Raw genomic sequence first — 112,695 nt, 5'->3', positions numbered from 1 at the left:
CATGACCGCAGGCTTGAAACCCGCCTCGGCGATCAGCTCGCCGCCGCGCCGGGCCTGGGCCTCGCCCTCGGCCGTCAGGTCGACGTCGACCCAGCCGGTGAAGCGGTTTTCCAGGTTCCATTGGCTCTGGCCGTGGCGCAGCAGGATCAGGCGGGTCATCAGGGTCTCCGGGAGCATCCGTATCTGGGTTTCTCGCTAGGCCCCCGACGCGGGGGCGGTCAAGGTTTCGCCGCACGTCAGAGAATACAGCCGCCTCGACCGCAGCCATAACAAGGGTCGCGCGTTGTGGCCTCTCGAGCAGGGGGAGGCTATAGGCCGAGGTCGCACTGCGATCCCCGCTCTCCCCAGCGGCCCATCTAGGAAGACTTATGCAAAAGCCCCGTCAGGACATCCGCCCCAACACCGCGGAATATGAAACCCTGCCCCTGGTCAAGCCGACCGGCTTTCGCGAATACGACGCCCGCTGGATTCTGGAAAAAGAAATCAACCTGCTGGGCATCCAGGCCCTGGGCCTTGGCCTGGCCACCTATGTCCACGAGATCGGCCAGACGCCGAAGATCGCCGTGGGCCACGACTTCCGCGGCTATTCCCTGTCGGTGAAGCAGGCGCTGATCCTGGGCCTTCTGGAAGGCGGCATGGAGGTGCTGGATATCGGCCTGGCCCTGTCGCCGATGGCCTATTACGCCCAGTTCGCGCTGGACTGCCCCTGCGTCGCCATGGTCACGGCCAGCCACAATGAGAACGGCTGGACCGGCGTGAAGATGGGCGCCCAGGCCCCCCTGACCTTCGGCCCCGACGAAATGGGCCGCCTGAAGGAGATCGTTCTGAACGGTCAGGGCGTGGCCCGCCCCGGCGGCCGTCTGGAACGCGTCGAGGGCTTCCGCGAGACCTACATCAAGGACGTGGCCTCCAAGGTGAAGCTGTCCCGTCCGCTGAAGGTCGTGGCCGCCTGCGGCAACGGCACGGCCGGGGCCTTCGCGCCCGAGGTTCTGCGCCTGATGGGCGCCGAAGTGATCGAGATGGACACCGACCTCGACTACACCTTCCCCAAATACAATCCGAACCCGGAAGATCACGCCATGCTGGTGCAGATGGCGGCCAAGGTGAAGGAGACGGGCGCCGACCTGGCCCTGGGCTTCGACGGCGACGGCGACCGCTGCGGCGTGGTCGACGACACGGGCGAGGAGATCTTCGCCGACAAGATCGGCCTGATGCTGGCCCGCGACCTTTCGGCCCTCCATCCGAACGCGACCTTCGTCGTCGATGTGAAGTCGACCGGCCTCTACAAGACCGACGAAGTGCTCAAGGCCAACGGCGCGACCACCGTCTACTGGAAGACCGGGCACTCCTACATCAAGCGCAAGACCGCCGAACTAGACGCCCTGGCCGGCTTCGAGAAGTCGGGCCACTTCTTCCTGTCGGGCGATCTGGGCCACGGCTATGACGACGGTCTGGTGGCGGCGGGCGCCGTCCTGGCCATGCTGGACCGTAACCCCGGCAAGTCGCTGTCGGAACTGAAGTCCGCCCTGCCCGACGCCTGGACCAGCCTGACCATGTCGCCGCACTGCGACGACGAGCTGAAGTACGACGTGCTGGCGAAGATCGTGAAGGAATACGAAGAACTGGCGGCGTCCGGCGGTTCGATCCTGGGCCGCAAGATCGTCGAGGCCATCACCGTCAACGGCGTGCGCGTCCACCTGGAGGACGGCTCCTGGGTGCTGGTCCGCGCCTCCTCCAACAAGCCCGAACTGGTCGTGGTCGTCGAAAGCATGCGCTCAGCCGACGACATGCGCGACCTGTTCCGCAAGGAAGTGAAGCCGCGCCTGGCCGCCCACCCGGAAATCGGCGCCTTCAACCAGGAAATCTGATTCCGGTTTGACCGGCGGCGGCGTCGTGGACGATGCTTGATTCCATGAACGACGCCGCCGCCTCCCTCCCCGTGGTCATCGTCGGCGGCGGGTTCTCCGGCGCCATGCTGGCTGCACGCCTGGCCGAACTGGGCCAGGCCTCGGTCCTGATCGAGCGCGGCGAACAGGTCGGCCTCGGCGTCGCCTATTCCACGCCGCTGGACGACCACCGGCTGAACGTCCGCGCCGAGCGGATGAGCGCCCGCCCCGACCGGCCCGCCGACTTCACCGACTGGTTGGCGCTCCACGCCCCCGCCTTCGCCGATCCGAACGGCTTCGCCCCGCGCCGCCTCTACGGCCTCTATGTGCAGGCTCGCCTGGCCGAGGCCGCCCATCCCGGCCTGATCCGCCGCATTAGGGGCGAGGGCGTCCGCATCGAAAACGAGACCGTCCTCCTCGCCGACGGCGCCCGCATCCCCGGCCGCGCTGTGGTGCTGGCCACCGGCAACCCGCCGCCGCGCCCGGCCGTGGCGGGCGAAGGCCCCCGCCGCATCGCCGATCCGTGGCGGCCCGACGCCCTGGCCGCGATCGGCCCTGACGACGACGTGCTGATCCTCGGCTCCGGCCTGACCATGGTCGATGTCGTTCTGGCGCTTCAGGCTCAGGGCTGGCGCGGCCGGGCGACGGTCGTGTCGCGGCGCGGCCTGCTGCCCCAGGCCCACGGCGCCCATCACGACGCCCCCATCGACCTGCCGCCCGAGGCGCTGACCGGCGCCCTGTCGCGCCGCCTGGCCTCGGCGCGGCGACTGGCGCGCGATCACGGCTGGCGCCGCGTCATGGAAGGCTATCGCCCCATCACCGCCGCGCTATGGGGCGCGGCGACGATCGCCGAGCGCAGCCGCTTCCTGCGCCATCTGCGTCCCTGGTGGGACGTTCATCGCCACCGCATCGCGCCCGAGATCGCCGCCGTGCTGGAGAGGTTGAAAGCGGAGAACCGACTGACCGTCGTCGCGGGCCGCGCCCAGGCGATGGCGGCCGACCGCCAGGCCGCGAACCTGACCGTCCGTCTACGGAACGGCGAAGTTCAAGTCTTCTCCGCCGCCTGGTTGATCGACTGCACCGGTCCCGGCCACGACGCCGCCTGCACGCCCCTGACCGCCGCCCTGATCGCCGAAGGCCGCGCCCGCCTCGATGCGGTCGATCTGGGCCTCGACCTCGACGCCGAGGGCCGCGTGCTGCACGCCGACGGCGTCGCCGACCCCGGCCTGTTCGTGCTCGGCCCCCCGGCTCGCGCCGCCTTCTGGGAGACGATCGCCGTGCCGGACATCCGCCAGCGCATCGAGGCCCTGGCCCGCGCTCTCGCCGATTGACGCCAGCCATTCAGGCGCGGTCGGAATTTCTAAGGCTCCGCGCCTTCCTCTGCGAGGTTTAGCGTCTGGCGAGCCTTCCCTGGGTCGGCTATCCCCGCCTCAGGAGAGGAAACACAAAAATGAACCGTCACCGCACCCGCGTGCTTGGGGATCGCACCCTCGCGCCTGAAACCCTGATGATGGGCTACGGCTATGATCCGGCCCTGTCGGAGGGCGCGATCAAGGCGCCGCTGTTCCAGGCCTCGACCTTCGTCTTCAAATCGGCCGAGGACGGCAAACGCTTCTTCGAGGTCGCCTACGGCCTGCGCCAGCGCGACCCGGACGAGGCCCTGGGCCTGATCTATTCGCGCATCAACAATCCAAACCTCGAGATCCTCGAGGACCGTCTCGCCGTCTGGGACAAGGCCGACAAGGCCCTGGTCTTCTCCAGCGGCATGGCCGCCATCTCGACCGCCATGCTGGCCCTGGTGCGGCCCGGCGACGTCATCCTCTATACGGCCCCGGCCTATGGCGGCACCGAATATCTGTTCGACCGCATCCTGCCCCGCTACGGCGTCAAGGCGATCAGCGTCCCCGCCGCCGAGGGCGCCGCCGCCCTGGACAAAGCCATGATCGCCGCCGCCGCCGAGGCCAGGACGACGGGCGGGCGCCTGGCCGCCGTCTATCTGGAGACCCCGGCCAACCCGACGAACCAACTGGTCGACATCGCCCGCGCGGTCGCCGGCGCCAAGGCGCTGGATCAGGCCGAGCCGCCCGCCGTCGTCGTCGACAACACCTTCCTGGGCCCCCTGTGGCAGAGCCCGCTGGAGCTGGGCGCCGACCTTGTCCTCTACTCCCTGACCAAATACGTCGGCGGCCATTCGGACCTGATCGCGGGCGGCTGCATGGGCGGGGCTGACCTCATGGCCCGCGTCGGCGAGATGCGGACCATCTGCGGCACGACCGCCGACCCGCACACCGCCTGGCTGCTGCTGCGCAGTCTGGAGACCCTGCACATCCGTATGGAGCGGGCGCAGGACAACGCCCTGATCCTGGCCGATCGGCTGCGCGCCGATCCCCGCGTCAGCGCCGTCCTGACCGCCGGAGGGCCGGACGCCTCGCCCGAACAGCAGGCGATCTTCGACGCCCAGTGCAAGGGCTCCGGCTCGACCTTCTCGCTCGAACTGCCCGGCGGCGAGGCCGAGGCTTTCCGCATGCTGAACGCGCTGCGCCTGTTCAAGCTGGCCGTCAGCTTGGGCGGCGCCGAGAGCCTGGCCTCACATCCCTCCAGCATGACCCATTCGGACTACACGCCCGAAGCCAAGGCCCGCAGCGGCATCGGCGACAATCTGGTGCGCCTGTCGGTCGGCATCGAGAACGTCGACGACCTGTGGGCCGATCTGGATCAGGCCCTGTCCGCGATCTGACGGCGCGGGCGGCGGGCGATCAGCCCGCCGCCTTCACCGCCTCGGCGACCTCATTGACCACGCGCTTGACCAGGGCCTCGTCGTCGCCCTCGGCCATGACGCGGATCAGTTTCTCCGTGCCCGACGGCCGGACCAGCAGGCGGCCTGAGCCGTTCAGCGCCGCCTCGGCTTCAGCCATGGCCGCCTTGACCTTGGCGTCCTCCAGCGGCTTGCCGGCGGTGTAGCGGACGTTCTGCAGCAGTTGCGGCACCGGCTCGAACTGACGCGCCAGCTCGCTCATGGGCGCGCCCGCCTCGACCAGGACGGCCAGCACCTGCAGCGCCGCCATCAGGCCGTCGCCCGTCGTGGCGTGATCCTTCAGGATGATGTGGCCCGACTGTTCGCCGCCGATGTTGAAACCGCCCTCGCGCATCCGCTCCATGACGTAGCGATCGCCGACCTTGGTGCGCTCCAGCGTCAGGCCCTCGGCCTTCAGACGGCGCTCCAGGCCCAGGTTGGACATGACGGTGGCGACCACGCCGTTGCCGTTCAGCCGCCCGCGCTTGGCCCAGTCCAGCCCGATCAGGGCCATGATCTGGTCGCCGTCGACCACATGGCCCTTTTCGTCGCAGATGATGACCCGGTCGGCGTCGCCGTCGAGCGCGATGCCGATATCGCAGCGATAGCGCTTCACCGCCTCGGACACGGCCTCGGGATGGGTCGAACCGCATTCGGCGTTGATGTTCAGGCCGTTGGGCTCGACGCCGACAGGAAAGACCTCGGCTCCCAGCTCATAGAGGGTGGTCGGCGCCACGCGGTAGCCCGCGCCGTTGGCGCAGTCGATGGCGATGCGCAGGCCCTTGAGGCTGAGCCGCTTGGGGAAGGCCTGTTTGGCGATCTCGATATAGCGCGGCGGGGCGTCGTCGATGCGCTTGACCCGGCCCAGCTTGTTCGACGGCGCCAGATCCTCGTCCAGGGCCCCGTCCATCATGGCCTCGATCTTCAGCTCGATCTCGTCCGATAGCTTGTAACCGTCCGGCCCGAACAGCTTGATGCCGTTGTCCGCATAGTCGTTGTGCGAGGCCGAGATCATGATGCCCAGATCGGCGCGCATCGAGCGCGTCATCATGGCCACGCCCGGCGTCGGCAGCGGCCCGAACGTCCGCACGTCCATGCCGACCGAGGCCAGACCGGCCACCAGGGCGGGCTCGATCATATAGCCGGACAGACGCGTGTCCTTGCCGATCACCACCAGGTGGCGCCGGTCGTCGTCGGTGCGGAACAGCCGCCCGGCGGCCAGGCCGACACGCAAAGCCACCTCGGCCGTCATCGGATGGGTGTTGGCCCGGCCGCGAATGCCGTCGGTGCCGAAGTATTTTCTCTCGCCCAAGGGCGCGGTCCTTCGCTGGCGGCCCCGGAATTGCAAAGAAACCTTCCGAAACCCATTTTTTGATGTCGCCGCTCCCGCGATTTCCTAGAGCGGAGATCAAGGGCGGAGGCTGAACCCTCTCGCTTACCTCAATTTCGCGGCCCTGCGCAAAAAGCGTCGACCGCATCCGATCGGAGCAGACCTCATGTGCGGCATCATCGGCGTCACCGGAACCGGCCCCGTCGTCCCTCGCCTGGTCGACAGCCTGAAGCGGCTAGAGTACCGCGGCTATGACTCGGCCGGGATCGCCGTGCAGAACGAAGGCGGCGTCGAACGCCGTCGCGCCAAGGGCAAGATCCGCGAGCTGGAGGCCGTGCTGGCCGCCGACCCGATCGCCGGCACCGTCGGCGTCGGCCACACCCGCTGGGCCACCCACGGCGCCCCGACCACGACCAACGCCCACCCGCACAAGGCCGGTCGCGTCTGCCTGGTCCACAACGGCATCATCGAGAATTTCGCCGAGCTGAAGACCGAGATGGAGGCCGAGGGCCGCGTCTTCGAGAGCCAGACCGACACCGAGGTCGTCGCCCATCTGCTGGACCACAAGCTGGCGGCGGGGATGGCCCCGCTGGACGCCTTCAAGGCCACCTTGGACCGGCTGACCGGCGCCTATGCGCTCGCCGTGCTGATTGAGGGCGAGGACGAGCTGATCCTGGGCGCGCGTCGCGGCAGCCCCCTGGTCGTCGGCTGGGGCGAGGGCGAGATGTACCTGGGCTCGGACGCCCTGGCCGTCGGGCCCTTCACGCAGAAGATCTCCTATCTGGAAGAAGGCGACTATGTCGCCGTGACCCGCACCGGCGCGCACATGTTCGACGCCTCGGGCCGCCCGGCCGACCGCGCCGTGGTTCAGGTCTCCGCCTCCTCGGCCCTGGTCGAGAAGGGCGAGTACCGCCACTTCATGGAGAAGGAAATCCACGAACAGCCCGACAGCGTCCAGCACACCCTGTCGGAATACCTCGACCTGGTCTCCGGCAAGGCCAAGGTCCAGGCCGTCGACTTCGCCGCGATCGAACGCATCCAGATCGTCGCTTGCGGCACCGCCTTCTACGCCGGCCAGATCGGCAAGTACGCCTTCGAACGCTATGCGGGCCTGCCCTGCGACGTCGAGATCGCTTCGGAGTTCCGTTACCGTCATCCAGCCGTGACGAAGGGAACGCTGGCCGTCGCCGTCAGCCAGTCGGGCGAGACCGCCGACACCCTGGCCAGCCTGACCTGGTGCAAGGCGCAGGGGCTGAAGACCGCCGCCGTGGTCAACGTCCACACCTCCTCCATGGCGCGCGAGGCCGAAGTCCTGTGGCCGACCCATGCCGGGCCGGAAATCGGCGTCGCCTCGACCAAGGCCTTCACCGCCCAGGTCGCCGCCCTGCTGTCGCTGGCCGTCGCGGCGGGCGTGGCGCGCGGCCGCATCGACGCCGCCCAGGAAGCCGAACTGGTCAAGGCCCTGTTCGAGGCTCCGCGTCTGATCTCCGAGGCCCTGCAGATGGACGCGGGCATCCACGCCCTGACGCTCGACCTGGCCAAGGCGCGGGACGTCCTGTTCCTGGGCCGCGGACCGATGTTCCCGCTGGCCATGGAAGGCGCGCTGAAGCTGAAGGAGATCAGCTATATCCACGCCGAGGGCTACGCCGCGGGCGAACTGAAGCACGGCCCCATCGCCCTGATCGACGAAGCGACCCCGACGGTGGCGCTGGCCCCGCTGGATGATCTGTTCGAGAAGACCGCCTCCAACCTGCAGGAAGTGGCCGCGCGCGGCGGTCCGGTCATCATGATCGCCCCGGAAAAGGCGCCCGACCCGCACGGAGCCGGCATCAGCCGCGTCCACGCCCCGGACTGCCCGGCCCTGATCTCGCCCCTGGTCTACGCCGTGCCGATGCAGCTTCTGGCCTATTACACCGCGGTCCAGAAGGGCACCGACGTCGACCAGCCGCGCAACCTGGCCAAGTCGGTGACGGTGGAATAGGCGAACCCGATCCGCCCGGGGGCGTTTGGAAGCTTCACAAATTACGCCTATGACAGGCGCCCCAAGGCTGATCAGGACGATCCATGACGACCTCCCCCGCCCGCCTGCGTAAGGCGGTCCTGCCCGTGGCCGGTCTCGGCACGCGGGTTCTGCCCGGCACCAAGACCACGCCCAAGGAGCTGCTGAACGTCGTCGACCGACCGATCCTCTCCTACATCGTGGAAGAGGCGCGCGAGGCGGGGATCGAGCACATCGTCTTCGTCACCGGCCGCGCCAAACAGGCGATCGAGGACTATTTCGACCACCAGATCGAGCTTGAGGCCCAGCTCCTGGCCAAGGGCAAGACCGAGATTCTGGAGATCATGAACGCCGAGCTGGCCCAGGCCGGCGAGATGAGCTTCACCCGCCAGATGCAGCCCAAGGGCCTGGGCCACGCCGTCTGGTGCGCCCGCGACATCATCGGCCACGAGCCCTTCGCCGTCATCCTGCCCGACGTCATCGTGGATTCTCAGCCCGGCGCCCTGAAGCAGCTGGCCGAGGTCTACGCCGAGGTCGGCGGCAACGTCATCGGCGTCGAGGCCGTGCCCGCGGCCGACACCCATAAATACGGCATCATCGACCCCGCCTCCCACGACGGCCGCCGCTACGGCATGAAGGGCATGATCGAAAAGCCCGCCCAGGGCACGGCGCCCTCGAACATGTCGATCTCGGGCCGCTACATCCTGCAGCCGGAAATCTTCGACCTGCTGGAGACGCAGGAGCGCGGCGCCGGCGGCGAAATCCAGCTGACCGACGCCATGGACCGGCTGATGAAGACGCAAGTCTTCACCGCCTATGAGTATGAGGGCGTGACCCACGACTGCGGCGACAAGATCGGCCTGCTGCGCGCCAACGTCGCCCTGGCCCTGAAGCGCCCCGATCTGGGCGACGCCGCCCGCGAGGCGATCGAAAGCTTGCTCTAACCTCCCTTCTCCCCTTGTGGGAGAAGGTGGCAGGCGAAGCCTGACGGATGAGGGGTGGCGACATCGCGTTTTGCAAACTCGTCTCCGCTGTCCCGCCTCATTGCTAAAGAAGCCCGCTCACACCCCTCATCCGAGCGCCTACGGCGCCCACCTTCTCCCACAAGGGGAGAAGGACGACCGGCGCCAGCATAATGAGCGTCAAAAATCGCTTTGATTTCAAAGCCCCGCTTGCTGCAGACCGGCTTCAGCCCACCTTGCTCGCCCGCCGCCTCATGATCGCCGGTCAGGCTCCGCAGCTCGTCCGAGTTCAGACGATTCAGACGAATTGGACTCTGTTTTTTCCGCCCTGCGTCGCTTTCGTCGCAGCCAAGCGCCACGCTTTCGCCCCCTCGCGCGTTCGGCTAGGCAGGTTAGAGTGCTGAAAACGAGGTTCGACTGATGCGCGTGATGATTCTGGGCGGCGACGGCTTCTGCGGCTGGCCCACGGCCCTGCACCTCTCGGCGCGCGGCTGGGACGTGCTGGTCGTCGACAACCTCAGCCGCCGCAACATCGACAATGAGCTGGAGATCCGCTCCCTGACCCCGATCCGCACCATGGGCGAGCGCATCGCCGCATGGAAGGAGGTCTCGGGCCGCGCCATCGACTTCGTCAACCTGACCGTCGGCAAGGAGTTCGACCGCCTGGTCGCGCTGATCCACGACTGGGCGCCCGACAGCGTCGTCCACTTCGCCGAGCAGCGCGCCGCCCCCTATTCGATGAAGTCGGCGCGGCACAAGCTCTACACCGTCGACAACAATCTGAACGCCACCAACCACCTGCTGGCCGCCATCGTCGAGAGCGGCCGCGACGTCCACCTGGCCCACCTGGGGACCATGGGCGTCTACGGCTACACCACGGCGGGCCTGCGCATCCCCGAGGGCTATCTGAAGGTCACGGTCGATACCGACCACGGCCCGACCGAGCAGGAAATCCTGTTCCCGCCGAACCCCGGCAGCATCTATCACATGACCAAGACGCAGGACGCCCTGCTGTTCCAGTTCTACGCCAAGAACGACGGCCTGAGGATCACCGACCTGCACCAGGGCATCGTCTGGGGCGCCCAGACCGAGGAGACCCGGCAGGACGAGCGCCTGATCAACCGCTTCGACTACGACGGCGACTACGGCACGGTGCTGAACCGCTTCCTGATGCAGGGCGCGCTTGGCTATCCGCTGACGGTGCACGGCTCGGGCGGCCAGACGCGGGCCTTCATCCATATCCAGGACACGGTGCGCTGCGTCGAGCTGGCGCTGAAAAACCCGCCCAAGCGCGGCGACCGGGTCAAGATCCTCAACCAGATGACCGAGAGCCGTCGCGTCCGCGACCTGGCCCGCATGGTGGCCGACATGACGGGCGCCCAGGTCCACAACGTCGCCAATCCGCGCCAGGAGGCCGACGAGAATGAATTGGTCGTCGCCAACGACCAGTTCCGCGAACTGGGGCTGAAGCCGATCACCCTGGCCGAGGGGCTGATGGCCGATGTGACCGACATCGCCCGCCGCTACGCCGACCGCGCCGACCGGACCAAGATTCCTTGCGTCACCGCCTGGAACGTCGGCCGCGCCGAAGCCCTGCGCGACGAGGCCGAAACGACCGCCCCTTCCCCCGTCCGCGTCCTGTCCGCCTGAAAGACCCAAGCCCGATGACCGAACCCGCCGCCGCCCCGTCCCTGCTGGTGTTCGGCGGCGGCTATCTGGGACAGGCGGCGGCGCGCGAGGCCGTGCGGCGCGGCGGCCGGGCCTTCGCCACCTCGCGCGATCCCGAAACCCGTCAGGCGCTGGCGGGGCAGGGGATCACGCCGGTCGATCCGGCCGACGCCAAGGCCCTGGGCGCGGCCCTGGCGGCCGCTCAGGCTGTTCTGATCACCACGCCGCCCGACGCCCACGGCTGCCCGGCCCTGCGCGCCCTGACGCCCCTGTCCGCTGACGCCTGGCCCGACTGGATCGGCTATGTCTCCTCCACCGCCGTCTACGGCGACCGGGCGGGCGGCTGGGCCTTCGAGGGCGATCCGCTGAACGCCGCCACGCTGGAAGGCGCCCGTCGCGCCCGCGTCGAACGCGACTGGCTGGACGGAGCGCAGGTCATGGGGCTGACGCTGCAAATCTTCCGCCTGCCCGGCTTCTACGGCCCCGGCCGCAGCGTCATCGACCGTCTGCGCGCCGGAACCGCCCGCCTGGTGAGAAAGCCCGGCCAGGTGTTCAACCGCATCCATGTGGACGACGTGGTCTCGGGCCTATTCGCCTCCATAGACCGGCCGCGCCCCGGCGGCGTCTACAACCTGACCGACGACGAGCCGACCTCCGCCGACGTCGTCACCGCCTGGGCGGCTGAACGCCTGAAGCTGCCGCGCCCGCCTGAGGTCGACTGGACCGCCCCCGAGGTCAGCGAAGCCATGCGCCGCTTCTACCTGGACTCCAAGCGCATCTCCAACGCCCGCGCCAAGGCCGAACTGGGCTGGCGTCCCCGCTACCCCTCCTACCGCGAAGGGCTGGAAGCGATTCTGGCGTCAGAGGACTGAGGCGTCAGAGCGGCTTGCGCGCAATCAGGTCGATCAGGGCCGAAACGCCCGAATGGCCCGGGCCTTCGTCCAGCTCGGCGTCATAGGCGTCGATCCGTTCGATCTCCAAATCGGCGAAGGCCTCACGCAGCAGGGCCTCGGCATAGAGGTTCTCCTCCACCCCCGGTCCGCCCGTGCCATAGGCCAGCTGCTCGGGCCGATAGCCTTCCAGCAACAGAAGGCCGCCGGGCTTCAGCGCCGTCTTCATGCGAGCGAACATCCGGTCGCGCGCGGCCGGGCCGACGAACTGGATGAAGACGCCGACGACCACGTCCATCGTGCCTTCAGGCCAGGCCCAGTCGTCCAGCCCGCCGATCTGGGCGTCCAGCGCGACTCCGCGCCGGGCCGCCAGAGCCTGCGCCTTCTCCACCGCACGCGGCGAGATGTCGAAGGTCAGGACGTCCAGCCCCTGCTGCGCCAGCCAGACGCCGTTGCGCCCCTCGCCGTCCGCAACAGACAGGGCCTTCAACCCCGGCTGCAGACGCTCCGCCTGCCGCGCCAGAAAGGCGTTGGGCGCCTCGCCGAAACGATAGACGTCATCGGCATAGCGCGCGTCCCAGAAGGCGCGCGTATCGGGCGCAGCGGTCATCAGCGATCTCCCTTGAGGCTCAAGGGGGATATGGCGACGCTGGCCGCCCCCGCAAGCGGCCGCGGCGCGATCACGCACGCCACGCGCAAGCTTCAGCGCCGAGCTTCGCTCAAGCCGCGAGGGTCCGCGACCCGAGCATAGCGGCACTTAAAATGGCAGGATGTTGCGCTGGCGGCTGTAGCTCATGGTGCCGACGTTGGCGCCCAGACGCACGCCGACGCCGGTGCGGATCGGGGCTAGGACGATGCCGTCCGCGCGCTGATAGTTCACGCCCAGGCCGGCGACCAGATAGGCCGAGCCCTCGACGCCCGGATAGCGGCGATAGAGCATGTCCGGGTGGTAGAGGCCGTAAACCAGGGTGAACACCCGGCTGGCGTTGCCGCCCCAGTCCCAGCCGATGGAGGCGCCCTGCCAGAACACCTCCTGCGAGGCCGACAGATCCTTCATGTGCAGGGCTCCGCGGCCGTAACGCAGACCGGCCACCACGGCCCCGCGCCTTCCTCGCCCGCGATATAGGCGGTGGGGCGGTCGCCCTGTTCGGCGAAGATGCGTTCAATGGCGCCGCCTACAGCCTCGGCGGCGATGCCCAGTTCCCGCGAGCCGGCGGTGACCAGTTCGTCAAAGGTGTAGGCCTGGGCCCGCTGATCGGACGCGATCGGATAGTTGGGATCGGCGGGCGGGCGGCTGGCGCAAGCGCCGAGGCCGGCGGGCAGGGCGCCGGCGGCGGCGATACCGAGGCTGGTGCGGATCAGTTGGCGGCGGTGCATAATCAAGGCTCCCGGCTAAGGACGGTCCGCCCGTCGTCGCGGGCTTGGCCTACCGTCCCTGCCTTTTACGGCAGCCTTGGGGCTTTAAGGTTAACCGAAGATTGCCCGCGCCCCCTTAAAGCGTTCCGGCGGATCAAGCCTGCGTCATGCAGACCGGAAATCCGCCGGGCTGTCAGTGCTTGTCGGTCTTGGCCGCGATCCAGTCCATCAGCGCCAGAAGCACCCCCGAGGCGATGAAGGTCAGATGGATGATCACCGCCCACATCAGCGCCGCCTCATCCAGCGGATGACCCGGCTTGCCGATGTTCATGAAGCTCTTGAGCAGATAGATGGCCGAGATCGCCACGATGGAGGCGATCAGCTTCATCTTCAGGCCCGAGAAATCCACCGACCCCATCCACGGCGGGGCGGTCCACGTGGTTCTCGTCCAGATCCAGCTTGGAGACGAAATTCTCATAGCCGGAATAGAGGACGATCAGCAGCAGATTGCCCGCCAGCGACAGGTCACCAGGCTGAGGATGGCCAGGATGGCGGTGTCGGACGTCATGTGGCCGTCGCCGACGATGAAGGCCTGCGGCAGGTAGTAGAACAGCTCCCGCACGAAGACGACGAGCAGCATCACCAGGGCCAGCACCAGGCCGAGGTAGAAGGGGGCCATCAACCAGCGCGCGCGGAACAGGTTCCGTTCGAACTGGGTCTCGGCCCAGGGCTTCTTGTCCGTCATGTTCAGCTTCTCAGTGTTCCGCCGACCTTGGTCGCAGCAGACGTGATCTTGGCCGTCAGGGCCTCGATCTCCGCTTCGGTCAGGGTGGCGGCGCGGGGCTGGACCTCGACCTCGATCGCCACCGACTTCTGACCTTCCGGCACGCCTTGGCCGCGATAGACGTCGAAGACGCGCACCTCGGCGATCAGGGCCTTGTCGGCGCCCGCCACGGCGCGGGTCAGGTCGCCTACGGCCTTGGCTTCATCCATCAGGAAGGCGAAGTCGCGGGTCAGGGGCATCAGGTTCGGCAGGTCCGCCGCGCCGCGCGCCTTGCCCGCCCCACTCTTCCCTTTTTGGCCGCGCGGTTCCGGCACGGAGTCGAGCACGATCTCGAAGGCCAGCATGGGACCGTCGGCGTCCAGCGCCTTCAGCACGCGCGGGTGCAGGCGCCGAACTCAACGATGACGTTCTTGGGCCCCAGTTGCAGCCGGGCCGAACGGCCGGGGTGCCACCAGTCGCGGTTCGACCCTTGCGCCAATTGCAGGGAGGCGACCGGGGCGCCGATCTCTTCCAGCACGGCCATCAGGTCGCCCCTTCAGTGCAAACAGGGGGTCTTCCCCCGCCCCGCCCCAGTGGCGGTCGGCGTGCGGCGCCGCCAGGCCCCGCGATGACGGTGCGCTGGCCGTTCGGCTGGTCGTCCAGATAGATGGGGCCGATCTCGAACAGGGCGACGTCGGCGTGGCCGCGCGCGGCGTTGCGCGCCGCCGCCTGGATCAGGTTCGGCAGGGCCGAGGGCCGCATGCAGTCCAGATCGGCCGCGATGGGGTTCTCCAGCACCAGGCGCTCGTCCCCGCCGCCGAACAGGGCGGCGATCGACTGCTTGGTGAAGGACCAGGTGACGGCCTCGGCGTAGCCCAGGGCCGCCAAGGCGCGACGGGCCGTGCGCACGCGCGCCTGACGCGAGCTGAGCACCCCGCCCGGCGCCGGGGCGACCGGCGGCAGGGGCGCGTCGGGCAGGGCGGCGTAGCCCTCGATGCGGGCGACCTCCTCGACCAGATCAGCCGGACCTTCGACGTCGCGACGCCAGGACGGCGGCGTCACCGACCAGGGCGAGCCGCGCATGACGGTGAAGCCCAAGGCGAACAGGATCTCGAAGATCCGGTCCTCGCCCAGGTCCATGCCCGACAGGCGCTTCACATAGGCCGGGTCGAAGGCGAAGGCGGCAGGGGCGGCCGGGGCCTGCCCCGCCACCGTGACCGTCGACGGCTCGCCGCCGCACAGGTCCAGGATCAGTTGCGTCGCCAGCTCCAGACCGGGGACGACCGAGGCTGTGTCGACGCCGCGCGCGAAGCGGTACTGGGCGTCGGAGCTGGCGCCCAGCGAGCGGCCCGTCTGGGCCGTGACGATAGGGTCGAACCAGGCGCTTTCGACGAAGACGTCGACCGTCTCGTCCGAACAGCCGGTGGAGACGCCGCCCATGACGCCGCCCAGGCCGATGGCGCGCTGGCCCCCGTCGTCGGCGATGACGCAGTCGGCGGCGCCCGGCGCATAGGTCTTGCCGTCCAGGGCTTCCATCTGGTCGGCGGCGCCGCGACCGGCGCGCACCACGATCCCGTCGCCCGACAGGCTCGCCAGGTCATAGACGTGCAACGGCCGCGCGCGGTCGTAGGAAATCAGGTTGGTGATGTCGACGAGACGGTTGATCGGACGCAGGCCGATCGCCGTCAGCCGCTGTTGCAGCCACTCCGGCGACGGGCCGTTCTGCACGCCCCGGATCACGCGGCCGGCGAAGACCGGGCACAGCTCGGGCGCCTCCAGCGTCACCGAGACGGGGCTGTCGAACGCGCCGGCGACCGGCGCGATCTCCGGCGTCGTCAGCTTGCCCAGGCCGGCGGCGGCCAGATCGCGGGCGATGCCCGCCACGCCCAGCCAGTCGGGACGGTTCGGCGTCACCTCGAAGTCGATGACCGGCTCGGCGCCGAACACTCCGGCGGCGGGCTGGCCGACCTGCAGGTCGTCGGACAGCTCCAGAATGCCGTCGCTTTCGTCGGGCAGTTCAAGCTCCGCGCCCGAGCACAGCATGCCGTTGGACACCACGCCGCGCACCGGCTTCTCGACCAGGGTCACGCCCAGACCGGGCACATAGGCGCCGATGGGGGCGTAGATGGTGGTCAGGCCCGCTCGTGCGTTCGGCGCGCCGCAGACGATCTCCTTCAGGCCGTCCACGGTCTCGACCTGGCAGACCTGCAGCCGGTCGGCGTTCGGGTGACGCTCGGCCGAAACGATCTTGGCCACCGTGAAGGGCGCCAGGGCGGCGATGGGGTCGTGGACCTCCTCTACCTCCAGCCCGGCCATCGTCATGGCCTCAGCGACCTGATCGACCTCGGCCTCGGGTGTCCAGATGGGCCTTCAGCCAGGAAAGCGTGAACTTCATTGGGTCGCACCGTCCTGCGGCTGCGCCAGGGCCTTGGCCATGTTGTCGAGGAAGGCGGACGAGCCGGTGAAGCCGACGCCCAGGAAGTTGCAGTTGATGAACTGGCAGTTTCTTGAACGGGATCGGACCGGTCACGCGCTGCGGACCCTGCGGGCTCAGCATCAGGTTGCGCGGATCGCCATGGGCGTCGCCCATGTTGCAGCCGTCGAAGTTGCAGCCTTCCAGCGGCAGCAGGACGGCCGGCCCCTCGATCAGGCAATTCTCGAACCGGCGGCCTTCAATGACCATGGACCCGGCGCGCGCCGTCTCCATGAACAGCTGGGGCAGCCAGACCGTCTTGTTCGCATAGTTCGGGCCAGGGCCCAGCAGCTCCAGGACGATCGGTTCAGCGGCGGCGGTGTTGGTCGCGTCAGTCATGGGATCGCTCTTTCAATATCAGCTGAGGCCCGACGCCGGGTTCGGCGCGGCGAAGGCGGAGAAGCCGTAGTGCGCCAGCCAGCGCGTATCGGCCTCGAACATAGGGCGCAGGTCGGGCACGCCGTATTTCAACATGGCCAGGCGGTCGACGCCCATGCCGAAGGCGAAGCCCTGATACTCGTCCGGATCGATGCCGCAGTTGCGCAGCACGTTCGGATGCACCATCCCGCAGCCCAGAATCTCCAGCCAGTCCTCGCCCTCGTTCAAGGTCAGCTTGCCGCCGGAACGGTCGCAGCGGATGTCCATCTCGGCCGAGGGCTCGGTGAAGGGGAAGTGGTGCGGGCGGAAACGGGCGTGAACATCGTCCAGCTCGAAGAAGCGGGCGATGAAGGTCTCCAGCGTCGTCTTCAGATGGCCCATGTGGATGTCGCGATCGATCACCAGGCCTTCGATCTGATGGAACATCGGCGTGTGGGTGGCGTCTGAATCCTTACGGAAGGTGCGGCCCGGCGCGATGATGCGGATCGGCGGCTTCTGCGACATCATGGTGCGGACCTGCACCGGGCTGGTGTGGGTCCGCAGCACCTTGCGCTCGCCCGTTTGCGGGTCGGGCTTCAGGAAGAAGGTGTCGTGCATCTCCCGCGCCGGATGCTTGGGCGGGAAGTTCAGCGCCGTGAAGTTGTGGAAGTCGTCCTCGATGTCCGGCCCCTCGGCGACCGAGAAGCCCATGTCGGCGAAGACGGCGACCATCTCGTCCATGACCTGCATGGTCGGATGCACCCCGCCCTTGCGGCGTGGGCGGCTGGGCAGGGTCAGATCGACGCGCTCGGCCAACAGGCGGGCGTCCAGCTCGGCGGCCTCCAGCTCGGCCTTGCGGGCGGCCAGGGCCGACGACACCCGGTCGCGCAGGCCGTTGATGACGGGGCCGCGCTCGCGGCGCTCATCGGGGCTCAGCGCCCCCATGCCTTTAAGCAGGGCCGAGACGGTCCCCGTCTTGCCGAGGGCGGCGACGCGCACCTCCTCGATCGCGGCGACGGTCGAGGCCGCCCCGATGGCGTTGATCAGGTCGAGTTCTAGCTGGGCGAGATCGGTCATGGTCCGCAGCGTCTAGCCCGCCGCAGCCGTCTCGCAAAGCCTTTCAGCGTCGATCCGCCTCAATCCGCAAGGATGAAGGTGACCTTCATGTTGACTCGATATTCGGCGATCGCGCCGTCACGCACGATCACCTTCTGCTCCTGAATCCAGGCGCCTTCGACGTGACGCAGGGTCTTGTCGGCGCGGGCGACGCCCTGAGCGATGGCGTCCTCGAAGCTGACGGTCGAGGACGCGGTGATTTCGGTGACGCGGGCGACAGACATGGCGAAGCCTCCTGAAACGCCGATCGGCGACCGGCTGCCTCACCCCAACGCCCGACACGCCCGAAAGGTCAGGCGCCCCATGAAAAACGCCCGCCCCGGCGACCGGGACGGGCGTTTGTTCTTTAAGCTGAACGCTATCGCGCGGCCTGCATGGCCTCGCGACATGTCGCCTTAGGCCAGGGCCGCGCGAACCTTGTCGGCGATGCCCTTGAAGCCGGCTTCATCGGCGGCGATGGCGGCCAGAACCTTGCGGTCCAGCTCGATGCCCGCCTTGTTCAGGCCGTGCATGAACTGCGAATAGGTGAAGCCTTCGGTGCGGGCCGCGGCGTTGATGCGCTGGATCCACAGGGCGCGGAACGAGCGCTTCTTATTGCGACGGTCGCGGTAGGCGTACTGACCGGCGCGATCCACGGCGGCCTTGGCGGCGCGGATGGTGTTCTTGCGGCGGCCGTAGAAGCCCTTGGCCTGCTTCAGGACTTTCTTGTGCTTGGCGTGGGACGTAACGCCCCGGGTGACGCGAGCCATTGTAAATTTCCCTTCGGGAAGTCCCTACCGCTCGGCCCGCTGGGCCTCGCTGCTTGAGGGACTTAGTTCAAATTCTATGCGGTTGAGAGATCGTGTCTGCGTGCGCCGATCAGGCGTACGGCATGTAGGACTTGATCTTCTTGGCGTCGGCGTCGGCCATGACCGAAGTGCCGCGGTTCTGGCGGATGTACTTCGAGTTGTGGCTAATCAGGCGGTGGCGCTTGCCGGCCACGCCAGCCTTGACCTTGCCCGTCGCGGTGAATTTGAAGCGCTTCTTGGCGCCCGACTTCGTCTTCAGCTTCGGCATTTTCACTCTCTTTATTGAGGGGTCTCCCGCCCTTCGGGCTACTTGAGCCCCAAGGTCAGATGACCGATTTAAGACCGCCCAGGCATGCCTGTTCGCCCGGCGGTCCGGTACGCGAAGGCGCGGCTTCTACGCCAAACGGGGACCGGAGGCAAGAAGAGTCCGCATGAACGGGTTCAGACCTGAGCCGCCCGACGGCGCGCGGCGCGCCCGGCGTTGATCGCCATGACCGCCGCCGGAACCGTCAGCACCGCCCCGACCAGGAAGGGCCAGTCCGGCCCCACGGCGGAATAGAGAACCCCCGCCACCATGGGGCCGACGATGCGCGCCATCGACCCGGCCGCCATGTTCAGCCCCAGCATGGCCCCCTGCCGATCCGGCGGGGACGAACGGCTGATCAGGGCCGAAATGTTGGGCATGGCCAGCGACATGCCGCAGGCGCCGATCCCCATGACGATGGGAATGATCCACCCGGCCGACACCGGAATGACGAACAGCCCCAGGTCGATCTGCGTCGCCGGGAACCAGGCCGGCGGCGCGACCACCTGCAGAATGAGCGACGTCCCGAACAGCAGCATCCCCGCCGCCAGCACCCGCGCCTCGCCGAAGCGCCGCGCCAGCCGACCGGCCAGCAGCCCCTGGTTCACGGCCGAGACCAGGCCCACGATCATGAAGCTGAGCCCCACCTCGCGCGCGGTCCAGGCGTAGCGGTTCTCGGCCCACAGGCCGAAGGCGGCCTCCATGGCCGAAAAGCCCGCCAGATAGATCAGGCTGACCACCAGGACGCGCGACACCACCTCGTCCGTGCGAGCGAACTGAATCCCCGACAGGAAGGCGGGGCGCGGCGCCGCCGGATCGGCCTTGGCCCGGCTCTCGCGCAGGAAGAACATCACCCCCAGCGCCGCCAGCACCGCCGCGCCCGAGGCCGCGAAGATAGGCAGCTGATAGCCGACATGGCCCATCTGCGGCTGGGCCAGCAGGCCGCCCATGCCCGGCCCGACAATGAAGCCCAAGCCGAAGGCGGCGCCGATCAACCCCATGCGCCCGGCCCGACGCTCGGGCGGTGTGACGTCGGCGATATAGCCCTGGACCGTCGAGATATTGCCCGCGCCCAGCCCCGTGAACATCCGCACCAGGATCGCCGCCCAGATGTTGGGCGCGAACGCCAGCAACAGATAGCCTACGGCGTTGGCCGCTAGGGTGATCAGCAGAACCGGCTTGCGCCCGATCCGGTCCGACAGCCGCCCCCAGAAGGGCTCGGCGAAGAACTGACCCAAGGAATAGGCCGAGAACATCAGGGTGATCTGCCACGGCTCGGCCTGAAGGCTCTGGGCGAAGAAGGGCAGCAGCGGCACCACCAGGCCGAACCCGACCAGATTGATGAAGACCACGGCGAACAGCACCGCCAGGGTCGGCGTCCCCGCGCCGGAAGCCTTTGTCGTCTGCGCCGTCATTCGTTCTCGTCTCGCCGGATAGTAAGACGCCCCAGCCATGCGGCCGGGGCGTCTTCAAAGTCTTCAATTCAAGTCCGCGATCAGCGGGGCGCCAGGATCATGATCATCTGGCGGCCTTCCATCTTGGGCGCGAACTCGACCTTGGCCTCTTCCTCGAAATCGGCCTGGACCTTGTTCATCAGCTTCATACCCAATTCGGGGTGGGCCATTTCGCGGCCGCGGAAGCGGATGGTCACCTTGACCTTGTCACCGTCGTCGAAGAAGCGGTGCATGGCCTTGGCCTTCACGTCGTAGTCGTGCGTGTCGATGTTCGGTCGAAGCTTGATTTCCTTCAGCTCGACGACCTTCTGACGCTTGCGCGCCTCGGCCTTCTTCTTCTGTTCCTGGAAACGATGCTTGCCGTAGTCCAGAATCTTGCACACCGGCGTTTCGGCGTTGGCGACGATCTGAACCAGGTCCAGGCCCGCCTCCTCGGCAGCCTCCAGCGCGGCCGACAGCGGCATGACGCCCTGCTTTTCCCCATTCTGGTCGATGAGCAGAACGCGGGCGGCGCGGATATCCTGGTTGATGGGCGGCCCGTCCTTTACGGGCGGCGCTTGCATGGGACGGCGAATGGGCGTCGTTTCCTTATGTGATCAGAAGACAGGCGAAACTGGTTGCGAGGATTCAGCGCGCAAGGCTGCGGCTGCGTTCCAAGCGGCCGGAATATGGCGACGCAAGGCCGCTATTTCAAGGGATTTCGGGCCTTCAGGCCTTTACGGCCCCTTCAGCGACATAGGCGTCGTGCAGCTCCAGCACCGCATCGAAGACATGATCGACGCTCAGATCCTCGATCGGGGCGAACTGGCCGCGCGTCTCATTGGACGCCGCCGTGCGCGTCTTCGGCCCCCACGGCCCGTACAGCCACCACTCGGTCGGACCGAACAGGCCCAGGGTGGGCCGCCCCAACGCCGCCGAGACGTGCATCAGGCCGCTGTCGTTTCCGACGAACAGGGTCGCCCGGTCGATGGCCGCAGCCGAGCACAGGATGTCGCCCTTGCCCACGCAGTCGATGGCGCGCGGTCCCGCCGCCTCCAGCGCCGGAGTCGCGGGCGGCCGATCGCCGGGACCGCCGACGGGCATGAAACGCCAGCCGTCGAAGCGCGGCTCGGCCTTCAGCTTTTCGACCAATCGCCCCCAGCGGTCGGCAGGCCAGGACTTGCCCGGCTGGTGGGCGATGGGCGCCAAAGCGATGATCGGCCCTTCGCCCGGCCCGGCGGCCAGTTGGGGATCAATGACGGCGGCGGCCTCGGCGCGGGCCTGAGCATCGAGGAAGATTTCCGGGTCCAACGGCATAGCCGAGCCCATCAGGCGCGACACCATCTCGACCTTGCGCAACCCCGTCTCCCAGCGGCGGTTGTAGACGATGCGACGCTTGGCCGGGATCAGATAGGCCAGGGCCGAGCCGCGGATGTCCACGACCATGTCCCACTTGGTCCCGCGCACCTGATTCCAAAGATCGAGCCAGTGTCCGGCGGCCTTCTTCTTGTCGAGGATGATGACGCGCTCGACGTTCGGCGCCGAACGGAAGAAGGGCGCGGGCGGACGACCGCAGGCGACGGTGATCTGAACGCCCGGCAACTGGCGCGCGATCTCGCGGATCACGCCCGAGGAGATGACGCAGTCGCCGATCCGGTTGGAGCTGACGAACAGGGCTTTGGGAGCAGACAAGCGGGCGCCTCGCGGCCTCTGTGAACAATCGTCGTCTCTGCTAAAGCCATTCCGCGAGGAATGACAGTCCGAGGAGCTTCCCATGTCCGACGTCCAGACGCTGCAACGCCCCGACGGCGAGACCCTGGCCTATAAGGCGGTCAAGGGCGACGGCCCGACCGTCATCTGGATCGGCGGCTTCCGCTCGGACATGGAGGGGACCAAGGCGCTGGCGCTGGACGCCGCCGCCCGAGAGCACGGCTGGAGCTATGTGCGCTACGATCACTTCGCGCATGGCGTGTCGAGCGGCGACTGGAAACAGGCCACCATCGGCCGCTGGCGCGAGGACGCCATCGCCCTGATCGACAGCCTTGAGGGCCCGGTGATCCCGGTCGGCTCGTCGATGGGCGGCTGGGTCGCCCTTCTGGCGACGCTGGCGCGACCAGAGCGGATCAAGGGCGTGGTGCTGGTCAATCCGGCGCAGGACTTCACCGAAAAGCTGATGTGGCCGGGTCTGGCGGATCATGAGCGGCAGGCCATCCTGCGCGAAGGCGAAACGGTCATCACCGAGGAAGGCCTCGGCTCCTACGTCCTGACCCGGCGCATGTTCGAGGAGGCCCGCGACTGGCTGCTGCTGAACGGCCGGATCGACATCACCGCGCCGGTCCATGTGCTGCAGGGCCGCGCCGACGACGTGGTGCCGTGGCGCCATCAGGTCGAGCTGGCCGAGCGCCTGAGCGGCGGCGACCTACGCCTCGACCTGATCGAGGGCGGCGACCACCGCCTGTCCAGCCCTGCGGATCTGGAGCGGTTGGTGGAAGCGGTGGAGGCGATGCGGGGCTGACCCCGCACCGCCGCGACAGCAGCCCATCACAGGATAAATCGGCTCAAATCCACGTTCTTGGCCAGGTCGCCGACCTTCTCGCGCACCTTGTCGCCGTCGAAGATCAGGGTCTGGCCCGAAAGGTCCGAGGCCTTGAAGCTGGTTTCCTCCAGCACGCGCTCCATCACCGTCTGAAGACGGCGCGCGCCGATGTTCTCGACGGTGGAGTTGGCGGCCACGGCGGCGTCGGCCATGGCCTCGACCGCGTCGTCGGTGAAGACCAGCTCGACCCCTTCGGTCGCCAGCAGGGCCTGGTTCTGACGGATCAGATTGGCCTCCGGCTCGGTCAGGATGCGCTTGAAGTCGTCGCGGGTCAGGGCCTTCAGCTCGACCCGGATCGGCAGGCGGCCCTGCAGTTCGGGCAACAGGTCCGACGGCTTGGCCACATGGAAGGCGCCCGAGGCGATGAACAGCACATGGTCGGTCTTCACCGGGCCATATTTGGTCGAGACGGTCGTACCCTCGATCAGGGGCAGCAGGTCGCGCTGCACCCCTTCGCGCGACACGTCGGCGCCGCCGCCGCGATCCTGACGCGCGGCCACCTTGTCGATCTCGTCCAGGAAGACGATGCCCTCGTTTTCGGCCAGCAGCAGGGCTTCCTTGGTCAGGCTTTCCTGATCCAGCAGCTTGTCGCTCTCCTCGGTGACGAGCGGCGCCAGGGCGTCGCGCACGGTCAGCTTGACCGTCTTGGTGCGGCCGCCGCCCATCTTGCCCAGCATCTCCGACAGGTTCAGCAGGCCGACGTTGCCGCCGCCGCCCGGTATATCCAGTCCCTGCAAGGGCGAGGTCGTATCGGCCAGGGCGATCTCGATCTCCTTGTCGTCCAGTTCGCCCGCGCGCAGCTTCTTGCGGAAGGCCTCGCGCGTGACGGGCTGGGAACCCGGTCCGACCAGGGCGTCCAGGATGCGTTCCTCGGCCTGACCTTCGGCGCGGGCCTTGACGCCCGAGCGGCGCTTGTCGCGCACCATGACCAGGGCGCTCTCGACCAGATCGCGCATAATCTGATCGACGTCGCGGCCGACATAGCCGACCTCGGTGAACTTGGTCGCCTCGACCTTGAGGAAGGGCGAGCCGGCCAGACGCGCCAGACGCCGGGCGATCTCGGTCTTGCCCACGCCCGTCGGGCCGATCATCAGGATGTTCTTGGGCGTGACCTCGTCGCGCAGGTCGTCGGGCACGCGCTTGCGGCGCCAGCGGTTGCGCAGGGCCACAGCCACGGCGCGCTTGGCGTCGTCCTGACCGACGATGAAGCGGTCCAACTCGGAGACGATTTCGCGGGGAGACAGATCAGTCATGGTTCAGACGGTCCAGAAATACGCATATCAGGCGCTCAAGCAGCAAGCCGCCGCGCGGTGAGCGATAGCGCCCTACAGACTTTCAATGGTGAGATTGCCATTGGTGTAGACGCAGATGTCGGCGGCGATCTTCATGGCCTTGCGGGCGATCTGTTCGGCGTCCAGCTCGGTGTGCTCGTCGATCAGGGCGCGGGCGGCGGCCAAGGCGTAGTTACCGCCCGAGCCGACAGCGGCCACGCCGTATTCCGGCTCCAGCACATCGCCGACGCCGGTGACGGTCAGAATGGTGTCCTTGTCGGCGACCAGCAGCATGGCCTCCAGCCTCCGCAGATAGCGGTCGGTGCGCCAGTCCTTGGCCAGCTCGACGCAGGCGCGGGCCAGTTGGTCCGGGTACTGCTCCAGCTTGGCCTCCAGCCGCTCGATCAGGGTCAGGGCGTCGGCCGTCGCCCCGGCGAAGCCCGCCAGAACCTTGCCGTTCGCCAGGGTGCGCACCTTGCGCGCCGCGCCCTTGACGATGGTCGGCCCCATGGAGACCTGGCCGTCGCCGGCGATGACGGTGCGGCCGTTCTTGCGCACCGCCAGAATGGTGGTGCCGTGCCAGTCGGGGAAGTTCGAGACGCTCATGTTCATGGCCGTTGAGATGGCGAAGCCCGTGGCCCGCCGCAAGATCAGGCTTTGTCGCAACCGCCCGAAAAGCTTAACCATAAGAGATTCTTAATCGCCCCATGACAGGGGAACGCCCCCGGTCGCCCCATCATCTCGCCGTCCGCGAGGCGGGGGAGGCTGCGTTTGCGTTTCGAGTTCCCTTGCCCCTGCACCGCGCCATCTATGTCAGCGACGCCGTCGGCGGCGCGGCGACCAGCCTCCTGATCCTGGCGGAGATCCTCGGCGAGTCCGAGCGCAACAATCGCCGCGAAGGTCTGACCAGCGCCCTGATGCGCCATGGCGGCCAGTTCCTGCAGATCATCGAGGGCCGCCGAACCGACGTCGACCGCCTGATGGACCGGCTGCGGGTCGATCCGCGCCATGAAAACCTGCGCCTGTTGTCTGACGTCGCTGTCAGCGGCCGCCGGTTCGGCGACTGGCCCATGATCCTGGCCGAGCTGACGCCCGAGGCGGCCCGCCTGTTGAACGGCGAAGCCCTGGACCAGCTCAGTCCCGCGCGCGCCGAGACCCTGCTGGCCCTGGCCGTCGGGGTCGCGCCCGTTCCGGCCTGACGCATCCGTCCGACTGCGCTAGACAGTCGGCGTGACCCAGCCTTCCGCTCCTCTCGCCCCGGTTCGCTTCTCCGACGAGGAAGTCGACCGCTACGCCCGCCAGCTGGTGCTGTCCGAGATTGGCGGTCCCGGCCAGCAGGCGCTGAAACGCGCCCGCGTGCTGATCGTCGGCATGGGCGGGGTGGGCAATCCGGCCGCCCTCTATCTGGCCGCCGCCGGGGTGGGGACTCTGGGCCTGATCGACGACGACACGGTCGCCCTGTCGAACCTGCAACGCCAGATCGCCTTCACCACCGAAGACCCCGGCCGCGCCAAGGTCGAGGCGGGCGCCGCGCGGCTGAACGCTCTCAACCCGCACGTCACGGTCCAGACCTTCAACCAGCGCGTCACGCCGGACAGCGCGGCGGCTCTGATGCGGGACTTCGACCTGGCGCTGGACGGCACCGACGACTTCGAGACGCGGCTGGCCGTCAACGCCGCCTGCGTGGCGGCGGGCAAGCCGCTGGTGTCCGGCGCCCTGGGCCGTTGGTCGGGGCAGGTGTCGGTGTTCGAGGGGCGGCCTTGCTACCAGTGCCTGGTGCCCGAGATTCCGCCCGACGCCGAGACCTGCGCCCGCGTCGGCGTGGTCGGCGCCCTGGCCGGCGTTATCGGCGCCATGGCGGCGCTGGAGGCGATCAAGCGGATCACCGGCGCAGGCGAGCCGCTGACCGGCCGCCTGATGCTATACGACGGCCTGGCGGGAACCAGCCGCGTCGTGAAGATCGCCGCCGACCCCGCCTGCCCCGTCTGCACTTCAAACCACGACGCAGCTTAGTTGAAAATCAACCGCGCTAGAGTGTGATTATAATTCAGCTACATACTAACGGCTCAAAACTAGAATACGGCCCCGTATCGCCATAGTCCGCACGGCTATAGTCACATCCCACTACGCTAAACCCAACCTCAACGGTTAGATGCTCGTCAGAGTAGAAACGAGTGACGCCCGGCGGCGTACCATCGATAGGAATCTGCGGCCCGCTCTGTAGCGCCAACACAAGCGTAAACGCGGCTACACTCCAAAACAGCTTCATTGTTTCACCCTCTCAATAACATGCGAGAGATAAAAATATCGCCGTTCTATTAAAAATCAACCAGGCGGAAGCCGTCCATAGAATCACCGTCACAACATCGCCGGGATGACCCGGTCCGGCGGGCGGTGGCCGTTCTGATAGGTCATGATGTTGGCGATCACCCGATCGCCCATGTCCTGACGCGCCTCGAGGGTAGCCGAGCCGAGGTGAGGCAGCAGCACCACGTTCGCACGGCCGAGCAGACCCGGATGCACCTTGGGCTCGTTTTCAAACACGTCCAGGCCGACGCCGAACAGGGCGCGGCGGTCCAGCGCCTCGACCAGGGCGGCTTCGTCGATCAGCTCGCCCCGCGCGGTGTTGACCAGGATGGCGTGCGGCTGAAGCCGGGCCAGACGCTCGGCCGACAATAGGTGGTGCGTCTCCTTCGTCGCCGGACAGTTCAGCGAAACGACGTCCATCCGCGCCAGCATCTGATCCAGATCGTCCCACCAGGTCGCGCCCAGCTCCTCGGCGATCATGTCCGGAACGGGCTTGCGGTTGTGATAGTGGACCTGCATCCCGAAAGCCCTGGCGCGACGAGCCAGAGCCTGGCCGATGCGGCCCATGCCGACGACGCCCAGGCGCTTGCCCCACAGCTTGCGACCGCACATCCAGGTCGGGCTCCACCCCTCGAAGCGCCCGGCCTCGACCACGCCTGCGCCCTCGACGATGCGGCGGCTGACGGCCAGGATCAGGCTCATGCCCAGATCGGCCGTGTCCTCGGTCAGGACGCCCGGCGTATTGGTGACGATGACGCCGCGCCCGACGGCGGCGTCGATGTCGATGTGATCCACGCCCGCGCCGAAGTTGGCGATCATCTTCAGCTGATCGCCTGCGCCCGCGATCAGTTCGGCGTCCAGCTGGTCGGTGATGGTCGGCGCCAGCACCTCGGCCCGCTGCAGGGCCGCAGCCAGCTCATCGCGCGACATCGGCCGGTCGGTCAGGTTCAGCTCGGCGTCGAAAAGTTCGCGCATCCGCGTTTCAACCGCGTCAGGCAGGCGTCTGGTTAATACGACCTTAAGCTTGCGAGCGGACATAGGAGACCTGGGTTTTCCACGGGCGGCGCCCGTTCGGAACGGGTCGATATTCGGTGTCTAGCAAAGCTGCGGTCAGGATCAAAAGGGCGCCTCGCGTCGCGGCCCTCGCCGCTGTCCTCATGACCGGCGTTCTGCTGTCGGCGGGATCGACCATGCCCGACGGCCGCCCGACCCCGACGGGGCTGGAGGTGCCGCGCTGGGTGACGCTGAAATCCTCGCAGGTGCGGGCGCGTCAGGGGCCGGGCCTCGACTACCGCATCCTGTGGGAATATCGCGCGGCAGGCCTGCCGGTTCAGGTGATCGCCGAGACGCGCGAATGGCGAAAGATCTGCGATCCCGACGGCTCCGTCGCCTGGATTCACCGCACCGTCGCCTCGGGCCGCCGCAGCGTGTTCAACCGTTCGGACGAGGCCGTGCCGATCCGCTCGGGTCGGTCCGAGACCGCCTCGGTCCGCGCTCTTCTGTCGCCCCGCGCCCTGGTTCCTCTGGACGAATGCGAGGACGGCTGGTGCCGGGTGCGGGCGCGCAAGCTGCGCGGCTGGGTCGCCGAGCGGGCGGTCTTCGGAACCCAGGAGCGGTCCCTGTGCAACGCCGCCCGACCCGCCGGAACCGGCCGCGCTTCCTGATCTCATATACTGACGGCATGGTTGAGCGCGGCCTCTGGGTCGTGTAACCCGCCAGCAACACCTTTCGGAGCCGATTTCCCTTGAGCCAGTCGCAATATCCGTCGTCGTTCGATCACGAAGGCCTGCTGGCCTCGGGCCGGGGCGAGCTGTTCGGTCCGGGCAACGCCCAACTGCCGGCCCCGCCCATGCTGATGTTCGACCGGATCAAGACCATCAGCGCCGACGGCGGCGACTACGGCAAGGGCTATGTCGAGGCTGAACTCGACATCAACCCGGACCTCTGGTTCTTCCAGTGCCACTTCATCGGCGATCCGGTCATGCCGGGCTGCCTGGGCCTGGACGCCATGTGGCAGCTGGTCGGCTTCTACCTCGGTTGGATCGGCGGACCGGGCAAGGGCCGCGCCCTGGGCGTCGGCGAGGTCAAATTCACCGGCCAGGTGACGCCGGACGTCAAGAAGGTGGTCTATAAGGTCCACCTGAAGCGCGTCATCAACCGCAAGCTGGTCATGGGCATCGCCGACGGCGTGCTCGAGGCCGACGGCGAGGTCATCTACACCTGTCAGGACATGCGCGTCGGCCTGTTCGGCGGCGCGGCCCCGGTGGAACCCGACCCCGCCTGACCCCACTTGATGGATAGCCGCGGCCAACGCGGCGTCCGCAGACTTTGTAGGATTGGAAACACCATGCGGCGTGTCGTCGTCACCGGACTGGGCATCGTCTCTTCCATCGGCACCGGCCAGGATCAGGTCGCGGCCTCCCTTCGCGACGCCAAGTCGGGCGTCCAGCACGCCGCCGACCACGCCAAATACGGCTTCCGATCCCAGGTCTGGGCGCCGCCCGCCCTGGGTCATACGGCCGAGGACTGGGCGCCGCTGGTCGACCGTCGCGCCGCCCGCTTCCTGGCCAACGGCACGGCCTGGGCGCACATCGCCTTTGAAGAGGCACTGAAGGACAGCGGCCTGACCGCCGAAGAGATCAAGGATCCGCGCATCGGCCTGATCGTCGGCGAGGGCGGCCCCTCGACCCAGGTCATCCTGCAGGCGGCCCAGACGACCGTCGAAAAGGGCTCGCCCAAGCGCGTCGGCCCCTTCGCCGTGCCCAAGGCGATGGCGTCCGGCCCCTCGGCCGTGCTGGCCACCTGGTTCGAACTGAAGGGCGTCAACTATTCGATCAGCTCGGCCTGTGCGACCAGCGCCCACTGCATCGGCGCGGCCGCCGAGCAGATCGCCTGGGGCAAGCAGGACGTGGTCTTCGCCGGCGGCTGCGAGGATATCGACTGGTCCATGTCGAACATGTTCGACGCCATGGGCGCCATGTCCTCCAACTTCAACGACACCCCGGACAAGGCCAGCCGCGCCTATGACACGGCCCGCGACGGCTTCGTCATCGCCGGCGGCGCCGGCATCGTCGTGCTGGAAGAATACGAACGCGCCGTGGCGCGCGGCGCGACCATCTACGCCGAAGTCACCGGCTACGGCGCCAACTCGGACGGCTACGACATGGTGGCCCCCTCGGGCGAGGGCGCCGAGCGCTGCATGAAGATCGCGCTGGAGATGGCCGGCAATCCCAAGATCGACTACCTGAACCCGCACGGCACCTCGACGCCGGTCGGCGACAGCAAGGAGATGGGCGCGGTGCGCAACGTCTTCGGCGACGCCATGCCGATGATCTCCTCGACCAAGTCGCTGACGGGCCATTCGCTCGGCGCAGCGGGCGCGCAGGAAGCCATCTACTGCCTGCTGATGATGAAGCACGGCTTCGCCGCCGAAAGCGCCCACATCGAGACCCTGGACCCCGAGTTCGAGGGCATGCCCATCCTGCGTCAGCGCCACGACGGCGAACTGAAGCACGTCATGTCCAACAGCTTCGGATTCGGCGGCACCAACGCCACCCTGATCCTGTCGAAGGTCTAAGCTTCACCGATCGGGAAAATACGAAGCGACACGAAAACGCCCCCATTCGGTCCTTCGCCCGCCCGGAACGGCGCGCACACATGCATCATCGGCCCGTCGGAGTTCGGAAAAGTCCCGGATCCTGAACAGCCCCCCCAGCCCCCCGGATTTTTCCGCGTAAAGGGCTTCGGCGGGTCGATGCTTCCTCCAAGCGACGCCCGCGCCTGCCCCTCCTCCCCCTCCCCGGCAGCGCGGGCGTTTTGCTGTCCGCTTCCCAACAGACGCACAAGACTTCGCCCGCGCGACGCCGGGTCACGCGGGCGATGCCGTAGAGCTTCAGACGGCGCGGATCAGGCCGGAAGGTCGATCTCGACGCGTTCGTTGTCGCGCAGGACGATGATCGGCACGACCGCCTCGCCCGCCGCCTGCAGACGCTGGGCCAGATCCTTCATGTCGGCGATCTCGGCGCCGTTCGCTTGGACCACCACATCGCCAGCCTGGAACCCAGCCGCGGCGGCGGACGACCCCGCCTCGACCACGGCGATCTGGGCCCCGCGGCCCGAAGCCGGATTGCGCACCGTCAGGCCGCGCGACATGGCGGCCTGGGCGCCCAGACGCACGGCGGCCGGATCGGACGGCTCGACCGTCAGCCGGGTCGAGGCCTCGCGGCCGTCGCGCAGATAGACGACCGGCATCTGGGTTCCGGCGCGGGCGATGCCGACCGTGGCCTGGACCGAACCGGCGTTGGCCACCGGGCGGTCCTGGATGCGCGTCAGCACGTCGCCGGGCTTCAGCCCCGCCTTCTCGCCCGCCGAGCCCGGCTCGACGTCATAAACCACGGCGCCGCGCACGATGTTCAGCCCGACTTCGCGCGCGCGCTCGGCCGTCAGGGAGCCGAGGCCCAGGCCGACGCGGCCGCGCTTGACCTCGCCGGTGGCGCGCAGTTGGTCGACCACGAACATCATGATGCGCGTCGGCACGGCGAAGGCGATGCCGTCGTTGCCGCCGCCGAAACCGCCCGACAGGATGGCGGTGTTGATGCCGATCAGGCGCCCCCGGCTGTCCAGCAGCGGCCCGCCCGAGTTGCCTGAGTTCACCGCCGCGTCGGTCTGGATGTAGTCCTCGATGGCGTCGCCCATGCCCGAGCGGTTCAGGCCCGAGATGACGCCCATGGTCAGAGTCTGGTCCAGACCCAGGGGATAGCCGACGGCGAAGGCCAGGTCGCCGCTGCGCAGGGTGTCGGAATCCACCGTCGCCACCTGCGACAGGCCCGTGGCGTCGATCTTCAGCACGGCGATGTCCGTCGCCTTGTCCGCGCCGATCAGGGTGGCGTCGAACAGCCGGCCGTCGATCAGGTCGACCGTGAACTTCTGGCCGTTCTCGATGACGTGATGGTTGGTGACGATGATGCCTTCGCGCGCGTCGATGATGACGCCCGAGCCGCCCTGCGACGGCTTGGGATTGTTTTCCGAGCTGGGACCGCGCGACTGGCCCAGGGTCGTCACCTGGACCACGGCGGGCAGGCTTTCCTCCAGCCCGGCGGCGAAGGTGAAGACGCCGCGCCGGGCGTCATAGGGCATGGCCGTTACAGGCGACTGGACAGCCGTCGCCGCCGCGACCACGGGCGCAGCCTGGGCCATGCCGCTGAAGCTGAAGATCGCCAGGGCGGCGCCGGCCAGCAGGCTGTGTTTGGTCATTCCGGTTTCCTTCACGCGCCGACCGCCTTCGGCCGACAGACGGGCGATCATCGCCGCCCCGCAGGCGAGACAAACGCACGACAACGGCAAAGGATCGTCGCGTCGCGCGTTTTCTGCAACGCTTGTCTCAGAAGGCGGCTTCGCCCGTGATGGCGCGGCCCAGGATCAGGGCGTGGACGTCGTGCGCGCCCTCATAGGTGTTGACCGTCTCCAGGTTCATGGCGTGACGCATGACGTGCAGCTCGCCGGTGATGCCGGCCCCGCCGTGCATGTCGCGGGCCTCGCGCGCCACGGCCAGGGCCTTGCCGCAGTTGTTGCGCTTCATCAGGCTGATGGCCTCAGGAACCCAGGCGCCCGTGTCCAGCAGACGACCCAGAGCGTAGGCGCCCTCGAAGCCGAGGAATATCTCGGTCTGCATGTCGGCCAGCTTCTTCTGCACCAGCTGGCGCGACGACAACGGACGGCCGAACAGGGTGCGCTCGGCCACATAGTCGCGGCTGGCGTGGAAGCAGAACTCCGCCGCGCCCATCGCGCCCCAGGCGATGCCGAAGCGCGCCTTGTTCAGGCAGGAGAACGGCCCGCGCAACCCCTGCACGCCCGGCAGGATGTTGGCTTCCGGCACGAAGACGTCATTCAGGCCGATGTCGCCCGTCACCGAGGCGCGAAGCGACAGCTTGTCGCCGATCTTGCCCGTGGTGAAGCCGTCGAAATCGCGCTCGACGATAAAGCCGCGGATCACGCCGTCCAGCTTGGCCCAGACGATGGCCAGGTCGGCGATCGGCGAGTTGGTGATCCAGTATTTGCCGCCGTTCAGGCGATAGCCGCCGTCGACCGCGACCGCCGCGGTCTTCATCGAGGCCGGATCCGACCCGCCGTCCGCCTCGGTCAGGCCGAAGCAGCCGACCAGCTCGCCCGCCGCCATCTTGGGCAGGAATTTCCCCTTCTGCTCGTCCGAGCCGAAGGCGTAGATCGGATACATGGCGAGAGACGACTGCACCGACATGGCCGAGCGATAGCCGCTGTCGATCGCTTCAACCTCGCGCGCGATCAGGCCGTAGGCGACGTGCGACGCTTCGGAGCCGCCGTACTGTTCCGGCAGCATGGCGCCCAGGAAGCCCATTTCGCCCATTTCGGTCATGATGGCGCGATCGAACACTTCGTCGCGGAAGGCGGCGACCACGCGCGGCAGCAGAGCCTCGCGCGCATAGGACCGCGCCGCGTCCTGCACCATCCGCTCCTCGTCGGTCAGACGGCCCGTCAGGTCGAAGGGGTCTTCCCAGCGGAAAGTTTGGGCGGAAGTGGTCTTGCCGTCGGCCATCGGTCGTCCTTTTATATCTCGGCAGGGGCCTCACGCGGGGTTGAAGCGGCGTGACGAAGCGCCCCCTGTTGCTACGGCGGGTTTAGGCCAGAATGCGGCCGCCGGGTAGAGGGACCGGCGCGACCACGCTAGGCTGTCTTCATGTCGAACGCTTTCAACCGCCTGTTCCGCGATCACCCGCGAGAGGTCGACGAGACCTATCTCGAACATATGGCCGCGTCGTCGCGTTTCGGCTTCAAGCTGCTGCGCCTGGCGGGGTGCGCCTTCATCCATGCGGTGACGCCCGGCCTACACAAGACCACGGTGTCCGACGCCATTCGCGGCATGGCCCAGGACATGGGCGGCCGCGCCGCAGAAGCCCGCGAATGCCGTATGCGCGACGCGGGCGTCTGGGACGTCGGCCTCTAGGCCCCTGCTACGCCGTCAGTCCGGCGTCTGGGTGCGGCTGTAGAAGCCCGAGATGTCGGAGCCCATGCCGCAGAAGCGGTTGGCGGCCGTGCTGTCCTCGACGAAGGCCCCTTCCGGCCCCACGCGCACCTTCACCACCGGCGCGTCGGCGCCGATGTCGGCCGCCGTCAGTTCATTCACCTCGCCTTCAAACGGGATGACCTTGGCGTGGATGACGTCGTCGCGGTCCTGGGCGCCGCGCGCCTGAAGCTCGCAATCCGCCGCCGTGGCCCCGCCGTTCGGAAGGCCCCCGGCGCGGATCAGCACGCGCCATTCGGCGCCTTCCTCAATCAGCTTAAGGTCGGCCTGGGCCGGATCGGTGCGGCGGAAATCGGCGCTTCTCTCGGCAGCGGCCGCGGCCGTTGCGGGAGCAGCCGCCGCAGCGTCGTCCGCCTTGGGCGCGGCGGCGGGCGCTTCGGCCGGGGCCGGCCCGCAAGCCATGAGCGCAGCCGCCAGGGTCAAGGCGCCGGACGCAGGGATCAGATTGAGACGCAAGCAAACTCTCCATCACAAGGAAGCGGGCGAAGCTCCGTCATTTTCGACGCGCTCGTCAACCGCCTGCAACGCCTCAACCCAGGGCGCCGTTCACCCACGCCCACAGATAGACGCCCGCGGACAGCAGCAGGATCGCCGCAATCAGCGCCAGGCCCGCCCACTGCACCGCGTTGAAGCGACGCGGCATGGCCGTGCCGACAAAGCCGGCGCCGGTCGCAAAGGCGAACAGGGCCAATCCGCGCGAAGCCGTGCGAACCGTCGTATCCGGCGCGTCGAGATCATCGCCTTCATCGGTCGCGAACTCGCCCGCCCCCGCGCGCGCCAGCAGATCGCGCGCTCGCGCCGCCTGGTCCGCCCGGCCCATCAGGCGAATGCCCAGGGCGCGCTGCATCAGGGGGTCGATCGTGGTCTGGAACCGCTCGGTCACCGACACCTCGATGTCGTGCGACGACAGGAAGGCCGCAGCCAGATCGGCCTCATAGACGTCTTGATAGCGGGCGATCTCGACCAGGCTCATGGCGCCAGCCTAACACGCCTGCGGGGCGCGCAATTGAAAACGGCGAGATCCGAAGATCCCGCCGTCGTCAGTCGTTCGCGTGATGCGGACCTTACAGGTCCAGCAGGGCGCGCGCCGGGTCTTCCAGCAGTTCCTTGATGCGGACCAGGAAGGTCACGGCTTCCTTGCCGTCGACGATGCGGTGATCGTAGCTGAGGGCCAGGTACATCATCGGGCGGATCTTGACCTCGCCGTTGATGGCCATCGGGCGCTGCACGATGTTGTGCATGCCCAGGATGCCCGACTGCGGCGCGTTCAGGATCGGCGTCGACATCAGCGAGCCGTAGGTGCCGCCGTTGGTGATGGTGAAGGTGCCGCCCTGCATCTGGTCCATGGTCAGGGCGCCGTCGCGGGCGGCCTTGCCCAAGGCGCCGATGCCCTTCTCGATGCCGGCCAGCGACAGGGCGTCGGCGTCGCGCAGCACCGGAACCACCAGGCCCTTGTCGGTGCCGACGGCGATGCCGATGTCGTAGTGGTTCTTGTAGATGATGTCCGTGCCGTCGATCTCGGCGTTGACGGCCGGGATTTCGTGCAGGGCCTGAACCACGGCCTTGGTGAAGAAGGACATGAAGCCCAGCTTCACGCCGTGGCGCTTCTCGAAGACTTCCTTGTACTGGGCGCGCAGGGCCATGACGTTGGTCATGTCCACCTCGTTGAAGGTGGTCAGCTGGGCGGCCGTGTTCTGGGATTCCTTCAGGCGGCGGGCGATGGTCTGACGCAGGCGCGTCATCTTCACCCGCTCTTCGCGCGGCTGGTCGGCGCGCGGAGCGGCCGGGGCGGCGGCGGCGGGCGCAGCCGGAGCGGCGGCGCCGATGGCGGCGATGGCGTCGGCCTTGGTGATGTTGCCCTTCGGACCCGAAGCCGACAGCGTGGCCGGGTTCAGGTTGTTCTCAGCCACCACGCGCTGGACGGCGGGCGACAGGTGCGCCGAGGCCGGCGCCTGGGCCGAACCCGTGTTGGCCGGAGCCGCAGCCGGAGCCGGAGCAGCCGGAGCAACAGCGGCGCCCGAGGCGGCGACCGAACCGATCACCTGACCGGGGGTCACGGTGGCGCCGTTGTCTGCCACGATGGTCAGGACGCCGGCGGCCGGGGCCGAGACTTCCACGGCCACCTTGTCGGTCTCGATCTCGACCAGCAGTTCGTCCTTGGCGACGGTGTCGCCCGACTTCTTCAGCCAGGTTCCGATCGAGCCTTCGGCGACGCTCTCGCCCATGGTCGGCACGGCGATGTCGACCGCTGCGCCGCCCGAAGCGGCCGGAGCGGCGGCGGGAGCCGCAGCCGCCGGAGCCGGGGCCGAGGCGGCGGCCGCGCCGCCTTCGGTCACGGCGCCCAGCACCGTGCCGGGAACGACGGTGTCGCCCTCATTGGCGTTGATCGCCGACAGCACGCCGTCGGCGGGGGCGACGACTTCCAGCGAGACCTTGTCGGTTTCCAGCTCGACCAGGACTTCGTCCTTCTTCACGGCGTCGCCGACCTTCTTGGTCCACTTGGCGATCGAGGCTTCGGCGACGGATTCACCGAGGGCGGGGGTGAGGATATCGGCCATCTTCAGTGTCTTTTCGTGTCTGAACTTTGCTTGTTTCTTAGGTCAGGCGCGGCGGTCAGGCCATGGCCTCGGCGAGGAAGGTCTCGAGTTCCTTCAGGTGGCGGCTCATCAGGCCCGCGGCGGTCGAGGCCGAAGCCGGGCGACCGACGTAGCGCGCGCGCTTGGCCTTCACGTCCAGCTTCTCGAGCGTCAGCTCGATCCACGGGTCGACGAAGGTCCAGCCGCCCATGTTCTTGGGCTCTTCCTGGCACCACACCAGATCGGCGTTGGGGAAGCGGGCCAGCTCCGCCGAGATCGACTTGATCGGCCACGGATAGAACTGTTCCAGACGCAGGATGTAGATGTCGTCCACGCCCGCCTTCTCGCGCGCGTCCAGCAGGTCGTAGTAGACCTTGCCGGAACAGACGATGACCTTGCGGATGTCCTTGTCGGCCTTGAGCGTGACGCCCGCCACCGACGGACGCAGCTCGGCGTCGTCACGCAGCACGCGGTGGAAGGACGAGCCCTCGGCCATGTCGGCCAGGGTCGAGACCGCCTTCTTGTGACGCAGCAGCGACTTGGGCGTCATCAGGATCAGCGGCTTGCGGAACGAGCGGTGCAGCTGACGACGCAGGATGTGGAAGTAGTTGGCCGGCGTCGTGCAGTTGGCGACCTGCATGTTGTTCTCAGCGCATTGCTGCAGGAAGCGCTCAAGACGGGCCGAGGAGTGCTCGGGGCCCTGGCCTTCATAGCCGTGCGGCAGAAGCATCACGAGACCGCTCATCCGCAGCCACTTGCGCTCGCCCGACGAAATGAACTGGTCGATCACCACCTGGGCGCCGTTCACGAAGTCGCCGAACTGGCCTTCCCACATGGTCAGGGTGTTCGGATCGGCCAGCGAATAGCCGTACTCGAAGCCCAGCACGGCCTCTTCGGACAGGGCCGAGTCGATGACTTCGAAATGGGCCTGGCCGTCGCGCAGGTTGTTCAGCGGGAAGTAGCGCTGCTCGGTCGTCTGGTCGGTGATGCCCGAGTGACGCTGCGAGAAGGTGCCGCGGACCGAGTCCTGACCCGACAGGCGGATGTTGTAGCCTTCGTCCAGCAGGCTGGCGAAGGCCAGGCTCTCGGCCGTGGCCCAGTCGATGTTCTCGCCGCTCGACACCGCATCGCGACGACCGTCGATGACGCGCTTCAGCGTCTTGTGCACGTCGACGCTGTTCGGGATGGTCGTCAGGCGGTGGCCGTAGTCCTTGAGCTTGTCGACCGCGACGGCGGTGTCGCCGCGCTGCGCGGCGTCATCGGCGACCTCGGCGCCCAGGCCCTTCCACTCGCCGTCCAGCCAGTCCGCCTTCTTGGCTTCAAAGGTCTTGCCGGCCTCGAACTCGGCGTCGAGGTAGGCCTCGAAGCGGGCGATCTCGGCGTCCACCTCGGCCTGGGTGATGACGCCCTCGGCGATCAGGCGCTTGGCGTAGATCTCCAGCGTCGACGGCTGGTTCTTGATCTTGGCGTACATCAGCGGCTGGGTGAAGGTCGGGTCGTCGCCTTCGTTGTGGCCGAAGCGGCGGTAGCAGAACATGTCCACCACCACGTCCTTGTGGAACTTCTGGCGGTATTCGGTGGCCACCTTGGCGGCGAAGACGACCGCTTCGGGATCGTCGCCGTTGACGTGGAAGATCGGGGCCTGGACCATCAGCGCCACATCCGACGGATAGGGCGACGAGCGCGAGTTGCGCGGGCTGGTCGTGAAGCCGATCTGGTTGTTGATGACGAAGTGCAGGGTGCCGCCGGTGCGGTAGCCCTTCAGCCCCATCAGGGCGAAGCATTCGGCCACCACGCCCTGACCGGCGAAGGCGGCGTCGCCATGGATCAACAGCGGCACGACCTTGGAGCGGTCCAGCACCCATTCGGCGTCCGGCTTGCCCAGATTGACCTCGGCCTCGCGGATGTCGAAGGCCTGCTTGGCGCGCGACTTGCCCAGGACGACCGGGTTGACGATCTCCAGGTGCGAGGGGTTGGCCGTCAGCGACAGGTGGACCTTGTGGCCGTCGAACTCACGGTCCGACGAGGCGCCCATGTGGTATTTGACGTCGCCCGAACCCTCGATGTCCGAGGGGACGGAAGAGCCGCCCTGGAACTCGTGGAAGATGGCCTTGTACGGCTTGCCCATGACGGCGGCCAGCGTGTTCAGGCGACCGCGGTGGGCCATGCCGAAGACGATCTCGTCGACGCCCAGGGCGCCGCCGCGCTTGATGACCTGCTCCAGGGCCGGGACCATCGCCTCGCCGCCGTCCAGGCCGAAGCGCTTGGTGCCGGGGAAGCGCTTGTGCAGGAAGCGCTCGAAGCCCTCGGCCTCGGCCAGCTTCTTGAAGATGGCCAGCTTGCCTTCCTTGGTGAAGGCGTTCTGTTCGAACTTGTCCGGACCTTCGAAGCGCTGTTGCAGCCAAGCCTTTTCGTCCGGCTCGGCGATGTGCATGAACTGTACGCCGATGTTGCCGCAATAGGTGCGCTTGAGGATTTCCAGCACCTGGCGGACCGAGCCGGTCTCCAGGCCCAGCACGCCGTCCAGGAAGATCGGGCGGTCCATGTCGGCTGCGGTGAAGCCGTAGAACTCGGGCGTCAGCTCCGGGTTCTCGATCGGCTTCTCAATGCCCAACGGGTCGAGGTTGGCCTGAAGGTGGCCGCGCACGCGGTAGGCGCGGATCAGCATCAGGGCGCGGATGGAATCGTGGGCGGCGGCGCGCACGTCGGCGGCCGAAACGGCGCCCGAAGCGTCAGCAGCCGGAGCCGCCGGACGCGGGCCGGGCTTGCCGGCGGCCTTGGGGTCGATCTTGGGGGCGGGCCAGCGGCCGTCGAACACGGCGGTTTCCTCGGTCGGCTCAGACGCGCCCGAGCGGCCCCAGGAACCGGCGGCGGCCGACTGCTTCACCAGGTCGGCGTTGTCCTTCAGCTGATCGAAGAAGGCGCGCCACTCCCCCGACACCGAGCCGGGGTCCGAAGCCCATTTTTCGTGCAGGTCCTCAATGAAGGCGGCGTTCGCGCCATAGAGGAAGGAGGTCTCGGCAAAGACCTGGTTCAGCCGACCCGCATCGTCCGCCATTTTTCTCTCAATCGTCCCTTTACAACCGCCCGCGCACAGCCGCGCGGAGAGCAGCGCCGTTCATATAGGCCCTGTTTCCTTACTGGTCATGACCGAAGGGAGGCGGACCGGGTGGAATTTGGTCGAATCGGCAAGAAAAAACGCCCCCGGACGATTCCGGAGGCGTTACAAAAGGTCACACGGCGCGAAAAACACCCCCGGAACGCGGATAGATTAGACTTTGGTCCAATCCGCCGCCCTGCCTACGCCGCACCCGCCCTTAAGTGAATCCGACGCTCAAGCAGCGAGCGACCGCGTCGCGAGCGTTAGCGCCGCGCCTCCAAAGAGGCGCTGAAGCAGCAAGCCGCCGCGCGGCGAGCGTTAGCGCCCGCTCGCGCAGCGTGCGCTGCTGAAGGGCTTAGCCCTTCAGCACTTCCACCAGCGTCGCGCCCAGACGCGCCGGCGACGGCGAGACGCGGATGCCCGCAGCCTCCATGGCGGCGATCTTGGATTCCGCATCGCCCTTGCCGCCCGAGACGACGGCGCCGGCGTGGCCCATGGTGCGGCCTTCGGAGCCGTACGGCCCGCGATGAAGCCGGCCATCGGCTTCTTGCGGCCCTTCTTGGCTTCGTCGATCAGGAACTGGGCGGCGTCTTCTTCAGCCGCGCCGCCGATTTCGCCGATCATGATGATGGACTCGGTGGCGTCGTCGGCCAGGAACATCTCCAGCACGTCGATGAACTCAGTGCCCTTGACCGGGTCGCCGCCGATGCCGACGGCCGTGGTCTGGCCCAGGCCTTCGTTCGTGGTCTGGAACACGGCTTCATAGGTCAGGGTGCCCGAACGCGAGACGATGCCGACGTTGCCCTTCTTGAAGATGTTGCCCGGCATGATGCCGATCTTGCACTCTTCGGGGTCAGGACGCCGGGGCAGTTCGGGCCCAGCAGGCGCGAGTTCGAACGGTCCAGGCGAGCCTTGACGCGGACCATGTCCTGCACCGGGATGCCTTCGGTGATGCAGGTGATGAAGGGGATCTCGGCGTCGATGGCCTCAATGATGGCGTCGGCCGCGCCTGCCGGCGGGACGTAGATGACCGTGGCGTCGGCGCCGGTGCGCTCCTTGCCTTCAGCGACCGAGGCGAAGATGGGCAGGGTTTCGCCGTGCGAGCCGGTCCAGGTCTGGCCGCCCTTGGTCGGGTGCACGCCGCCGACCATCTTGGTGTTGTAATAGGCCAGCGCCTGTTCGGTGTGGAAGCCGCCGGTCTTGCCGGTCAGGCCCTGGACCAGGATCTTGGTGTCTTTGTTGACGAGGATGGACATGTGTCTGTGCTCTGAATTCTGTGTGTCTGCTGGGCGGTAGCGGCGCTTACGCGACCGCCGCGACGATCTTCTGGGCGGCGTCGTCCAGGTCGTCGGCGGCCTGGATGGTCAGGCCCGACTCGTTCAGGATCTTCTTGCCCAGCTCGGCGTTCGTGCCTTCCAGACGCACGACCAGCGGCACCTTCAGGCCCACTTCCTTCACCGCGGCCACGACGCCCTCGGCGATGACGTCGCACTTCATGATGCCGCCGAAGATGTTGACGAGAATGCCCTCGACCTTCGGGTCAGCGGTGATGATCTTGAAGGCCGCAGCGACCTTGTCCTTGCCGGCGCCGCCGCCGACGTCGCAGAAGTTGGCGGGCTCCTTGCCGTACAGCTTGATGATGTCCATCGTCGCCATGGCCAGGCCGGCGCCGTTCACCATGCAGCCGATGTTGCCGTCGAGGGCGACATAGGCGAGGTCCCACTTCGAGGCCTCGATCTCCTTGGCGTCTTCTTCGGTCTCATCGCGCAGGGCGCGGATGTCTTCGTGGCGGTACAGGGCGTTGCCGTCGAAGCTGACCTTGGCGTCCAGAACGCGCAGATGGCCGTTCTCCATGACGATCAGCGGGTTGATCTCGAGCATGTCCATGTCCTTCTCGACGAAGGCCTTGTACAGGATCGGGAACAGCGACTTGCCGTCTTCGGCGGCGTCGCCCGTCAGCTCCAGCGCCGCGTTGATGGCGGCGACGTTCTCGGCGGTGACGCCGGCTTCCGGGTTGATGGCGATGGTGTGGATCTTTTCCGGGGTGGCGTGGGCCACTTCCTCGATGTCCATGCCGCCTTCGGTCGAGACGACGAAGGCCGTCTGACCGACCGAGCGGTCGACCAGCAGCGAGCAGTACAGCTCACGGGCGATGTCGGCGCCGTCTTCGATGTACAGGCGGTTGACCTGCTTGCCGGCCTCGCCCGTCTGGGCGGTGACCAGGGTGTTGCCCAGCATTTCCTTGGCGTGGGCGACGGCTTCCTCGATCGAGAAGGCCAGACGCACGCCGCCCTTGGCGTCGGCGGGCAGCTCCTTGAACTTGCCCTTGCCGCGGCCGCCGGCGTGGATCTGCGACTTCACGACATAGAGCGGGCCAGGCAGCTGCTTGGCGGCGGCTTCGGCCTGGTCGGCCGAGGTGATGGCCACGCCGGCCGCAACCGGGGCGCCGTAGCCCTTGAGGACCTGCTTGGCCTGATACTCGTGAATGTTCATGTCTGATCCGCGCCGTTAGGGAGGTTTGTGGAAACTTTGGCCGCGCTTATAGGCGTCGCGCCTTCGCCTGCGCAACCGGCCTGTCGTCTTATGGCCTCATGAGGATTTTCTTATGCCGGGGCGGCGGGCCGGCCTCAGGCCGCCGCCCGGTCCGTCTTCGGGACGATTAGTCGACCCAGTCCTTCTTGAGCGTGCGAGAGGCGCCGAACAGCAGGGCTGAGGACAGCAGGTAGAAGCCCATGCCCGTATAGATGGCCCAACGCAGGCTCTCTTCCCGAAGGTCGGGCGCAGCAGGTCGCTCATCCAGCCGAAGTAGTAGATGCCGACGGCGATCCCCAGCAGGTTGTTGATCAGCAGGAACAGGGCCGAAGCCGGTAGTCCGCATGGCGGGCGTCGCCAGATGCTGCACCGCAGCCGTGATCGGCCCCAGCCAGGTCAGGTTCAGCCCCGTCGGGATCAGGAAGATCAGGAAGGCCATGGTCAAGGCCGCGGCCCCGTTGGGATCGGAGCCGGGCATGACGGCGCCCACCACCGCGCCCGAGTTCATCGCCAGGATGAAGCAGGGCACCGAGATCAGGAAGGCGATCGCCGGCGTCAGCGGATAGGCGGCCTTGGACTTCTTGCCCAAGCGGTCGGCCATCGAGCCGCCCAGCCAGATGCCCGCCACCCCGCCGACCAGGACGATGGCTGAATAATACCAGGCCGTCTGCGACAGGGTCAGGCCGAAACTGCGCATGAAGAAGCTGGGCAGCCAGGCGGCCACGCCATAGCCGCACACCGAAGACGCAGCCGCGCCGAACGACAGCAGCCAGAAGCTGGGCTTGGGCGCAAGGGTGCGCACCACCTCCATGAACGGCGGGGCTTTCGGCGCTTCAACCGGCGCCGCCGCAGGGGCGGCGGGCTCCACATCCAGTCCGCCGCGCTTGGGATCCTTGACCGTCAGGCGCAGCACCGGCGCGACCAGCACCCCCAGGACGCCCACCACGATGAAGGCCGTGCGCCAGCCGTAGGTCGCCGCCAACAGGCCGCCGACCAGGGTGCCCGCCGCCATTCCCAGCGGGATGCCGAAGGCATAGGCCGCCAAGGCCCGCGCGCGCTGGGACTTGGGAAAATAGTCGGCGATCAGGGAATAGGCCGGGGCCACCCCGCCCGCCTCGCCGATGCCCACGCCCATGCGGCACAGGAACAGCGAGCCGAAGCCGGCCCGCCAGGCGCACAGGGCGGTGAAGCCCGACCAGACGGTCAGGGCGCCGGTCATGATCCACACCCGGCTGAACCGATGGCCAGCCAGGCGATGGGGATGGCCAGGGTCGAATAGAGCAGGGCGAAGGCCAGCCCCCCCAGCAGGCCGAACTGGCTGTCGCTGAGGTTGAACTCGGCTTTCAGCGGCGCGGCCAGGATGCCGATGATCTGTCGATCCAGGAAGTTCAGCATGTAGATGAGGATCAGGATCCCAGCACATAGTAGCGATAGCCCGGCGGACGCGGCGCGCGCGTCGACCGTCCCTGCATCGGCCTTGGCGGCCTCGATCTGGCTCATGGGCGTTCCCGACTGGTTTCTTGAGGCGACGGTAGCGGCCCTGCCGCCGCGCGCCACGAAAAAAGAAGGGCGGCGGCTCCCACGAACCGCCGCCCGCGATCAGATGATCAGGCGTTCAGGAGAAATGACCCGGATCAGAACTTCAGCCCGACCGTGGCCGTGACGGTGCGCGGGGCCCCGTAGTAGCCGATCAGGGAGTCGCCGAAGAGGGCGCCCGGGAAGACATAGCCGCCCACGCGATACTGCTCGTCCGACAGGTTCTTGCCGTGGACGCCGACCGTCAGGCGATCGTTCGAGGAGGTCCACACCAGGCTGGCGTCGAACATCCAGAAGGCTTCCTGGTCGAGGATCGGGCTGGCCGTCTCGAACAGCTGATAGTCGCCGCGATAGGAAGCCGACGGAATGAAGGCCAGGCTCGAGCCGTTCTCCATCCAGTGGGTGTAGGTGGCCCCGATCGAGCCGGTCCATTCCGGCGTGTTCTGGAAGTCGCGCTGATCCGAGACGTCGACGACGCAGCCCGGCTGGGTCGGGCAGCTGGAGTTCAGCGGACCGGTCGGGATGTAGGCCATGAACTGCTCGAACTTGGCGTCCGTATAGCTCAGCATGCCGTTCAGCGTCAGGTTGTCGGTGACGCGCAGACGCCCCTCGAACTCCCAACCGCGGATGCTGGACGAACCGACGTTGTCGACCACCGAGGCGACCGTCGCGCCCGGCCGGGTACTGGGTGGTGATCTGCTGATCCTCATACGAGGAATCATAGATGGCCGTGGCGAAGTTCAGGCGGTTGTCGAACAGCGAACCCTTCAGGCCGATCTCCCAGGTCTCGACCGTCTCGGGCCGATAGCCCTTGACCGTGTCGGGATACAGGACGGCGTCGCCGCGCATGTCGAACCCGCCCGACTTGAAGCCCTCGCCCCACGACACATAGGTCGTCAGGTCCGGGGTCAGCTTGTAGGAGACGCTGACGCGCGGGGTGAACTTCTCGAACTCCTTCGTGGCCGTGTAGTCGGTGCGCGGCGCGGCGATCGGCACGGCGGCGCCGTTGCCGAAACCGGGGCTGCGAATGCCCAGATACTGTCGACGGAAGACGGTTCCGGTCTTCTCGTCGTGGGTCCAGCGGGCGCCGACCGACACCGACAGGGCGTCCGTCACGTCATAGGAGAAGTCGCCGAAGACGGCGTAGCTCTTGGTGTCCACCGAACCGGAGGTCAGGGTGGTCAGGTTCGCCAGACCCAGAACGGTGTCGAAGGCGCCCGACGCCGTGGCGTCCAGGTAATAGACGCCGGCCACGCCCGACCAGCGGTCGCCGCTGAAGACGGCCTGGAATTCCTGGCTGAACTGATCGTCGTCGTAACGAGCCGGAATGTCGAGGATCGGCGCCGGCAGGTTGTCGAAGTCGATGTTGCCCGCGCGTCAGGCCGTCGCGTTGAGCCGTGACCGACTTCAGCGTCAGCCACTCATTGACGTTCCACTCGCCGGTCAGCGACAGCCCCTTGGACTCGACCCGGTTCGCATCGCCTGCGCCTGCGTTGGTGTCGTAGACGTCGGCCGGGCTCGGGGCCAGTTCACGGTGGCCGTGACGGGCGTTGGAATCGTCCTTCACGATGTCGCCGGCCAGGCGGAAGAACAGATTGTCCGTCGGCGTCCATTCGGCGCTGAATCGGGCCGCCGTCACATCCTTGTTGTAGTGCTCATTGCCCGTGTTCAGGTTCGTGCCGTAGCCGTCGCGCAGATAGCGGGCGACCGCCGCCGAGACCGCGAACTTGTCGTTGAAGGGCAGCTCGGCCGAAGCGACCAGATCGCGCTGGTTGTAGCTGCCGTAGGAGGCGCGGACCTGGCCCTGAGGCTCATCGGCGTCGATGCGCTTGGTGACGTATTTGATCGCGCCGCCGATGGTGTTGCGGCCGTAGAGCGTGCCTTGGGGACCGCGCAGGATCTCGATGCGCTGAATGTCGAAGATGTCCAGAACGGCCGCCTGCGGGCGGGCGATGTAGACGTCGTCCATATAGAGGCCGACGCCCGGCTCGAAGCCCCACAGCGGGTCTTGCTGACCCACGCCGCGGATGAAGGAGATCAGGGTGGAGTTGGAGCCGCGGGCGGCCTGCAACGTCAGGCTGGGCGCCGAACGGGTCAGTTCGGTGATGTCGGCCGAACCCTTCTGCTCCAGTTGCTCGGCCGAGAAGGCGGAGACCGCCACCGGCACGTCCTTCAGCGCTTCGTCGCGACGGCGCGCGCTGACGATGATGTCGTCGACGGACGAAACCTGCTCGCCGACAGGCGCCGCCTCCTGAGCTTGCGCCGCAGTGGTCATCACGCCGAAAGCGGCGCCCGCCAGCAAGGCGGTCTTCACGAGTCTGTTCATGTGCATCCCAATCTTGTTTCCGGCCCGATCGACGCTTTTATTCAGCGTTCAATGATTTTTTGCATTGGTGACGATCTTTCGCCCGCCTGTCAAACGGCCAAGCCTGATTTCCGTCACGGAAAGGCCCGCCCTGTGGCGCCGTTGCACTAACCCCCAAAGCGCGACTAGCTTCCGGCCATGACGAAAAGTGATCTGCCGCCGCCCCAGATTCCGCCGCTGCCCGCCGCCCCCGCGCGGCGCGGGCGCCCCAAGAAGACCAAGGCGGCCGCGGCGGGCGAGACGCGCGACGCCATCCTGAACGCGGCCGAGGATCTGTTCTCCAAGCACGGCTTCTACGGCGTCACCATCCGCGAGGTGGCGCGCGAGGCGGGCGTGGATACGGCCCTGGTCCACTATTATTTCGGGGCCAAGAAGGAGCTGTTCGACGCCGTCTTCAATCGCCGCGCCGAGGTGTGGAACGCCGAGCGCGTCGCCGCCATCGACCGCTACGCCGAGGCGGCGGGCGACGCCATGACGCTGGAGGGGTTGTTCGAGGCCTTCCTGCGCCCGCCGTTCCAGTGGTCGCTGAAGGGCGGGCCGGGGTGGAAGCACTACGCCGCCCTGGTGGCCCAGACCAACGCCAACCCCGCCTTCGGCGGCGAGACCATGGCCCGCTATTTCGACCCGGCGATCCGACGCCTGCTGGAACTGGTCAAGCGCATCATGCCCGAGGCGGACGAGGCCGACCTCTACTGGGCCTATCACAATCTGTCGGGGGCCCTGACCCTGACCCTGGGCGAGACGGGTCGCCTCGACCGCCTGTCGGGCGGGCTGTGCCAGTCGGGCGATCTGGACAGCGCCTGCGACTACATGGTGCGTTTCGCCGCCGCCGGGTTCCGCGCCGTCTGCGGTCCGACGCGCGCATGACGCCTCGACTTGATTTCTCGCCGGGCTCCCAGGCGCGCGACTTCCTGCGCGGCCTGGCGATGGCCGTGGGTGCCGGCGTCTTCCTGGCGCTCGGCGGAGCCTTCGGCTCCAACGGCGCGCCGCTGGCGCAGCGTCTGGTCTATTGGGTGCCCGTACTTGTCGTCGGCGGCCTGTGGGGGCACCTGTGCAGCCTGCTGGTCGAGCGGTTCATCGACGTGGATGCGCGCCCCTGGCTGGGCGCCGCCGCCCTGACCCTGGTCATCACCGGGCCGTTGACGCTCATGGTCTGGGCCATGACCGGCCTGATGTTCGAAGGACGTCTGCGCCACGCCGACGACCTGCGTCACTTCTTCCCGCCGGTCGCCCTGATCACCGCCGTGCTCAGCATCCTGAACATCTTCCTGGGCCGTAAGCAGCCGATCGAGACCCACGCCGCCGCGCCCGGCGCCGCGCCCGCCCGCTTCCTCGACCGCCTGCCGCCTCGCTTGCGCGGCGCGCGGCTGATCGCGGTCCAGGCCGAGGACCACTATCTGCGCCTTCATACCGACAGAGGCTCGGACCTGATCCTGATGCGGCTGTCCGACGCCCTGGGCGAACTGAAAGGGCTGGAAGGCGCCCAGACCCACCGCAGCTGGTGGGCGGCCAAGGGCGCCGTGGCCTCGGTCGCGCGCGGCGACGGCCGCGCCGCCCTGACGCTGGACGGCGGCCCCGGCGGCGAACTGGTCGTCCCCGTCAGCCGCCGCTACGCCAAGGCCCTGCGCGACGCGGGTTGGTGGTGAGCCCCTACAGCCAGCGCTTCTTGCGGAAGAAGAAGTAGGGCAGGGCGGCCGACAGGATCATCGCCCCCACCGCCGCCGGATAGCCGTAGCGCCATTGCAGCTCGGGCATGACCTCGAAATTCATGCCGTAGATGGAGGCGATCAGCGTCGGGGGCAGCAGGGCCACGGCTGCGACCGAGAAGATCTTGATGATCTGGTTCTGCTCCAGATTGATCAGCCCCAAGGTGGCGTCCATCAGGAAGCTCACCTTGGACGACATGGAGACGCTGAGTTCGCTCAGCGCCGCCGCATCGCGTTGCAGCAGGCGCACGGTCTGGCGCGCCTCGCGGTCCGCCTTGCCCCCGGCGCGCGCGCCCGACAGCGCCGCGTGATAGGCCAGCAGTCGTTGCAGGCTGGACAGGCTCTCGCGGATCAGGGCCAGGAAGTCGCCCGCCCGGCCGATATCCTGGATCACCGCCTGCAGATTGTGGCTCTCCACCGCCTTGGGGTCGCGCTTGCGGAAGATCATCCGCGAGATGGCGTCCAGCTCCAGCCCCTTGACCTCCAGGGCGTCGGCGTAGCGGTCGATGACGGCCTCGATCAGCCCCATCATGATGGCCTCGCCGCCGGCCAGCTTCTCGCCCGGCTTATGGGTGGCGCGAGCGATGAAGACTTGGAAGGAGCGCGGCTGGCCGTAGCGCACCGTCACCAGCCGCCCGCCCTTGAGGATGAAGGTCACGGGCGTCTTGACCGGGTCGTGGGTCTCCAGATCCGTGGCCACGGCGGCGATCATGAAGACGCCGCCGTCTTCGGCGTAGAGGCGGGCCGACGGCTCGACATCGTCCATCTCATCCCGACTGGGGATGTCGATGCCGGTCAGGGTTTCCAGCGCCGCCACCTCATCGGCGGTCGGGGAGACGAGGTCGATCCAGCAGGCGGGGCCGTGATCCACGGCCGTATCCAGGCGCACGAGCCGATCGGCGCGCCAGTCATAGGCGTTCAGCATAAGTCGCTTCCTTTCGCGAGGACGCCCTCGCGCGGAAGCGGAGCGTCCTCAGAGCGTCGAAGAAGTTGAAGACGGACTTCGGTCTTCGGGGTTCATCTGAGGGTTTCCAAAAAGACGCCGCCCCAGGATAGGCATCTGGGCGGCGAAGGGGTCTTGGCCCGTTCGGCGGCGGGGGTCAACCGCGCGCCGACGGACCGCAACGAGGCGATGGCGCGGTGTGGCTTTCACGCCCAGTTCCCATGAAACGCCGCCGGCAGGGCCACGTCAGCGCGCCAGGTGGCGACCGGGCCGTCCTCGACGTGCATCAGATCCAGGACATGCAGTTCGCTGACCCCCGCCTTCAGATTGATGGTCGGACCCACCAGCCAGGCGTCGGCCTCGTGCGTCCCGCCGGGCTTGGGGACGTAGACCATCTCGTCCGTCACATGGCCGGGACCGAAGTCGAAGGACCGCGTGCGGCCGGACGACCAGTCGGTGACGGCGACCGCCGAAGCCAGGGGCCTGTCGGCGCGCTCGCCCGTGGTGTGCAGGCTGAAACGGCGCGCCAGGCCGGCCCGGCGCGGGTCGCTGCGGGGGAACTCGCCGACGACGCCCGTCCGCTCCAGCCGCCCGCGCCCGTTCGGCGACAGCACGACCATGGCCAGCTCGGCCGGTTCGCCGCCCAGCGGCACGCCGTTCAGCACCTCCTGGGCGCCGCGCGCGGCGAAGTCCATGTCCTTGTGCGCGCACAGGTCGAAGCGGATCGTGCCGTCCGCCTCGTCCCAGGCGTCGCCGACGTGGAAGAAGCCGAAGGGCGGCAGGTCGTAGATCCGTCGCTGGGTCAGGTCCGCCTTGTCGACCACCAGCACCTGCGTCCCCGCCTCAGGCGTCCAGTCGAAGCCCGCCGACATCGGCGCGACGTTGCGGACATGCACCCAGGGCTGCAGCACGACGACCAGATGCCGGGCCGTGGCGCTGAAGTCGTGGATGTAGCTGGCGCGCGGAAGGGCGATCACCTCGGCGTCCTCCAGCGCGCCGTCCGCCGCCAGACGCCAGACCATGGCCTGCTTGCCGTTCACGCCCAGGTTCCAGATGCGGCCGTCCGGCTCGATGCGCGGATGGGCCAGGAAGGGCATGTTCTTCAGATCGGGACGCAGCGTGACGAAGTCCTCGGTCTCCAGCGTCTCGGGATCCATGGCCAGGGGCGAGCCGGCCTCCCACAGCGCCCACAGCTTGCCGCCGACCTTGTGCACCGAGGTGTTGGCCGGACTGGCGTCGTCGGCCGAGCCGATGCGGGCCCGCGGATCGCCGACCGTGCCGAAGCCGGGCATCAACATGGCGCCGACCTCGGCCTCCTGGCGCCGCTTGCGGGTGTCGGCGAAGCGGGCGGCCAGGCTGGCCTGACCGTCCTGCACCCGCCAGCGGCGGATCAGGCCGTCGCCGTCGAACCAGTGCTGGGATGAACCGCCGGGCCGCCGGAACTTGGCCGGACCGTTGCGATAGAGGCTGCCCGACAGCCCCTGCGGCGCCCGGCCGCGCACCAGACGCAGGGCGCGCGGGGCGATGTCGCCCTCGACGTCGGCGGTGGCCAAGGACCAGTCGGCGGTCGCCGCCAAGGCTTGCAGCGCATAGGCCCGATCAGGGGCCAGGACGCGGGCGGCGGCCAACGCGCCGGAAAGGGCGGCGGCGCCCATGAACAGGGTGCGGCGGGTCGGGGTCATGGCGGTCTCTTCAGACAACAAGGCTTAGCGGATGCGGATGGTCTGGGCCGTGGCGCCCGAGACGTCGAAGCGGGCGCGGTCCCACTTGGCCGGCCCCATGTTGCCGACGGCGTTGTTGGAGAAGGCGAAGGGTTCGGTCGGCATGCCGAACGGATTCACGTCCATCTTTCCGTTGCCGTTGACGTCGTGGAACGCCTTCATGCCGTAGGCGCCCGCGGGCAGGTTCTCGAACACGGCGGCGCGCTCGCCCGCCGCCACATCGACCCGCGCCGCGCGGCTGGGCGCGCCGCTCTCATAGGCCGCCTCATCGGCGTAGAGGGCGACCATGACGGCGCCGGTCTCGGCCCCCGTCTCGAAGGTGAAGGTCAGGCGGCTGTCGGCGGATTGGGCGACGGCCGGAACGGCCACGGACAGAGGGGCGGCGGCGAGGGCGGCGGCGATAACGACAAGGCGGATCATGGAGAGCGTCCTTATGGGCGGGGCGAGAAGTCATCGCCTTCCTTCCTCGCCGCGCCGAACCCCGCCAGCGGCCTTGCGTCCACGACCGCCGCGTCTTCGCCAACGACCACCGCCCGCCGTTCACGAAGCGCCAATGAACAGCTTGTCGTCGCCAGGATGCGGCCTGCGGCAGCGGCCCGGCTTGCTCCCCGCGCCGAGGGGCCCTAAGTCGCAGAACCATGACCCAGACGCCCGCGACCGCCGCCCCGCTGATCTGCCCCTCCATCCTGGCCAGCGACTTCTCCAAGCTGGGCGAGGAGATCCGCGCCCTGGAAGCCGCCGGAGCCGACTGGATCCACGTCGACGTCATGGACGGCCACTTCGTGCCCAATCTGACCATCGGCCCGGACGTGGTGAAGGCCCTGCGCCCGCACACCAGCCTGCCGTTCGACGTGCACCTGATGGTCGCGCCGGTCGACAACTGGCTGGAGGCCTTCCGCGCCGCCGGCGCCGACGTCATGAGCGTCCACCCCGAAAGCGGCCCGCACGTCCACCGCACGCTCGGCCAGATCCGCCAGCTGGGCGCCAAGGCGGGCCTGGTGTTCAACCCGGCCACGCCGCTGAGCGTGCTGGAGGAGACCGTCGATCTGGTCGACCTGGTGCTGATCATGTCGGTGAACCCCGGCTTCGGCGGTCAGAAATTCATCGAATCCTCGCTGAGGAAGATCGAGCGCGCCCGCGCCATCCTCGACCGCGCCGGGTCCAAGGCCCACCTGCAGGTCGACGGCGGCGTCGTGGCCGCCAACGCCGGGGCCTGCGTCGCCGCCGGGGCCGACGCCCTGGTCGCCGGCTCCTTCGTCTTCAAGGGCGGGCCGGACGCCTACGCCGCCAACATCCAGGCCCTGAAGGCCGCCGCCGCGTGAGCCCCCTCGGCCCCTTCGCCCCGCGCGACAGCGACGTCCCCCTGGCCGAGGGGCACATCCCCGGCCTGAAGGGCGCGCCCATGCGCACGCCCGTCCGTAGCGCCTCGGGCGCCCGGCCCGACCCGCGCCTGTGGGCCTCGGTCGCCAAGGGGCTGGCCGCGCGCCAGCTGTGGGTCGAGCTGTACGGCCTGCCCGGCTACGGCCTGACTCTGGGCGGACCGACCGCCGAGGGCTTCGCCGTCAGTCCGCGCGATTTCCGCCCCCTGCCCGAAGAAGCCCCGCGCCCCCTGCTGTCGGGCAAGCTGACGCTGGCGGGGCTGAGCCTGGACGCCGACAGCCCGGTGGCGCTGTGGAACAGCCCCACCCCCAGCCGCGCCTTCGCGGTCGAGCTGCACAGCTTCAACTGGATGCCCGCCATGATGGCCCAGGGCGATCGCGGCGCGCGCGAGGCCCTGGCCATGACCCTGGCCTGGCGCGAGGTGTTCAGCCGCTGGTCGCCCTTCTCCTGGGATCCCGACATCCTGGCCCGCCGCGTCTATCACCTGGCCTGCGCCGGACGGCGGCTGGCGGGCGCAGCCACCGAGGTCGAGCGGCTGCAGCTGACCGACATCCTGGCCCATCAGGCGCGCCAGCTGCTGCGGCCGCCTGGCGGGATCATGGGCCGGGCCGAGCGTCTGACGGCCGCCGCCGTCGCCGGCTGCGCCCTGACCGGCAAGGCCGGCGCCGCCATCCGCAACAAGGCGCTGAAACGTCTGCCCGGCGCCCTGGCCGCCACGGTCGCCGCCGACGGCGCCCACGCTTCGCGCGCGCCGGAGATGGGGCTGGAGCTGCTGCTCGACCTGCTGACGCTGGACGACGCCCTGGCCCAGCTGTCGGAGGTGACGCCCGAGCCGGTGGCCGAGGCCATCTCGCGTCTGACCCTGGCCCTGCGCGTCCAGACCCTGCCCGATCGACGCCTGGCCGTGTTCCAGGGCGGCGGCCCCTCGACGCCCGAACGCATCGCCGCCGCCCGCGCCCATGACGATGCGCCCGCCGCTCCGGCCAGCGGCGCCGTCGGCGGCCTGCTGCGCGTCTCCAGCCCGCTGCTGACCGTCATGATCGATGTCGAGGCCCCGGCTCGCAACGCCTGGTCGGCCGCCGCCTGCGGCCAGCCCGCCGCGCTGGAGGTCGTCTGCGGCCGCGACCGCCTGTTCACCTCGGCCGGATGGACGCCGCGCGCCCTGGACCGCCAGGCCCTGCGGCTGACGCCCGGCGCCTCGACCCTGACGCTGGGCGAACAACCGCTGGGCGAGCCCCTGTCCGGCTGGAAGAGCGAGCTTCTGGGTCCGCGCCTGGTCGGCCCCGCCCTGCACGTCACGCGCCAGCATCAGGAAGGCGACGGCGCCGTCTGGCTGGAGGTCGAGCACGACGGCTGGATGCCGCTCTATGGTCTGATGCACCAGCGCCGCCTCTACATCGATCAGCGGCTGGACGAACTGCGCGCCGAAGAGCGGCTGCATCCGCCCGAAGGCCGCCCAGAAGCGACCCGCGCCATCGCCGCCCCCTACGCCCTGCGCTTCCAGCTTGAGCCCGGCGTCCAGGCCTCCCTGGCTCGCGACCGTCGCTCCATCCTGCTGCGCGGCCCGTCCGGGCGCGGCTGGTGGTTCCGCAGCGACGGCCCCGACGTGGCCATCGAGCCCGCCGTCCACATCGACGAGGGCCTGACCCGCCGTTCCTTGCAGATCGTCGTGCGCGGCTCGGCCCGCACCGACGCCGAGACCAAGGTCCGCTGGAAGCTGAGCCCGGCGGGCGCGAGCGGCGATCCGAGCTAAACGTCGTCGAGGCGGCGGAGGAGGGCCCCGACGCTTCTCTTCCCCCTCTCCGTCATCCTCGGGCTTGACCCGAGGATCAGGCGCCAGTCCACACAGGCTGGAATAGAGGTCTTGCCACTGCGGATTGGTCTGCTCGACCAGTTCCAACTTCCATGTCCGGTTCCAGCGCTTGAGGGCCTTCTCGCGCTTGATCGCCTCTGTGACGAAGCCGTGCCTCTCGTACCAGACCAGGGTTTTGCAGCCGTATCGTTGAGCGAAGCCTTCGATGCGGTCCTCACGATGCTGACGAGTACGCTCGTACAGGTTCGAGGTCATGCCGACATAAAGAACGCCGAGTGGGCGGCTGGCCAGAATATAGGTGGCGATGAAGGGGCGGCGCTCGTTCATATGCCGTCGAGTGGCGGACAACTCGATCCTCGGGTCAAGCCCGAGGATGACGGTGTGGAGGGAAGCCAAGGGCTGACGCCGCGCCCCGTTGGTGCTAGAGGCCCCGCCATCTCCCCGCCCCAGCCGTAAACGGACGCCGCCCATGCCCGCCGCTCCCGACTTTCCGCCCGCCCCGGACGCGATCAAACCCGTCCGCGCCCTGATCTCCCTGTCGGACAAGGCGGGGCTGGAAGACGCCGCGCGCACCCTGGCCGGCCTGGGCGTCGAACTGGTCTCGACCGGCGGCACCAAGGCGGCGATCGCGGGCTTCGGCCTGCCGGTCAAGGACGTGGCCGACCTGACCGGCTTCCCGGAAATGATGGACGGCCGGGTCAAGACGCTGCATCCCGTGGTGCACGGCGGCCTGCTGGGCGTTCGCAACGCTCCGGCCCACGCCGCCGCCATGACCGAGCACGGCATCGGCCCGATCGATATCGTCTGGATCGACCTCTATCCCTTCGAGAAGACGGTCGAGGACGGCGGCGGCTTTGAAGCGGCCATCGAGAACATCGACATCGGCGGCCCGGCCATGATCCGTTCGGGCAGCAAGAACCACGGCCACGTCGCCGTCGCCGTGGACGCCGAGAGCATCGGCCTGATCGTCGAGGCGCTGAAGGCTGACGGTTCGACCTCCCTGGCCCTGCGCAAGCAGTTGGCCGCCCGCGCCTTCGCCCGCACCGCCGCCTATGACGCCGCCGTCTCGTGCTGGTTCGCCGGCCAGTTGAACGACGCCGCCCCGGCGCGCAAGTCGATCGCCGGTTCGCTGGCCCAGACGCTGCGCTATGGCGAGAACCCGCATCAGACCGGCGCCTTCTACCGCACCGGCGAGCGTCGTCCGGGCGTGGCCTACGCCACCCAGATCCAGGGCAAGGAGCTGGGCTACAACAACATCGCCGACGCCGACGCCGCCTATGAGCTGGTGGCCGAGTTCGAGGCCCCGGCCTGCGTCATCGTCAAACACGCCAACCCCTGCGGCGTGGCTGTCGGAAACACCCTGTCGGAAGCCTACGCCCGCGCGCTGGAATGCGACGCGGTGTCGGCCTTCGGCGGCGTCATCGCCGTCAACCGCCCGCTGAACGGCGACGACGCGCGCGCCATCACCGACATCTTCACCGAGGTGGTCATCGCGCCGGGCGCCGACGACGAGGCCAAGGCCGTCTTCGCCGCCAAGAAGAACCTGCGCCTGCTGATCACCGACGGCCTGCCCGACCCGCACGGGCCGGGCGAGGTCTTCCGCTCGGTGGCGGGCGGCTTCCTCGTGCAGTCGCGCGACCGCTCGCTGATCAAGCCGTCCGACCTGAAGATCGTCACGCGCCGCCAGCCGACGCCGACCGAGATCCAGGACATGCTGTTCGCCTTCACCGTGGCCAAGCACGTCAAGTCCAACGCCATCGTCTACGCCAAGGACGGCCAGACGGCGGGCATCGGCGCCGGCCAGATGAACCGTCGCGACAGTGCCCGCATCGCCGCCATCCGCGCCAAGGAAGCCGGCGAGGCCAAGGGTCTGGCCCACTCCCTGGCCGAGGGTTCGGCCTGTGCGTCGGAAGCCTTCTTCCCCTTCGCCGACGGCCTGCTGGAAGCCGTCGCCGCCGGGGCCACGGCGGTGATCCAGCCGGGCGGCTCGATCCGCGACGAGGAGGTCATCGCCGCCGCCGACGAACGCGGCATCGCCATGGCGTTCACCGGCGTGCGCGTCTTCCGGCACTAAGCTGGAAGGGCGCTAACGCGAGCCGCGCGGCGGCTCGCTACATGAGCGCAAGAAGAAGGGCGCTGCCGGTCGTCGGCAGCGCCCTTTATCTTTGGCCAAGGCCCGGTCGGGCCTCAGTCCTCGATCACCTCGTGCGAGCCGGCGCGGCCCAGGCGCCAGTAGCCGGCGACCTTCATCCATTTCTGGTTGAACGGCCGAGCCGCCAGCAACGCCGCCCGCATCGAGCGAGCGACCGAGGACTCGCAGGCGACCCAGACATAGGCGTCGGCCGGGTCGATCCGTTTCGCCGCCGCGACCGCCGCCGCCGTCAGGGCCTCGGCGCGGCCGCGCGGGCCGTCGTTGCGATGCACCCAGACGATCTCAACGTTCGCCGGACTGGGCAGATCCAGCTCTCCGCCGGCGTCGTTCACCTCGATGCAGGCGATGGCGCGCGCGGTCGCGGGCAGCTCTTCCAGGCGCCGAGCGATGGCGGGGATGGCCGCCTCGTCGCCGACAAGCAGGTGCTCGGCGAAGCTGGTCGGGATCAGGAAGGAGCCGCGCGGCCCGCCCAAACCCAGTTCGTCCCCCAGCCGCGCATCCTCGGCCCAAGCCGTCGCCGGACCGCCGTGACCGACGGCGAAGTCGATGGTCAGCCGCCAGTTCGCGGCGTCGAATGCGCGCGGCGTATAGTCCCGCGCCACCGGCCGGGGCTCGGGAAACACAGGCCCGTCCGGCCCGAGCGTCGGCAACACCAGAGGCTCGCCGCGCGGCGTGGGAAAGATCTTCACGTGGTCGTCGAAGCCGGGGCTGAAGAAGCCCTCCAGCTCATCGCCCGTCAGGACGATCCGCTTCAGCACCGGCGTCAGCTGCTCCACCGCCTCCACGCGGGCCCGGCGGAACTTCAGCTCGTGCCGCACGCGGCGCGGTTGTCTCAGCAGGGCGTCGGTCATGCCTGTCTCACCTTTTCTGCTGCGGCTTCGATCAGATCAGCGATGGCCTCGACCTGGGCCTCGCTCAGCGGCGGCTCCTGCGTCAGACGCTCATGGGCCGCCGCGCGGAAGGTCTCTATGGCCTGGGCGATGCGCGCCGGACGGTCGGCCCGGCCGCGCAGGGCCTTCATCTTGCGCTCGGCATGGGCCAGGGCCTCGACGTTCTCGACCAGCAGACGGCGCCCCTCGTCGGTGATCGCATAGCGTTTCTTTCCGCCCTCGGCGACGACGCTGACGGCGCCCATGTCCTCCAGCAGGGTCAGGCTGGGGTAGATGACTCCGGGACTGGGCGTATAGGCGCCGCCGATGCGCGCCTCGATGGCCTTGATCAGCTCATAGCCGTGGCTGGGCTTGTCCGCGATCAGCGACAGCAGCACCCAGCGCAGGGCGCCGTGTTCGAACATGCGGCCGCCGCCGCGTCGGCCGTGGCCCTCGCCGCGCATCCGGCCCTCGCCCAGGCGACGCCCTTCCGGCCGCATCGACCGAAACGGGCCGCCGTGGCCGCGCATGACGCCATGCTTCATGCCGCAGCCGCGCTTTCCGATCCCCTTGGATCCTCTCATTTCATCTCTCACTTCGATATATCTAACTTGCAAACAGATATATCGATATATCGAAAGCGCAAGACCCCTTTCTTCGGCGACGGGACGGATTAAGCTGCGCCGATGGACACCGTCGTCGCCCGCTGGGCCCAGCTAGAGCCCCATGTTCACGTCGTCGGACCGGAGGACGACAAGCGCCGCCCGGCAGTTCTGCTGTTCCACGGCTGCGGCGGGCTGCGGGCCCACCTGCCGCGCTACGCCGAGGCGGCGAAGGCGGCGGGCTGGCGCGCCGTCATCGTCGATTCCTACGGACCGCGCGGCTGGGGGCGGCCCTTCACCCTGACCACCGTCTGCACCGGCCTGCTGTTTCGGGGCTACGAGCGCGCGGGCGACGTACTGGCGGCCATCCACGGGATTTCTCAGCGGCCCGACGTGGACCCCACGCAATTGGCGCTGGGCGGCTGGAGCCACGGCGGCTGGGCCGTCATGGAGATGATGAGCGAGACGCCCGCGCCCGGCCGCATGGGGGTCGCTGACCCGGCCAGCGTCGACCTGTCCGGCGTCAAGGCCGTCTGGCTGGCCTATTCCTATATCGGCCCCTGGGCCTTCAACCGGATGAAGCCCTGGCGGCACTGCCCGCGCGTCCTGGCTTTGACGGCCAAACGCGACCACCTGACCACCGTGCGCAACGCCGAACGGGTCAACGCCATGATCCGCGATTGCGGCTCGGAGGTCGAAAGCTGGGTCGCCGACGGCACCCACGCCTTTGACGAGCCGACCAACAACGGCCCCATGCGCCACCACCCCGAACTGACCGAAGAGGCGCTGCGCCGCTTCACCGCCTTCCTGAAGGACAGCGCGCCTCACGCCTGAAAATAATCACGCGGCCGCGTCTTGACGCACGCCCCATCACGTAACAATTGAAGTTACATGAAAAGAGACTCCCGCCTCTCCAACATCCTTCATGCCCTGCTGCACATGGCCGAGCACGAACAGCGCTGCGGCCGACCGATGACCTCGGACATGCTGGCGGCCTGCCTGTCGACCAATCCGGTCGTGGTCCGCCGGACCATGGCGGGCCTGCGCGAACAGGGGCTGGTCGTGTCCGAGAAAGGCCACGGCGGCGGCTGGCGGCTGGCGCGACCGCTGGAGGCCGTCACCCTGGGCCAGGTCCACGCCGCCCTGGGCGAGCCCGGCCTGCTTCCCGAAACGCCGCCGGTCGAGGCCGAGGGTTGCCTGATCGAGGCCGCCGTCAACGACGCCCTGTCCGACACCTACGCCGCCGCCCGCGCCCTGCTGGCCGCGCGGCTGGACTCCATCACCCTGGCCGATCTGGCGGCGGACTTCTCGCGCCGGCTGGCCGCCTACCCCAAGAGAGACCTGCTCCATGCACACGCGCGAAAATCCGATGCCCCATGACGCCGTCGTCATCGGCGGCTCCTACGCGGGTCTGTCCGCCGCCCTGCAGTTGGTAAGGGCGCGCCGCCGCGTCCTGGTCATCGACGACGGCCGCCCCCGGAACCGCTTCGCCGCTCGCGCGCACGGGGTGCTGAGCAACGACGGCCGCCCGGGGTTTGAGATCGCCGCCGCCGCCCGCGCCCAGGTCGCGGCCTATCCCACCGCCGCCTTCCGCATGGCCGAGGCGGTGGACGCGACGCGCATCGACGGCGGCTTCTCGGTCGCCTTCGCCGACGGCAGCCGCACCATGGGTCGCCGCCTGATCCTGGCCCACGAGGTCGAGGACGTCCTGCCCGACCTGCCCGGCGTGAAGGAGCGCTGGGGCCGCACCGCCCTGCACTGCCCGTGGTGTCACGGTTATGAGGTCGGCGGCGGGCCGATCGGCGTTCTGGGGCGCGGCGACCATGCGGTCCAGTATGCGAGCGTCGTCGCCGAATGGGGCCAGGCCGTGCTGTTCATCGACCCGGCGCGCTTAAGCGAAGACGACGCGCGCGTGTTGGCGCGGCGCGGCGTGATCATCGAACCGACGCCCGTCGAACGGCTGGAAGGCGAGGCGCCGACCCTGACCGGGGCGCAGCTGGTCGACGGCCGCTTCATCCCGCTGAAGGCCGTCTTCGTCGGCGCCCATGTGCGGCAGTCCGGCGGCTTCGCCGAGCGCCTGGGCTGCGAGATGACCGACACCCCCATGGGCCGCATCGTCAAGGTCGACGCCCAGCAGCAGACCAGCCAGCCGGGCGTCTTCGCCGCCGGCGACCTGGCGCGGCCGGCAGGCAACATCACCCTGGCGACGACGGACGGCATGACCGCCGCCCACGCCGCCTTCCGCTCCCTGATCGAAGAGGAGACGGCCTAAGGAAGGCTCAACGCGGTTCGACCTTCACCTCGGCGCGGACCGAGTTGGCGATGTAGCAGACGTCATGGGCGCGGTGATGCAGGTCGGCGATGGCCGCCGCATCCGGCAGCTTGTCGCCTGACCAGGTCACGGCCGGGCGCAGAACGATCTCGGTGATCGACATCTTGCCGCGCTCATCCTTGCCCAGGGTTCCTTCCGCCTCGTCGCGATAGGAGTCGACCACGAAGCCGTCCTTGCGGGCGTAGGCCAGGAAGAACAGCATGTGGCAGCTGGACAGGGCGGCGACCAGGGCCTCCTCCGGGTCCACCGCCGCCTCTTCCGACAGGGGCGGCGGGATCATGGGCGAGGGCGCCGACGACCCGCGCACCACCGCGCCGCCGTCGAAGCGCCAGTCATGGCCGCGTCCGTATTTGTTGTCGCTGAAGGGCTGATCGCCCCGGTTCCATTCGACGACGGCGACGTGCTGGCTCATGACAGGCTCCGAAACAAAGGGTCGAAGCTTTAGCTAGGCGCCCGGTTCGGCTTTCGCCAGATCGCCCTTGGCCAGATCACCCTGAACCAACATCCTCATCTGCATCTGCGCGCGGATGGTGAAGCCCAGCGAACGATACAGAGCGATGGCCCCGGCGTTGTCGGCGTAGGAGTGCAGGAAGACCGTCTCGCCCCGCGCCAGGATGCGCGCGATCACCGCCCGCATCAGCGCCCCGGCGTAGCCCCGCCCGCGCGCATCAGGGTGTGCGCAGACGCCCGAAACCTCGGTGAAGCCGTCGGGCTTCAGCCGCTCGCCCGCCATGGCCAGCAGCCGCCCGTCCTGCTTGACCCCGAAGAAGTCGCCCAGCCGGTGCGTCTTGTCGAAGAAGGGCCCCGGCTCGGTCAGCGTCGCCAAGGCCAGCATGGCGGGCGCGTCGGCTTCGGTCAGGGGCTCGATGGCGATGTCGCGCGCCTTGGCCGGGGTCAGGTCGACCAGCACCATCTGCGTCAGCACCGCCTCCTTCAGCACCGTCAGGCCGGGCGGGACGGGGGTGCGCTCCGCCTCGACCGTGGCCAGCAGGCCCTCGGGCTGCTCCAGCGCCGAAACGGCCGCCAGGCTTTCCGGCGACTGATCGACGCTGGCGACGAAGACGCCGTAACCCGGCGCCAGCCGCAGCGCCCCGCCCGCCCCCACGGCCAGGGACGCCTGACGCGCGGACGTCAGGGCGTTCCAGACCGGACGGTCGAGCGGGTGCGCCATTCGGCTCAGCCCTGCCAGAAGCCGACGATCTTCTTCACCTCGGCGATGGTCGGCTCGGCGACTTCGCGCGCCTTTTCGGCGCCGGCGGCCAGGGCGCGGTCGATCTCGGCCGGGTCGTTCATCAGGCGGCGCATCTCGGCGGTGACGTTCGCCATCGAGGACACGGCCAGTTCGGCCAGCTTGGGCTTGAAGGCGCCGAAGCCCTGGCCCGCGAACTCGGCCAGCACGGCCTCGCGCGTCGTTCCGGCCAGGGCGGCGTAGATGGCGACCAGGTTCTTGGCCTCTGCCCGACCTTCCAGACCCTCGAGCGTTTCCGGCAGCGGCTCCATGTCGGTCTTGGCCTTGCGGATCTTGTTGGCGATGGCGTCGGCGTCGTCGGTCAGGTTGATGCGCGACAGGTCCGACGGATCGGACTTGGACATCTTGGCCGCGCCGTCGCGCAGGGACATGACCCGCGTCGCCGGACCCTGGATCAGCGGCTCGGGCAGGGGGAAGTAGCCCGGCGCGCCGAAGTCGTTGTTGAACTTCTGGGCGATGTCGCGGGTCAGCTCCAGGTGCTGCTTCTGGTCTTCGCCGACCGGCACCTCGGTCGCCTTGTAGAGCAGGATGTCCGCCGCCTGCAGCACCGGATAGGTGTAGAGGCCGACGCTGGAGCGTTCCTTGTGCTTGCCCGACTTCTCCTTGAACTGGGTCATCCGGTCCAGCCAGCCCAGGCGGCCGACGCAGTTGAAGATCCAGGCCAGTTCGGCGTGGGCGGGCACGGCCGACTGCGGGAAGATGACCGCCTTGGCCGGATCGAGGCCCGAGGCCAGATAGGCCGCCGCGATCTCGCGCGTCTGGGCGGCCAGCTTCTCCGGCTCCTGCCAGACGGTGATGGCGTGCATGTCGGCGACGAAGACGAACAGGGGAGCGCCCGTCTCCTGCAGTTCGGTGAAGCGCTTCAGCGCGCCCAGATAGTTGCCCAGGTGCAGGGCGCCGGAGGCCTGGATGCCGGACAGGATGCGGCGCGGACCGGTGTATTGAGCCGGAGTCTGGTCAGTCATGATAGCGGATCTCGAAAATCGAAAGGCGAACGTCGGCGCACGTTTTCGCGTGCGAAAGAGGGACGTGCGGAAGCACGGTGCGGCGGATCAGCCGCGCCATCGTCCATGAGCGAAAATTCGTCCCGAAAGCGCCATGTCCTCGCGCTTATCGGTTCGAGGCGCGAAGGGCAACACTCCTGCGGCGGTTCGCGCGTCGCCGCGATCACGGAACGATGTTAGCCTCCTCTTCCATCGGCATGGAGGGAAGGACATGGACGAGTTCGAAGTCGCCCCGCCCGAGAGTTTCGACTCTCGTCAGGCGCTGACGCGGATGCTGGCGCTGCTGCGCCACCTGATCAACATGATCGCCGAGTTCAGGGAGACGCTGATCCTGACCAGCGGCGGCGACCCCGCCGATCCGGTTCTGGACGACGCCTTCCTAACCGCCCGCAGTTTGGCGCTGGAAGACGTCGACGCCCTGATCGCCTTGGTCGATGCGGCCGACTTCACCGCCCCGGCCATGGTCGAGCACCGCCTTCAAGGCGAGGCGCTGCGCTTCAAGATGCTGGCGATCCTGGCGGCCTATCGCCTGGTCGTCGCCGCCCAACCCAGCCGGAATCCGGGCATGAGCCGAGGCTGGTCCCTGTACCGCCGCGCCCTGCGCGGAACGCTGGCGGCCATCGACGGGCCGCTGGAATCCCTGACGGCGGCCCTCGGCGCCAAACAAGGGCTGGTGGAGTTCAAAAAGGCGCTGGAGGTTCTGCTGGACCTATGACCTGGCCGAGCGCCGGACCAGGCCCTTGACCTCGGCCACCGTCACGGCGCGCGTCAGGAAGGCCAGGACGACATAGGCCAGACCGCCCGCCGCCACGACCAGCAGCAGGGTGATCTCCTTGGCGCCGTGGGTCGAACCCAGCATGGCCAGCAGGTCCGCGACCGGCGCCTGCAGCATCGGCCGCGCCCAGGAGGCGACGCCGACCACCGCCGCCAGACCTGCGCTGGCCAGGGCGATGCGCCCCAGACGCCAGACCGCGCGCGGACTGGGTCGGTAATGACCGCGCCGCCACAGGGTCGCCGCCAGCAGGATGACGTTGGTCCAGGCCGAGGCGCTGACCGCCGCGGCGATCCCCGACACCCCCATGCCCAGATAGAACAGGCCGATCGCCAGCGCCGCGTTCACCGCAACCGACACCAGGGCGAACACCATGGGCCTGCGCGTATCGCCGCGCGCGAAGAAGGCCGGCGCCAGGATGCGGATCAGGACGAAGGCGGGCACGCCCCAGCCGAAATGCAGCAGGGCGTGAGCCGTGTTGACGGCGTCGATCTGAAGGAAGGCGCCGCGCGTGAACAGGGCGTCGATCAGGAAATAGGGCATGGCCATCAGGGCCGCCGCCGCCGGCAGGGTCAGGGCCATGGACAGGATCAGCGCCTCGTCCATCGAGGCCTGCTGCTGGCCGTGATCCTGCGACGCCACCGCCGCCGACAGCTTGGGCAGCAGGGCGATGCCGATGGCCACTCCGACCAGCCCCAACGGCAGCTGATACAGTCGGTCCGCCGTCGCCAGCCAGGTGCGGCCGCCGTCGACGAAGCTGGACAGGTTGCCGGAGATGAAGACGTTGATCTGGGTCGCGCTGTTGCCGATGGCGGCGGGAACGGCGGTGATGATGATGGCCTTCACCGCCGGGGTCATCTTCGGCAGGCTGAGACGGATGTTCGCCCCCGCCTTGCGCGCCGCCCACCAGCACAGGCCCGCCTGGGCCACGCCCGCGACCAGCACGGCCCATGAGGCGGCGTAGGCGGCCTCAATCTGGTCGCCCTTCACCGGAATGACGGCGGCCAGCATGATCAGGTTCAGCAGGATCGGATAGGCGCCCGAGACAATGAAGCGCCCCCGCGCGTTCAGCACCCCGCTGAGCAGGGAGGCGATCGCCATACAGGGCAGGTAGGGCATGGTGATCTGGGTCAGGATCACCGCCAGCTTGAACCGCGCCGGATCGTCCAGAAAGCCGATGTTGATGACGGTCATCAGCCACGGCATGGCCAGCTGGGCGACCACGGTCAGGGCCACGGTGACGGCGGCCACGGCGGCCAGGGCGTCGGTCGCCACCTTGTCCGCCGCCGCCTCGCCCTCGCTCTTCAGCGTCTTGGCGTAGGCGGGCACGAAGGCGGCGGCGAAAGCGCCCTCGGCGAAGATGCGCCGGAACAGATTGGGGAAGTTCAGCGCCGTGTAATAGGCGTCGGCCGCCGGGCCCGCCGAGGCCCCCAGCGCCGCCGTGATGACCAGATCGCGCGCGAACCCCGCCAGACGGCTGAGCAGGGTCATGGCGCTGAAGATGGCCGAGGACCGCGCCACCCCGCCCGTCTTGGCTGTTGCAGCAGACGCAGGCGGCTGGACGACTGGTTCGACCGTGGCGTTTGCCGCAGAAATCCGCGCGGCCGGTTCGATGGGATCGGTCTTGTCGTTCACGGCTGTTCCTGCGCTCGGTCCCGAAACGCCTTAGCGCGCCTGCGGGCCGCTGGATACGGGCGAACGGCCCAGCGCGCCTTCCAGATCGGAGACGTCGCGCACGCTGGCGCGCACGGGGACGATGCGCCGCCCCGCCGGGCCTTGGAGCGTGCGGTCCAGCACCTCCAGCAGGTCGACCTTCAGCGCCTCCAGCCTCGCCTTGCTCTTCGGCTTCCGGCCGTCCGCGTCGGTGATGTAGAAGCCGTCCACCGCCCGCTCGCCGAAGCTGGCGACATGGGCCGAGCGGGTCGAATAGCCGTGCGCCGAGATGGTCCGCGCCAGATCGGCCAGCAGGCCCGGGCGGTCGGCGCCCGAGACCTCGATCACCACGGCGCTGGTGCCCGTATCGGCGTCGATCCGCACCACCGGCCGCACATCGAAGACGGCGCGGCGGGCGCTGACGCGCGGCGGCTCCAGGGTCGAGGTCCGCGCCCCCTTCAGCACCGCCCGCTCCATCGCCTTGACCAGAATGGCCAGACGTCGCGGCTCGCGCCCGCCATAGGGTTCGCCCGCCCCGTCCTGAATCTCGAACACGTCCAGCGCCATGCCGTCGTCGGCCGTGGCCAGCCGCGCGCCCACCACGTCGGCGCCCGCCATCGACAGGGTGGCGGCCAGGTCCGCGAACAGGCCGGGGCGATCCCGCGCCGCCACGGCCACGCGGGCGGTGGATTCCAGCGGCCCTTCGGCGGGCAGGGCCTCGACCGCCGCCCCCTCGCGCCGCGCTCGTTCGACCAGGGCGGGGTGATCGGCCAGAGGGTCTTCGCGCGTCACTGCGTCGCCCCGGAACAGGGCCTCGGTCGCCTCGAACAGGGCGCGCATCAGTTGCCCCTTCCAACCGTTCCACACCCCCGGCCCGACGGCGCGGATGTCTGCCACGGTCAGCACCATCAGCATCCGCAACCGCTCCGGGTCGCCCACCGCCTCGGCGAAGGCGCGCACGGTCGAGGGGTCGGATACGTCGCGCTTCTGGGCGTAGTCGCTCATCAGCAGATGATGGCGCACCAGCCAGACGACCAGCTCGATCCGGCGCGGATCGACGCCCAGCCGCTCGCAGGCTCGGCGCGCAGCGATGGCGCCGTCCTCCAACTGGCCCCGGTCGCCGCCCTTGCCCACGTCATGCAGCAGCATGGCCAGCATCAGGGCCTCGATGTCGGCGATGCGGGGGACGATGGCGGTCGAGGCCGGGTGGTCCCCCTCCAGCTTGCCGCGCGCGATGTCGTTGATGATCCCGACCGCCTGCAAGGTGTGCTCGTCCACCGTATAGGCGTGGTACATGTTGAACTGGGTCTGGCCGACGATCCGCCCCCACTCGGGCAGGAAGCGCCCCAGGAAACCCGTCTCATTCATGATCGACAGGACGCGATAGGGCCGCTGGCCATGCGCCAGCACCGTCAGGAAAGCCTCGGCCGCGCGCGGATCACGCCGCAGGGCGGGCGTCACCAGCGTCAGCGAACGGATCACGGCGGCGAAGGCGTCGGGGTGCAAGTCCAGATCCAGCCGGTCCGCCTCGACGAACAGCAGCAGCAGACGCGCCGGGTCGCGGGCGAAGACGTTCGGCCCGGTGACGGTCAGCCGCCCCTCCTCCACCGCCAGACCGTCGAAGGCCAGCTTGACCCGGCGGCGCCGGATCAGCCGCGACAGGCCGCGCGCCAGCCCTTCCGCCTTCTTCTGCTGGCGCGCCTCCAGCTGGGCCGAGACGGCGCGGGTCAGGGCGCCGACCTCGCGTGCGACCTGGAAATAGCGGCGCATGAAGCGCTCGACCGCCAGTTCGTCGCCGCGCCCGCGCCAGCCCATGCGCCGGGCGATCTCGGGCTGGAAATCGAAGGTCAGCTTCTCCTCGGCTCGCCCGGCGACCAGATGCAGCAGGATGCGCACCCGCCACAGGAAGCCGATGGCCTCGCGGAAACTGCGCAACTCGCGCGCGGTCAGCAGGCCCTCCAGCGCCGCCTGCCCGCGCTCGCTGTCCGGCGCCAGGGAGCGGGCGATCCAGAACAGGGTGTTGAGGTCGCGCAGCCCGCCCTTGCCGTCCTTGACGTTCGGCTCGACGCGATAGCGGACGGCGCCGGTCTTCTGCAGACGCACGTCGCGCTCGGCCATCTTGGCGGCGATGAAGGGGCGCGGATCGGCGCGGGCCACCGAGGTGCGGAACCGCTTCAGCAGGCTTTCGCCCAGGGCCGCATCCCCGGACAGCACCCGCGCTTCCAGAAGCGTCGTTCGCACCGTCATGTCGTCGCGCGCCAGCGTCAGCGTCTCGCCGATAGAGCGGAAGGCCGAACCGACCTTCAGCCCTAGATCCCACAGGACGTAGTGGACGAACTCCACCACCGCCTGGGCGCGCGGACTGATCGCCTGGCCCGGCCGCAGGAACAGCAGATCGAGGTCCGAAAACGGCGCCAGCACCCCGCGCCCGTAACCGCCGACCGCCAGCAGGGTCAGCCGCTCGTCCGGAGCCTGATGGACCTGTTCGGTCGCGAACCGCCACAGGGTCGCCAGCAGGGCGTCGGCGGCCTCGGCGTAGAGACGGGCGGCCTCAGCCCCGTCGGTGGCGCTCTCGGCCCGGCGGGCGGCGCGGGCGCGGTCGGCGTCGAAGCTTTCACGCAAGAGCGCGGTGACAGCGGCGCGCGGGTCAGACGCCGAGGCGGCGTCGAGAACGGCGGACGGGAGCGGGGGCGGTGCGGTCACGGAAGGAGCATAGCACGCCCTTCTATTCCCGCTCATCCCGGCGGACGCCGGGATGAGCGGGGATTTATGTCTTCGCCAAGCCCTTCAACCGATAGAGCGCCTCCAGCGCCTCGCGCGGGGTCAGGTCGTCGGGGTCGATGGCGGCGACCGCTTCGTCCAGCATGGACTTCATCGGCGGCGGGGGCGGCTCGGCGGCGGCGAACAGGGGCAGGTCGTCCAGACGGGCGGTCGCCGCCTTCTCATTCTCCAGCCGCTCCAGCACCTCGCGAGCGCGGCCGACGACGGCGGTCGGCACCCCCGCCAGACGCGCCACCTGCACGCCATAGGAGCGATCCGCAGCGCCCGGCGCCGCCTCGTGCAGGAAGACCAGTTCGCCGTTCCACTCCCTTGCCTTCATCGACAGGTTGCAGACGTGGTCCAGCCGTTCCTCCAGTTGGGCCAGCTCATGATAGTGGGTGGCGAACAGGGTGCGGGCGCGGTTGGTCTCGTGCAGGGCCTCGGCCGTGGCCCAGGCGATGGCCAGGCCGTCATAGGTGGCGGTGCCGCGCCCGATCTCGTCCAGCACGACGAAGCTGCGGCCGGTCGCCTGGGTCAGAATGGCGGCGGTTTCGACCATCTCCATCATGAAGGTGGAGCGGCCGCGCGCCAGATCGTCGCCCGCGCCGACGCGGCTGAACAGACGGTCGACCACGCCCAGCTTCATCGACCGCGCCGGAACGAAGGCCCCGGCCTGCGCCAACACCACCAGAAGCGCGTTCTGGCGCAGGAAGGTCGACTTACCCGCCATGTTCGGGCCGGTGACGATGGACAGGCGCGAGGCCCCGACGCCGTCGCCCGCCAGTTGGCAGTTGTTGGGGGTGTAGGGCAGGCCCTGCGCCTTCACCGCCGCCTCAACCACCGGATGGCGGCCCGCCTCGACGGCGAAGCACAGGCTGTCGTCCACGCTGGGGCGCACGGCCCCGACCTCTTCGGCCCATTCGGACAGGGCGGCGTGGGCGTCCAGTTCGGCCAGCGCCTCGGCCACGCCCTGCAGCGGTCCGGCCAGGCGCGCGACTTCGCGGCGCCAGCCCTCGAACGTCTCGGCCTCGATGGCGAGAGCGCGGTGCCCGGCCTGGCTGATCTTGGCGTCCAGCTCCGACAGCTCGACGGTGGTGAAGCGCACCTGATTGGCCAGGGTCTGGCGGTGGATGAAGGGGCTGTCCGGTCCCGCACGCAACAGAAGTTCGGCCGCCTTGGCGCTGGTCTCGAGGAAATAGCCAAGGACGGCGTTGTGGCGCACCTTGAAGGCAACGCCCGAGTCGGCGACGGCCTTAGCCTCCAGTTCGGCGATGACCTTGCGGCTGTCGTCGCGCAGGGTGCGGGCGGCGTCCAGTTCGGGCCGGTGGCCGGGGTTCACATAGCCGCCGTCGCGCGCCAGGTGCGGCGGCTCGTCCATCAGGCCGTCGGTCAGTTCGGCCAGCAGGTGCGACAGGTCGCCTTCAAGCGCCAGCCGGTCGAGGCAGGCCGTCACCCGCGCAGGCGGCCCGGCCAACGGATCATTGGCCGTGGCGGCGAACAGTGCGCTGAGGCCCTGAGCCGTCTTCAACCCCGAGCGGATCGCCGCCAAGTCGCGCGGCCCGCCGCGCCCCAGCGCCAGCCGCGAGGTCGCCCGCGCCACATCGGCCGAGGCGCGCAAAGCGTCGCGCAGGTCGCGTCGCAAGTCGCGCCGCTCCAGCAGCCACTCGACGGCATCCAGTCCCGCGTTGATCGCCGCCGGATCACGCAAGGGGCGCGAGATGCGTTCGGCCAGCGCCCGCGCCCCGCCCGAGGTCACGGTGCGGTCGATGGCGTGCAGCAAGGAGCCGTCGCGCTCGCCCCGTTGTGTGCGGTCGATCTCGAGGCTCAGACGCGTCGCCGGGTCGATGGCCAGAAAGCCGCTCTCGCCCGAACGGCGCGGCGGTGTCAGGGCGGGGATCTTGCCCGCCTGCGTCGTCTCCAGATAGGCGGCGATCAGGCCGAGCGCCGAAATCTCGGCCTCTTCAAAGGCGCCGAAACCGTCCAGCGCCGAGACGCCGTAAAGCCGCTGCACCCGATCCTTGGCCCCGACCGGCTCGGCCAGGGCCTGGGGCATGGCCTGAACCACGCCGCCCGAGCCGTCCAGCGCCCCCTTCATCGTCTCGTCCGAGAACAGGCGGTCGGGGACCAGCACCTCGGACGGTCGGAACGCGGCCAGCGCGGCACCCAGATCCGACAGGTCGCAGGCGACCGAATCCACCACTCCCGCCGACAGTTCGACCACCGCCACGGCCGCCCTTCCTTTACGGATCGCCACGGCCGCCAGCCGGTTGGCGCCGCGCGCGTCCAGCAGCGTGTCCTCGGTCAGGGTGCCGGGCGTCACCACCCGCACGATGTCGCGGTGAACCACGGCCTTGGAGCCGCGCTTCTTGGCCTCAGCCGGGTCTTCCAGTTGTTCGCAGACGGCGACCTTGAAGCCCTGACGGATCAGTCGCGCCAGATAGCCGTCCATAGCGTGGACCGGCACCCCGGCCATGGGGATGTCCTCGCCCTGATGCTTGCCGCGTTTGGTCAGGGCGATGCCGAGCGCGGCGGCCGCCTTCTGCGCGTCCTCGAAGAACAGCTCGTAGAAGTCGCCCATGCGGAAGAACAGCATGGCTTCGGGCTGACCGGCCTTGACCGACAGATACTGGGCCATGACCGGCGTAGTGCCGGCGTCGGGCTTGAGGTCGGTTTTGGGCGGGTGGGAAAGGGGCGCGTTCATCTGGCTCGCAGGGTGGCGGATCGGGGCGGCGGCCTCAAGCACGGGCGGCGTCCCTCATGCACAGGCGAAAGGCGACCTGTGGACAGCCCTGTGGATCAGGCTGCGCTGACCAGGCGCAGGCGCGGCCGCGACGCCAGGGCGGCGGGCGTCTCGTCCAGCGCCAGCGCGTCCCAGTCGATGTCCGGGCGCGGGGCATGGGAGGCGGCGATGATGGCGCGCAGCTCGGCCGAGGAGGCCACGCTAGCGATGACCGAGGCCACCCCCGGCAGGGTCAGGGCGTAGGCCAGGGCCGCCTGCATCGGATCGACGCGCGCCTCGGCCAGACGGCGGCGCGTGCGCGACAGGGCCATGCCGTGGGCGGCCAGTTCGGGCGGCAGGCTGTCGCGGTTGGCGAACAGCAGGCCCTGGGCGAAGACCGAGGCCAGATGCACCTCGATCCCCTGGCTCGCCATGTCGGCGATGACCCCGGTGCGCGCCGCGCGCTGGTCCAGGATGTTGCAGGTCAGTTGCACCACGTCCGGCTGGAAGCGGCGGGCCAGCAGGCCGGGGCCGTCCTCGACCGTGGCGATGAAGCCGACCTTGCGGAAGACGCCGCGCGCCTTCAGCGCCTGCAGCCGGTCCCACAGGGCGCGGCCCTCGGCGCCCGCCAGATCGGCGGCGTTCTGCACCAGGACGGCGTCGCCGCGCGGCAGGCCCATGCGCTCCAGCGAGCGGCGGGCGCGAGCCTCGACCCGGTCCAGGCCGTCGGCCAGCGGCACGGTGCGCACGGTGACGCGGAAAGGCGAAGGGAAGGGCCAGGCCTGACCCAGCATCCGTTCGACGTCGCCTTCAGGCCGGGTGGCGACCAGGCCGATTCCGGCGTCGCCCGCGGTCTGAAGCAGGTGACGCGTCGCCTCCTCCCGCTGGCCGGGCGGCAGCGGGCGGGACCGATCAGGCTCAACCACCAGGGCGATGGCGAGCTTGTCGGCCGGAGAGGGCGGAACGGCGAATCTCACACCGCCACTTTCGCCGTCAAAGCTTAAGGGAGATTGACCGAAATCAAGGTCGTTGGTGAATGAAGAGGCTTAATCCGCGTCCCGCTGGTTTTCCGGCAGGGCGGCGATGAAGGCCGGGTGCGCCTCGGCCCTCGCCTCGATCTCCAGCAGGCGCGGGAAGGCCGCCAGATCGACGTTGAACCGCCGCGCCGAATAGAGCTGGGGCATCAGGTAGCAGTCGGCCAGCGTCGGCGTCCCGCCGAAACACCACCCCTCGCCATAGCGGACGATCAAGGCCTCCAGCGCCGTAAAGCCGTCGATGATCCATTGATCGGCCCAGGCGTCGACCCCGGTCTGATCGGCGCCCAGACCGCGCACCGCCTTCAGCACCCGCAGATTGTTGAGCGGATGGATGTCGCAGCCGATCACCGCCGCCATGGCCCGCACCTGGGCGCGGCCCGCCGCGTCGCGCGGCAGCAGGGGCGGCTCAGGATGGGTCTCCTCCAGCCATTCCAGAATGGCCGGGCTCTGGGTCAGCACCAGGCCGTCGTCGGTCTCCAACGCAGGGACCAGCCCCTGCGGATTGAGCCTGAGATAGGCTTCGGACTTCTGCGCGCCCGTGCGCAGGTCCAGCGCCGCCTGCCGATACTCGACCCCTTTGAGATTGAGGGCGATGCGGGTGCGATAGCTGGTGCCCGAGCGCCAGTAGCCGTGCAGGATCATGATTGCACCGTGAAGTTGAGCGGGGGCAGACCCGCGATGACGGCCTCGACCCGATCGCCGGGGCTCAGGGGACCAACGCCTTCGGGCGTGCCGGTGAAGATCAGGTCGCCGGGCTGCAGCGCCCACAGCTCGGCCGCCTTGGACAGGACGCCGTCCACGTCCCAGATCATGTCGGACAGGCGGCTGGACTGACGGACGGCGCCGTTGACCTTCAGCTCAATGAGCGCGTCGGGCGCGGGCGGCGTCCGGCTCAACGCGCCGCAGGGCGCCGACTGGTCGAAGGCCTTGCCCGCCTCCCACGGCCGCCCCTTGGCCTTGGCCTCGGCCTGAAGATCGCGCCGCGTCAGATCGACGCCGACGGCCCAGCCGACCGGCCGGGCGTCTTCGCCCAGGGCCACGACCAGTTCGACCTCATAATGCAGGTTCTGCGTCGCCGACGGATAGGTCGGATCGGCCCCGTCCACGACCAAAGCGTCGCCCGGCTTGGCGAAGAAGAAGGGCGCAGGCTTGTCCGGGTCGGCCCCCATTTCGCGAGCGTGGGCGGCGTAGTTCTGGCCCACGCACAGGATGCGCCGCACGGGCAGGCGGCGCGCCTCGCCTTCGATCGGCAGGGACGGCGTCGGGGCGGGCGGGAACAGCCATTGGGTCATGACGCCTGTTCTAGAAGCGCCGCGCGCGTCGCGCCAGATGGGCGCCTCTGCGACCTTCGCCCATGCTGCATTGCAGGAACCTTGATCGTCGGTGTGGCGTTCCGGGCAGGGCTTCTCTATTTAATCGTCAAGCTTACACAAGGAGCGGAGCGCGCATCATGGCCACGTCCAAGGCTCGTGAAGACATCAAGAACGACCTCAAGACCCTGAAGGAGGACCTCAAGGCCGGCGCCCGCGAGGAAACCCAGCGTCTGAAGGAAAAGGCCTCCGAGGCCGAGGCGCGCCTGCGCGAGCAGGGCGAGGAGCTGCGCGAGAAGGCGCGCGGCTACTACGACGACGCCAAGGTGCGCGGCCGCGAATATTACGACGAGGCCGCCGAGAAGTTCGACGAGGCCCAGCGCTACGTCGTCGAGCGCGTGCAGGAGCGTCCGATCCAGTCGACCGCCATCGCGCTCGGCGTCGGCGTCGTCCTGGGCCTGCTGCTGGCCGGGCGTCGGCGCTGATGATCGGGCGGGGGCTCATCAACCGCGCGGTGGCGACCTTCGTCGCCGCCGGCGCGGCCTTCGTGGCCATGGTCGCCCTGGGGGCCACGGTCTATTACCTGCTGCTGCTGGTCGTGCCGCCGCTCATCGGCGCCGCCCTGACCGCCCTGCTGTTCGCCCTGATCGCGGCCGTCGTCGCCCTGGTGTTCGTGCGGCGGGCGCATGGTGATGACGAGGACGAGGAATACGACGAGCCCGAAGGCCTGGGCATGCGGGCCCTGCGGCTGTTCCAGCAGCGCCCGATCCTGGGCGCCGCGGCGGCTCTGGCCGGCGGCTTCATCTTCCTGCGCAACCCCGCGCTGGCCACCATGGTGGCGGCCGCCTTTACCGAGAAAAGCAGAGTCCGAAACCGACGTTAAAGGAACGGCCAAGTCTCCGAGGCGTTGTTTCAAGCAAGCGACGCTATCGACGGGAGAGGTCGAAAGCCCGCTCCCGTCAACATCTTTCGGAGGGTTCGCCTATGCTTCGTTGGGCTATTATTTTCTTCATCATCGCCTTGGTCGCAGCTGTGCTCGGCTTCGGCGGCATCTCGGGCATGTCGTTTGAGATCGCCAAATTCATCGCCATCATCGCCGTTATCCTGTTCGTCGTCTCCCTGCTGGTGGGCGGCCTGAGGGGACGCGGCGGGCCGCGCATCTAGCCGAACGGCCAGACATTGAAATCAGGGCCGCGACCATGCCGTCGCGGCCCTTTTTCATGGTTGAAGCTAAAGCCGTCAGGCGCGACGGCGCGGAAGCCGCCAGGTCTGGTGATCGGCGAAGCGACGCCCGTCCCAGGCCACGGCCGAGACCGTCACCGTCTCGGCGTCCCATTCGATCCGGTTGAAGCTGGGCGGCGCCCCCCGCTCGCGATGCGACAGCGTCCCGCATCCGACCGCATAGGAGCATTGATCCCCCACCCCGATCGGCAGGGCGAAGGGCACATGGACATGGCCGGTGACGATCAGGTCGACGCCCGCCTCGGCGAAGATGCGGGCCGCCCGCTCGCCGCGCTTGACCTCGCCGGTCATGGGCGCGCCGATCATCTCGACCAGAGGATGGTGGCAGGCCAGAACGCGCAAGGCTCCGATCGGCGCCTGGCGCAGGGCCTCGGCCGCCCGACGCGTCTGGTCCAGATCGATGACCCCCTTGGACCAGTTGGGCCGGGCCTGCCAGCCGCGCGCCGTCGTCACGCCGCGCACCATCAACCGATCCGAGCGGAACTCATGGTCATGCGCCGGATGGCCGGTCGCGCGTTCGAACGCCCGCCACGGCCAGAACAGCCGCGCCATCACGTCCCAATAGGGCACGTCGTGATTGCCCACGGTGACGAAGACCGGTTCGGGCAGGGCGCGGATCCATTCACCCGCCGCCGCGAACTCGCGCGGATAGCCTCTCTGGGTGATGTCGCCGGTGATCAGGATCAGATCGGCGCCGGCCGCGCGGGCGTAGTCGGACGCCGCCGCCACCGCGTGTTCGTGCTCGCACCCGAAATGAACGTCTGAAAACTGGAGGACCAGACCCACTAGACGCTGTCCCCGCCCGTCGGAGGCTTCGGCGCAAGAGCCGTAAAGGCCCGCGGGACGAATTTCACCGCCGTCGCGCGGCCCAGCAACATGGGTTCGCCGTCGATCACCGCCGGAATGCGGGAACGGGCCTCAACTTCGATCTTGCGCGCGCCGCGGGTCGTGACGGTCGGATCCTGACGCCAGTCGTCGAACAAGGCGTGGGCGGCCAGACGGAAGGCCTGGGCCGCGTCAGCGGTGTTCATGGCCGCCGCCTCCAGCCCGTCGCACTTGTCCATCGCCTTGGAGATCAGCGGGCTGATCAGCACCAGGGCCTCGGCCTTCTCGCGCACGCCGCCGTCCAGCGCGTAGCGCACCCGACCCGAGAAGGCCTTCTTCAGCGCCCGGCGGCCATAGGTCCAGGCCATCTTCAGCTTGCCCTCGCGGATGGCTTCGCGCGCCGGGGCCCACAGGGCGGGCGAGCCCAGGATGGCGGCGCAGTAGAAGGCCTCGCCTTCGACCTCCCCTCCGGAGACGTACTGCGGCGCGCCCTCTTCCAGCGCCAGCCGGAGGGCCGCCTTCCAGTCGCCCGTGCCGTACAGGGCCTTGGGCAGCATATTCATGGTGCCGCCGGGCAAGGGGGCGATCAGAGGACCGTCCGACCCGGCGCGGGCGGCGACCGACCGCGCCGTTCCGTCGCCCGCCAGGATGAACAGGGCGTCCGGCCGCGCCGCCAGCGCCTCGCCGATCTGGTCTGGGATGCGCGCGCCTTCCAGCACCACCACCTCGGCCTGCAGGGGATAGACCGCCAACAGGGCGGCGGCCTCATCGGCCGCCTGCGGTCCGACGCCGCCGGACAGGGGATTGACCAGGATGATGATCCGCTCCAGCCGGACCTCGCCTGTCAGGGGACGCGGCTCCTCGACCGTGTCGTGCCCCGAAGGGGCGGCGGCCAGGGCGCTCAGAAAATTCGGGGCGTCGATCATGGGCGGCGAACGCCTGCGCGCGCGGCCAGTTCCGCACATGCGACAGCGGGTGAAAAATTAAAGTGAAGCTTGCGTCGCTTTGCCTCGGAACCGCCCTCTTCGGACTGCGTTATCGAAGCTTCAAGGGTGCCCCCTAAGGGATGAAGGACAGAACCATGAACAAGGCGATTCTCGCCATCGCCGGCGCCGGTCTTCTGGTGACCGCCTGCGCCAGCGACCCGTACTACGGCGGCGGCTACGGCTCGAACGAAACCGTGCGTCAGGGCGCTGTCGGCGCTGGTCTGGGCGCCGTGGCCGGCGCCATCATCGGCAACAACGTCGGCGGCGGCAACGCAGCCACGGGCGCGGCCATCGGCGCGCTGGCTGGCGGCGCGGCCGGGGCCATCCGCGGCTCGAACCAGGACCGCAACAACCAGCAGCGTTACCGCGACAACCAGGGCCGCTACTACTACTGCTACGACAACCGCCAGACCGAGTGCTACTGGGAGAACGGCCAACGCCGTTATTGATCCAGGCTTCTAGCCTCTGGCGCCCGAAGCGTTTTCGGGACAATCTGAAAGGGCGATCCGCATGGCGCGGGTCGCCCTTTTTGCTGGAGGGCGCGCACGCCGCACGGCGCGCGCGAGGGGCCTGACATGAAGCTTGTTTCCGCAGTCGTTCTGCTGACCGCCGGCCTGGCCGCAGCCGGGTGCGCCGCCACCAGCGGATATAAGGAGCGCAGCGATCTGGTCAGCAACCCGTCCGCCTGCGCCGACAAGCGGTTCGAGGTCTATTTCGTCCCCGACCGCGCCACCCTGACCGACGCCGCCCGCCAGGCCATCGGCATGACCGCGACCCAGCTTCAGGGCTGCCAGATCAAGCACGTCAAGGTGACGGGCCTGGCCGACGCCCGCAGCGGCACGGCCACCGCCAACCAGACCATTTCCGAACAGCGCGCCCGCGCCGTGGCCGAGGCCCTGGCCGGCGCCGGCCTGCCCGCCCCGGCCTTCGACATCGAGGCTTCCGGCGCCCAGGGCGCCGTGGTCGGCGGCGTCAACAATCCCCTGCGGCGCCGCACCGAGGTGCTGATCGAGGTCGTCGCCCCGCGCTGACGCCCCAGACGGCCGACTGCGGCCCGCCGTCGCGGGCCGTGGATAGGCGAGGCTTGAGGGTCTAAGGTCGCGCCTTTCCCTGGTCCTGTTCCCGGCGTCGTCCTTGCGCATCCTCCTTCTTCTGCTGACCTGGTTCGCCTTCGCCCTTCCGGCGGCGGCGTCCCCATCCGCGCCCGCGTCCGAAGCCGCCCTGCGCGACGCCCTGGCCGCCGGCGCCGCCCCCGCCCCCAAGGCCGCCGTCGCGCCCGGCCCCCAACGCACCGAACGCATCGAGGCCGAACTGGTCGCCATGGGCGCCTGGGCCACGCCCGGCTCGACCGCCGTCCTCGCCATCCGCCAGAAGATCAAGCCCGGCTGGCACACCTATTGGCGCAACCAGGGCGATTCCGGCGGGCCGACGACCCTGACCTGGGCCTTGCCGAGCGGCCTGACGCCCGGCGACATCCTGTGGCCCCTGCCCGAGCGCCAGCGCCTGCAGAGCCTGATGAACTACGGCTATTCAGACACGGTCTTCTTGCCCGTGCCGATCGAGATTCCAGCGAACACGCCGCCGGGACGCAGCCTGCCGCTGCGCGTCACCGCCCATTTCTACGTCTGCAGCGACGAGATGTGCGTGCCCGAAGACCTCGACCTCGCGCTGGATCTGCCGGTGCGCGAGGGCGCAGCGCCGCTGGACGCCCGCTTCGGCCAGGCGGTTCAGGACGTGGTCGCCGGCGCCCCCCGCCCCGCCGGCATCGAAGCCCGCGCCGCCCTGGTCGACGGAAAGCTGACCCTGACGGCCGGCGGCGGCCCGCTGGCGGGCGCGGCGCCGAAGTGGGCCTATTTCTATCCGTTCGAGGGCGGGGTGATCGACCACGCCGCCGCCCAGTCGGGCGAACGCGGACCGCAGGGGCTGACCCTGACCGTCGCCGCCGGGCGCGGCCTGGCGACCAACGGTCTGAACGGACCGATCGGCGGCGTCCTGTCCACCGATCTGGGCGCCTGGGAGATCACGGCCGAACCGGGCGCGGCCCTGACGGGCGTCGCGGGCCAGGGCGATATCGGCGACGGCGAGGGCGCGCAGGCGGACGCTTCGGCCACCGACCTGTCCGACTTCGCCAAGGCGGGGCTGTTCGCCCTGCTGGGCGGCCTGATCCTGAATCTGATGCCCTGCGTCTTCCCTATCCTGGCGATGAAGGCGGCCTCGCTCAGCCGCGCCGCCCATGAACCGGCCGAGGCGCGCCGCGACGGTCTGGCCTTCCTGGCCGGAGTGCTGGCGACCTTCCTGCTTCTGGCGGGCGCGCTGCTGGCCCTGCGCGCGGGCGGTCAGGTTCTGGGCTGGGGCTTCCAGTTGCAATCGCCGGGCGTGGTGGCGGCTCTGGCCCTGCTGATGCTGGCGGTGGCGCTGAACCTGTCGGGCGTCTTCCATGTAGGCGCAGGGCTTCAAGGCGCCGGACACGGCCCGCTGTCGCGCCTGCCCGGCGCGGCGGGCGCCTTCTTCACCGGGGTGCTGGCGGTGATCGTCGCGGCGCCCTGCACCGCCCCCTTCATGGCCTTTGCGCTCGGCGCCGCCCTGTTCATGCCCTGGCCGATGGCCCTGGCGGTCTTCCTGATGCTGGGGCTGGGCCTGGCCCTGCCCTATGTGCTGATCAGCCTCAATCCGCGTCTGCTGGCCCGTCTGCCGAAACCCGGCCCGTGGATGGAGAGCTTACGCAATCTGCTGGCCTTCCCCATGTACGGCGCCGCCCTGTGGCTGGCCTGGGTCTATGGCCGCCAGACCGCCGACGCCCTGGCCCTGTTGTTCGGGGCCGGGCTGCTGCTGGCTTTGGCGCTGTGGCTCTATGGCCGAAGCCAGGCCGCCGCATCCGGCAAGGGCCGGGCCGCGGGCGCCGCCGCCCTGCTGGCCCTGATCGCGGCGCTGGCCCTCGGCGTCCTGGCGGGGCGCGCCGCGCCCGCCGCCCCGGACAGCGCAGGCGCTTCGACCCATTTGCCGTCCCAGCCCTGGTCCGAACAGGCGGTGAAGGCCGCCATGGCCGAAGGGCGCCCGGTCCTGGTCAACTTCACCGCCGACTGGTGCGTGACCTGCAAGGTCAATGAGAGCACGGCCCTGTCCTCGGCCCGTACGGCTGAGACGCTGGAACAGGCGAACGTCGCCTATCTGGTCGGCGACTGGACGCGGCGCGACGACGCCATCACCGCCGAACTGCAACGCCACGGCCGCTCGGGCGTGCCCCTCTACCTTGTCTATGCGCCGGGCCGGCCCGAGCCGCGCATCCTGCCTCAACTCTTGACCGAAGGCGTCGTCATCGACGCCCTGAAGGACGCCGCCGCCCGCTGACCTATCACCCCGAGGAGACCGCCATGTTCCGCCAGCTGACCGCCGCCTCCGCCTCTCTGTTGCTGCTCGCCGCCTGCCAGCAGCCGCCCGCCGCATCGCCTGAACGGTCCGAAACCGCCGTCGTCGCGCCCGAAGCGACCGAGGCGCCCGCGCCCGGCGAAACGGCCCCGGCCTTCACCCTGGTCGACGCCGAGGGCCAGCAGCGCTCCCTGGCCGATTTCCGCGGCAAGACGGTGGTGCTGGAGTGGACCAACGAAGGCTGTCCCTTCGTGAAGAAGCACTACACCGGCGCCATGCAGGCCCTGCAGCGCGAGGCGACCGCCGACGGCGTGGTCTGGCTGACCATCATCTCCTCGGCGCCGGGAACCCAGGGCTTCGTCGAGGGCGAGGAGGCGCAGGCTTGGAAGGCCAAGCACCAGGCCGCTTTCACCCACCTGCTGCTCGACCCGACCGGCGAGGTCGGCAAACGCTACGCCGCCAAGACCACGCCCGACATGCGCATCATCGATCCCGAGGGACGGCTGATCTACGTCGGCGGCATCGACGACCGGCCGACCAATAAGGTCGAGGATCTGGACGGAGCCAACAACTTCGTCCGCGCCGCTCTGGCCGACGCCAAGGCCGGTCGCGCGGTCCAGACCGCCTACGCTGCGCCTTACGGCTGCGCCATCAAATACCCTGAGACGATCGAGGGCTGAGCGTCCCTTCCAAGCAGAGCCTCAAGTCGCGCGAAGCGCGATGGGCCAAGCAACCAAACCTCAAGCCGAGGCTAGGCCTCAGGTTGAGGCGGCGAGGTGATGACCTCGACGTTGTCGTTCAGCAGATAGGACAGCTCGTCGAGGGCCAGCTTGCGCGCGGCTGCGTCAGACGCGCCTTCCAGAGCCGCGACCTTGACCGGAATGTCTTCCGAGATGCCGCGCAGGATGCACTTCAGATCATTGTCCGTGCCGCGCTCCTTGAGGATCAGATGACCCTGCATGTCGCGCTGGGCCAGGTCCGTCGCCTGGGTCTTGAACGCGCCATAGGCCGCGCCGGTGAAGAAGCCGGCCTTGTCCGCCTCGCCCGAGGCCAGCCAGCCGTCGACGATGGTCTTCAGGGCGCCCGAACGGGCCGCCAGATCGGCGAACAGAGGCTCGTGGGCCACCGAGACCGGTGCGGCCGGGGCCACCGGCGGCAGGGCGGCGGCTTCAGCGACCGCGGGATCGGCCAGCATCAGGGCGACAGCGAGAGCTATTCCGCAGGACATGGCGTGCCTTTCACAAGAGACCGAGACGGCGGACTTCCGCCAGGAAATCCTTGTTGACCCAGTCTTGGATTGAACTCTTCACGGCCTGAGCCGTAAACCAGAGCTTGCAAGCGCCGGGCCAAAAGCCGGGACCGCCATGGGGAGACGACAATGCCGCACGCCGCCTGGGCCGAACTCGAGGCCGCCGCCCGACGGGACGCGGATGCGCGAATCCCGGATCAATTCACCGCCGACCCCGACCGGCTGGCGCGGCTGACGCTGGACGTGGCCGGCTTGCACATCGATCTGTCCAAACAGAGCTGGACCCACGCGGGCCTGAAAGCCGCGCTGGACCTGGCCCGCGCCTGCGACGTCGAAGGCCGCCGCGCCGCCCTGTTCAACGGCGAGGCGGTCAATCTGACCGAAGGCCGCGCCGTGCTGCACCCGGCCCTGCGCGCGCCGGACGGCGCCGACTTCCACGTGCTGGAAGAACCTGTCTCGGCAGAAGTCGAGGCCGTGCGCGCCGAGATGAAAGCCTACGCCGAAGCGTTGCGGTCCGGGAATGAAACAGGCGCGAGCGGACGCCCCTTCAAGACGGTGCTCCATATCGGCATCGGCGGGTCCGATCTGGGACCGCGCCTGATCTGGGACGCCCTGCGGCCTCTGGACCCGGCCATCGACCTGCGCTTCGTCGCCAACATCGACCCGCGCGACATGGCCGAGGCCCTGATCGGGCTGGATCCTGAAACCACCCTGGTGATCGTCGTCTCCAAGAGCTTCACCACTCAGGAGACCCTGCTGAACGCTCAGGCCGCCAAGGCCTGGCTGGCCGCCGCCCTGCCCGCCGAGGGGATGGCGAAACACTTCATCGGCGTCACCGCCGCTCCGGAAAAGGCGGCGGCGTTCGGCTGCGGCCGCACCTTTGCATTCCGGGACTGGGTTGGGGGGCGCTATTCCCTGTGGTCGGCGGTCAGCCTGTCCTGCGTCATCGGCCTGGGCTGGGACGCGTTCCAGGGCTTCCTCGACGGCGCCGCCGCCCTGGACCGCCACTTCCTCGAGGCCCCGCTGGAGAGGAATGCGCCGGTGCTTCTGGCTCTGGCCGAGATCTACAACGTCGACGGCCTGCACCGCCCGGCGCGCACCATCGCCCCCTACGCCCACGACCTGCGCCGCCTGCCCGCCTTCCTGCAGCAACTCGAGATGGAATCGAACGGCAAGCAGGTGCGACGCGACGGCGCGCCCGTCGGCCGCCAGACCTGCCCCGTCATCTTCGGCGAGCCGGGCGCCAACGGTCAGCACGCCTTCTTCCAGCAACTGCATCAAGGGCCGCAGGTCGTGCCGGTCGAGTTCATCATCGTGAGCCGCACCTGCGAAGAGACGCCCTCGACCTATCTATGGTCCAACGCCCTGGCCCAGGCCCAGGCCCTGATGCAGGGCAAGACCGAAACCCAGGCCCGCGCCGAACTGATCGCTTCCGGCGCCTCGGAGGACGAAGCCGACCGCCTGGCGCCGCACAAGGCCTTTCCCGGCAATCGACCGTCGACCGCCATTCTGATGGAGCGGCTGACGCCCCAGACCCTCGGCGCCCTGATCGCCCTCTATGAGCACAAGACCTTCGTCGAAGGCGTCCTGTGGGACATCAACAGCTTCGACCAATGGGGCGTGGAGCTGGGCAAGGTTCTGGCCAAGGCCCTGCTGAAGGACGCCGCCGCAGGCGCGCCCTCGGCGGACCTCGACCCCTCCACGGCGGACCTGCTGCGGCGGCTGACGGCGTGACCGTCGTCGCCCCGACCTGGCAGCGGCTGGAGGGGTTGGCCCTGCTCGTCCTCGCCGCCCTGGCCTATAGTCGCTTCGGCCAGGGCTGGGCGCTGTTCGTCGTTCTCTTCCTGGCTCCTGACCTCTCCTTCGCCGGCTATCTGGCGGGTCCGCGCGCAGGCGCATGGGCCTATAATCTGGCGCACAGCCTGATCGGACCCTTGGCGCTGGCGAGCGCGGGCCTCCTGGGCGCCGCGCCCCTGGCGACCGCGCTCAGCCTGATCTGGCTGGCGCACATCGGGTTCGACCGCGCGCTCGGCTATGGGCTCAAGTCGCCTGAAGCCTTCGGCCTCACCCACCTGGGTCTGATCGGTCCCGCCAGGCGCGCGGCGCAGGTCGATCAGTAGAGACCGCTAGTGCGCGCGGCCGCTCTCTCCAGATAGGCCGCCGTCGGAAGCCCGGTTCCGTGACACAAGCCGCCGATGCTAAGGTGTGATCGCGCAACACACGGCGAAACGACCATGGACATGATGCTGGAGTTGACGGTCGCCACCGCCATGGTGCTGCTGACCGTGGGAACGCACGCGATCGGACTGCTCTGCCTGGGTCGCGTGCTGGCCGCCCTGGAAGCGCGCGAAAGCCCGGCTCCGGCAGCGGTCCGCCTCAACCCCCTGTCCACGCGCGGCGCCCTCTATACGGTGACTCTGGTGCTGGGTCTTTTCGTCATCCACGGGCTGGAGATCTGGAGCTACGCCGCCCTCTTCTACCTGCTGGAAGCCGTGCCCGATCTACGCGAAGCCGTCTATTTCTCGTCCATCAGCTACGGCTCCATCGGCTACGGCGACGCCTCCATCGATCCGGAATGGAAACTGCTAGGCGCGATCGAAGGCATCAACGGCGCCATTCTTCTGGGCTGGACCGTGGCCTTCTTCGTCACGGTCATGGGACGACTGCTGCCGAGCGCCGAACGCGGCAGCGGCTTCGAATAGGCCCGCGCATGAAAAAAGGCCCGGCCATGCGGCCGAGCCTTTCCTCATCTCATCCCCGCCTACCAGCGACGGTCGTAGCGGTAGTCGCGATCACGATCGCGGTCGCGGCGGTTCTGATAGCTGCGCCATTCGCCGTGGTTCCGCCAATAGCGGCCGTCGCGGTAATAGCGTCCGTCGTTGCGCTCATAACGGCCGTTGTAATAGCCGTCGCGGCTGTTGATGCCGTGCTCGCGCTCCCAGTGGCCCTGGTTTCGATAGCAGCGGCCGCCGCGGTAGTAGCCGCAGTCGTCGTTTTTCGAGGACGAGGCCGCGCCCAGCGCGGCGCCCGCCAAGGCGCCGCCCGCGACATAGCGTCCGTCGCCTTGGCCGATCAGGGCGCCGGCGACGCCGCCGACCACGGCGCCCAGGACGGCGTCACGGCCGGTGTTGTCGCGATCGCGGTCGCGATAATGCTGGGCCGCAGCCGGGGTCGAAGCCAGCATCGTCACAACCAGAGCAGGGGCGATAGCGCCGGCGCCGATCTTGAACAGGGTCTTCATGGCGGGCTCCTTTCGAAAGCCGGTTGATCCGTTGTCCCCCTTCTAGCGGCGCCTGTCTGAACGACCTCGGCGGCGGTCGTTCATTTTCGCTTCATCTGGGCGCCGATTTCAGGCCGCATCGCCCTTGACGCCCCCCCTCCCCCTGCCTAACTCCCCGGTCGTTAGCACTCGGGGAGGGCGACTGCCAAAGTCGTGGGCTCCGAGGGCTGGAACCAACATCCTAACGGGAGTTACTCAGATGGCGTTTCGTCCGCTCGGCGATCGCGTGCTGGTCAAGCGCGTTGAAGAAGAATCCAAGACCAAGGGCGGGATCATCATCCCCGATACGGCCAAGGAAAAGCCCCAGGAAGGCGAAGTCGTCGCCGTGGGTCCCGGCGTCCGTGACGAAGACGGCAAGTTCGTCGCCCTGGAGCTGAAGGCCGGCGACCGCGTCCTGTTCGGCAAGTGGTCGGGCAGCGAAGTGAAGATCGACGGCGAAGACCTGATCATCATGAAGGAATCCGACGTCCTGGGCGTGCTGTCGTAAGACGCGCCTCGGTTTCCGGTTTCTGATTTAAAATCTTATAGATAGGAGCAGCCCGCATGGCCGCTAAAATCGTAAAGTTCAACACCGACGCCCGCGACAAGATGCTGAAGGGCGTCAACGTCCTGGCTGACGCCGTCAAGGTCACCCTGGGTCCGAAGGGCCGCAACGTCGTGATCCAGAAGTCGTTCGGCGCCCCGCGCTCGACCAAGGACGGCGTCTCGGTCGCCAAAGAGATCGAGCTGGAAGACGCCTTCGAGAACATGGGCGCCCAGATGATCCGCGAAGTCGCCTCCAAGGCGAACGACAACGCGGGCGACGGCACCACCACCGCCACCGTCCTGGCTCAGGCCATCGTGCAAGAGGGCCTGAAGGCCGTCGCCGCCGGCATGAACCCGATGGACCTGAAGCGCGGCATCGACCAGGCCGTCGCCGTGGCCCTGGACGAAGTGAAGACCATCTCCAAGCCGGTCTCGAACAACTCGGAAATCGCCCAGGTCGGCACCATCTCGGCCAACGGCGACGCTGAAATCGGCGAGCTGATCGCCCTGGCCATGGCCAAGGTCGGCAACGAAGGCGTCATCACCGTCGAAGAAGCCAAGACGGCCGAAACCACCGTCGACATCGTCGAAGGCATGCAGTTCGACCGCGGCTACCTGTCGCCCTACTTCATCACCAACCCGGACAAGATGGAGGTCGCCCTCGAAGAGCCCCTCATCCTGCTCCACGAGAAGAAGCTGACCTCGCTGCAGCCCATGCTGCCGGTGCTGGAAGCCGTGGTTCAGTCGGGCCGCCCCCTGCTGATCATCGCCGAGGACATCGAAGGCGAAGCCCTGGCCACCCTGGTGGTCAACAAGCTGCGCGGCGGCCTGCGCGTCGCCGCCGTCAAGGCTCCGGGCTTCGGCGACCGCCGCAAGGCCATGCTGGAAGACATCGCCATCCTGACGGGCGGCCAGGTCATCTCTGAAGACCTCGGCATCAAGCTGGAAACCGTCACTCTGGACATGCTGGGCAAGGCCAAGAAGGTCTCCATCACCAAGGACGACACCACCATCGTCGAAGGTTCGGGCGAGAAGGACGGCATCGAGGCTCGCGTCGGCCAGATCAAGCGTCAGATCGAGGACACCACCTCGGACTACGACCGTGAGAAGCTGCAAGAGCGTCTGGCCAAGCTGGCCGGCGGCGTCGCCGTCCTGCGCGTCGGCGGCTCGACCGAAGTCGAAGTGAAGGAAAAGAAGGACCGCGTCGACGACGCCCTGAACGCGACCCGCGCCGCTGCCGATGAAGGCATCGTCCCGGGCGGCGGCGTGGCCCTGCTGCAAGCCTCCAAGAAGCTGATCGATCTGAAGGGCGTCAACGCCGATCAGAACGCCGGCATCAACATCGTGCGCCGCGCCCTGCAGGCTCCGATCCGTCAGATCTCCGAGAACTCGGGCGTCGAAGGTTCGATCGTGGTCGGCAAGGTCATGGACTCGACCGACGCCTCGTTCGGCTTCAACGCCCAGACCGAAGAGTACGGCGACCTCGTCCAGATGGGCGTGATCGATCCGGCCAAGGTCGTCCGTTCGGCTCTGAAATCGGCCGCCTCGGTCGCCGGCATCATGATCACCACGGAAGCCGCCATCGCTGACGCGCCGAAGAAGGCCTCGGCCGGCGGCGCCCCCGACATGGGCGGCATGGGCGGTATGGGCGGCATGGACTTCTAAGGAAGTCCGGCTTCTCAAAGCTCAAACGACGGAAGGGCGGGATCGAAGGATCCCGCCCTTTTCTTTTCCTTCTTCATCGAGGCGATGAAGGACTATTCACCCGCCTCTCCGACTTCACGCCCCGCCAGCCGCGCGCCCTCGACCACCGCCGGGTCGGTCCGCGCCGTGTCCAGCACCCAGTCGCGGAAACGGGCGATCTTGGGGGTCAGGCGGCGGCCGGGCGGGTAGCAGAGCCAATAGCCCTCGGCCAGGGCGACGGTCTCCTTGAACGGCCGGACCAGAAGCCCCCGTTCGATCTCGCGGCCGTAGAGGATGGGCGAACCCAGGGCCACGCCCTGATCGCCCAGCGCCGCCGCCACCTCCATCGCCTGGTTGTCGGCCGTCAGACGCGGCGACGGGGCGGCGTCGGCGGGCGCCACCCCGGCGGCGGCGAACCAGGCCGCCCACTCCTCCGGCTCTCCGACCAGATGGGCGCGTTTCAGATCAGCAGGCGTCTTCAGATCCAGCCGGTCGCGCATGGCGGGGGTGCAGACGGGCGTGAAGACGGCCGGCATCAGGAAACGGCTCTCCAGTCCAGGCCAGCGGCCCGAACCGAAGCGCAGCGCCACGTCCAACCCGTCCGCGCTGAGGCTGGACAGGACTGGGCTGGTGTCCACACGCACCGCCAGGTCCGGGTTGGCCAGTTGGAAAGACCCCAGCCGCGTCGCCAGCCACTGGGTCGCCAGAGTCTGCAGCGTAGTGACGGCCAGCACGCCCTGGTCGGTCTCGATCACCTCGGCCACGGCGCGGCGCAGCAGGGTCATCGCCTCGGTCGCCGCCGTGGCCAAGCGCTCGCCTTCGGGCGTCAGGGCCACCTGCCGCGTGCCGCGCGTGAACAGGGGCCGCTCCAGCCGTTGCTCCAGATCGCGGATGCGCCAGCTGACTGCCGCCTGACTCATGCCCAGAACCTCGGCCGCGCGGGTGAAGCTGAGCAGACGCGCCGCCGCCTCGAACACGCGAAGCGCGTCGACCGGGATGCGGGAAAGAGGATCAGACATAAGCCAACCTTATGGATGAACGCCGTCGTCTCGTTTGTAACAGCCGCCACCATGCGCCATTCTGCTGATCTCAGAAAGGAGGACGAACAATGGAAGACATTCACCGCACTCATAAGGAACCCGCGTGGGGCTGGATCGGAGCCTTGCTTGACGCCCACCGCCTTTCACGCCGCGAAACCGGCGATGTCCGTCTCAGGGCCCGACCCTGCCCGACGCCCCCGCGTCGGGCGACCTGCTGACGGCCGCCGCTGCGCCGGGCGCGACCCCAAGCGCGCGACAAGCGCGACAAGGCGTCGCGCCCGGCGTCCTTCCGTCAGCGGAGCGGTTGCCCCCGCGCGGCGCCCCCGCCCATAAAGGCGCCTTCATCGTCACAGAGGGGGCCCTGATCGATGCGCCGCACCACCCGTATTCCGTCCTTCGCCGCAGCCGCGCTGATCGCCGCCGCCGGTCTAAGCGTCGCCGTTCCGGTCGAGGCCCAGTCGCGCCGCGCCGCGCCCGCCGCCGAGCGTTCCGACTGGCCCGCCCGCGCCGCTCCGGCCCAGACGCGCGCCGTCACCTTCGCCGCATCGGCCGCCCCGTCGGGCGCCCTGGTTCTGCCGCTGTCGTCGGAGGCCGAGCTGGCCGCGCGCGGCGCCGCCCTGGACGTCGCGACGCGTCAGGCGATCGCCTCGGCCCTGACCGCCGCCCGCTTCGACTACAAGGCGCGCCAGACGCTGAGCCTGCATGGCGTCGGCGGCTGGGACCGCATCCTGGTCGTCGGTCTGGGCGAAGCGCCCAAGGCCGCAGACATTCAAACCGCCGGGATCGTCGCGGGTCGCGCCCTGAACAGCCAGCCCGGCGCCCTGACGGCCGTGACCTCAGGCCTGTCGGCAGATCTGGCGTCAGAGTTGGCGACCGGCCTGGGCATCGGCCACTATCGTTCGGACCTCTATGTCACCACCGGCCGCGACCGTCCGGCGCCCGGCGCCCTGACCGTCGTCGCCGATGACGCTTCGGGCGCCCAGGCGCACCACCGTCGCGGCGCCGCCCTGATCGAGGCCATGGCCTGGACCCGCGACGTATCCAACGAACCGGCCAACGTCATCTATCCGGAAAGCTTCGTCGAACGCGCCCGCGCGGCCTTCGCCGGCATGCCAGGGGTCGAGATCACCGAGTTGGACGTGCCCGCCATGCAGCGCCTGGGCATGGGCGCCCTGCTGGGCGTCGGCCAGGGCTCGAGCCGACCGCCGCGCCTGCTAGCCGTGCGCTATCGCGGCCAGGGCGCGTCCAGCGACGGCCCGATCGCCCTGCTGGGCAAGGGCATCACCTTCGATTCCGGCGGCATCTCCATCAAGCCCGGCGCCAATATGGGCAATATGAAGATGGACATGTCCGGCGCCGCCAGCGTGGTCGGCGCGGTCCTGGCCCTGGCCAAGGGCGGCGCGCCGGTGGACGTGGTCGCCGTCGCCGCCCTGGCCGAGAACATGCCCGACGGCGGCGCCATCCGCCCCGCCGACGTGCTGACCGCCATGAACGGCAAGACCATCGAGATCATCTCGACCGACGCCGAAGGCCGCCTGGTCCTGGCCGACGCCGTGGTCTGGGCCGACACCACGCTGAACCCCGCCGCCATCGTCGACGTGGCCACCCTGACTGGCTCGGTCGGCGGTGCCCTGGGCAATGACTATGCGGGCCTGTTCAGCCGCCACGACGCCCTGGCCGACCAGCTGAAGACGGCGGGCGACGCCACCGGAGAGACGTTGTGGCGCCTGCCGCTGCACCCCTCCTATGTGCGGGCCACCTCTTCGACCATCGCCGACATCAAGAACTCGGGCGACGGCGGGGCGGGCGCGGGCACGGGCGCCCACTTCATCGGCTATTTCGCCCGCCCTGAGACGCCCTGGGCGCATCTGGACATCGCCAACATGGCCTTCGGCGCCGCCAACGACGTGAAACCGGCCGGTTCGGCGGGCTACAGCGTCCGCCTGCTGGAACGCTTCGTGCGCGATTTCCAGCCGGTGGCCAAGGAGAAGGGAACGGGCGGCTACTGAGGCCGCCCCTTCTCAACCTTCCTTGATGGCGACGATCTCGACCGACTGGCCCGCGACCGTCGCCTCATCCCCCTCGCGCTTGCCCAGCAGGGCGCGGGCCAGGGGGGAGACGTGGCTGACGCTGCCCTTGGACGGGTCGGCCTCGTCCTCGCCGACGATGCGCCAGGACTGGGTGCGGCCGTCCTCGCGCTCGATCGTCACTGTGTCGCCGAAGCGCACCTTGCCGTCCGGCGGCGCCTCGACCAGCTGGGCCGTGCCCCGACGCGCCGACCAGTAGCGCAGGTCGCGCGTCGCCCGCGCCATGGCGGTGCGGTCGGCCTCGATCGAGCCCGCCGCCTGAGCCGCCGTATAGGCCGCGCGCGCGGCCGCCAGTTCGGCCTCGATCTGGGCCAGCCCCTGCGGCGTGACGAGGTTGGGATGGGGCGAGATCGGCCGGTTCGGCAGGTCCGCCGCCGTGGCTTCCAGATCTTCTTCCCGTGTAAAGGCGACGCTCATGTCGGCCAGCATAGGCCGCGGCGGACATTCCCGCTAGGAAGGCGTCGATGACCTCCGCCCCCGCAACAGTCGCCGTGATCGGCGCCGGTCCCGCCGGACTGATGGCCACCGAACGTCTGGCCCAGGCGGGCCTGCGCGTCGTCGTCCATGAGCAGATGCCCTCGGTCGCGCGCAAGCTGCTGATGGCCGGTCGCGGCGGGCTGAACCTGACCCATTCGGAGGCGCTCGAGCCGTTCCTGAATCGCTATGACGCCGCCGCTCAGGTGCGCATCGAGGGCTGGCTGAACGCCTTTTCACCCGCCGATCTAATCGAATGGGTCGAGGGACTGGGCCAGCCGACCTTCGTCGGTTCATCCGGACGGGTGTTCCCCAAGGCCATGAAGGCCTCGCCCCTGCTGCGCGCCTGGCTGGCGCGGCTGGAAGGGCTGGGGGTCGAGATTCGCACCCGCTCGCGCTGGACCGGCTGGCAGGGCGAGGCCCTGACCTTTGATACGCCCGATGGCGAGCGGATCGAACGCGCGGACGCCGTCGTTCTGGCCCTCGGCGGCGCCAGTTGGGCGAAGCTGGGGTCCGACGCCGCATGGGTTCCGACGCTGGAGAAGGCGGGCGCCGAGGTGGCCGTCTTCCGTCCCGCCAACGTCGGCTTCGACGTCGCTTGGTCGCCGCTATTCCGCGACCGCTTCGCGGGAACCCCGCTGAAAGGGGTCGCCCTGACGCATGAGGGCCGCGCCGTGCGCGGCGAGGCCATGATCGCCGCCTATGGGATCGAAGGCGGCGGAATCTACGCCCTGTCGGCTGCATTGCGCGAAGCGGTGAAGCGCGACGGATCGACCGCGCTGACGCTCGACCTGCGGCCCGACCTGAGCATCGAAGCCCTCGCTCAGCGTCTGTCGAAACCGCGCGGCAAAGACAGCCTGTCGAACTGGCTGCGCAAGGCCGCGCGGCTGGACGCTGCCTCTGTCGCCCTGCTGCGCGAAGGCGGGCCGCTGCCCGCAGACCCGGCCAAACTGGCCGCGCGGATCAAGGGCGTCGCCCTGACCTTGACCGGGGTGCAGGGCCTGAGCCGCGCCATCTCGTCGGCCGGGGGCGTGGCGCTGGACGCCGTGGACGACCGGCTGATGCTGAAGGCGCGGCCCGGCGTCTTTGCCGCAGGCGAAATGCTGGACTGGGAGGCGCCGACCGGCGGCTATCTGCTCCAGGCCTCCTTCGCCTCAGGCGTCATCGCTGCGGACGGCGTGCGCGCCTGGCTGAACGGGCGCTGAGGCCTTTCAGGGTCGACAGCGGCGCCCTCAGGGGGCAGCGTGGCGCAAATCGTTCAAGAGCCGAGCCTGCCCATGACCCTCGCCCGTTCCGCCGCCGTCGGCCTGATCGCCGTCCTGATGTGTTCGACCTCCGCGCTCGCCCAGACCGGCCGCGTCGACCCGGCCCGTCTGAACGAGGCCACGCGCGTCCTGGCGTCCGATGAATTCGAAGGCCGCGCCCCGGTCACGCCCGGCGAAGACCGCACCATCGAATGGTTGTCGCAGCAGTTTCAGGCGCTCGGCCTCGAACCCGGCGGCCCCAACGGATCGTGGGTGCAGGTGGCCCAGGTCAGCCGCACCAGCCAGGACGGCCCCGCCGCCATCAGCGTCTCTTCCAACGGCCGCACGACCGAGCTTCAGCGAGCCAAGGACGTCATTGTCTCGTCCGACCGGCCAGTGGAACGCATTAGCCTGACCGATGCGCCGTTGGTCTTCGTCGGCTACGGCGTCGATGCGCCCGAGCGCGGCTGGGACGACTACAAGGGCGTCGATCTGACCGGCAAGATCATGCTGGTGCTGGTCAACGACCCCGATTTCGCCGCCCCCGAAGGCCACCCGGTCAACGGCAAGTTCGACGGTCAGGCCATGACCTTCTATGGCCGCTGGACCTATAAGTTCCAGGTCGCGGCAGCGCACGGCGCGGCGGGCGTTCTGGTCATCCACGACACGCCGGGCGCGGGCTATCCGTGGTCGACGCTGGAGAATTCCTCGACCGCGCCCAAGTTCGACATCGTCCGCGCCGACCCGGACAAGGAGCGCGTGGCGGCGCAGGGCTGGATTCAGGGCGCGATCGCCGAACAGTTGTTCAAGGACGCCGGGCTGGACTTCGCCGCCCTGAAGGATCAGGCGCGCACGCCCGACTTCCGCCCCGTGGCGCTGGACGGCGTGACCATGTCCATCGACTTCGGCCAGAAGGCCGACCGGGTCGAGACGCGCAACGTCATCGGCCGCCTGCCCGGAACCAAATACCCGAACGAGACCGTCATGTTCGGCGCCCACTGGGACGCCTATGGCCGCGCCACGCCCAAGAACGGCGACGACATCTATAACGGCGCCGTGGACAATGCGACGGGCGTCGCCGGCGTCATGGAGATCGCCCGCCTGTTCGCCGAGGGGCCGCGCCCCGAACGCTCGACCGTCTTCATCGGCTGGGCGGCGGAAGAGACGGGCCTGCTGGGCGCCGAATACTATGCCGCCAACCCGGTCTGGCCGCTGGAGACGACCGTCGCCAACATCAATATGGACAGCCTGCTGCCGGGGACCGAGATCGACCCGAACATCGTCGTCATCGGCGCGGGCAAGAACGATCTGGACGACCGGCTGGCGGTGCTGGCCGCGCGCGAGGGGCGTCGCCTGATCCCCGACCCGGCGCCGCATGCGGGGGCCTTCTATCGCTCGGATCACTTCCCGCTGGCGAGGAGGGGCGTGCCCGCACTGTTCGCCGCGGCGGGCTTCACCGGCCACAACGAAGCCAGCCGCGACTATGTCGCCAACCGATATCATCAGCCGACGGACGAATGGACGCCGCAGTGGAAGATGGACGCCGCCGCCGCCGATGTGCAGCTGCTGTATGAAGTCGGCCGCGACCTGGCCAATTCGCGCGACTGGCCCGCGTGGAAGCCGGGCGACGAGTTCGAAGGCGCCCGCAACGCCTCGGCGTCGGCGCGCCAGTAATCGGCCGCAAGTGACGTGAAGCCGCCAAGGCGCTAGACCGCATCCATGACCAGCCTCCCCGACCTCCACGGCGTCTGCCCGCCGCGTTTCAATGCGGTGAAGGACGCCTTCGCCGCCAACTTCACCGACGCCCCCGAAGGGCTGAACGAACTGGCCGCGCGCTTCAGCGTGACCATCGACGGCGAGGTGGCGGTGGACCTGTGGGCCGGCTCGGCCGATCTGGCGGGGAACACCCCCTTCGCCGAGGACACCCTGGTCCCGGTCTTCTCGACCGGCAAGGCGGTGATGGCCCTGATGATCGCGCGCTGCGTGGACAAGGGGCTGCTGTCCTATGAGGACCGGGTCGCCGATCACTGGCCCGCCTTCGGCGCGGCGGGCAAGGACCAGCTGACCGTCGGCCAGCTGATGAGCCACCAGTCCGGCCTGCCGGGCTTTTCCGACGGCGTGGAGCCGGCCATCTGGTTCGATCGTCAGGCGGTGCTGGACAAGCTGGCGGCCCAGACGCCGCTGTGGGCGCCGGGGACGGCGTCCGGCTATCACCCCATCACCATCGGCTATCTGGCGGGCGAGCTGTTCCGCATCGTCGACGGGCGGACCATGGGCGCGGCCCTGCGCGAAGACTTCGCCCAGCCGTTCGATCTGGACCTGTGGATCGGCCTGCCGGAAAGCGAACACGACCGCGTGGCCCAACTGCGCAAACCCGCCGCCGCGCCGGACCTCGGCGCCATCGACGCGATCAAGAAGGCCGCCTTCCTGGATCGCGGCTCGGCGCCCGGCGGACGCGGCTCGACCGAGTGGCGCATGGCGGAGATTCCGTCCGCCAACCTGCACGGCACGGCCAAGGATCTGGCGCGGATAATGTCCCTCGTCGCCACGGGCGGCGCGCTGGATCATCTGCCTGTGCTGTCAGAGGAAACCCTGACCCAGGCGACGCGCGAACGCATCCACGGACTGGATAAGGTCGTGCCGTTCCACATGAATTGGGCGGCCGGGTTCATGCGCAATGAAGGGCTGAACATTTTCGGCCCCAACCCGACAACGGTCGGCCACACAGGCTGGGGCGGGTCGATGGCGTTCGCCGATCAGGCGGCGGGCGTTTCGGCCGCCTATGTCATGACGCGCCAGTCGCCCCACCTGCTCGGCGACCCGCGCGCCCTGCGGTTGGTCGAAGCGCTCTACACGGCCTTGTAGGGCGGCGCCTTAGGCTTCCGGCCCCCAGGCCAGCTGGTCGTGGACGATCAGCCAGCCGTCGACCGTGCGGCGCAGAATCCGGGTGAACAGGCCGCGATGGGTCTTGCCGTCGCGCGTCATCACCGCCCGGCCAGAGACCACCGCCGTATTGACGTCGAACTGCATGGTCTCGAACCACTCATAGGACAGCGTCCCCAGGCCGCCCGGCGCCGCTGCGCGAGCGTCCAGGGCGGCGCGCACGCTGTCGGGCCCCTTCAGCGGAGTGTCGCCCAGGAAGACCAGCAGCGGCTCGTCGTGGACATAGGTGGCCATGACCGCATCCACCTGACCCGAGGTCCAGGCGGCGGCGGCGGCGTCCAGGGCGTCGCTGACCGCGTCAAAGGTCTCGGCCGTGGTCGGCGGGGCGGCGACGGCGACAGGCGCGCCCGGCGCGGCGGTCGGCGCGGCCTCGCGGCTCACCCCGACGCGAGCGGTGCGGATCACTTCATCGCCGCCGGTCTGAACCGCGCCATGGGCGCAGGCCGTGGTCCCCCCGACGAGCAGAACGGTTGCGGCGGCGGCGGCGAGGAAGCGGGAACAGATCATCATCGCCTTCTTCTTTAGGACGGGACGGCGCCCGACCTCAACGCACAGGCGGCGGATTCTCGCCGAGGGCGTCCATGCGGTCCTCGGCCGGGTCGTCCAGCAGGCCCGGTTCAGGCGCCACGATGGTCTCGGCGGTGTCCGACGCACGACGCACCTTGAGCACCGCGCCCAGGGCGAAGACGGCGGCTCCGACCCAGATGAAGGCGAAGGAGGCGATGCGCAGGCTGCCTAGAGCCTCGCCCTGCAAGGCGCCGATGACGAAGACGATGGTCGGCGCCAGGAACTGCAGAAAGCCCATGCTGGACAAGGGCATCCGCCGCGCCGCCCAGGCGAACAGGGCCAGCGGGATGACCGTCGCCGGTCCCGCGAACAGCAGCCATGCGGTGGCGGCGGGGGAGGCGGTGAAATGGCCCTGACCCGTCGCCTCGATGAAGACGACCCAGGCCAGGCCGGGCAAGGCCAGCAGCAGGCATTCCATGAACAGGCCGGTCTGGGCGTCGACCGAAACCCGTTTGCGGATGATGCCGTAGCCGGCGAAGCTGAAGGCCAGCAGCAGCGACACCCAGGGCATATGGCCCAGAGCGATCGCCTGAAGCACTACGCCGATCGCGGCTAAAGCGATGGCCGCCGCGCCAAAACGATCGATCCGCTCACGGAACAACCAGGCCCCGGCGGCCATGTTCAGCAGCGGATTGAGATAATAGCCGAGCGAGGCGTCCAGCGTCCGGCCGTTGTTCACCGCCATGACATAGGTGGTCCAGTTGGCGGCGATCAGCACCGCCGACAGGGCCAGCCAGCCCAGCACCTTGGGCTGTCGAAAGACGGCGACAACCTGGGCCCACTGGCGCGACAGCATGACCAGGATCAGGGCCCAGACCAGGCCCCAGACGGCGCGGTGGCCCATGATCTCCCAGGCGTCCGCGCCCTGATGCGCCATCTGCTGGAACACCAGGGGAATGAAGCCCCACAGCAGGTAGCAGAGCACCCCCGCCGCCAGGGCGGCGCGGGCTTCGGACGCGGCAGGAGCAGGGGAGGCGCTCACACTGGAACCTTTCGATCCCCGCCGCATCGCCGACGCGGCGGGATCATGGAGTGCTCAAACGGCCCTCAAGCAGCCCCGCACCGCGTGCGGGGCGTTAGGGTCTCTTAGACAGTCAAAGTGCGGTAGCCGCTCTTGGGCGAGATGACGCCGGTCTCGTCAAGCAGTTGGGCGATCTGCACGGCGTTCAGGGCCGCGCCCTTGCGCAGGTTGTCCGACACCACCCAGAACGACAGGCCGTGCTCGACGGTCGGATCCTTGCGGATGCGCGACACATAGACGGCGTGCTCGCCCGCGGCGTCGACCGGGGTGATGTAGCCGTCATGCTCCTGCTTATCGACGACCAGGATCCCCGGCGCCTCGCGCAGGATTTCGCGCGCCTCGTCCGGTTCGATCGGGCGGTCGAACTCGACCGTCACGGCCTCCGAATGGCCGACGAAGACCGGTACGCGGACGCAGGTGACGGTCAGCTTGATCGACGGGTCGAGCATCTTGTGCGTCTCGTCCCACATCTTGGCTTCCTCGTCGGTGTAGCCGTCGTCGCGGAACGAGCCGATGTAGGGGATGACGTTGAAGGCGATCTGCTTGGGGAACTTCTTGGGCGTGGCGTCGCCCAGGCCGTAGATGGCCTTGGTCTGGTTCCACAGCTCGTCCATGCCTTCCTTCCCGGCGCCCGAGACGGACTGATAGGTCGAGACGACGACGCGCTTGATCTTGGCCGCGTCATGCAGCGGCTTCAGCGCCACCACCAGCTGGGCGGTCGAACAGTTGGGGTTGGCGACGATGTTCTTCTTGGTCGCCAGCTTGGCGTCGTCCGGATTCACCTCGGGCACGATCAGCGGCACGTCCGGATCCTGACGGAAGGCCGAGGAGTTATCGATAACGATGGGGCCGGCCTTGCCGATCTTCTCGGACCATTCGCGCGACACCCCGCCGCCGGCGCTCATCAGCACCAGGTCGACGCTCGAGAAGTCGAACTGCTCGATGTCCTCGCACTTGATCGTGCTGTCGCCGAAGGAGACCTCGACGCCTTTGGATTTTCGGGAGGCGATCGCGTGCATTTTCTCGACGGGGAAGTTCACTTCCTCGAGGATGGCTAGGATTTCCCGGCCGACATTGCCTGTGGCGCCTACGACGGCGACGCGATAGCCCATGATGAAATCATCCTTTGTTCGGGGGCGTTTGGGAGAAACGCTTCTGCATTTGGGTCTTTCGCAGTCGCGAAGCAACCAGAATCCTCCAATTCGGCGCCGGAATCCGCGAGCGCCTTCCCCCGGCCCCATACGAGGGCTATCTGCTGGCCATGACCTCCCGTATCCGCAACGCTTACGACATCCGCGTGGAAGAGGGCGTGATCACGCCCGAACCGGCCCAGGCCGCCCTGATCGGCGCGCTGGAGCGGCTGGAGACCGACTTGTCGAAGAAGGGGCTGTTCGGCGCCCTGCCCGAGGTCAGGGGCATCTACATCTGGGGCCCGCCGGGACGTGGCAAGTCCATGCTGATGGACCTGTTCTATTCCTCAACGCCCGAGCAGAAGAAGGTCCGCGCCCATTTCCACGCCTTCATGGCGCGCATCCACGACCTGGTGAAGCAGTGGCGCGACGGCTCGCCGCGCAGCCGCAAGGACGTGTTCGGCACCAGCAAGGGCGACGACCCCATTCCGCCGATCGCGGCCCTGATCGCCTCGGAGGCGCGCCTGCTTTGCTTCGATGAGCTTCAGGTGACGGACATCGCCGACGCCATGATCCTGGGCCGGCTGTTCGAGGCCCTGTTCGAGAAGAAGGTGGTGCTGGCCGTCACCTCGAACCGCGCGCCCGAAGACCTCTACAAGAACGGCATCAACCGCCAGCTCTTCCTGCCCTTCATCGACATCATCCGCCAGCGCTGCGACGTGGTCGAGACGGCGGGCGCCCGCGACTTCCGCCTGGACCGCATGGCCGGGGCCAAGGTCTGGTTCTCGCCGTTGGACGCCGAGGCGCGGCAAGGCTTCGAGACCCTGTGGTCCGACCTCAAGGGCGGCGAGCCGGAGGAGCCCATCGCCCTGCCGGTGCTGGGCCGCGAGGTGAAGCTGGAGCGCACGGTCGGCGGCATGGCGCGCGCGACCTTCAACGAGCTGTGCGGGCGTCCGCTTGGGCCGCAGGACTATCTGGCCGTCGCCCGGCGCTTCCACACCCTGTTCCTGGCCGACGTGCCGCTTCTCAGTCCAGCGAACCATCATGAGGCGCGCCGCCTGGTGACGCTGGTCGACGCCCTCTACGAGGCCAAGACCCGTCTGGTGGTCCTGGCCGAAGCCGCGCCCGAGGCGCTCTACACCGAGGGCGTCGGCGCCTTCGAGTTCGAACGGACGGTCTCGCGCTTCAACGAGATGCAGAGCGAGGCCTGGCTGGAGCAGCGCGAGGAAGCCGAGGCGGCCTGAGCCTCCCCCCTTCCGCTCATCCCGGCGGACGCCGAGATCCAGTACGAACCTCGCGCACCGCATTTCAGAGCGCCTCCTTGCCAGCGCCGCATTGGCGGCCAAAGCACTGGTTCCCGGCGTCCGCCGGGATGAGCGGTTGCTAGGAATGGCGCATGAAAAAGGGCCGCATCCGAAGATGCGGCCCCCTTCCAAATCAAACACCTAAGCGCTCAAACAGCGCGGCTCCGCGAGCCGCGCAATAGCGCCCTTAAGCCAAGGAAGGCTCAATATCCTTACAGGCCTGGATCAGGCCCTGGACCGAGGCGACCGACTTGGCGAACATCGCCTTTTCGTCGTCGTTGGTGGTGAACTCGATGACCTTTTCGACGCCGTTCGCGCCGATCAGGGCCGGAACGCCGACGTAGAGGTCCGACAGGCCGTATTCGCCCGACAGCCACACGGCGCACGGCAGGACGCGCTTCTGGTCCAGCAGGTAGGACTTGGCCATCGCAATCGCGCTCTCGGCCGGGGCGTAGAAGGCCGAGCCGGTCTTCAGCAAGGCGACGATCTCGCCGCCGCCCTTGCGGGTGCGCTCGACGATGGCGTCCAGGTCGGCTTGCGACAGGAAGCCTGCGGCGACCGCGTCCGGCAGCGGCAGGCCGCCGACCGTCGAGTGGCGCACCATCGGCACCATGTCGTCGCCGTGACCGCCCAGGGTCCAGGCGTGGATGTCCTGCACCGAGACGCCGGTCTTTTCAGCCAGGAAGTAGGCGAAGCGGGCCGAGTCCAGCACGCCGGCCATGCCGATGACCTTCTCCTTGGGCAGACCCGAGAACTTCTGCAGGGCCCAGACCATGGCGTCGAGCGGGTTGGTGATGCAGATGACGAAGGCGTTGGGGGCGTGCTGCTTGATGCCCTCGCCGACGGCCTTCATCACTTTCAGGTTGATGCCGATCAGGTCGTCGCGGCTCATGCCCGGCTTGCGCGGCACGCCGGCGGTGACGATGCAGACGTCGGCGCCCGCGATGTCGGCGTAGTCGTTGGCGCCCTTCAGGGCGACGTCCTGACCGAAGACGGCCGAGGCTTCGGCGATGTCCAGAGCCTTGCCCTGGGGGGTGCCTTCGGCGATGTCGAACAGGATGACGTCGCCCAGCGCTTCGCGCGCGGCCACGTGGGCCAGGGTTCCGCCGATCATTCCGGCGCCGATGAGGGCGATCTTCGCGCGAGCCATTCAGGTCTCTCCAGTCGATGTTGCGTGTGCGAAACGGTACTCGATGGGACGGCGGTCTAGACCTGTCGGCCGGTCGCGGCAAGCGTTCCGCGTTGCGCCTTTCGTCGGGGCCTGCGAGGCTGCGGCCATGGCCAAACCCACGGATGCTCCCCCGATGACGGACGCCGCCTATGAGGCGCGCGCCCTGGCCGAGGCCCTGGCCTGGCGCGACCGCCAGCTGAAACGGCCCGGCCTGTGGGACAAGACCACCCGCGCGACCCAGGACCACATCAACCGCGTCATCCCCGAGCGCGTGCACGACATCGTGACCGGCGCCGTCCAGCAGATGACGCGCGGCCTGCTGGCCGGGTCGGAGTGGACCACCGCCCGCCCCTTGACCGAAGGCGCCCTGCAGGAGCGTGAAACCAGGGTCCGCGCCCGCGTCGAGCTGTATCGCACCACCGCCAGCGTCGAGGGCGGGGTGGCGGGAGCCGGGGGCTTCCTGATGGCGGCGGCGGACTTTCCGGCCCTGATGGCCATCAAGGTCAAGATGCTGTTCGAGATCGCCGCCCTCTACGGCTATTCCGGCCGCGACCTGAAGGAGCGGGTGATCGTCCTGCGCATCTTCCAGCTGGCCTTCTCCAGCGCCCGGCATCGCCCCGAAGCCCTGGCCGCGCTGGAGGCCGCCATGCGCGCGCCGAATGATCCCGACGCCCTGAAGGCCTTCGACTGGCGCAAGTTCCAGCTGGAGTACCGCGACTACATCGACGTGGCCAAGCTGGCCCAGCTGCTGCCGCTGGTCGGCGCGCCGATCGGGGCCGTGGTCAACTGGCGCCTGACCCAGCGTCTGGCCGAGACGGCGATGAACGCCTATCGCCTGCGCCTTCTCGCCGATCAGGACGCCGCATGAGCTTCACCGCCGACCCCGCCTTCGAGGCCGCTTCCGTCTTCGCCGCCGACTGGCCCCTGTGTCAGGTGCGGCTTCAGGACGACGGCCGCTTTCCCTGGCTGATCCTGTTGCCGCGCGTCCCCCGGCGCGGTCGAGCTGGAAGACCTGACGCCCGACCAACGCGCCCTTCTGAGCGAGGAGATCGTCCGCGCCGGCGCCCTGGTGCGTGAACTGGGCGCCCTGCGCGATGCGCCCGTCGACAAGCTGAACGTCGCCGCCCTGGGCAATGTCACGGCCCAGCTTCACGTCCATGTCGTCGGCCGCCGCCGCGACGACCCCCTGTGGCCCGATCCGGTCTGGGGGCGCCCAGGGGCGGTTCCTTGCACAACCGAAACGCGCGATGCGGCCCTGGCGCACGTCGCTTCCTTCTGATCCGGCGCTTGGGGGCCGACTTTCGTTCGGAATCGCCCCCCTTCGTTGACACCGGCCCGTCTGCGTCACTAAAGCCTGTTGCACTGCAATCCGGCCCTGAATTTCCTCGGGTTTTTTGAGAATCATTCGCATGTCGAACACTCCCCCGGCTGCGGGCGAAACTGGCGACCGGACGGGCCGCTACGTCCGTCACCCCAACGGGCACGTCGCACCGATGTCGCCCTTCACCGATATCTGGCGCTGGCACATGACCATGGTCGCGTCGATCCTGTTCCGCGTCACCATCGGCGCGGCCAGCGTGGGCGCCGTCCTGCTGCTGGGCTGGGTCGCGATCGTCGCCTGCGGCCCGGACGCCTTCGCCTCGCTCGCCGCCTTCTCGGGCTCGCCGTTCGGCCTGTTCATCTGGTTCGGCCTGACGTGGGTGCTGTTCTCCTTCCTGCTGAACGGCGCGCGCCACCTGATCAACGACGCGGGCAAGGGGCTGGACCTGAAGTCCGCCAACCTGATGGCCCAGATCGCCGTCTGGGGTCCGATCGTCCTGGCCGTCCTGTTCTGGGTCGTGCTGTTCGCTGCTGGAAAGGTTTCGCTGTGAGCGCCGCGCCCAAGTTCAAGAACAATGTGAAAATCTCCGAGCGCCACGGCGCCGGGGAATGGAAGCTCGAAAAGTTGGCCCTGCTGGCCCTGATGCCGCTGGGCCTGTGGGTTCTGTCGACCGGCTTCACCCTGGCCGGCGCCGACTACGGCGCGGTCGTCGCCTGGTTCGGCAGCACCCTGAACGCCGGCCTGCTGGCCGTGACGGCGGTGGTCTTCTGCCTGTTCGCCAGCCTGGCCTGGAAGGTGATCCTCGAGGACTACGTCCCCGGCTCCTCCCGCCCGGCCTTGATCATGGTCTCCAACCTGATCTTCCTCGTGCTGGCCGCCGCCAGCGTCTTCTTCATCGTGCGTCTGGCGCTGGGCTCGGCCCCGCTGCCGGCCGGAGTCTGATCCCGCCATGGCTGCATACGAGCTTATCGATCACGAATACGACGTCGTCGTCGTCGGCGCCGGGGGCTCCGGCCTGCGCGCCGCCCTCGGCGCCGCCCAGCAGGGCCTGAAGGTCGCCTGCGTCACCAAGGTCTTCCCGACCCGCTCGCACACCGTGGCGGCCCAGGGCGGCATCTCCGCCTCGCTCGGCAACATGGGCGAGGACAGCTGGCAGTGGCACATGTACGACACCGTCAAGGGGTCGGACTGGCTGGGCGACCAGGACGCCATCGAATACCTGGTCCGTAACGCGCCGCAGGCCGTCTATGAGCTGGAGCACTGGGGCGTGCCCTTCAGCCGCACCGACGAAGGCAAGATCTATCAGCGCGCCTTCGGCGGCATGACCCGCAACTTCGGCGAAGGCCCGGTGCAGCGCACCTGCGCCGCCGCCGACCGCACCGGCCACGCCATCCTGCACACCCTGTACGGCCAGTCGGTCCGTCGCGAGGTGAAGTTCTTCATCGAGTATTTCGCGCTGGACCTGATCATGCAGGACGGCGCCTGCACCGGCGTCACCGCGCTTCAGCTCGACACCGGCCAGTTGCACCAGTTCCGCGCCAAGATGGTGGTGCTGGCGACCGGCGGCTATGGCCGCGCCTATTTCTCGGCCACCTCGGCCCACACCTGCACAGGCGACGGCAACGCCATGGTGCTGCGCGCCGGCCTGCCGCTGCAGGACATGGAGTTCGTGCAGTTCCACCCGACCGGCATCTACGGCGCCGGCTGCCTCATTACCGAGGGCGCACGCGGTGAAGGCGGCTATCTGACCAACTCGGAAGGCGAGCGCTTCATGGAGCGCTATGCGCCAACCGTGAAGGATCTGGCCCCGCGCGACATGGTTTCGCGCTCCATGACCATCGAAATCCGCGAAGGCCGCGGCGTGGGCCCGAACAAGGACCACATCTTCCTGCATCTGGATCACCTGGATCCCAAGATCCTGCACGCGCGCCTGCCGGGCATCTCGGAAAGCGCCAAGATCTTCGCCGGCGTCGATGTGACCAAGGAACCGATCCCGGTCCTGCCGACCGTCCACTACAACATGGGCGGCATCCCGACGAACTATCACGGCGAGGTGCTGACGCTGCGCGACGGCAACCCCGACAGCGTGGTTCCGGGCCTGATGGCCGTAGGCGAGGCCGCCTGCGTCTCGGTGCACGGCGCCAACCGTCTGGGCTCCAACTCCCTGACCGACCTGGTGGTGTTCGGCCGCGCCGTCGGCCTGCGCTGCGGCGAAGTCGTCGACAAGGCCTCGGCCGTGCCGTCGGCCTCCAAGGCCCAGACGGACGAACACCTGGCGCGCCTGGACCGCTTCCGCAACGCCTCGGGCTCGACCCCTACGGCGCACCTGCGTCTGGAGATGCAGCGCGCCATGCAGGCCGACGCCGCCGTCTTCCGCACCGGCAAGACCCTGGACGAAGGCGTCCAGAAGCTGCGCTCGATCGACGCCGCCGGCTCGGATATCAAGACCACGGACCGCGGCCTGATCTGGAACACGGACCTGGTGGAGACGCTGGAGTACGACAACCTGATCGCCCAGGCCCTGGTCACCATCGAAGGCGCGGCCAACCGCACGGAATCGCGCGGCGCCCACGCCCGCGAGGACTATCCGGACCGCGACGACGTCAACTGGATGAAGCACACCCTGGCGTGGAAGCGTCCGGGCGAAGGCGTCCAGATCGACTACCGTCCGGTGCACAAATACACGATGACCGACGAGGTCTCGTACATCGAGCCCAAGGCTCGGGTTTACTAAGGGGGATCGCAGATGGTTCAGCTCAACCTCCCGCGCGGCTCCAAGCCCACGACCGGCAAGGTCCACAAGGCCCCGGCCGGCGCCAAGAACATCAAGACCTACAAGGTCTATCGCTACGACCCGGAGACGGACGCCGATCCGCGCTGGGACTCGTACGAGGTCTCGACCGACGATCACGGCCCCATGCTTCTGGACGCCCTGATCCACATCAAGAACGAGATCGACCCGACCCTGTCGTTCCGTCGCTCGTGCCGTGAAGGCATCTGCGGCTCGTGCTCGATGAACATCGACGGCCGCAACACCCTGGCCTGCACCAAGGGCTGGGACGAGTGCTCGTCGCACAACATCACCATCGCCCCCCTGCCCCACCAGCCGGTGGTCAAGGATCTGGTGACGGACCTGTCGCTGTTCTACGCCCAGTACGACTCGATCCAGCCCTACCTCCAGTCCGACCTGCCGGACCCGGAAAAGGAGCGCCTGCAGTCGCCCGCCGACCGCGAGAAGCTGGACGGCCTGTACGAGTGCATCCTGTGCGCCTGCTGCTCGACCTCGTGCCCGAGCTACTGGTGGAACCAGGAAGAATACCTCGGCCCGGCGGCCCTGCTGCAGTCCTACCGCTGGATCTCGGACAGCCGCGACGACGCCACCCAGAAGCGTCTCGACGACCTGGAAGACCCGTTCAAGCTGTATCGCTGCCACACGATCATGAACTGCGCCCAGGTCTGCCCCAAGGGGCTGAACCCGGCCAAGGCGATCGCCGAGACCAAGAAGCTGATGGTTTCGCCGTCCCGCAAGAAGACGGCCGCCTGATCCAGCCGGTCCGAACGAAAAGAAAAGCCCCCGGCGCCGCCTGGTTCCGGGGGTTTTCCTTGGCCGGCGCGTAGCAAGGCTTGCCAACCCCGCATCCAGAGTTAAGACCGCTTCCATGCCCAAGATCACCTACATCGAGCACGACGGAACCGAGCACACGGTCGAGGTCAAGAAAGGCCTGTCCGTGATGGAAGGCGCGATCCGCAACAATGTACCGGGCATCGACGCCGATTGCGGCGGCGCCTGCGCCTGCGCCACCTGCCATGTCTATGTCGACGAGAATTTCGCCGCCGAGACGGGCCGCCCCTCGGCCATGGAAGAGTCCATGCTGGACTTCGCCGAGAACGTCGAACCGAACAGCCGCCTGTCCTGCCAGATCCGCGTCACCGATGATCTGGACGGCCTGATCGTGCGCCTGCCGGAAAGCCAGCACTGAGATGATCGAGGCCCGACTGCTGGACGCGGTCGGGTCTCTGGCCGCCCTCCATGCCCGGCCGGACCACATTCCTCTGATCGGGATCGCCGGCGCGCAAGGCTCGGGCAAGACCACCCTGGCCCGCGCGGCGGCCGAACGGCTGGGGGCCGCGTATCTGTCGCTGGACGACGTCTATCTGACCGGGGCCGAGCGCCAGGCCCTGGCCCGCGAGGTCCATCCCCTGTTCGCCGTACGCGGCCCGCCGGGGACGCATGATCTGGGCCTGCTGGAGCGAACCCTGGCCGCCCTGCGCGCCGCCGGCGCCGACAGCCGCACGCCGCTTCCCGCCTTCGACAAGCTGGCCGATGATCGCGCGCCCAAAACGGACTGGCCTGTGTTTGCGGGCCGCCCGTCGGCGGTGCTGGTCGACGGCTGGTGCCTGGGCGCGACGCCGCAGGCCGAGGCTGACCTCGCCGCGCCCGTCAACGCCCTGGAGGCCGAACGAGACGGGCAGGGGACATGGCGACGCGCCGCCAACGCCGCCCTGGCCGGCCCTTATGCTGAAGCCTTCTCCCGCTTCGACGCGGTGCTGTTCCTCAAGGCGCCGTCCTTCGACGCCGTACTGGACTGGCGCTGTGAACAGGAGGCGAGGCTGATGGGCCTGCCGCCCGCCGACTTGCCGTCCGCGCGGCGCGCCGAACTGGCCGTCTTCATCCAGCATTTCGAGCGGATCACCCGCCATATGCTGGCGGGCGGGGTTCGCGCCGACCTCGTGTTTCAGCTGGACGCCGACCGGCGCCTCAGTCCGCCGGCATCCGGCCGTAGTTGACGGCGATGCGGCCGATCAGGCCCTTGACGATCAGATCGACCGGCGAGCCTTCGCGATAGTCGCCCGCCGCGACGAAGTTGACCCGGTCCTCCGAGATCAGGCGATGAATCTTGTCGTGGTCGCGCGGGGTGCTGTCAGGGTCGTAGACGGCGATGGAGAAGCCGCCCTTGGTGTGCATCATCTTCATGGTCGGCACATCGGTGTCGCCGTCGCCCAGGAAGATCATCCGGTCGAAGGGGATGGGGCGCTCCTCGTCCGGGATGAAGCGGTTGATGCGTTCATCCTCCCAGTGGTTGTGCACCCCCTTGTTGATGCGGAACAGATACTGGGTCTTGGTCGTGTAGTTGACCCCCACGGCGGGCCAGACCGCCACATCGTCCTCGTCATAGGCGTATTTCGAGGCGAAGACGTGGGTGAAGGCCTCGGCGATGGGGCAACCCTCGATCATCTCGGTCAGGCCCGCCGAGATGATGTAGTGCTCGATCTCCAGCCCGAACTGGGCGCCGAAGGCGTTCATCCGGTCGAACCAGGAGCGGTCGCGCAGGCCCTCGAACAGGGCCACGTCGCGGCCGTGGTCGCGCAGCGTCTGGCGCGTCACCGGGGCGCCCTGTTCGCGCGCGGCCAGCAGCATCATCTGCATGTACATCAAGATGCCGTCGCCGTCCGAAGCGATGGTCCGTGGACGGACGGTCTCATTCCAGAACTGGGCCGGCGTCATCCCGATCGAGGGGATGAAGCTGACCTCCTGCATGTTTCCCCGGGCCAGGGTGCCGTCGAAATCATAGATGACGGCGGTCTTGAGCAGGGGGCGGGTCGTGTCGGCCATGAGGACGTCCTGGAGGGCTTGGACACGCCCTCTAGCACGACTGGGCGGGTCAGATCAGCCCAGCAGCAATTCCGGCGCGGCGGTCGGCGCCGTCGCCTCGACCGGCAGGTGCAGGATGAAGGCCGCGCCCTTGCCCGGTTCCGACTGAACCTCGGCCCAGCCGCCGTGCAGCTCGACCAGGGCCTTGACCAGCGCCAGGGCCACGCCCGGCCCGCCGCGCTCGCGCCGCACGAAGCGATCGAAGACGTGGGCCTGCAGGTGATAGGGGATGCCCCGGCCGGTGTCCTCGACGCGGATGCGGACCTCGCCCGGCCCCGCCTCGGCGGTCAGGCTGACCGCGCCGGCTTCGGACACCGCGCGGCAGGCGTTCTCCAGCAGGTGATCGACCGCCTGGGCGATGCGGCGGGCGTCGGCGCGGATCGGCTTCAGCCCCGTCGGACAGGCCAGGTGCAGCGTCGCGCCGCGGCCCTCGACCTTGGCCCTGATCTTTTCCGCCGCCTCGTCCAGCAGGTCGCAGACCCGCACGTCGCCCAGGGTCAGCTCCATCTCGCCGGCGTCGATCTGGGCCATGTCCAGCACGTCGTCGATGGAGCGGGCCAGATGGCTGGCCGCCACGCGGATGGCGCCCGCGTGCTGGCGGCTGCGCTCTGGCAGGTCGCCCATCGCCTCCAGCAGTTCGGAATAGCCGACGATGGTCGTCAGCGGGGTGCGCAGTTCATAGGAGACGCTGCCGACGAACTCGCGCTTCAGGGCCTGGCTCTCGGCCAGGGCGGCCTCCTTGGCGGCCAGGGCCTGCTCCAGCTCGCGCCGGGCCGTCACGTCGAAGAAGGCGACCAGGGTGGCGCCGTCGGGCAGGGGGCGCGTCTGCCAGGCGGCGATGCGGCCGTCCTCGGTGCGGCCCTCGCCGGAGATGGCCACGCGGCTTTCCGGATCGGGGTCGGCCACCCGCGCCTTCAGCCCCAGCCACAGGGCGGCGTCGGGCAGGACCGGACGGCACAGGGCGGCCACGGCGTCGAAGTCGCCCGCCTCCATCAGTCGCTCGCCCGCCACGCCCCAGAAGCTCTCGAAGGCTTCGTTGTGCAGCCGCAGCCGTCCGTCCGAGCCGAACACGGCCACGGCGTCGTTCAGCTTGTCCAGCGTCGCGCGCTGGACCTGAATCTGGGCGTTGTAGCGGCTGCGCAGCTGCAGCTCGCCGGTGATGTCCGAGAAGATCAACAGGATGCCGCCCAGCGGGTGCGGCTGGCGCACCACCCGCAGCGTCCGCCCGTCGGGCAGGGACCAGCTGTCGTCCGGCGAGGCCTGGGCGGCGCCGTAGAAGTCCAGCTCCTCGGCCTTCCACGCCGCATAGTCGACGACTTCGGGCAGCAGACGCTTCTGGCGCAGGCGATCCAGCAGTTCGGCGTGGGTCGGACGCTCGTCCAGCCACGCCGGGTCGACCCCGAACAACGACTGGAAGGCGGTGTTGTGGAAGGCCAACCGCTTGGACGGGCCGAAGATGGCGACGGCGTCGGCCAGATGGTTCAGCGTCTCGTCATGGGCCTCGACGTGGCGGCGCAGGGTGTCGCGCGTCTCTTCGGCCTCGGTCATCTCGATGGCGAAGGCGATGACGGCGCCGCGCCCGCCGGCCAGCGGCTCGGCCAGGATCTTCCACGCCCGGCGCCGCCCGCCCGCCGTGGTCCAGCGGAAGCCTTCCTGACGCGCGTTCAGGCGCAGGGCCTCGGCCACCACGGCATCAGCGCCCCGGTCGAAGCTCAAGGTCCGGCTGCGCGCCTCGTCCAGCGTCTCGGCGCCCGTCTCCAGCAGCCAGGCGCTGTTGGCCCAGATCAGATGGCCCGCCCCGTCGACCACCCAGGTCGGTGCGGGGGATTGCTCGGCCAGGGCGCCCGGCCCGGCTTCGCCGCCCGTGTCGGGACCGCCCAGGCGCGACAGCCGCAGCCAAGCCCCGCCGCCGTGCGGCCGCCCTTCGACGGCCCAGGTTCCGTCAGAGGTCTCCAGCAGGGTCTCGAACGCCTCTCCAGCGCCGATCAAGGCCTCCATACGGCCGGTGTGCGATTGTTTGAGCGCAGACAGGACGGCTTCGGCGGCCCCCGCCGCGTCCTGGCCCGGAGCCAAGGCCGCCAGCACGTCCGACGCGCCGAAGACGGTCTCGATCTCGCCGTTCGGCCCTAGGCCCAGGCGCACATCGTCGAACGCCATAAGGGCGGTCGCTCCCGCCTCCGCTTGCATCCGGGCGCCCGCAAGGCCGTCCTCGACCTCGACCGCGCGCGCGACCAGCCGGGCGCGCAGGCGCCAGGCCCAGACGCTGACCGCCAGCGCCAGCCCCGCCGCCCCCGCCGTGGCCGCAAAGGCGATGTCGGCCGCGAGATCCGCCTCGGCCATGCCTTCCCCAGAAAATCCGATCCATGTCCGGCCGCCCTTCAGGACAGGCCGATTCGTCGTTTACCATACTCTGATTGGGCGAATTGCGATGCGGCCCATGCACGCGCGGCCGCCTCTGCGATTGCGGCCCGGCCCGACGCGGGCGATATCCCCGACATGACCACGCCCTGGACCGACCAGCTCGCCCCCTCGCTCGACGATTTCGCCCGCCTGGCCGAAGAGGCCTTCGCCGGCCTGCCCGACCTGTTTCGCCAGGCGGCGGGCGACGTCGTCATCCGCGTCGACGACTTCGCCGACGAGGACATCCTGCGTGATCTGGAGATCGAAGACCCGTTCGAGCTGACCGGCCTCTATTCCGGCGTCCACATCGGCGAACGCGACGCCATGGGTCCGGCGCCGGAGCCGTCGCGCGTCTTCCTCTACCGCCGCCCCATCCTCGACGAATGGTGCGAGCGCGGCGACGTCGGCCTGGCCGAGATCATCGCCCACGTCCTGATCCATGAGATCGGCCACCACCTGGGCCTGGACGACGACCAGATCCACGCCATCGAGGACGATGAGGACTGAGGACGACGTCGGTCCGATTTGCGATGTTACAAAGGGCGCCGCGCCTCGAAGGTGATGACGTCATCCTCGCGTCGCGGGAGCCGCCCGTGCTCGTAGCCCCCGGAGACGATGACATCGACGAAACCCGCCGCACCCAACGCCAGCCGCATCTCCTCGACGCTCCACCAGCGTAGGGCGAACAGCTCCAGCTCCGATGCGCTCAGACGACCGTCCGTCCAAAGATCATAGCGAAGATGCGAGACGACCGTCTGGTTCAGCAGATCGGAATCGATGCGTTCCTCGGCGAGGGTCAGTAGGTCGCCGTTCGCATCGGTCCAGCGCCGCGTCGGTCCCGGCGGCGCCAAGACAGCGGAGACGGGATCAAGGTCGAGGATCAGACGGCCGCCCGGCTGCAGATGGTCATGGAAGCGCTTCAGCGCCGCCAGACCTTCCTGGGCCGTGGCGATCAGCTGGAATGAGCCGGCGGGAAGAACGACCGCGCCAAAGCGCGTCGCATAGGAGAAGTCGTCAAAGCGGGCCACAGACAGCTCCGCCCTCAGACCTCGCGCCTCGCATGCCGCCCGGCACAGGTCCAACATGGCCGCAGAGGCGTCGAAACCCGTGACGTCGAACCCGGCCTCGAGCAGAGGGACCAGCACGCGACCGGAACCGACCGCCGGCTCCAGCACGGGTCCGTCGCAGATTTCCAACCGGCGCGTATAGAATTCCACGTCGCCGAAGGATCGGCCGATCGGCTTGTCCAGATCATAGACCCGCGCCGCCAGACCGGCGTAGCGATTGCAAAGATTCGCGCTCATCGGCCTAGTCGGCGATCCGCTCCAGCTTGGCGGCGAAGAAGCCGTCCAGCCCGCCCCTCTCGGCCCACTGCGAGGGCAGAATGCGCAGCCAGCCCTCGGGCGTCAGCGCCTCGTCCGGAGCGCCGACTTCGGCGGGAACAGCGGCGACGGTGCGGAAGGCCGGGTTGCGGCGCAGGAAGGCGATGACCTGCGTCTCGCCCTCTTCGCGTTCCAGCGAGCAGACGCAATAGACCAGACGGCCGCCCGGCTTCACCTTCTCGGCGGCCACGTCCAGCAGGCGATGCTGCACATCGGCCAGCTTGGCCACGTCGGCGGGGCGGGTGGCGCGCAGCACTTCCGGGTTGCGGCGATAGGTGCCGGTGGCCGTGCAGGGCGCGTCCAACAGAACCGCATCGAACGTGCGGTCGTCTTCCCAGTCCTCAGCCGGGACGGCGACGACCTCGACCTTGAGTTTCATGCGCTCGAAATTCTGGCGCAGACGTTTCAGACGCGTTTCGGAGCGGTCCAAGGCGACGACCTCAGCCCCGGCGGCAGCCAGTTGCAGCGTCTTTCCGCCCGGCGCGGCGCACAGGTCCAGCGCCGTCTCGCCCGCCTTGACCGCCAGCAGGCGGGCGGGGACGGCCGCGGCCGCGTCCTGGACCCACCAGTCGCCGGCCTCGAAACCGGGCCAGGAAGCGACATCGCCGCGCTTGCCCGTGCGAACCGTGCCGCCGGGCAGGGCTTCGCCCTCGACCGACGCCGCCAGTTCGGCCGGATCGACGCCGGGCTTGGCCGTCAGGTCGGTCGCCGGTTCTTCGCGCGTGGCCAGGGCCAGGCCGATCAGGGCCGCCTCGCCGTAGGTGGCCTTCCAGCGTTGGGCCAGCCAGTCGGGCAGGTTGGATTCGGCGGTCGTCAGGCCGGGGCCGTCGCGGCCGACGCCGCGCAGCACGGCGTTGACCAGATTCTTGTACGGCCGCGTCTTGGCGTCGCGCTCGGCCAGCTTCACCGCCGTAGACACTGCGGCGAAGGCGGGCGTCTCCAGCACCAGGGTCTGGGCCAGGGCGACGCGCAGGATGGTCATGACGGCCAGCGGCGGCGCCTTCTGCAGACGACGCTCCAGGATCTGGTCGATCTCGCCCAGACGGCGCAGGGCCGCCATGGCCACGGCGCGGGCGAAGGCCCGGTCCTGAGGCGGCAGGTCGCGCGCGGGCGATTGCGACAGGGCCTCGTCCAGACCCGTGCGCTTCTCCAGCGCCGCGTTCAGAAGGATGCCTGCCACCAGCCGCGCCTCGACGCCGATGTCGGCGTGCGGATCGTCCGCGACGGGCTGCCGGGTCGATTCACGACGCGGCCCGCGCGCCTTTTCGGCGATGCGGCGACCGCGCGCGGCGGAGCTTCTGCCCTTGGGCGCGCCCCCGCTCACACCGACACCTGGGTGCCGAGCTCGACCACGCGGCCGGGCGGAATGCGGAAGAAGTCGGTCGGATTGGCGGCGTTACGCATCAGGAAGATAAACAGCTTGTCCTGCCACAGAGGCATGCCCTGGCGGGCGGAAGGAACGACCGAGCGACGGCCCAGGAAGAAGCTGGTCGACATGATGTCGAACTTCAGCCCCTGCTTGCGACACAGACCCAGGGCGCGCGGCACGTTCGGCGTCTCCATATAGCCGAAGGTCAGGGTCAGACGCTTGAAATCATCGCTGATCGGCTCGACCGCCACCCTTTGCAGGTCCGGCACGCGCGGCCGGTCCGAGGTGTGAACCGTCAGGATGATGTTCTTCTCGTGCAGCACCTTGTTGTGCTTGAGGTTGTGCATCAGGGCCACGGGCGCCACGTCCGGGTCCGAGGTCAGGAAGATGGCCGTGCCCGGCGCCCGGTGCGGCGGACGGGCCCGCAGCATCTCGATCAGATCATTCAGCGGCAGGCTGTCCTTGCGCGTCTTGTCGGCCAGGATCTGGGAGCCGCGCACCCAGGTCCACATCAGCATGACCAAGCCCCCGCCCAGCACCAGCGGCATCCACGCGCCCGCCGGAATCTTCAGCAGGTTGGAGGTCAGGAAGACCGCGTCGATAAAGCCGAACGGCACCAGGGTCAGCAGGATGGCCCACCACGACCACTTCCACTTGTGACGCACGACGGTGAAGGCCATCAGGGTGTTGACCATCATGGTCCCCGTCACCGCCACGCCATAGGCCGCCGTCAGGTTGTGCGACGACTGGAAGCTGACCAGGACGAACAGCACCCCGACCAGCAACAGGCTGTTGATCGCCGGGACATAGATCTGACCGGCCTGGGTCTCGGAGGTGTTGCGGATGTCGATACGCGGCAGCAGGCCCAGCTGGACCGCCTGCTGCGTGACCGAGAAGGCGCCCGTGATCATCGCCTGGCTGGCGATCACCGTGGCCGCTGTGGCCAGGATCAGCATCGGCCAGTAGGCCAACTGCGGCACCATGTTCCAGAAGGGATTGTCCGCCGCGCCGGGGTGCGACAGCAGGAAGGCGCCCTGGCCGAGATAGCAGAGCGTCAGGCACGGCAGGACGATGAACAGCCAGCTCTGGCGGATCGGCGCCTTGCCGAAATGGCCCATGTCCGCATAAAGCGCCTCGGCCCCGGTGACGGCCAGGAAGACGCTGCCCAGGATGACGAAGCCGAGGAAGCCGTCGGCGATCAGCAGCTTGATCCCATAGTAGGGCGACAGGGCCTTCAGGATCGACAGATCGTCGAAGATATGGACCACGCCCAGCAGGCCCAGCGACAGGAACCAGATCAGGGTGATGGGGCCGAAGAATTTGGCCAGCCCTGCCGTGCCGCGCGACTGCACCAGGAAGAGGGCGATCAGGATGCCCGCCGCCAGCGGCAGGATGAAGGGGTCCAACCGCCCGTTCAGGCCCGGCGCCTCCTGCAGGCCTTCGACGGCCGACAGGACCGAGATGGCGGGCGTGATGACGCCGTCGGAGTAGAACAGTGCCGCGCCGCAGACGCCCAGGACGAACAGCCAGGCGCTGCGTCGACCGATGGCGTGCTGGGCCAGGGCCATCAGCGACAGGGTGCCGCCCTCGCCCTTGTTGTCGGCCCGCATCAGGAACATGACGTATTTGAACGTCACGACGACCATCAGCGCCCAGAAGGCCAGCGACACCACGCCGATGATCGCCAGGTCGCCGCCGACGCCCTTCTGGGCGTGGGCCGTCGCCTCGCGCAGGGCGTAGATCGGGCTGGTGCCGATGTCGCCGAAGACCACGCCGATGGCGCCCAGGATCAGGGCGCGGTGACTGGCCTTGCCTCCGCCATGGCCGTGCGCCCCGCCGGAAGGCGGAGTCTGGGCGTTCGCAGAAGATGAGGCGTTGGCGGTTGGCGCGGCGTCGCCGCGGGGCGTATCCCCGACCATGCAATGTTCTCCGGGTCGCGCGAGGAGGCGCGCGCCCATCAAGAGCGGCGGGCCTTTAGACCTTTTCCGTCAGCGGTTCAATCGCGCCCCGTTTCCGGACGCGCAGCGGACGACAGGATGCGACGATCGTCCTTGGCCTGCAACAGCACCACCACCCCTTCATCGACCCCTGCGTCCTGAGGCAGGGGGAACAGCACGGGCCGGCCGTTCCAGTCGCCCAGACGGCGCACCTCGCGCACCACATTGACGTGGGTCACCGCCCGGCCGCGGTTGTCGCCGCCCTTGACCTCGACCGTCTGTTGGCCCGGCCGATAGACGACGGCGACGACCTCAGCCCGCCGCGCGGCGGGCGGCCCGAGCCGATGCCGACCCGGTCGCCGGTCTCGCGGAACTCGATCTCGGGCGGCCAGCCCCGGCCCTGCGCCTCAGCCTCGACCGCCGCCTTCAGCTCCGGCGAGCGCGCGCCCGAGACATGACGACGTCCGTCGATCACCACCTGCGGCGTCGAGACGTTCCGCAACTTCAAGGCTTGACGATAGGCGCGCTGGCGCTCGGCGAACTCGGGCCGGGCGAAGGTGTCGGACCAGCCAAGATAGTCCCAGTAGTCGACGCCGTAGGTCAGGACGATCACGCCTGGATCCTGGGCCACCGTCTCGACCGTGCGGTTGGCGTCGGGACAGCCCGAGCAGCCCTGGGCGGTGAACAGTTCGACCACCACCGGCTGGACCGGGGCGTCGCGCTCGCGCGACGGCGCGGCGGCGACGGCCAGCAGACCCACGCCCGCGACCGCCGCCGTCATCCCGTACCTGAACAGGCCCCGTGCCATCATGGCGGCGATCCTATCCCTTCGGCCCGATAACGCCGCTCATAAATGCGTGAGCGGCGCGTCGGGCGCGACGAGCGGTACAATCAGTCCATCAGTTGCTGGCTGAGATAAACGTAATGCCGCGCCCAGCGTCGGGCGTTGGCGACCGGATCGGCGTCGTTGGAGTGACCGCCCGCCGTGTCCTCGAAATAGAGGTGGTCGTGGCCC

The 112,695-nt window shown here is 68.8% G+C and carries 100 protein-coding genes and 10 pseudogenes (2 of these 110 running past the window's edge); 49 read left to right on the top strand and 61 right to left on the bottom strand.

Annotated elements, in window-relative coordinates:
* A protein-coding gene (gene gpmA, locus FGL25_RS16635; protein ID WP_040347179.1) for a 2,3-diphosphoglycerate-dependent phosphoglycerate mutase crosses the window boundary here: on the bottom strand, positions 1-159 show its start. Its footprint begins 555 nt before the window's first position; the window shows 159 of its 714 coding nt (coding positions 1-159); it begins with the start codon at positions 157-159; its stop codon lies beyond the left edge, outside the window.
* A 209-nt stretch (positions 160-368) separates the two neighbouring features.
* On the opposite strand from gpmA, the gene FGL25_RS16630 reads away from it, so the two are divergent.
* The 3 genes from FGL25_RS16630 to FGL25_RS16620 all read left to right on the top strand — a co-directional run bounded on the left by FGL25_RS16630 (position 369) and on the right by FGL25_RS16620 (position 4,623).
* Positions 369-1,868 carry a phosphomannomutase/phosphoglucomutase gene (locus FGL25_RS16630; protein ID WP_088410664.1) on the top strand — a complete coding sequence of 500 codons (1,500 nt, stop codon included), beginning with the start codon at positions 369-371 and terminating at the stop codon, positions 1,866-1,868.
* 44 nt (positions 1,869-1,912) lie between these two features.
* Positions 1,913-3,217 carry an FAD/NAD(P)-binding protein gene (locus FGL25_RS16625; RefSeq protein ID WP_138142312.1) on the top strand — a complete coding sequence of 435 codons (1,305 nt, stop codon included), beginning with the start codon at positions 1,913-1,915 and terminating at the stop codon, positions 3,215-3,217.
* Between the two features lie 119 nt (positions 3,218-3,336).
* The gene (locus FGL25_RS16620; RefSeq protein WP_138142311.1) at positions 3,337-4,623 is read left to right on the top strand and encodes a cystathionine gamma-synthase family protein; all 1,287 of its coding nucleotides are present in this window, start codon (positions 3,337-3,339) and stop codon (positions 4,621-4,623) included.
* A gap of 19 nt (positions 4,624-4,642) precedes the next feature.
* Here FGL25_RS16620 and glmM read toward each other — a convergent pair whose 3' ends face one another.
* Positions 4,643-5,992, bottom strand: a complete 1,350-nt coding sequence (glmM, locus tag FGL25_RS16615) for a phosphoglucosamine mutase (RefSeq protein ID WP_138142310.1) — start codon at positions 5,990-5,992, stop codon at positions 4,643-4,645.
* Between the two features lie 184 nt (positions 5,993-6,176).
* Between glmM and glmS the strand changes: the two genes are divergently transcribed.
* The 4 genes from glmS to FGL25_RS16595 all read left to right on the top strand — a co-directional run bounded on the left by glmS (position 6,177) and on the right by FGL25_RS16595 (position 11,511).
* Entirely contained in the window at positions 6,177-7,991 is a 1,815-nt protein-coding gene (gene glmS / locus FGL25_RS16610; protein ID WP_138142309.1) for a glutamine--fructose-6-phosphate transaminase (isomerizing), read from the top strand.
* Positions 7,992-8,074: 83 nt separating this feature from the next.
* Positions 8,075-8,953, top strand: a complete 879-nt coding sequence (gene galU, locus FGL25_RS16605; RefSeq protein WP_138142308.1) for a UTP--glucose-1-phosphate uridylyltransferase GalU — start codon at positions 8,075-8,077, stop codon at positions 8,951-8,953.
* A gap of 438 nt (positions 8,954-9,391) precedes the next feature.
* A complete protein-coding gene (locus FGL25_RS16600) occupies positions 9,392-10,621 on the top strand; it encodes an NAD-dependent epimerase/dehydratase family protein (protein WP_088410670.1) in 1,230 nt (409 codons plus the stop codon).
* A 14-nt stretch (positions 10,622-10,635) separates the two neighbouring features.
* Entirely contained in the window at positions 10,636-11,511 is an 876-nt protein-coding gene (locus tag FGL25_RS16595; RefSeq protein ID WP_138142307.1) for an SDR family NAD(P)-dependent oxidoreductase, read from the top strand.
* A 4-nt stretch (positions 11,512-11,515) separates the two neighbouring features.
* On the opposite strand, the gene FGL25_RS16590 is transcribed toward FGL25_RS16595, so the two are convergent.
* The 12 genes and pseudogenes from FGL25_RS16590 to FGL25_RS16535 form a co-directional block, all read right to left on the bottom strand.
* Positions 11,516-12,139: an SAM-dependent methyltransferase gene (locus tag FGL25_RS16590; protein WP_138142306.1), complete on the bottom strand. Its 624-nt coding sequence runs from the start codon at positions 12,137-12,139 to the stop codon at positions 11,516-11,518.
* A gap of 147 nt (positions 12,140-12,286) precedes the next feature.
* Positions 12,287-12,906: pseudogene (locus tag FGL25_RS16585) on the bottom strand (EipA family protein).
* Between the two features lie 172 nt (positions 12,907-13,078).
* Positions 13,079-13,363, bottom strand: coding sequence for a YqhA family protein (locus FGL25_RS18065; RefSeq protein ID WP_354702813.1), 285 nt, complete (start codon positions 13,361-13,363; stop codon positions 13,079-13,081).
* A gap of 16 nt (positions 13,364-13,379) precedes the next feature.
* Positions 13,380-13,525, bottom strand: a pseudogene (locus tag FGL25_RS18060) (YqhA family protein); the annotation flags it as partial.
* A 107-nt stretch (positions 13,526-13,632) separates the two neighbouring features.
* Positions 13,633-16,043, bottom strand: a pseudogene (pheT, locus tag FGL25_RS16575) (phenylalanine--tRNA ligase subunit beta).
* Positions 16,044-16,478: 435 nt separating this feature from the next.
* Complete coding sequence (gene pheS / locus FGL25_RS16565; RefSeq protein WP_088410673.1) at positions 16,479-17,555, bottom strand: phenylalanine--tRNA ligase subunit alpha; 1,077 nt, start codon at positions 17,553-17,555, stop codon at positions 16,479-16,481.
* Positions 17,556-17,614: 59 nt separating this feature from the next.
* Positions 17,615-17,818, bottom strand: coding sequence for a dodecin family protein (locus FGL25_RS16560; RefSeq protein WP_046652585.1), 204 nt, complete (start codon positions 17,816-17,818; stop codon positions 17,615-17,617).
* A 171-nt stretch (positions 17,819-17,989) separates the two neighbouring features.
* Positions 17,990-18,343, bottom strand: coding sequence for a 50S ribosomal protein L20 (rplT, locus tag FGL25_RS16555; RefSeq protein ID WP_003166434.1), 354 nt, complete (start codon positions 18,341-18,343; stop codon positions 17,990-17,992).
* A 109-nt stretch (positions 18,344-18,452) separates the two neighbouring features.
* Positions 18,453-18,650, bottom strand: coding sequence for a 50S ribosomal protein L35 (gene rpmI / locus FGL25_RS16550; protein WP_003166435.1), 198 nt, complete (start codon positions 18,648-18,650; stop codon positions 18,453-18,455).
* 173 nt (positions 18,651-18,823) lie between these two features.
* Positions 18,824-20,101, bottom strand: coding sequence for an MFS transporter (locus tag FGL25_RS16545; protein ID WP_128719115.1), 1,278 nt, complete (start codon positions 20,099-20,101; stop codon positions 18,824-18,826).
* Positions 20,102-20,181: 80 nt separating this feature from the next.
* Positions 20,182-20,703, bottom strand: a complete 522-nt coding sequence (gene infC, locus FGL25_RS16540) for a translation initiation factor IF-3 (RefSeq protein ID WP_003166438.1) — start codon at positions 20,701-20,703, stop codon at positions 20,182-20,184.
* 145 nt (positions 20,704-20,848) lie between these two features.
* The gene (locus FGL25_RS16535; protein ID WP_138142305.1) at positions 20,849-21,811 is read right to left on the bottom strand and encodes a glycosyltransferase family 9 protein; all 963 of its coding nucleotides are present in this window, start codon (positions 21,809-21,811) and stop codon (positions 20,849-20,851) included.
* An 82-nt stretch (positions 21,812-21,893) separates the two neighbouring features.
* On the opposite strand from FGL25_RS16535, the gene FGL25_RS16530 reads away from it, so the two are divergent.
* The gene (locus FGL25_RS16530) at positions 21,894-22,634 is read left to right on the top strand and encodes an alpha/beta fold hydrolase (RefSeq protein ID WP_138142304.1); all 741 of its coding nucleotides are present in this window, start codon (positions 21,894-21,896) and stop codon (positions 22,632-22,634) included.
* A gap of 26 nt (positions 22,635-22,660) precedes the next feature.
* Here the strand turns inward: FGL25_RS16530 and hslU are convergent, their stop codons facing one another.
* Positions 22,661-23,968 carry an ATP-dependent protease ATPase subunit HslU gene (gene hslU, locus FGL25_RS16525; protein WP_138142303.1) on the bottom strand — a complete coding sequence of 436 codons (1,308 nt, stop codon included), beginning with the start codon at positions 23,966-23,968 and terminating at the stop codon, positions 22,661-22,663.
* A gap of 72 nt (positions 23,969-24,040) precedes the next feature.
* The gene (gene hslV, locus FGL25_RS16520; protein WP_138142484.1) at positions 24,041-24,598 is read right to left on the bottom strand and encodes an ATP-dependent protease subunit HslV; all 558 of its coding nucleotides are present in this window, start codon (positions 24,596-24,598) and stop codon (positions 24,041-24,043) included.
* Between the two features lie 176 nt (positions 24,599-24,774).
* Between hslV and FGL25_RS16515 the strand changes: the two genes are divergently transcribed.
* Together FGL25_RS16515 and FGL25_RS16510 are read left to right on the top strand one after the other, a co-directional pair.
* Positions 24,775-25,185, top strand: a complete 411-nt coding sequence (locus FGL25_RS16515) for a BLUF domain-containing protein (protein ID WP_138142302.1) — start codon at positions 24,775-24,777, stop codon at positions 25,183-25,185.
* Between the two features lie 31 nt (positions 25,186-25,216).
* Positions 25,217-25,999 carry a HesA/MoeB/ThiF family protein gene (locus FGL25_RS16510; protein WP_138142301.1) on the top strand — a complete coding sequence of 261 codons (783 nt, stop codon included), beginning with the start codon at positions 25,217-25,219 and terminating at the stop codon, positions 25,997-25,999.
* 345 nt (positions 26,000-26,344) lie between these two features.
* Here the strand turns inward: FGL25_RS16510 and FGL25_RS16505 are convergent, their stop codons facing one another.
* A complete protein-coding gene (locus FGL25_RS16505) occupies positions 26,345-27,331 on the bottom strand; it encodes a 2-hydroxyacid dehydrogenase (protein ID WP_138142300.1) in 987 nt (328 codons plus the stop codon).
* Between the two features lie 119 nt (positions 27,332-27,450).
* Here FGL25_RS16505 and FGL25_RS16500 point away from each other — a divergent pair, with 119 nt between their 5' ends.
* The 3 genes from FGL25_RS16500 to fabB all read left to right on the top strand — a co-directional run bounded on the left by FGL25_RS16500 (position 27,451) and on the right by fabB (position 29,870).
* A complete protein-coding gene (locus FGL25_RS16500; RefSeq protein ID WP_003166445.1) occupies positions 27,451-27,957 on the top strand; it encodes an SH3 domain-containing protein in 507 nt (168 codons plus the stop codon).
* An 80-nt stretch (positions 27,958-28,037) separates the two neighbouring features.
* Complete coding sequence (gene fabA, locus FGL25_RS16495; RefSeq protein WP_003166446.1) at positions 28,038-28,577, top strand: 3-hydroxyacyl-[acyl-carrier-protein] dehydratase FabA; 540 nt, start codon at positions 28,038-28,040, stop codon at positions 28,575-28,577.
* Between the two features lie 63 nt (positions 28,578-28,640).
* On the top strand, positions 28,641-29,870 hold the full coding sequence (fabB, locus tag FGL25_RS16490) for a beta-ketoacyl-ACP synthase I (RefSeq protein WP_138142299.1): 1,230 nt from the start codon (positions 28,641-28,643) through the stop codon (positions 29,868-29,870).
* Between the two features lie 329 nt (positions 29,871-30,199).
* Here the strand turns inward: fabB and FGL25_RS16485 are convergent, their stop codons facing one another.
* Positions 30,200-31,546: a S1C family serine protease gene (locus tag FGL25_RS16485; protein WP_138142298.1), complete on the bottom strand. Its 1,347-nt coding sequence runs from the start codon at positions 31,544-31,546 to the stop codon at positions 30,200-30,202.
* A 127-nt stretch (positions 31,547-31,673) separates the two neighbouring features.
* The gene (locus FGL25_RS16480) at positions 31,674-32,864 is read right to left on the bottom strand and encodes an acyl-CoA dehydrogenase (RefSeq protein ID WP_138142297.1); all 1,191 of its coding nucleotides are present in this window, start codon (positions 32,862-32,864) and stop codon (positions 31,674-31,676) included.
* 141 nt (positions 32,865-33,005) lie between these two features.
* Here FGL25_RS16480 and FGL25_RS16475 point away from each other — a divergent pair, with 141 nt between their 5' ends.
* Complete coding sequence (locus FGL25_RS16475) at positions 33,006-33,272, top strand: DUF6356 family protein (RefSeq protein ID WP_003166451.1); 267 nt, start codon at positions 33,006-33,008, stop codon at positions 33,270-33,272.
* Positions 33,273-33,287: 15 nt separating this feature from the next.
* Here FGL25_RS16475 and FGL25_RS16470 read toward each other — a convergent pair whose 3' ends face one another.
* The 9 genes and pseudogenes from FGL25_RS16470 to FGL25_RS18050 all read right to left on the bottom strand — a co-directional run.
* Positions 33,288-33,806, bottom strand: a complete 519-nt coding sequence (locus FGL25_RS16470) for a hypothetical protein (RefSeq protein ID WP_138142296.1) — start codon at positions 33,804-33,806, stop codon at positions 33,288-33,290.
* Between the two features lie 73 nt (positions 33,807-33,879).
* Entirely contained in the window at positions 33,880-34,323 is a 444-nt protein-coding gene (locus FGL25_RS16465; RefSeq protein WP_138142295.1) for a DUF2007 domain-containing protein, read from the bottom strand.
* Positions 34,324-34,414: 91 nt separating this feature from the next.
* The gene (odhB, locus tag FGL25_RS16460; RefSeq protein ID WP_138142294.1) at positions 34,415-35,908 is read right to left on the bottom strand and encodes a 2-oxoglutarate dehydrogenase complex dihydrolipoyllysine-residue succinyltransferase; all 1,494 of its coding nucleotides are present in this window, start codon (positions 35,906-35,908) and stop codon (positions 34,415-34,417) included.
* A 55-nt stretch (positions 35,909-35,963) separates the two neighbouring features.
* Entirely contained in the window at positions 35,964-38,984 is a 3,021-nt protein-coding gene (locus tag FGL25_RS16455; protein WP_138142293.1) for a 2-oxoglutarate dehydrogenase E1 component, read from the bottom strand.
* 397 nt (positions 38,985-39,381) lie between these two features.
* Positions 39,382-40,282, bottom strand: a pseudogene (sucD, locus tag FGL25_RS16450) (succinate--CoA ligase subunit alpha).
* A 46-nt stretch (positions 40,283-40,328) separates the two neighbouring features.
* Complete coding sequence (gene sucC, locus FGL25_RS16445; RefSeq protein WP_003166455.1) at positions 40,329-41,519, bottom strand: ADP-forming succinate--CoA ligase subunit beta; 1,191 nt, start codon at positions 41,517-41,519, stop codon at positions 40,329-40,331.
* A gap of 166 nt (positions 41,520-41,685) precedes the next feature.
* Positions 41,686-43,030, bottom strand: a pseudogene (locus FGL25_RS16440) (spinster family MFS transporter).
* Between the two features lie 162 nt (positions 43,031-43,192).
* Positions 43,193-44,348: pseudogene (locus tag FGL25_RS18055) on the bottom strand (TonB-dependent receptor).
* Between the two features lie 652 nt (positions 44,349-45,000).
* A pseudogene (locus FGL25_RS18050) lies at positions 45,001-45,369 on the bottom strand (TonB-dependent receptor plug domain-containing protein); the annotation flags it as partial.
* A 228-nt stretch (positions 45,370-45,597) separates the two neighbouring features.
* On the opposite strand from FGL25_RS18050, the gene FGL25_RS16430 reads away from it, so the two are divergent.
* Positions 45,598-46,326: a TetR/AcrR family transcriptional regulator gene (locus tag FGL25_RS16430; RefSeq protein WP_088410686.1), complete on the top strand. Its 729-nt coding sequence runs from the start codon at positions 45,598-45,600 to the stop codon at positions 46,324-46,326.
* The gene (locus FGL25_RS16425) at positions 46,323-47,105 is read left to right on the top strand and encodes a LytTR family DNA-binding domain-containing protein (RefSeq protein ID WP_138142292.1); all 783 of its coding nucleotides are present in this window, start codon (positions 46,323-46,325) and stop codon (positions 47,103-47,105) included. Before FGL25_RS16430 ends, FGL25_RS16425 begins: the two co-directional genes overlap by 4 nt.
* A gap of 4 nt (positions 47,106-47,109) precedes the next feature.
* On the opposite strand, the gene FGL25_RS16420 is transcribed toward FGL25_RS16425, so the two are convergent.
* The 3 genes from FGL25_RS16420 to FGL25_RS16410 all read right to left on the bottom strand — a co-directional run bounded on the left by FGL25_RS16420 (position 47,110) and on the right by FGL25_RS16410 (position 50,249).
* Entirely contained in the window at positions 47,110-48,090 is a 981-nt protein-coding gene (locus tag FGL25_RS16420; RefSeq protein WP_052747993.1) for a magnesium transporter CorA family protein, read from the bottom strand.
* A gap of 224 nt (positions 48,091-48,314) precedes the next feature.
* Positions 48,315-49,790 carry a carotenoid oxygenase family protein gene (locus tag FGL25_RS16415; protein ID WP_138142291.1) on the bottom strand — a complete coding sequence of 492 codons (1,476 nt, stop codon included), beginning with the start codon at positions 49,788-49,790 and terminating at the stop codon, positions 48,315-48,317.
* A 24-nt stretch (positions 49,791-49,814) separates the two neighbouring features.
* The gene (locus FGL25_RS16410; RefSeq protein WP_138142290.1) at positions 49,815-50,249 is read right to left on the bottom strand and encodes a DUF2141 domain-containing protein; all 435 of its coding nucleotides are present in this window, start codon (positions 50,247-50,249) and stop codon (positions 49,815-49,817) included.
* 218 nt (positions 50,250-50,467) lie between these two features.
* Between FGL25_RS16410 and rpe the strand changes: the two genes are divergently transcribed.
* A complete protein-coding gene (gene rpe, locus FGL25_RS16405) occupies positions 50,468-51,151 on the top strand; it encodes a ribulose-phosphate 3-epimerase (RefSeq protein WP_138142289.1) in 684 nt (227 codons plus the stop codon).
* Positions 51,148-52,962: a heparinase II/III family protein gene (locus FGL25_RS16400; RefSeq protein WP_138142288.1), complete on the top strand. Its 1,815-nt coding sequence runs from the start codon at positions 51,148-51,150 to the stop codon at positions 52,960-52,962. Before rpe ends, FGL25_RS16400 begins: the two co-directional genes overlap by 4 nt.
* A 159-nt stretch (positions 52,963-53,121) precedes the next feature.
* On the opposite strand, the pseudogene FGL25_RS17840 reads toward FGL25_RS16400, so the two are convergent.
* Positions 53,122-53,349, bottom strand: a pseudogene (locus FGL25_RS17840) (GIY-YIG nuclease family protein); the annotation flags it as partial.
* 142 nt (positions 53,350-53,491) lie between these two features.
* Here FGL25_RS17840 and purH point away from each other — a divergent pair.
* Positions 53,492-55,096: a bifunctional phosphoribosylaminoimidazolecarboxamide formyltransferase/IMP cyclohydrolase gene (gene purH, locus FGL25_RS16390; RefSeq protein ID WP_138142287.1), complete on the top strand. Its 1,605-nt coding sequence runs from the start codon at positions 53,492-53,494 to the stop codon at positions 55,094-55,096.
* Between the two features lie 113 nt (positions 55,097-55,209).
* Here purH and FGL25_RS16385 read toward each other — a convergent pair whose 3' ends face one another.
* Positions 55,210-56,025 (bottom strand): siderophore-interacting protein, encoded by an 816-nt coding sequence (locus FGL25_RS16385; protein WP_138142286.1) that lies wholly within the window; start codon positions 56,023-56,025, stop codon positions 55,210-55,212.
* Positions 56,022-56,627: a PadR family transcriptional regulator gene (locus FGL25_RS16380; RefSeq protein WP_167493366.1), complete on the bottom strand. Its 606-nt coding sequence runs from the start codon at positions 56,625-56,627 to the stop codon at positions 56,022-56,024. Before FGL25_RS16380 ends, FGL25_RS16385 begins: the two co-directional genes overlap by 4 nt.
* Before the next feature lie 102 nt (positions 56,628-56,729).
* Here FGL25_RS16380 and FGL25_RS16375 point away from each other — a divergent pair, with 102 nt between their 5' ends.
* Genes FGL25_RS16375 through FGL25_RS16365 form a run of 3 tightly spaced genes read left to right on the top strand, consistent with a single transcriptional unit; the run spans position 56,730 to position 58,917 of the window.
* Entirely contained in the window at positions 56,730-57,479 is a 750-nt protein-coding gene (locus FGL25_RS16375; RefSeq protein WP_138142284.1) for a dienelactone hydrolase family protein, read from the top strand.
* A gap of 57 nt (positions 57,480-57,536) precedes the next feature.
* Complete coding sequence (locus FGL25_RS16370; protein ID WP_138142283.1) at positions 57,537-58,025, top strand: Rrf2 family transcriptional regulator; 489 nt, start codon at positions 57,537-57,539, stop codon at positions 58,023-58,025.
* A complete protein-coding gene (locus FGL25_RS16365) occupies positions 57,994-58,917 on the top strand; it encodes an NAD(P)/FAD-dependent oxidoreductase (RefSeq protein ID WP_252970231.1) in 924 nt (307 codons plus the stop codon). Before FGL25_RS16370 ends, FGL25_RS16365 begins: the two co-directional genes overlap by 32 nt.
* A 7-nt stretch (positions 58,918-58,924) precedes the next feature.
* Here the strand turns inward: FGL25_RS16365 and FGL25_RS16360 are convergent, their stop codons facing one another.
* The 3 genes from FGL25_RS16360 to trpS are packed head-to-tail and all read right to left on the bottom strand — an operon-like array spanning position 58,925 to position 61,191.
* Complete coding sequence (locus tag FGL25_RS16360; RefSeq protein WP_046652609.1) at positions 58,925-59,389, bottom strand: OsmC family protein; 465 nt, start codon at positions 59,387-59,389, stop codon at positions 58,925-58,927.
* A gap of 33 nt (positions 59,390-59,422) precedes the next feature.
* The gene (locus FGL25_RS16355) at positions 59,423-60,148 is read right to left on the bottom strand and encodes a GNAT family N-acetyltransferase (RefSeq protein ID WP_088410697.1); all 726 of its coding nucleotides are present in this window, start codon (positions 60,146-60,148) and stop codon (positions 59,423-59,425) included.
* Between the two features lie 5 nt (positions 60,149-60,153).
* Complete coding sequence (gene trpS, locus FGL25_RS16350; RefSeq protein WP_088410698.1) at positions 60,154-61,191, bottom strand: tryptophan--tRNA ligase; 1,038 nt, start codon at positions 61,189-61,191, stop codon at positions 60,154-60,156.
* Between the two features lie 250 nt (positions 61,192-61,441).
* Here trpS and FGL25_RS16345 point away from each other — a divergent pair, with 250 nt between their 5' ends.
* A complete protein-coding gene (locus tag FGL25_RS16345; RefSeq protein WP_076223085.1) occupies positions 61,442-61,945 on the top strand; it encodes a hypothetical protein in 504 nt (167 codons plus the stop codon).
* Here the strand turns inward: FGL25_RS16345 and murJ are convergent.
* From murJ to FGL25_RS16315, 6 genes are all read right to left on the bottom strand, one after another.
* On the bottom strand, positions 61,940-63,637 hold the full coding sequence (gene murJ / locus FGL25_RS16340) for a murein biosynthesis integral membrane protein MurJ (protein ID WP_138142282.1): 1,698 nt from the start codon (positions 63,635-63,637) through the stop codon (positions 61,940-61,942). The two genes, FGL25_RS16345 and murJ, sit on opposite strands and share 6 nt — an antisense overlap.
* Positions 63,638-63,667: 30 nt before the next feature.
* Entirely contained in the window at positions 63,668-66,358 is a 2,691-nt protein-coding gene (gene glnD, locus FGL25_RS16335) for a [protein-PII] uridylyltransferase (RefSeq protein WP_138142281.1), read from the bottom strand.
* Between the two features lie 64 nt (positions 66,359-66,422).
* Entirely contained in the window at positions 66,423-69,116 is a 2,694-nt protein-coding gene (mutS, locus tag FGL25_RS16330; RefSeq protein WP_138142482.1) for a DNA mismatch repair protein MutS, read from the bottom strand.
* A gap of 95 nt (positions 69,117-69,211) precedes the next feature.
* Positions 69,212-70,111: an aldo/keto reductase gene (locus FGL25_RS16325; protein WP_052747996.1), complete on the bottom strand. Its 900-nt coding sequence runs from the start codon at positions 70,109-70,111 to the stop codon at positions 69,212-69,214.
* 69 nt (positions 70,112-70,180) lie between these two features.
* Positions 70,181-70,813, bottom strand: a complete 633-nt coding sequence (maiA, locus tag FGL25_RS16320; protein WP_088410702.1) for a maleylacetoacetate isomerase — start codon at positions 70,811-70,813, stop codon at positions 70,181-70,183.
* Complete coding sequence (locus FGL25_RS16315) at positions 70,810-71,463, bottom strand: fumarylacetoacetate hydrolase family protein (protein WP_088410703.1); 654 nt, start codon at positions 71,461-71,463, stop codon at positions 70,810-70,812. Before FGL25_RS16315 ends, maiA begins: the two co-directional genes overlap by 4 nt.
* Before the next feature lie 158 nt (positions 71,464-71,621).
* Here FGL25_RS16315 and FGL25_RS16310 point away from each other — a divergent pair, with 158 nt between their 5' ends.
* From FGL25_RS16310 to FGL25_RS16300, 3 genes are all read left to right on the top strand, one after another.
* A complete protein-coding gene (locus FGL25_RS16310) occupies positions 71,622-71,966 on the top strand; it encodes a glycine zipper domain-containing protein (RefSeq protein ID WP_003166480.1) in 345 nt (114 codons plus the stop codon).
* Positions 71,966-72,364 (top strand): hypothetical protein, encoded by a 399-nt coding sequence (locus FGL25_RS16305; protein ID WP_003166482.1) that lies wholly within the window; start codon positions 71,966-71,968, stop codon positions 72,362-72,364. Before FGL25_RS16310 ends, FGL25_RS16305 begins: the two co-directional genes overlap by 1 nt.
* 101 nt (positions 72,365-72,465) lie before the next feature.
* A complete protein-coding gene (locus FGL25_RS16300) occupies positions 72,466-72,645 on the top strand; it encodes a DUF1328 domain-containing protein (RefSeq protein ID WP_003166483.1) in 180 nt (59 codons plus the stop codon).
* Positions 72,646-72,720: 75 nt separating this feature from the next.
* Here FGL25_RS16300 and FGL25_RS16295 read toward each other — a convergent pair whose 3' ends face one another.
* Positions 72,721-73,509 (bottom strand): metallophosphoesterase family protein, encoded by a 789-nt coding sequence (locus FGL25_RS16295; protein WP_138142280.1) that lies wholly within the window; start codon positions 73,507-73,509, stop codon positions 72,721-72,723.
* Complete coding sequence (locus tag FGL25_RS16290; RefSeq protein ID WP_052747997.1) at positions 73,509-74,474, bottom strand: diacylglycerol/lipid kinase family protein; 966 nt, start codon at positions 74,472-74,474, stop codon at positions 73,509-73,511. The genes FGL25_RS16295 and FGL25_RS16290 overlap by 1 nt, the downstream gene beginning before the upstream one ends.
* A gap of 155 nt (positions 74,475-74,629) precedes the next feature.
* Here FGL25_RS16290 and FGL25_RS16285 point away from each other — a divergent pair, with 155 nt between their 5' ends.
* The 4 genes from FGL25_RS16285 (at position 74,630) to FGL25_RS16270 (ending at position 78,580) form a co-directional block, all read left to right on the top strand.
* Complete coding sequence (locus tag FGL25_RS16285) at positions 74,630-74,983, top strand: YMGG-like glycine zipper-containing protein (protein ID WP_046652618.1); 354 nt, start codon at positions 74,630-74,632, stop codon at positions 74,981-74,983.
* Positions 74,984-75,109: 126 nt separating this feature from the next.
* Complete coding sequence (locus FGL25_RS16280; RefSeq protein WP_252970230.1) at positions 75,110-75,565, top strand: OmpA family protein; 456 nt, start codon at positions 75,110-75,112, stop codon at positions 75,563-75,565.
* Positions 75,566-75,668: 103 nt separating this feature from the next.
* A complete protein-coding gene (locus tag FGL25_RS16275) occupies positions 75,669-77,882 on the top strand; it encodes a protein-disulfide reductase DsbD family protein (RefSeq protein WP_138142279.1) in 2,214 nt (737 codons plus the stop codon).
* 23 nt (positions 77,883-77,905) lie between these two features.
* Entirely contained in the window at positions 77,906-78,580 is a 675-nt protein-coding gene (locus tag FGL25_RS16270) for a thioredoxin family protein (protein ID WP_138142278.1), read from the top strand.
* 71 nt (positions 78,581-78,651) lie between these two features.
* Here the strand turns inward: FGL25_RS16270 and FGL25_RS16265 are convergent, their stop codons facing one another.
* Positions 78,652-79,128 (bottom strand): hypothetical protein, encoded by a 477-nt coding sequence (locus FGL25_RS16265; RefSeq protein WP_138142277.1) that lies wholly within the window; start codon positions 79,126-79,128, stop codon positions 78,652-78,654.
* 150 nt (positions 79,129-79,278) lie between these two features.
* Here FGL25_RS16265 and pgi point away from each other — a divergent pair, with 150 nt between their 5' ends.
* The 3 genes from pgi (at position 79,279) to FGL25_RS16250 (ending at position 81,851) form a co-directional block, all read left to right on the top strand.
* A complete protein-coding gene (pgi, locus tag FGL25_RS16260) occupies positions 79,279-80,883 on the top strand; it encodes a glucose-6-phosphate isomerase (protein ID WP_138142276.1) in 1,605 nt (534 codons plus the stop codon).
* Positions 80,880-81,269: a DUF4260 domain-containing protein gene (locus FGL25_RS16255; RefSeq protein WP_167493257.1), complete on the top strand. Its 390-nt coding sequence runs from the start codon at positions 80,880-80,882 to the stop codon at positions 81,267-81,269. Before pgi ends, FGL25_RS16255 begins: the two co-directional genes overlap by 4 nt.
* Before the next feature lie 114 nt (positions 81,270-81,383).
* Positions 81,384-81,851 carry an ion channel gene (locus FGL25_RS16250; protein WP_040346401.1) on the top strand — a complete coding sequence of 156 codons (468 nt, stop codon included), beginning with the start codon at positions 81,384-81,386 and terminating at the stop codon, positions 81,849-81,851.
* Between the two features lie 59 nt (positions 81,852-81,910).
* Here the strand turns inward: FGL25_RS16250 and FGL25_RS16245 are convergent, their stop codons facing one another.
* Positions 81,911-82,390 carry a hypothetical protein gene (locus FGL25_RS16245; protein WP_046652624.1) on the bottom strand — a complete coding sequence of 160 codons (480 nt, stop codon included), beginning with the start codon at positions 82,388-82,390 and terminating at the stop codon, positions 81,911-81,913.
* 238 nt (positions 82,391-82,628) lie between these two features.
* Here FGL25_RS16245 and groES point away from each other — a divergent pair, with 238 nt between their 5' ends.
* Both groES and groL read left to right on the top strand, forming a co-directional pair.
* Complete coding sequence (groES, locus tag FGL25_RS16240; RefSeq protein ID WP_003166488.1) at positions 82,629-82,916, top strand: co-chaperone GroES; 288 nt, start codon at positions 82,629-82,631, stop codon at positions 82,914-82,916.
* A gap of 56 nt (positions 82,917-82,972) precedes the next feature.
* Positions 82,973-84,619, top strand: a complete 1,647-nt coding sequence (groL, locus tag FGL25_RS16235; protein WP_003166489.1) for a chaperonin GroEL — start codon at positions 82,973-82,975, stop codon at positions 84,617-84,619.
* 92 nt (positions 84,620-84,711) lie between these two features.
* On the opposite strand, the gene FGL25_RS16230 is transcribed toward groL, so the two are convergent.
* Positions 84,712-85,656: a LysR substrate-binding domain-containing protein gene (locus tag FGL25_RS16230; protein ID WP_138142274.1), complete on the bottom strand. Its 945-nt coding sequence runs from the start codon at positions 85,654-85,656 to the stop codon at positions 84,712-84,714.
* 389 nt (positions 85,657-86,045) lie between these two features.
* Here FGL25_RS16230 and FGL25_RS16225 point away from each other — a divergent pair, with 389 nt between their 5' ends.
* The gene (locus tag FGL25_RS16225; RefSeq protein ID WP_138142273.1) at positions 86,046-87,686 is read left to right on the top strand and encodes a leucyl aminopeptidase; all 1,641 of its coding nucleotides are present in this window, start codon (positions 86,046-86,048) and stop codon (positions 87,684-87,686) included.
* A gap of 12 nt (positions 87,687-87,698) precedes the next feature.
* Here FGL25_RS16225 and greA read toward each other — a convergent pair whose 3' ends face one another.
* The gene (gene greA, locus FGL25_RS16220) at positions 87,699-88,181 is read right to left on the bottom strand and encodes a transcription elongation factor GreA (RefSeq protein ID WP_167493397.1); all 483 of its coding nucleotides are present in this window, start codon (positions 88,179-88,181) and stop codon (positions 87,699-87,701) included.
* Positions 88,182-88,228: 47 nt separating this feature from the next.
* Between greA and FGL25_RS16215 the strand changes: the two genes are divergently transcribed.
* The 3 genes from FGL25_RS16215 to FGL25_RS16205 all read left to right on the top strand — a co-directional run bounded on the left by FGL25_RS16215 (position 88,229) and on the right by FGL25_RS16205 (position 92,347).
* Positions 88,229-89,443 carry a TIGR03862 family flavoprotein gene (locus FGL25_RS16215; RefSeq protein ID WP_138142271.1) on the top strand — a complete coding sequence of 405 codons (1,215 nt, stop codon included), beginning with the start codon at positions 88,229-88,231 and terminating at the stop codon, positions 89,441-89,443.
* A gap of 72 nt (positions 89,444-89,515) precedes the next feature.
* Positions 89,516-91,156, top strand: coding sequence for a M28 family metallopeptidase (locus FGL25_RS16210; protein WP_138142270.1), 1,641 nt, complete (start codon positions 89,516-89,518; stop codon positions 91,154-91,156).
* A 45-nt stretch (positions 91,157-91,201) separates the two neighbouring features.
* On the top strand, positions 91,202-92,347 hold the full coding sequence (locus FGL25_RS16205) for a serine hydrolase domain-containing protein (protein WP_138142269.1): 1,146 nt from the start codon (positions 91,202-91,204) through the stop codon (positions 92,345-92,347).
* A gap of 9 nt (positions 92,348-92,356) precedes the next feature.
* On the opposite strand, the gene FGL25_RS16200 is transcribed toward FGL25_RS16205, so the two are convergent.
* From FGL25_RS16200 to FGL25_RS16190, 3 genes are all read right to left on the bottom strand, one after another.
* A complete protein-coding gene (locus FGL25_RS16200) occupies positions 92,357-92,935 on the bottom strand; it encodes a DUF4440 domain-containing protein (protein WP_138142268.1) in 579 nt (192 codons plus the stop codon).
* A 34-nt stretch (positions 92,936-92,969) separates the two neighbouring features.
* The gene (rarD, locus tag FGL25_RS16195; RefSeq protein WP_138142267.1) at positions 92,970-93,974 is read right to left on the bottom strand and encodes an EamA family transporter RarD; all 1,005 of its coding nucleotides are present in this window, start codon (positions 93,972-93,974) and stop codon (positions 92,970-92,972) included.
* 104 nt (positions 93,975-94,078) lie between these two features.
* Positions 94,079-95,125, bottom strand: coding sequence for an aspartate-semialdehyde dehydrogenase (locus FGL25_RS16190; RefSeq protein WP_088410720.1), 1,047 nt, complete (start codon positions 95,123-95,125; stop codon positions 94,079-94,081).
* A 149-nt stretch (positions 95,126-95,274) separates the two neighbouring features.
* On the opposite strand from FGL25_RS16190, the gene zapE reads away from it, so the two are divergent.
* Positions 95,275-96,387: a cell division protein ZapE gene (gene zapE / locus FGL25_RS16185; RefSeq protein WP_138142266.1), complete on the top strand. Its 1,113-nt coding sequence runs from the start codon at positions 95,275-95,277 to the stop codon at positions 96,385-96,387.
* 247 nt (positions 96,388-96,634) lie between these two features.
* Here the strand turns inward: zapE and mdh are convergent, their stop codons facing one another.
* Positions 96,635-97,597 carry a malate dehydrogenase gene (gene mdh / locus FGL25_RS16180; protein WP_003166498.1) on the bottom strand — a complete coding sequence of 321 codons (963 nt, stop codon included), beginning with the start codon at positions 97,595-97,597 and terminating at the stop codon, positions 96,635-96,637.
* Between the two features lie 127 nt (positions 97,598-97,724).
* On the opposite strand from mdh, the gene FGL25_RS16175 reads away from it, so the two are divergent.
* The 8 genes and pseudogenes from FGL25_RS16175 to FGL25_RS16140 all read left to right on the top strand — a co-directional run bounded on the left by FGL25_RS16175 (position 97,725) and on the right by FGL25_RS16140 (position 103,727).
* Positions 97,725-98,486 (top strand): EcsC family protein, encoded by a 762-nt coding sequence (locus tag FGL25_RS16175; protein ID WP_252970229.1) that lies wholly within the window; start codon positions 97,725-97,727, stop codon positions 98,484-98,486.
* Positions 98,483-98,897: pseudogene (locus tag FGL25_RS16170) on the top strand (HIT domain-containing protein). Before FGL25_RS16175 ends, FGL25_RS16170 begins: the two are co-directional and overlap by 4 nt.
* Positions 98,898-99,027: 130 nt before the next feature.
* On the top strand, positions 99,028-99,489 hold the full coding sequence (gene sdhC / locus FGL25_RS16165) for a succinate dehydrogenase, cytochrome b556 subunit (RefSeq protein WP_232463864.1): 462 nt from the start codon (positions 99,028-99,030) through the stop codon (positions 99,487-99,489).
* On the top strand, positions 99,486-99,881 hold the full coding sequence (locus FGL25_RS16160) for a succinate dehydrogenase, hydrophobic membrane anchor protein (protein ID WP_046652643.1): 396 nt from the start codon (positions 99,486-99,488) through the stop codon (positions 99,879-99,881). Before sdhC ends, FGL25_RS16160 begins: the two co-directional genes overlap by 4 nt.
* 7 nt (positions 99,882-99,888) lie before the next feature.
* Entirely contained in the window at positions 99,889-101,673 is a 1,785-nt protein-coding gene (gene sdhA, locus FGL25_RS16155) for a succinate dehydrogenase flavoprotein subunit (protein WP_040346412.1), read from the top strand.
* Positions 101,674-101,685: 12 nt separating this feature from the next.
* Complete coding sequence (locus FGL25_RS16150) at positions 101,686-102,483, top strand: succinate dehydrogenase iron-sulfur subunit (protein WP_088410725.1); 798 nt, start codon at positions 101,686-101,688, stop codon at positions 102,481-102,483.
* 115 nt (positions 102,484-102,598) lie between these two features.
* On the top strand, positions 102,599-102,919 hold the full coding sequence (locus tag FGL25_RS16145) for a 2Fe-2S iron-sulfur cluster-binding protein (protein ID WP_003166502.1): 321 nt from the start codon (positions 102,599-102,601) through the stop codon (positions 102,917-102,919).
* A 1-nt stretch (position 102,920) separates the two neighbouring features.
* A complete protein-coding gene (locus FGL25_RS16140) occupies positions 102,921-103,727 on the top strand; it encodes a kinase (RefSeq protein ID WP_138142265.1) in 807 nt (268 codons plus the stop codon).
* Here the strand turns inward: FGL25_RS16140 and FGL25_RS16135 are convergent.
* Positions 103,699-104,553 carry an HAD family hydrolase gene (locus FGL25_RS16135; RefSeq protein WP_003166504.1) on the bottom strand — a complete coding sequence of 285 codons (855 nt, stop codon included), beginning with the start codon at positions 104,551-104,553 and terminating at the stop codon, positions 103,699-103,701. The genes FGL25_RS16140 and FGL25_RS16135 overlap by 29 nt on opposite strands.
* Before the next feature lie 54 nt (positions 104,554-104,607).
* Complete coding sequence (locus FGL25_RS16130) at positions 104,608-106,932, bottom strand: sensor histidine kinase (RefSeq protein WP_138142264.1); 2,325 nt, start codon at positions 106,930-106,932, stop codon at positions 104,608-104,610.
* A 156-nt stretch (positions 106,933-107,088) separates the two neighbouring features.
* On the opposite strand from FGL25_RS16130, the gene FGL25_RS16125 reads away from it, so the two are divergent.
* Positions 107,089-107,499, top strand: a complete 411-nt coding sequence (locus FGL25_RS16125) for a metallopeptidase family protein (RefSeq protein ID WP_138142263.1) — start codon at positions 107,089-107,091, stop codon at positions 107,497-107,499.
* A 26-nt stretch (positions 107,500-107,525) separates the two neighbouring features.
* Here FGL25_RS16125 and FGL25_RS16120 read toward each other — a convergent pair whose 3' ends face one another.
* From FGL25_RS16120 to FGL25_RS16100, 6 genes and pseudogenes are all read right to left on the bottom strand, one after another.
* Positions 107,526-108,296, bottom strand: a complete 771-nt coding sequence (locus FGL25_RS16120; RefSeq protein WP_046652647.1) for a class I SAM-dependent methyltransferase — start codon at positions 108,294-108,296, stop codon at positions 107,526-107,528.
* A gap of 4 nt (positions 108,297-108,300) precedes the next feature.
* Entirely contained in the window at positions 108,301-109,698 is a 1,398-nt protein-coding gene (locus FGL25_RS16115) for an RsmB/NOP family class I SAM-dependent RNA methyltransferase (RefSeq protein WP_138142262.1), read from the bottom strand.
* On the bottom strand, positions 109,695-111,662 hold the full coding sequence (locus FGL25_RS16110; protein WP_003166508.1) for a potassium transporter Kup: 1,968 nt from the start codon (positions 111,660-111,662) through the stop codon (positions 109,695-109,697). Before FGL25_RS16110 ends, FGL25_RS16115 begins: the two co-directional genes overlap by 4 nt.
* A 77-nt stretch (positions 111,663-111,739) precedes the next feature.
* Positions 111,740-112,072 (bottom strand): DUF1223 domain-containing protein, encoded by a 333-nt coding sequence (locus FGL25_RS17760; RefSeq protein WP_252970271.1) that lies wholly within the window; start codon positions 112,070-112,072, stop codon positions 111,740-111,742.
* Between the two features lie 35 nt (positions 112,073-112,107).
* Positions 112,108-112,461 (bottom strand): annotated as a pseudogene (locus FGL25_RS17755) (DUF1223 domain-containing protein); the annotation flags it as partial.
* A 110-nt stretch (positions 112,462-112,571) separates the two neighbouring features.
* On the bottom strand, positions 112,572-112,695 hold the final stretch of the coding sequence (locus FGL25_RS16100) for a prolyl oligopeptidase family serine peptidase (RefSeq protein ID WP_138142261.1). It continues 2,081 nt past the right edge of the window; only the last 124 of its 2,205 coding nucleotides appear in the window; its start codon lies off the right edge, out of view — the gene reads right to left on this strand; the stop codon is at positions 112,572-112,574.

Source organism: Brevundimonas vancanneytii (assembly GCF_901421975.1).
In the GTDB taxonomy this organism is placed as follows: Bacteria; Pseudomonadota; Alphaproteobacteria; order Caulobacterales; family Caulobacteraceae; genus Brevundimonas; species Brevundimonas diminuta.
Note: the sequence above shows the minus strand (reverse complement) of the source record. Positions and strands in the feature narration are given on the sequence as shown.

Bases quoted from the DNA above. Each gene is read 5' to 3' on its own strand.
- FGL25_RS16480 (WP_138142297.1), bottom strand. From the start codon at position 32,864: ATGGCCGACGGCAAGACCACTTCCGCCCAAACTTTCCGCTGGGAAGAC.
- FGL25_RS16270 (WP_138142278.1), top strand. From the start codon at position 77,906: ATGTTCCGCCAGCTGACCGCCGCCTCCGCCTCTCTGTTGCTGCTCGCC.
- FGL25_RS16130 (WP_138142264.1), bottom strand. From the start codon at position 106,932: ATGGCCGAGGCGGATCTCGCGGCCGACATCGCCTTTGCGGCCACGGCG.
- FGL25_RS16485 (WP_138142298.1), bottom strand. From the start codon at position 31,546: ATGACCAAACACAGCCTGCTGGCCGGCGCCGCCCTGGCGATCTTCAGC.
- rplT (WP_003166434.1), bottom strand. From the start codon at position 18,343: ATGGCTCGCGTCACCCGGGGCGTTACGTCCCACGCCAAGCACAAGAAA.
- zapE (WP_138142266.1), top strand. From the start codon at position 95,275: ATGACCTCCCGTATCCGCAACGCTTACGACATCCGCGTGGAAGAGGGC.
- FGL25_RS16200 (WP_138142268.1), bottom strand. From the start codon at position 92,935: ATGATGATCTGTTCCCGCTTCCTCGCCGCCGCCGCCGCAACCGTTCTG.
- trpS (WP_088410698.1), bottom strand. From the start codon at position 61,191: ATGACTGACCAGACTCCGGCTCAATACACCGGTCCGCGCCGCATCCTG.
- FGL25_RS16370 (WP_138142283.1), top strand. From the start codon at position 57,537: ATGAAAAGAGACTCCCGCCTCTCCAACATCCTTCATGCCCTGCTGCAC.
- greA (WP_167493397.1), bottom strand. From the start codon at position 88,181: ATGAGCGTCGCCTTTACACGGGAAGAAGATCTGGAAGCCACGGCGGCG.
- FGL25_RS16365 (WP_252970231.1), top strand. From the start codon at position 57,994: ATGCACACGCGCGAAAATCCGATGCCCCATGACGCCGTCGTCATCGGC.
- FGL25_RS16145 (WP_003166502.1), top strand. From the start codon at position 102,599: ATGCCCAAGATCACCTACATCGAGCACGACGGAACCGAGCACACGGTC.
- groES (WP_003166488.1), top strand. From the start codon at position 82,629: ATGGCGTTTCGTCCGCTCGGCGATCGCGTGCTGGTCAAGCGCGTTGAA.
- FGL25_RS16590 (WP_138142306.1), bottom strand. From the start codon at position 12,139: ATGACCGCTGCGCCCGATACGCGCGCCTTCTGGGACGCGCGCTATGCC.
- FGL25_RS16310 (WP_003166480.1), top strand. From the start codon at position 71,622: ATGGCCACGTCCAAGGCTCGTGAAGACATCAAGAACGACCTCAAGACC.
- FGL25_RS16250 (WP_040346401.1), top strand. From the start codon at position 81,384: ATGGACATGATGCTGGAGTTGACGGTCGCCACCGCCATGGTGCTGCTG.
- FGL25_RS16595 (WP_138142307.1), top strand. From the start codon at position 10,636: ATGACCGAACCCGCCGCCGCCCCGTCCCTGCTGGTGTTCGGCGGCGGC.
- FGL25_RS16560 (WP_046652585.1), bottom strand. From the start codon at position 17,818: ATGTCTGTCGCCCGCGTCACCGAAATCACCGCGTCCTCGACCGTCAGC.
- hslV (WP_138142484.1), bottom strand. From the start codon at position 24,598: ATGAACATGAGCGTCTCGAACTTCCCCGACTGGCACGGCACCACCATT.
- rpe (WP_138142289.1), top strand. From the start codon at position 50,468: ATGACCCAGACGCCCGCGACCGCCGCCCCGCTGATCTGCCCCTCCATC.
- FGL25_RS16305 (WP_003166482.1), top strand. From the start codon at position 71,966: ATGATCGGGCGGGGGCTCATCAACCGCGCGGTGGCGACCTTCGTCGCC.
- pgi (WP_138142276.1), top strand. From the start codon at position 79,279: ATGCCGCACGCCGCCTGGGCCGAACTCGAGGCCGCCGCCCGACGGGAC.
- FGL25_RS16630 (WP_088410664.1), top strand. From the start codon at position 369: ATGCAAAAGCCCCGTCAGGACATCCGCCCCAACACCGCGGAATATGAA.
- FGL25_RS18065 (WP_354702813.1), bottom strand. From the start codon at position 13,363: ATGAGAATTTCGTCTCCAAGCTGGATCTGGACGAGAACCACGTGGACC.
- FGL25_RS16420 (WP_052747993.1), bottom strand. From the start codon at position 48,090: ATGCTGAACGCCTATGACTGGCGCGCCGATCGGCTCGTGCGCCTGGAT.
- FGL25_RS16315 (WP_088410703.1), bottom strand. From the start codon at position 71,463: ATGACCCAATGGCTGTTCCCGCCCGCCCCGACGCCGTCCCTGCCGATC.
- FGL25_RS16375 (WP_138142284.1), top strand. From the start codon at position 56,730: ATGGACACCGTCGTCGCCCGCTGGGCCCAGCTAGAGCCCCATGTTCAC.
- FGL25_RS16620 (WP_138142311.1), top strand. From the start codon at position 3,337: ATGAACCGTCACCGCACCCGCGTGCTTGGGGATCGCACCCTCGCGCCT.
- hslU (WP_138142303.1), bottom strand. From the start codon at position 23,968: ATGACTGATCTGTCTCCCCGCGAAATCGTCTCCGAGTTGGACCGCTTC.
- FGL25_RS16455 (WP_138142293.1), bottom strand. From the start codon at position 38,984: ATGGCGGACGATGCGGGTCGGCTGAACCAGGTCTTTGCCGAGACCTCC.
- odhB (WP_138142294.1), bottom strand. From the start codon at position 35,908: ATGGCCGATATCCTCACCCCCGCCCTCGGTGAATCCGTCGCCGAAGCC.
- FGL25_RS16125 (WP_138142263.1), top strand. From the start codon at position 107,089: ATGACCACGCCCTGGACCGACCAGCTCGCCCCCTCGCTCGACGATTTC.
- FGL25_RS16150 (WP_088410725.1), top strand. From the start codon at position 101,686: ATGGTTCAGCTCAACCTCCCGCGCGGCTCCAAGCCCACGACCGGCAAG.
- FGL25_RS16415 (WP_138142291.1), bottom strand. From the start codon at position 49,790: ATGACCCCGACCCGCCGCACCCTGTTCATGGGCGCCGCCGCCCTTTCC.
- fabB (WP_138142299.1), top strand. From the start codon at position 28,641: ATGCGGCGTGTCGTCGTCACCGGACTGGGCATCGTCTCTTCCATCGGC.
- FGL25_RS16505 (WP_138142300.1), bottom strand. From the start codon at position 27,331: ATGTCCGCTCGCAAGCTTAAGGTCGTATTAACCAGACGCCTGCCTGAC.
- FGL25_RS16110 (WP_003166508.1), bottom strand. From the start codon at position 111,662: ATGGTCGGGGATACGCCCCGCGGCGACGCCGCGCCAACCGCCAACGCC.
- FGL25_RS16380 (WP_167493366.1), bottom strand. From the start codon at position 56,627: ATGAGAGGATCCAAGGGGATCGGAAAGCGCGGCTGCGGCATGAAGCAT.
- FGL25_RS16265 (WP_138142277.1), bottom strand. From the start codon at position 79,128: ATGTCCTGCGGAATAGCTCTCGCTGTCGCCCTGATGCTGGCCGATCCC.
- FGL25_RS16475 (WP_003166451.1), top strand. From the start codon at position 33,006: ATGTCGAACGCTTTCAACCGCCTGTTCCGCGATCACCCGCGAGAGGTC.
- FGL25_RS16530 (WP_138142304.1), top strand. From the start codon at position 21,894: ATGTCCGACGTCCAGACGCTGCAACGCCCCGACGGCGAGACCCTGGCC.
- FGL25_RS16545 (WP_128719115.1), bottom strand. From the start codon at position 20,101: ATGACGGCGCAGACGACAAAGGCTTCCGGCGCGGGGACGCCGACCCTG.
- FGL25_RS16285 (WP_046652618.1), top strand. From the start codon at position 74,630: ATGAACAAGGCGATTCTCGCCATCGCCGGCGCCGGTCTTCTGGTGACC.
- FGL25_RS16280 (WP_252970230.1), top strand. From the start codon at position 75,110: ATGAAGCTTGTTTCCGCAGTCGTTCTGCTGACCGCCGGCCTGGCCGCA.
- groL (WP_003166489.1), top strand. From the start codon at position 82,973: ATGGCCGCTAAAATCGTAAAGTTCAACACCGACGCCCGCGACAAGATG.
- sdhA (WP_040346412.1), top strand. From the start codon at position 99,889: ATGGCTGCATACGAGCTTATCGATCACGAATACGACGTCGTCGTCGTC.
- rpmI (WP_003166435.1), bottom strand. From the start codon at position 18,650: ATGCCGAAGCTGAAGACGAAGTCGGGCGCCAAGAAGCGCTTCAAATTC.
- FGL25_RS16290 (WP_052747997.1), bottom strand. From the start codon at position 74,474: ATGATCGACGCCCCGAATTTTCTGAGCGCCCTGGCCGCCGCCCCTTCG.
- FGL25_RS16385 (WP_138142286.1), bottom strand. From the start codon at position 56,025: ATGACCGACGCCCTGCTGAGACAACCGCGCCGCGTGCGGCACGAGCTG.
- FGL25_RS16205 (WP_138142269.1), top strand. From the start codon at position 91,202: ATGACCAGCCTCCCCGACCTCCACGGCGTCTGCCCGCCGCGTTTCAAT.
- FGL25_RS16175 (WP_252970229.1), top strand. From the start codon at position 97,725: ATGGCCAAACCCACGGATGCTCCCCCGATGACGGACGCCGCCTATGAG.
- mdh (WP_003166498.1), bottom strand. From the start codon at position 97,597: ATGGCTCGCGCGAAGATCGCCCTCATCGGCGCCGGAATGATCGGCGGA.
- FGL25_RS16190 (WP_088410720.1), bottom strand. From the start codon at position 95,125: ATGGGCTATCGCGTCGCCGTCGTAGGCGCCACAGGCAATGTCGGCCGG.
- FGL25_RS16500 (WP_003166445.1), top strand. From the start codon at position 27,451: ATGACCGGCGTTCTGCTGTCGGCGGGATCGACCATGCCCGACGGCCGC.
- FGL25_RS16465 (WP_138142295.1), bottom strand. From the start codon at position 34,323: ATGAGCCTGGTCGAGATCGCCCGCTATCAAGACGTCTATGAGGCCGAT.
- FGL25_RS16140 (WP_138142265.1), top strand. From the start codon at position 102,921: ATGATCGAGGCCCGACTGCTGGACGCGGTCGGGTCTCTGGCCGCCCTC.
- FGL25_RS16300 (WP_003166483.1), top strand. From the start codon at position 72,466: ATGCTTCGTTGGGCTATTATTTTCTTCATCATCGCCTTGGTCGCAGCT.
- FGL25_RS16225 (WP_138142273.1), top strand. From the start codon at position 86,046: ATGCGCCGCACCACCCGTATTCCGTCCTTCGCCGCAGCCGCGCTGATC.
- sucC (WP_003166455.1), bottom strand. From the start codon at position 41,519: ATGAACATTCACGAGTATCAGGCCAAGCAGGTCCTCAAGGGCTACGGC.
- FGL25_RS16245 (WP_046652624.1), bottom strand. From the start codon at position 82,390: ATGAAGACCCTGTTCAAGATCGGCGCCGGCGCTATCGCCCCTGCTCTG.
- glmS (WP_138142309.1), top strand. From the start codon at position 6,177: ATGTGCGGCATCATCGGCGTCACCGGAACCGGCCCCGTCGTCCCTCGC.
- FGL25_RS16625 (WP_138142312.1), top strand. From the start codon at position 1,913: ATGAACGACGCCGCCGCCTCCCTCCCCGTGGTCATCGTCGGCGGCGGG.
- sdhC (WP_232463864.1), top strand. From the start codon at position 99,028: ATGTCGAACACTCCCCCGGCTGCGGGCGAAACTGGCGACCGGACGGGC.
- FGL25_RS16600 (WP_088410670.1), top strand. From the start codon at position 9,392: ATGCGCGTGATGATTCTGGGCGGCGACGGCTTCTGCGGCTGGCCCACG.
- galU (WP_138142308.1), top strand. From the start codon at position 8,075: ATGACGACCTCCCCCGCCCGCCTGCGTAAGGCGGTCCTGCCCGTGGCC.
- FGL25_RS16215 (WP_138142271.1), top strand. From the start codon at position 88,229: ATGACCTCCGCCCCCGCAACAGTCGCCGTGATCGGCGCCGGTCCCGCC.
- FGL25_RS16210 (WP_138142270.1), top strand. From the start codon at position 89,516: ATGACCCTCGCCCGTTCCGCCGCCGTCGGCCTGATCGCCGTCCTGATG.
- FGL25_RS16230 (WP_138142274.1), bottom strand. From the start codon at position 85,656: ATGTCTGATCCTCTTTCCCGCATCCCGGTCGACGCGCTTCGCGTGTTC.
- maiA (WP_088410702.1), bottom strand. From the start codon at position 70,813: ATGATCCTGCACGGCTACTGGCGCTCGGGCACCAGCTATCGCACCCGC.
- FGL25_RS16410 (WP_138142290.1), bottom strand. From the start codon at position 50,249: ATGATCCGCCTTGTCGTTATCGCCGCCGCCCTCGCCGCCGCCCCTCTG.
- FGL25_RS16360 (WP_046652609.1), bottom strand. From the start codon at position 59,389: ATGAGCCAGCACGTCGCCGTCGTCGAATGGAACCGGGGCGATCAGCCC.
- FGL25_RS16430 (WP_088410686.1), top strand. From the start codon at position 45,598: ATGACGAAAAGTGATCTGCCGCCGCCCCAGATTCCGCCGCTGCCCGCC.
- purH (WP_138142287.1), top strand. From the start codon at position 53,492: ATGCCCGCCGCTCCCGACTTTCCGCCCGCCCCGGACGCGATCAAACCC.
- FGL25_RS16135 (WP_003166504.1), bottom strand. From the start codon at position 104,553: ATGGCCGACACGACCCGCCCCCTGCTCAAGACCGCCGTCATCTATGAT.
- mutS (WP_138142482.1), bottom strand. From the start codon at position 69,116: ATGAACGCGCCCCTTTCCCACCCGCCCAAAACCGACCTCAAGCCCGAC.
- FGL25_RS16345 (WP_076223085.1), top strand. From the start codon at position 61,442: ATGGACGAGTTCGAAGTCGCCCCGCCCGAGAGTTTCGACTCTCGTCAG.
- FGL25_RS16120 (WP_046652647.1), bottom strand. From the start codon at position 108,296: ATGAGCGCGAATCTTTGCAATCGCTACGCCGGTCTGGCGGCGCGGGTC.
- FGL25_RS16425 (WP_138142292.1), top strand. From the start codon at position 46,323: ATGACGCCTCGACTTGATTTCTCGCCGGGCTCCCAGGCGCGCGACTTC.
- FGL25_RS16355 (WP_088410697.1), bottom strand. From the start codon at position 60,148: ATGGCGCACCCGCTCGACCGTCCGGTCTGGAACGCCCTGACGTCCGCG.
- infC (WP_003166438.1), bottom strand. From the start codon at position 20,703: ATGCAAGCGCCGCCCGTAAAGGACGGGCCGCCCATCAACCAGGATATC.
- pheS (WP_088410673.1), bottom strand. From the start codon at position 17,555: ATGACCGATCTCGCCCAGCTAGAACTCGACCTGATCAACGCCATCGGG.